This window comes from Paenibacillus lupini, assembly GCF_011761355.1.
GTDB lineage: Bacteria > Bacillota > Bacilli > Paenibacillales > Paenibacillaceae > Pristimantibacillus > Pristimantibacillus lupini.
On record NZ_JAASRW010000006.1, the window covers coordinates 1 to 115,343 of the forward strand.

Annotated in this window: 101 protein-coding genes, 1 rRNA gene and 1 riboswitch (1 of these 103 running past the window's edge); of the genes, 17 read left to right on the plus strand and 85 right to left on the minus strand. The window is 46.6% G+C overall.

Annotation, left to right across the window (positions count from 1 at the left end; all coding sequences use genetic code 11):
• Positions 1–180, minus strand: a 16S ribosomal RNA gene (locus FHS17_RS19290); the annotation flags it as partial.
• A gap of 60 nt (positions 181–240) precedes the next feature.
• Between FHS17_RS19290 and FHS17_RS19295 the strand changes: the two genes are divergently transcribed.
• A complete protein-coding gene (locus FHS17_RS19295; RefSeq protein WP_167280091.1) occupies positions 241–609 on the plus strand; it encodes a hypothetical protein in 369 nt (122 codons plus the stop codon).
• Positions 610–788: 179 nt separating this feature from the next.
• A complete protein-coding gene (locus tag FHS17_RS19300) occupies positions 789–6,509 on the plus strand; it encodes a beta strand repeat-containing protein (RefSeq protein ID WP_167280092.1) in 5,721 nt (1,906 codons plus the stop codon).
• Positions 6,510–6,788: 279 nt separating this feature from the next.
• Here FHS17_RS19300 and FHS17_RS19305 read toward each other — a convergent pair whose 3' ends face one another.
• The 6 genes from FHS17_RS19305 to FHS17_RS19330 all read right to left on the minus strand — a co-directional run bounded on the left by FHS17_RS19305 (position 6,789) and on the right by FHS17_RS19330 (position 10,734).
• Positions 6,789–7,238 (minus strand): GNAT family N-acetyltransferase, encoded by a 450-nt coding sequence (locus FHS17_RS19305; RefSeq protein ID WP_167280093.1) that lies wholly within the window; start codon positions 7,236–7,238, stop codon positions 6,789–6,791.
• Between the two features lie 257 nt (positions 7,239–7,495).
• Positions 7,496–7,993 carry a preQ(1) synthase gene (gene queF, locus FHS17_RS19310; RefSeq protein WP_167280094.1) on the minus strand — a complete coding sequence of 166 codons (498 nt, stop codon included), beginning with the start codon at positions 7,991–7,993 and terminating at the stop codon, positions 7,496–7,498.
• A gap of 21 nt (positions 7,994–8,014) precedes the next feature.
• Entirely contained in the window at positions 8,015–8,743 is a 729-nt protein-coding gene (queE, locus tag FHS17_RS19315; protein ID WP_167280095.1) for a 7-carboxy-7-deazaguanine synthase QueE, read from the minus strand.
• A complete protein-coding gene (gene queD / locus FHS17_RS19320; RefSeq protein ID WP_167280096.1) occupies positions 8,736–9,179 on the minus strand; it encodes a 6-carboxytetrahydropterin synthase QueD in 444 nt (147 codons plus the stop codon). Before queD ends, queE begins: the two co-directional genes overlap by 8 nt.
• A complete protein-coding gene (gene queC, locus FHS17_RS19325; protein WP_167280097.1) occupies positions 9,176–9,841 on the minus strand; it encodes a 7-cyano-7-deazaguanine synthase QueC in 666 nt (221 codons plus the stop codon). Before queC ends, queD begins: the two co-directional genes overlap by 4 nt.
• A 94-nt stretch (positions 9,842–9,935) precedes the next feature.
• Positions 9,936–9,979, minus strand: a riboswitch (PreQ1 riboswitch).
• A 74-nt stretch (positions 9,980–10,053) separates the two neighbouring features.
• Entirely contained in the window at positions 10,054–10,734 is a 681-nt protein-coding gene (locus tag FHS17_RS19330) for a sulfite oxidase-like oxidoreductase (protein WP_167280098.1), read from the minus strand.
• Positions 10,735–10,971: 237 nt separating this feature from the next.
• On the opposite strand from FHS17_RS19330, the gene FHS17_RS19335 reads away from it, so the two are divergent.
• Positions 10,972–12,348, plus strand: a complete 1,377-nt coding sequence (locus FHS17_RS19335) for a hypothetical protein (RefSeq protein ID WP_167280099.1) — start codon at positions 10,972–10,974, stop codon at positions 12,346–12,348.
• A 61-nt stretch (positions 12,349–12,409) separates the two neighbouring features.
• Here the strand turns inward: FHS17_RS19335 and FHS17_RS19340 are convergent, their stop codons facing one another.
• The 13 genes from FHS17_RS19340 to FHS17_RS19400 form a co-directional block, all read right to left on the minus strand.
• The gene (locus FHS17_RS19340; protein ID WP_167280100.1) at positions 12,410–12,871 is read right to left on the minus strand and encodes a MarR family winged helix-turn-helix transcriptional regulator; all 462 of its coding nucleotides are present in this window, start codon (positions 12,869–12,871) and stop codon (positions 12,410–12,412) included.
• 69 nt (positions 12,872–12,940) lie between these two features.
• Complete coding sequence (locus tag FHS17_RS19345; protein WP_243865453.1) at positions 12,941–13,792, minus strand: urease accessory protein UreD; 852 nt, start codon at positions 13,790–13,792, stop codon at positions 12,941–12,943.
• A gap of 2 nt (positions 13,793–13,794) precedes the next feature.
• Complete coding sequence (gene ureG, locus FHS17_RS19350) at positions 13,795–14,508, minus strand: urease accessory protein UreG (protein WP_167280101.1); 714 nt, start codon at positions 14,506–14,508, stop codon at positions 13,795–13,797.
• Positions 14,509–14,529: 21 nt separating this feature from the next.
• A complete protein-coding gene (locus FHS17_RS19355) occupies positions 14,530–15,222 on the minus strand; it encodes an urease accessory protein UreF (protein WP_341805868.1) in 693 nt (230 codons plus the stop codon).
• Between the two features lie 18 nt (positions 15,223–15,240).
• Positions 15,241–16,953, minus strand: a complete 1,713-nt coding sequence (gene ureC, locus FHS17_RS19360; RefSeq protein ID WP_167280102.1) for an urease subunit alpha — start codon at positions 16,951–16,953, stop codon at positions 15,241–15,243.
• Entirely contained in the window at positions 16,950–17,318 is a 369-nt protein-coding gene (locus FHS17_RS19365) for an urease subunit beta (protein WP_167280103.1), read from the minus strand. The genes ureC and FHS17_RS19365 overlap by 4 nt, the downstream gene beginning before the upstream one ends.
• 167 nt (positions 17,319–17,485) lie before the next feature.
• Positions 17,486–17,791 carry an urease subunit gamma gene (locus FHS17_RS19370; RefSeq protein ID WP_167280104.1) on the minus strand — a complete coding sequence of 102 codons (306 nt, stop codon included), beginning with the start codon at positions 17,789–17,791 and terminating at the stop codon, positions 17,486–17,488.
• Positions 17,792–18,026: 235 nt separating this feature from the next.
• Complete coding sequence (mglC, locus tag FHS17_RS19375; protein WP_167280105.1) at positions 18,027–19,043, minus strand: galactose/methyl galactoside ABC transporter permease MglC; 1,017 nt, start codon at positions 19,041–19,043, stop codon at positions 18,027–18,029.
• Between the two features lie 30 nt (positions 19,044–19,073).
• Positions 19,074–20,591: a sugar ABC transporter ATP-binding protein gene (locus tag FHS17_RS19380; protein WP_167280106.1), complete on the minus strand. Its 1,518-nt coding sequence runs from the start codon at positions 20,589–20,591 to the stop codon at positions 19,074–19,076.
• Positions 20,592–20,780: 189 nt separating this feature from the next.
• Positions 20,781–21,797, minus strand: a complete 1,017-nt coding sequence (locus FHS17_RS19385; RefSeq protein ID WP_167280107.1) for a galactose ABC transporter substrate-binding protein — start codon at positions 21,795–21,797, stop codon at positions 20,781–20,783.
• Between the two features lie 141 nt (positions 21,798–21,938).
• On the minus strand, positions 21,939–22,922 hold the full coding sequence (locus FHS17_RS19390; protein WP_167280108.1) for a substrate-binding domain-containing protein: 984 nt from the start codon (positions 22,920–22,922) through the stop codon (positions 21,939–21,941).
• Positions 22,919–24,673, minus strand: a complete 1,755-nt coding sequence (locus tag FHS17_RS19395; protein WP_167280109.1) for a cache domain-containing sensor histidine kinase — start codon at positions 24,671–24,673, stop codon at positions 22,919–22,921. Before FHS17_RS19395 ends, FHS17_RS19390 begins: the two co-directional genes overlap by 4 nt.
• Entirely contained in the window at positions 24,670–26,316 is a 1,647-nt protein-coding gene (locus FHS17_RS19400) for a response regulator (protein WP_167280110.1), read from the minus strand. The genes FHS17_RS19395 and FHS17_RS19400 overlap by 4 nt, the downstream gene beginning before the upstream one ends.
• 230 nt (positions 26,317–26,546) lie before the next feature.
• Between FHS17_RS19400 and ilvD the strand changes: the two genes are divergently transcribed.
• Complete coding sequence (gene ilvD, locus FHS17_RS19405; RefSeq protein ID WP_243865454.1) at positions 26,547–28,232, plus strand: dihydroxy-acid dehydratase; 1,686 nt, start codon at positions 26,547–26,549, stop codon at positions 28,230–28,232.
• 346 nt (positions 28,233–28,578) lie between these two features.
• On the opposite strand, the gene FHS17_RS19410 is transcribed toward ilvD, so the two are convergent.
• Positions 28,579–29,967 (minus strand): polysaccharide deacetylase family protein, encoded by a 1,389-nt coding sequence (locus FHS17_RS19410; protein ID WP_167280111.1) that lies wholly within the window; start codon positions 29,965–29,967, stop codon positions 28,579–28,581.
• Between the two features lie 145 nt (positions 29,968–30,112).
• Here FHS17_RS19410 and ytvI point away from each other — a divergent pair, with 145 nt between their 5' ends.
• A complete protein-coding gene (gene ytvI / locus FHS17_RS19415; RefSeq protein ID WP_167280112.1) occupies positions 30,113–31,258 on the plus strand; it encodes a sporulation integral membrane protein YtvI in 1,146 nt (381 codons plus the stop codon).
• Here ytvI and FHS17_RS19420 read toward each other — a convergent pair.
• The 13 genes from FHS17_RS19420 to cymR all read right to left on the minus strand — a co-directional run bounded on the left by FHS17_RS19420 (position 31,244) and on the right by cymR (position 44,960).
• Positions 31,244–33,067, minus strand: coding sequence for a peptidoglycan D,D-transpeptidase FtsI family protein (locus tag FHS17_RS19420; RefSeq protein WP_167280113.1), 1,824 nt, complete (start codon positions 33,065–33,067; stop codon positions 31,244–31,246). The two genes, ytvI and FHS17_RS19420, sit on opposite strands and share 15 nt — an antisense overlap.
• Positions 33,068–33,175: 108 nt before the next feature.
• Entirely contained in the window at positions 33,176–35,332 is a 2,157-nt protein-coding gene (locus FHS17_RS19425; protein ID WP_243865455.1) for a methyl-accepting chemotaxis protein, read from the minus strand.
• 198 nt (positions 35,333–35,530) lie between these two features.
• Positions 35,531–36,640, minus strand: a complete 1,110-nt coding sequence (gene mltG / locus FHS17_RS19430) for an endolytic transglycosylase MltG (RefSeq protein WP_167280114.1) — start codon at positions 36,638–36,640, stop codon at positions 35,531–35,533.
• 210 nt (positions 36,641–36,850) lie between these two features.
• Positions 36,851–37,162: a DUF1292 domain-containing protein gene (locus FHS17_RS19435; RefSeq protein WP_167280115.1), complete on the minus strand. Its 312-nt coding sequence runs from the start codon at positions 37,160–37,162 to the stop codon at positions 36,851–36,853.
• Positions 37,162–37,455 (minus strand): DUF1292 domain-containing protein, encoded by a 294-nt coding sequence (locus tag FHS17_RS19440; protein ID WP_167280116.1) that lies wholly within the window; start codon positions 37,453–37,455, stop codon positions 37,162–37,164. Before FHS17_RS19440 ends, FHS17_RS19435 begins: the two co-directional genes overlap by 1 nt.
• A gap of 8 nt (positions 37,456–37,463) precedes the next feature.
• A complete protein-coding gene (ruvX, locus tag FHS17_RS19445) occupies positions 37,464–37,880 on the minus strand; it encodes a Holliday junction resolvase RuvX (RefSeq protein WP_208420473.1) in 417 nt (138 codons plus the stop codon).
• A gap of 22 nt (positions 37,881–37,902) precedes the next feature.
• On the minus strand, positions 37,903–38,163 hold the full coding sequence (locus tag FHS17_RS19450) for an IreB family regulatory phosphoprotein (protein WP_167280117.1): 261 nt from the start codon (positions 38,161–38,163) through the stop codon (positions 37,903–37,905).
• 59 nt (positions 38,164–38,222) lie between these two features.
• Complete coding sequence (alaS, locus tag FHS17_RS19455; RefSeq protein WP_167280118.1) at positions 38,223–40,856, minus strand: alanine--tRNA ligase; 2,634 nt, start codon at positions 40,854–40,856, stop codon at positions 38,223–38,225.
• Between the two features lie 530 nt (positions 40,857–41,386).
• Complete coding sequence (locus FHS17_RS19460; RefSeq protein WP_167280119.1) at positions 41,387–42,454, minus strand: AI-2E family transporter; 1,068 nt, start codon at positions 42,452–42,454, stop codon at positions 41,387–41,389.
• Between the two features lie 155 nt (positions 42,455–42,609).
• Positions 42,610–42,807: a hypothetical protein gene (locus tag FHS17_RS19465; RefSeq protein ID WP_015845916.1), complete on the minus strand. Its 198-nt coding sequence runs from the start codon at positions 42,805–42,807 to the stop codon at positions 42,610–42,612.
• Between the two features lie 3 nt (positions 42,808–42,810).
• A complete protein-coding gene (locus FHS17_RS19470; protein ID WP_167280120.1) occupies positions 42,811–43,356 on the minus strand; it encodes a PRC-barrel domain-containing protein in 546 nt (181 codons plus the stop codon).
• Between the two features lie 17 nt (positions 43,357–43,373).
• Positions 43,374–44,528 (minus strand): cysteine desulfurase family protein, encoded by a 1,155-nt coding sequence (locus FHS17_RS19475; protein WP_167280121.1) that lies wholly within the window; start codon positions 44,526–44,528, stop codon positions 43,374–43,376.
• A gap of 12 nt (positions 44,529–44,540) precedes the next feature.
• Positions 44,541–44,960: a cysteine metabolism transcriptional regulator CymR gene (cymR, locus tag FHS17_RS19480; RefSeq protein ID WP_167280122.1), complete on the minus strand. Its 420-nt coding sequence runs from the start codon at positions 44,958–44,960 to the stop codon at positions 44,541–44,543.
• 240 nt (positions 44,961–45,200) lie between these two features.
• On the opposite strand from cymR, the gene mnmA reads away from it, so the two are divergent.
• A complete protein-coding gene (gene mnmA, locus FHS17_RS19485; protein ID WP_167280123.1) occupies positions 45,201–46,334 on the plus strand; it encodes a tRNA 2-thiouridine(34) synthase MnmA in 1,134 nt (377 codons plus the stop codon).
• A gap of 40 nt (positions 46,335–46,374) precedes the next feature.
• Here mnmA and FHS17_RS19490 read toward each other — a convergent pair whose 3' ends face one another.
• Entirely contained in the window at positions 46,375–47,739 is a 1,365-nt protein-coding gene (locus tag FHS17_RS19490) for a hemolysin family protein (RefSeq protein WP_167280549.1), read from the minus strand.
• 299 nt (positions 47,740–48,038) lie between these two features.
• On the opposite strand from FHS17_RS19490, the gene FHS17_RS19495 reads away from it, so the two are divergent.
• Positions 48,039–48,635 carry a copper resistance CopC family protein gene (locus FHS17_RS19495; protein WP_167280124.1) on the plus strand — a complete coding sequence of 199 codons (597 nt, stop codon included), beginning with the start codon at positions 48,039–48,041 and terminating at the stop codon, positions 48,633–48,635.
• Positions 48,632–49,720 carry a copper resistance D family protein gene (locus FHS17_RS19500; protein WP_167280125.1) on the plus strand — a complete coding sequence of 363 codons (1,089 nt, stop codon included), beginning with the start codon at positions 48,632–48,634 and terminating at the stop codon, positions 49,718–49,720. Before FHS17_RS19495 ends, FHS17_RS19500 begins: the two co-directional genes overlap by 4 nt.
• A gap of 82 nt (positions 49,721–49,802) precedes the next feature.
• Here the strand turns inward: FHS17_RS19500 and FHS17_RS19505 are convergent, their stop codons facing one another.
• The gene (locus FHS17_RS19505; RefSeq protein WP_167280126.1) at positions 49,803–50,816 is read right to left on the minus strand and encodes an ABC transporter substrate-binding protein; all 1,014 of its coding nucleotides are present in this window, start codon (positions 50,814–50,816) and stop codon (positions 49,803–49,805) included.
• Positions 50,817–51,012: 196 nt separating this feature from the next.
• Between FHS17_RS19505 and FHS17_RS19510 the strand changes: the two genes are divergently transcribed.
• The 4 genes from FHS17_RS19510 (at position 51,013) to FHS17_RS19525 (ending at position 55,458) form a co-directional block, all read left to right on the plus strand.
• Positions 51,013–51,999 (plus strand): FecCD family ABC transporter permease, encoded by a 987-nt coding sequence (locus tag FHS17_RS19510; protein ID WP_167280127.1) that lies wholly within the window; start codon positions 51,013–51,015, stop codon positions 51,997–51,999.
• Positions 51,996–53,039: a FecCD family ABC transporter permease gene (locus FHS17_RS19515; RefSeq protein ID WP_167280128.1), complete on the plus strand. Its 1,044-nt coding sequence runs from the start codon at positions 51,996–51,998 to the stop codon at positions 53,037–53,039. The genes FHS17_RS19510 and FHS17_RS19515 overlap by 4 nt, the downstream gene beginning before the upstream one ends.
• A 21-nt stretch (positions 53,040–53,060) precedes the next feature.
• The gene (locus tag FHS17_RS19520; RefSeq protein WP_167280129.1) at positions 53,061–53,852 is read left to right on the plus strand and encodes an ABC transporter ATP-binding protein; all 792 of its coding nucleotides are present in this window, start codon (positions 53,061–53,063) and stop codon (positions 53,850–53,852) included.
• Positions 53,853–54,189: 337 nt separating this feature from the next.
• The gene (locus FHS17_RS19525; RefSeq protein WP_243865456.1) at positions 54,190–55,458 is read left to right on the plus strand and encodes a GHKL domain-containing protein; all 1,269 of its coding nucleotides are present in this window, start codon (positions 54,190–54,192) and stop codon (positions 55,456–55,458) included.
• Positions 55,459–55,502: 44 nt separating this feature from the next.
• Here the strand turns inward: FHS17_RS19525 and FHS17_RS19530 are convergent, their stop codons facing one another.
• Positions 55,503–56,813, minus strand: coding sequence for a replication-associated recombination protein A (locus FHS17_RS19530; RefSeq protein WP_167280131.1), 1,311 nt, complete (start codon positions 56,811–56,813; stop codon positions 55,503–55,505).
• A 278-nt stretch (positions 56,814–57,091) separates the two neighbouring features.
• Here FHS17_RS19530 and FHS17_RS19535 point away from each other — a divergent pair, with 278 nt between their 5' ends.
• The 3 genes from FHS17_RS19535 (at position 57,092) to FHS17_RS19545 (ending at position 62,646) form a co-directional block, all read left to right on the plus strand.
• Positions 57,092–57,658 (plus strand): hypothetical protein, encoded by a 567-nt coding sequence (locus FHS17_RS19535; RefSeq protein ID WP_167280132.1) that lies wholly within the window; start codon positions 57,092–57,094, stop codon positions 57,656–57,658.
• 30 nt (positions 57,659–57,688) lie between these two features.
• A complete protein-coding gene (locus FHS17_RS19540; protein ID WP_167280133.1) occupies positions 57,689–59,182 on the plus strand; it encodes a methyl-accepting chemotaxis protein in 1,494 nt (497 codons plus the stop codon).
• A 182-nt stretch (positions 59,183–59,364) separates the two neighbouring features.
• A complete protein-coding gene (locus tag FHS17_RS19545) occupies positions 59,365–62,646 on the plus strand; it encodes an EAL domain-containing protein (RefSeq protein WP_167280134.1) in 3,282 nt (1,093 codons plus the stop codon).
• 291 nt (positions 62,647–62,937) lie between these two features.
• Here the strand turns inward: FHS17_RS19545 and FHS17_RS19550 are convergent, their stop codons facing one another.
• The 17 genes from FHS17_RS19550 to FHS17_RS19630 form a co-directional block, all read right to left on the minus strand.
• Entirely contained in the window at positions 62,938–63,693 is a 756-nt protein-coding gene (locus tag FHS17_RS19550; protein ID WP_167280135.1) for a tRNA threonylcarbamoyladenosine dehydratase, read from the minus strand.
• Between the two features lie 21 nt (positions 63,694–63,714).
• Positions 63,715–65,517: an aspartate--tRNA ligase gene (aspS, locus tag FHS17_RS19555; RefSeq protein WP_167280136.1), complete on the minus strand. Its 1,803-nt coding sequence runs from the start codon at positions 65,515–65,517 to the stop codon at positions 63,715–63,717.
• Positions 65,518–65,542: 25 nt separating this feature from the next.
• The gene (gene hisS / locus FHS17_RS19560) at positions 65,543–66,793 is read right to left on the minus strand and encodes a histidine--tRNA ligase (protein ID WP_167280137.1); all 1,251 of its coding nucleotides are present in this window, start codon (positions 66,791–66,793) and stop codon (positions 65,543–65,545) included.
• Between the two features lie 756 nt (positions 66,794–67,549).
• Positions 67,550–67,714, minus strand: a complete 165-nt coding sequence (locus FHS17_RS19565; protein WP_167280138.1) for a hypothetical protein — start codon at positions 67,712–67,714, stop codon at positions 67,550–67,552.
• A gap of 100 nt (positions 67,715–67,814) precedes the next feature.
• Entirely contained in the window at positions 67,815–68,258 is a 444-nt protein-coding gene (gene dtd / locus FHS17_RS19570) for a D-aminoacyl-tRNA deacylase (RefSeq protein ID WP_167280139.1), read from the minus strand.
• 16 nt (positions 68,259–68,274) lie between these two features.
• Positions 68,275–70,458 carry a RelA/SpoT family protein gene (locus FHS17_RS19575; protein ID WP_167280550.1) on the minus strand — a complete coding sequence of 728 codons (2,184 nt, stop codon included), beginning with the start codon at positions 70,456–70,458 and terminating at the stop codon, positions 68,275–68,277.
• Between the two features lie 119 nt (positions 70,459–70,577).
• Positions 70,578–72,344: a cache domain-containing sensor histidine kinase gene (locus tag FHS17_RS19580; protein ID WP_167280140.1), complete on the minus strand. Its 1,767-nt coding sequence runs from the start codon at positions 72,342–72,344 to the stop codon at positions 70,578–70,580.
• 2 nt (positions 72,345–72,346) lie between these two features.
• The gene (locus FHS17_RS19585; protein ID WP_167280141.1) at positions 72,347–73,147 is read right to left on the minus strand and encodes a response regulator transcription factor; all 801 of its coding nucleotides are present in this window, start codon (positions 73,145–73,147) and stop codon (positions 72,347–72,349) included.
• 129 nt (positions 73,148–73,276) lie between these two features.
• Positions 73,277–74,965, minus strand: a complete 1,689-nt coding sequence (locus FHS17_RS19590) for an extracellular solute-binding protein (protein ID WP_167280142.1) — start codon at positions 74,963–74,965, stop codon at positions 73,277–73,279.
• 94 nt (positions 74,966–75,059) lie between these two features.
• The gene (locus FHS17_RS19595) at positions 75,060–75,959 is read right to left on the minus strand and encodes a carbohydrate ABC transporter permease (protein ID WP_167280143.1); all 900 of its coding nucleotides are present in this window, start codon (positions 75,957–75,959) and stop codon (positions 75,060–75,062) included.
• Between the two features lie 34 nt (positions 75,960–75,993).
• The gene (locus tag FHS17_RS19600; protein WP_167280551.1) at positions 75,994–76,947 is read right to left on the minus strand and encodes an ABC transporter permease; all 954 of its coding nucleotides are present in this window, start codon (positions 76,945–76,947) and stop codon (positions 75,994–75,996) included.
• 299 nt (positions 76,948–77,246) lie between these two features.
• Positions 77,247–77,759, minus strand: a complete 513-nt coding sequence (locus FHS17_RS19605) for an adenine phosphoribosyltransferase (protein ID WP_167280552.1) — start codon at positions 77,757–77,759, stop codon at positions 77,247–77,249.
• A gap of 59 nt (positions 77,760–77,818) precedes the next feature.
• On the minus strand, positions 77,819–79,837 hold the full coding sequence (gene recJ / locus FHS17_RS19610) for a single-stranded-DNA-specific exonuclease RecJ (RefSeq protein WP_167280144.1): 2,019 nt from the start codon (positions 79,835–79,837) through the stop codon (positions 77,819–77,821).
• 24 nt (positions 79,838–79,861) lie between these two features.
• Positions 79,862–80,749: a cation diffusion facilitator family transporter gene (locus tag FHS17_RS19615; protein WP_167280145.1), complete on the minus strand. Its 888-nt coding sequence runs from the start codon at positions 80,747–80,749 to the stop codon at positions 79,862–79,864.
• Positions 80,750–80,848: 99 nt separating this feature from the next.
• Positions 80,849–81,769 carry a protein translocase subunit SecF gene (gene secF, locus FHS17_RS19620; RefSeq protein ID WP_167280146.1) on the minus strand — a complete coding sequence of 307 codons (921 nt, stop codon included), beginning with the start codon at positions 81,767–81,769 and terminating at the stop codon, positions 80,849–80,851.
• Positions 81,759–82,991 (minus strand): protein translocase subunit SecD, encoded by a 1,233-nt coding sequence (gene secD, locus FHS17_RS19625; protein WP_167280147.1) that lies wholly within the window; start codon positions 82,989–82,991, stop codon positions 81,759–81,761. The genes secF and secD overlap by 11 nt, the downstream gene beginning before the upstream one ends.
• Before the next feature lie 95 nt (positions 82,992–83,086).
• Positions 83,087–83,326: a post-transcriptional regulator gene (locus tag FHS17_RS19630; protein WP_167280148.1), complete on the minus strand. Its 240-nt coding sequence runs from the start codon at positions 83,324–83,326 to the stop codon at positions 83,087–83,089.
• 192 nt (positions 83,327–83,518) lie between these two features.
• Here FHS17_RS19630 and spoVB point away from each other — a divergent pair, with 192 nt between their 5' ends.
• The gene (gene spoVB / locus FHS17_RS19635; protein ID WP_167280149.1) at positions 83,519–85,102 is read left to right on the plus strand and encodes a stage V sporulation protein B; all 1,584 of its coding nucleotides are present in this window, start codon (positions 83,519–83,521) and stop codon (positions 85,100–85,102) included.
• 77 nt (positions 85,103–85,179) lie between these two features.
• Here the strand turns inward: spoVB and FHS17_RS19640 are convergent, their stop codons facing one another.
• Positions 85,180–85,935: a YetF domain-containing protein gene (locus FHS17_RS19640; RefSeq protein WP_167280150.1), complete on the minus strand. Its 756-nt coding sequence runs from the start codon at positions 85,933–85,935 to the stop codon at positions 85,180–85,182.
• A gap of 123 nt (positions 85,936–86,058) precedes the next feature.
• Positions 86,059–87,378 carry an ArsB/NhaD family transporter gene (locus tag FHS17_RS19645; protein WP_208420476.1) on the minus strand — a complete coding sequence of 440 codons (1,320 nt, stop codon included), beginning with the start codon at positions 87,376–87,378 and terminating at the stop codon, positions 86,059–86,061.
• A 75-nt stretch (positions 87,379–87,453) separates the two neighbouring features.
• Between FHS17_RS19645 and FHS17_RS19650 the strand changes: the two genes are divergently transcribed.
• On the plus strand, positions 87,454–87,846 hold the full coding sequence (locus FHS17_RS19650) for a TIGR04086 family membrane protein (protein ID WP_167280151.1): 393 nt from the start codon (positions 87,454–87,456) through the stop codon (positions 87,844–87,846).
• An 80-nt stretch (positions 87,847–87,926) separates the two neighbouring features.
• On the opposite strand, the gene yajC is transcribed toward FHS17_RS19650, so the two are convergent.
• The 29 genes from yajC to radC form a co-directional block, all read right to left on the minus strand.
• Positions 87,927–88,241 carry a preprotein translocase subunit YajC gene (gene yajC, locus FHS17_RS19655; RefSeq protein WP_167280152.1) on the minus strand — a complete coding sequence of 105 codons (315 nt, stop codon included), beginning with the start codon at positions 88,239–88,241 and terminating at the stop codon, positions 87,927–87,929.
• A gap of 31 nt (positions 88,242–88,272) precedes the next feature.
• Positions 88,273–89,409, minus strand: coding sequence for a tRNA guanosine(34) transglycosylase Tgt (gene tgt / locus FHS17_RS19660; protein WP_167280153.1), 1,137 nt, complete (start codon positions 89,407–89,409; stop codon positions 88,273–88,275).
• Between the two features lie 49 nt (positions 89,410–89,458).
• A complete protein-coding gene (queA, locus tag FHS17_RS19665; RefSeq protein ID WP_167280154.1) occupies positions 89,459–90,505 on the minus strand; it encodes a tRNA preQ1(34) S-adenosylmethionine ribosyltransferase-isomerase QueA in 1,047 nt (348 codons plus the stop codon).
• 8 nt (positions 90,506–90,513) lie between these two features.
• Positions 90,514–92,613, minus strand: a complete 2,100-nt coding sequence (locus FHS17_RS19670; RefSeq protein ID WP_167280155.1) for a SpoIID/LytB domain-containing protein — start codon at positions 92,611–92,613, stop codon at positions 90,514–90,516.
• Complete coding sequence (locus FHS17_RS19675; protein WP_167280156.1) at positions 92,610–93,053, minus strand: thiol-disulfide oxidoreductase DCC family protein; 444 nt, start codon at positions 93,051–93,053, stop codon at positions 92,610–92,612. The genes FHS17_RS19670 and FHS17_RS19675 overlap by 4 nt, the downstream gene beginning before the upstream one ends.
• Before the next feature lie 5 nt (positions 93,054–93,058).
• Positions 93,059–94,060 carry a Holliday junction branch migration DNA helicase RuvB gene (gene ruvB, locus FHS17_RS19680; protein WP_167280157.1) on the minus strand — a complete coding sequence of 334 codons (1,002 nt, stop codon included), beginning with the start codon at positions 94,058–94,060 and terminating at the stop codon, positions 93,059–93,061.
• A gap of 20 nt (positions 94,061–94,080) precedes the next feature.
• Positions 94,081–94,719: a Holliday junction branch migration protein RuvA gene (ruvA, locus tag FHS17_RS19685; protein ID WP_167280158.1), complete on the minus strand. Its 639-nt coding sequence runs from the start codon at positions 94,717–94,719 to the stop codon at positions 94,081–94,083.
• Positions 94,716–95,216 carry a crossover junction endodeoxyribonuclease RuvC gene (gene ruvC, locus FHS17_RS19690; protein ID WP_167280159.1) on the minus strand — a complete coding sequence of 167 codons (501 nt, stop codon included), beginning with the start codon at positions 95,214–95,216 and terminating at the stop codon, positions 94,716–94,718. Before ruvC ends, ruvA begins: the two co-directional genes overlap by 4 nt.
• 159 nt (positions 95,217–95,375) lie before the next feature.
• Positions 95,376–95,969 carry a BofC C-terminal domain-containing protein gene (locus tag FHS17_RS19695; RefSeq protein ID WP_167280160.1) on the minus strand — a complete coding sequence of 198 codons (594 nt, stop codon included), beginning with the start codon at positions 95,967–95,969 and terminating at the stop codon, positions 95,376–95,378.
• 198 nt (positions 95,970–96,167) lie between these two features.
• A complete protein-coding gene (locus tag FHS17_RS19700; RefSeq protein ID WP_167280161.1) occupies positions 96,168–98,567 on the minus strand; it encodes a LysM peptidoglycan-binding domain-containing protein in 2,400 nt (799 codons plus the stop codon).
• Positions 98,568–98,731: 164 nt separating this feature from the next.
• Positions 98,732–99,604, minus strand: coding sequence for a prephenate dehydratase (pheA, locus tag FHS17_RS19705; RefSeq protein WP_167280162.1), 873 nt, complete (start codon positions 99,602–99,604; stop codon positions 98,732–98,734).
• The gene (gene thrB, locus FHS17_RS19710; RefSeq protein ID WP_167280163.1) at positions 99,601–100,575 is read right to left on the minus strand and encodes a homoserine kinase; all 975 of its coding nucleotides are present in this window, start codon (positions 100,573–100,575) and stop codon (positions 99,601–99,603) included. The genes pheA and thrB overlap by 4 nt, the downstream gene beginning before the upstream one ends.
• A gap of 52 nt (positions 100,576–100,627) precedes the next feature.
• Positions 100,628–101,914, minus strand: a complete 1,287-nt coding sequence (locus tag FHS17_RS19715) for a homoserine dehydrogenase (protein WP_167280164.1) — start codon at positions 101,912–101,914, stop codon at positions 100,628–100,630.
• An 18-nt stretch (positions 101,915–101,932) separates the two neighbouring features.
• Entirely contained in the window at positions 101,933–102,370 is a 438-nt protein-coding gene (locus FHS17_RS19720; RefSeq protein WP_167280165.1) for an ACT domain-containing protein, read from the minus strand.
• A gap of 144 nt (positions 102,371–102,514) precedes the next feature.
• A complete protein-coding gene (gene obgE / locus FHS17_RS19725; RefSeq protein ID WP_167280166.1) occupies positions 102,515–103,837 on the minus strand; it encodes a GTPase ObgE in 1,323 nt (440 codons plus the stop codon).
• Between the two features lie 13 nt (positions 103,838–103,850).
• Complete coding sequence (locus tag FHS17_RS19730) at positions 103,851–104,588, minus strand: Spo0B domain-containing protein (protein WP_167280167.1); 738 nt, start codon at positions 104,586–104,588, stop codon at positions 103,851–103,853.
• A gap of 125 nt (positions 104,589–104,713) precedes the next feature.
• A complete protein-coding gene (gene rpmA / locus FHS17_RS19735) occupies positions 104,714–105,025 on the minus strand; it encodes a 50S ribosomal protein L27 (RefSeq protein ID WP_167280168.1) in 312 nt (103 codons plus the stop codon).
• A 17-nt stretch (positions 105,026–105,042) separates the two neighbouring features.
• Complete coding sequence (locus FHS17_RS19740) at positions 105,043–105,378, minus strand: ribosomal-processing cysteine protease Prp (RefSeq protein ID WP_167280169.1); 336 nt, start codon at positions 105,376–105,378, stop codon at positions 105,043–105,045.
• 12 nt (positions 105,379–105,390) lie between these two features.
• Complete coding sequence (rplU, locus tag FHS17_RS19745) at positions 105,391–105,702, minus strand: 50S ribosomal protein L21 (RefSeq protein ID WP_167280170.1); 312 nt, start codon at positions 105,700–105,702, stop codon at positions 105,391–105,393.
• Positions 105,703–105,868: 166 nt separating this feature from the next.
• Positions 105,869–107,119, minus strand: coding sequence for an Rne/Rng family ribonuclease (locus tag FHS17_RS19750; RefSeq protein WP_243865457.1), 1,251 nt, complete (start codon positions 107,117–107,119; stop codon positions 105,869–105,871).
• 92 nt (positions 107,120–107,211) lie between these two features.
• A complete protein-coding gene (locus FHS17_RS19755; RefSeq protein ID WP_167280171.1) occupies positions 107,212–108,093 on the minus strand; it encodes a M50 family metallopeptidase in 882 nt (293 codons plus the stop codon).
• Entirely contained in the window at positions 108,086–109,042 is a 957-nt protein-coding gene (locus tag FHS17_RS19760) for a M23 family metallopeptidase (protein ID WP_167280172.1), read from the minus strand. The genes FHS17_RS19755 and FHS17_RS19760 overlap by 8 nt, the downstream gene beginning before the upstream one ends.
• Positions 109,043–109,621: 579 nt before the next feature.
• The gene (locus FHS17_RS19765; protein ID WP_167280173.1) at positions 109,622–110,770 is read right to left on the minus strand and encodes an FtsW/RodA/SpoVE family cell cycle protein; all 1,149 of its coding nucleotides are present in this window, start codon (positions 110,768–110,770) and stop codon (positions 109,622–109,624) included.
• A gap of 7 nt (positions 110,771–110,777) precedes the next feature.
• Positions 110,778–111,569, minus strand: a complete 792-nt coding sequence (gene minD, locus FHS17_RS19770; protein ID WP_167280174.1) for a septum site-determining protein MinD — start codon at positions 111,567–111,569, stop codon at positions 110,778–110,780.
• A 13-nt stretch (positions 111,570–111,582) separates the two neighbouring features.
• Positions 111,583–112,239, minus strand: a complete 657-nt coding sequence (locus FHS17_RS19775; protein WP_341805870.1) for a septum site-determining protein MinC — start codon at positions 112,237–112,239, stop codon at positions 111,583–111,585.
• A 66-nt stretch (positions 112,240–112,305) separates the two neighbouring features.
• Positions 112,306–112,839: a rod shape-determining protein MreD gene (mreD, locus tag FHS17_RS19780; protein WP_167280175.1), complete on the minus strand. Its 534-nt coding sequence runs from the start codon at positions 112,837–112,839 to the stop codon at positions 112,306–112,308.
• Between the two features lie 2 nt (positions 112,840–112,841).
• Positions 112,842–113,678 carry a rod shape-determining protein MreC gene (gene mreC, locus FHS17_RS19785; RefSeq protein WP_167280176.1) on the minus strand — a complete coding sequence of 279 codons (837 nt, stop codon included), beginning with the start codon at positions 113,676–113,678 and terminating at the stop codon, positions 112,842–112,844.
• An 83-nt stretch (positions 113,679–113,761) separates the two neighbouring features.
• Complete coding sequence (locus tag FHS17_RS19790; protein ID WP_167280177.1) at positions 113,762–114,790, minus strand: rod shape-determining protein; 1,029 nt, start codon at positions 114,788–114,790, stop codon at positions 113,762–113,764.
• 41 nt (positions 114,791–114,831) lie between these two features.
• Positions 114,832–115,343, minus strand: the 3' portion of a protein-coding gene (radC, locus tag FHS17_RS19795) for a RadC family protein (protein WP_167280178.1). 175 nt of this gene lie beyond the right edge of the window; the window shows 512 of its 687 coding nt (coding positions 176–687); its start codon lies off the right edge, out of view — the gene reads right to left on this strand; the stop codon is at positions 114,832–114,834.

A 115,343-nucleotide genomic window follows, 5' to 3' on the forward strand; every position in this document is an offset into this window, starting at 1 on the left:
TTCGCGTATCCGGTATTAGCATTCGTTTCCGAATGTTATCCCAGTCTTATGGGCAGGTTACCCACGTGTTACTCACCCGTCCGCCGCTAATCTTTCCCCGAAGGAAAAGATCCGCTCGACTTGCATGTATTAGGCACGCCGCCAGCGTTCGTCCTGAGCCAGGATCAAACTCTCCATTAAAGTGTTTGACTTGCTCAATCTTTTAAAATCGCTTTTTCCGTTATTTCTAACGGGGCAGTTTTGCTCGTTGTTCAGTTTTCAAAGAACAATTTTTTTCAACAACGCGGTGTATCTTATCACGTTATCAAATTCAGTGTCAAGCTTTATTTTCATCAATTTCGATTTCTATCAATCAATGATCTTCAGCTTTTCGCTCCAACCGCTTGTCTCTCTCGGCCAGAAATAGAATATACCATAGAGATTAATATGATTGCAAGCTTTTTCTTAAATGCTTTTTTAAAAAAACTACAAATAGTACAAAATAACGCAGTCGACCACTTAAAACATGAAGGAGGTGATAACATGGCTAAGCAACAAGGACATGCCCGTAAAAACACAACATCGAAAACCTCTGATAAAAAAGGCAACTCCTCCGGCAACAACCACTAATGTAAGAAGCGACTGAAAAACGACGGTCTTCTCGCGAAGACCGTCGTTTTATTTTTACATATTACCTTACTGCATTACACGTACATGCTTCAAAACATACCAGATTTCATATACATGGAAATAGTATCGGCCATTACTCAGCGTTAGTGATGCTATATAACGGGAGGCTCAAGCCAAGAATGCCATTTCCAAGCAATTCGCAATTCGTCCCTTTGCAACAAAATAATAGTAATGTCGTAGATCCCGTTCGTGACGTCAACCCCGATGAGGTTGATATTGTCGGCAATGCACAGTTTCCCGCAGCTTATTATGCTTACGATGGAACAAACGTTTATTTTCGTATGCGCCTCAACACAGATCCAAGATTTAAAAATAATTTCCGCAACTTCGCCTGGGGCGTATTGTTCGATACCGATAACAACCCCTCTACTTATGAATGGGAACTAGTCGTCAATGGCCTTGATAACGAAGTTCAGTTGATTGCCAACACGGTCAAGCTGCCGAATATCGTGACTGATCAAGCTGAAGGAACGGATGGCAAAGGAAACCCGAATTTTAATGTTACCATCTGTAACTTCGATATCGCCAGGGCCCAGCCAACAGATGACGACTCTCAGCTTGGCAGCACGACCAATTATTTTATCGATTTCTTTGTTCCTGCGGAAACCTTGTTTTCCCTACTCGGAATTACCGATCAGTCTTCCCTGCGCTTTTTATTCTTCACGGCAACCAACAATAACAACTTTAATAAGGATTTTATTGGTACGGGACAAACGTTAAGTACGTTGTTTTGTGATCCGGTCACGATTGCCGGCGGTGATGTTCGAGCCAAGCTGTCTGTTACGCAGACTGTAGCTTCCTCTACCTCTCCAGTCATAGCGGGCCAGTCATCTACTTTTACAGGTACAATTACAGTTACAAATACCGGACGCAGTCAAGCCTCAACACTTTTCCTCCAAGCCCCATTTGTATTTGATAAAACGATATCCTTCACCGTTACCCAAAAAACGCAAGGCACAACGGCTTTTAATAGTACAACGAACAACTTAACATGGAACGTTGGCAACCTGGCCGTTGGTGCTTCGGCCACATTATCATATCAGGCTTTTGCTCAATTCAATACAGCGGGCACAAGGACTGTCGATACCAAAACGGTAACTGGCGTTGACAGTTTTACGGGAGGAATGATCAGTGCTCCTGCATCCTTATCTACTGTTTCCGTTATTGCCCTTAGCGGTGTAACGGGAACAATCATCGACAAAGCTACAGGTCTCCCGCTTTCGGGAGTAACCGTACAGGCAACCGCTTTACCAGGCAACACCAATGCTGGGCAAACCACCTCGAATGGGGGCGGTGTGTACGGATTCCCACAGCTACCAGTTGGAAGCTATACTCTTACTTTTAGTCTGACCAACTATCAATCGACGTCCGCAGCCGTAACGGTCGTGGCTGGAGTGGTCAAAACGGTTAATGTCACCCTTACCCCGATACCAGCTATTGTTCAAGGTACAATTACTGCATCAGTCAACGGAAGTCCAATTGCCGGCGCAGTTGTACATGTTACAGACTCTATTGGTGTATTGGTTGCGCAAGCAGTAACAAATGCAGCTGGTGCGTATGTTGTGAATGGACTAAGTCCTGGTTACTACCGAGTGAGTTTCTCAGCTGACCAATTTCAGGCTCGTGATTTCCCCGTTACCTTGACCATTGCAGAGACACGTACACTTAATGCAGCACTATCGCCAAATCCAGGTACGGTAACTGGTACTATTACAAATGCTCAAACAGGTGCACCATTAGCCAATGTATTTGTAGAGGTGCTGGATAACCGAAATAGCGTTCTCGCTTCTACCACAACTAATGCGGCAGGAAATTACACCATCGCTTCGCTTTCTCCTGCAACCAATGACAGGCTTCGTTTATCTGCAGATACCTTTGTCGCGCAAGTCATTGGCTTCTCCATTGCCGCAGGACAAACAAAAGTAGTTAATGCTGCTTTATCGCCTGTTGCTGGAATGCTGAGCGGTATTATATCAGACGCATTAACCGGATTACCTCTTGTTGGGGCCAGCATACGAGTATTTACTGCCGAAGGTATCACCCTGCAAACCACTTCAACAGCAATTGACGGAAGCTATACCATTCCCTCTCTTGCGCCAGGTTCCTATTCTATTGTTATTGCAGAAGAAGGATATGCTGGGCAAACCATTGGAGCTATGATTAATGCAGCCTCCACAACAACATTAAATGCAGCCTTACAACAGCTTGCTGGAGCCGTAACCGGTCTTGTAACGGACAACACAGGTGTGCCTGTTCATGATGCCATCATTCGGATATTCCTGAACAACATTATAGTAGTGAGGGTTGCGACGCTTGAGGACGGGACTTACAATATTGGTAATCTTGCTCCTGGGAACTATTTTGTAACCATACGAGCAGATGGTTATGGCGGGCAATCCTTTAGCGTCACGATAAATCCCGGTCAAACCACAACGGAAAACTTTATCCTGTTCCCGAATGTAGGATCATTAACGGGAGTGATTACTGACACAAGCGGTAATCCGATTGTAGGTACTATCATCTCGTTGAATGTAAACGTTGCAGGAGGCGGGTTGCTGCTTACCCGATTCGTGACACAAACAGATGGCAGCTACCTTATCGAAAATCTTTTACCCTTACAATACTTAGTAACAGCTTCCGCTAATCCCTACCAAAGCACCTTCCAAAGCGTTGCCGTCCTTCCTGACACACGCTCTGTTCTTAACTTCGTACTGAGTCCAAATCCAGGAACTATTAGTGGAACTATTGTTGATACGAATGGAGTACCTGTAGCAGGTGCTGGTGTCGTCATCAAAATGCAGTCAGCGAACGGGGTATCCATCGCAACTATTTTCTCTGATACAAATGGTCAATTCCAGGTTAGCAGCCTTGCACCTAGCAGCTATACCGTATTGGCCTCGGCGACCAATTTCCAGATCGCATCCGCTACCATTAACATCGCATCGGATGTAACAACACCAATCACCCTTGTCCTTCTCCCGGATCCCGGCAGCATTACTGGACAAATCGTGGATGTGAATACGGGAGCCGTTATTTTAGGTGTTGCCGTAACGGTTACAGACAGCAATAACTTTTTAATAGCGTCCTTAATTGCCGATACCAAGAGTGGTTTCCAATTCGACGGCCTGTCACCAGGCAGCTATACAGTAGCTGTGCATGCCTTAAATTATAAAGGTGAAGTATTGGGAGCTATCGTTCAATCCAATTCCATTACCCCCGTTAATTTCACCTTGGAGCCAAATCCCGGTACATTGGTCGGTGAAGTCTCACCTCCCGTTGGAGGAGCACTTATTCAATTATTCAACAATAACAATATTCTCATTTCATCTGTTTTCACCAGACCTGACGGAACCTTCACTTTCATTGGGGAAAAGATTGGCTCTTATTATGTCACAGCCATTGCGATGGGTTTCTCATCTCAAGTAGCAGGAGCAACGATCCTCGCCGGACAAACGACAAATGTGACAATAAGTCTTTCACCTAATCCCGGCCAAATATCCGGTTCCGTCGTAGATACTGCCGGTAATCCGATAACGACAGCTGTCGTGAAGGTATTAAACAGTAATGAATCCATTCGCGGCATCGGACCTACGCAAGGTGACGGCACTTATGTCATAGATGCTATTCCTGTTGGGCCAAAAACTGTCATCGCGTCAGCCCCTAACTTTAGCAATCAGGTTAAAGGTACTTTTGTTGATCCGGGAGAAACCGTTACGGGCGTAAATTTCGTACTTACTCCAGACCCTGGCACGATTAGTGGTCAAATTACGGATCAATCAACAGGTCTTGTCATCCCAGGCGCTAGCGTAGAAATTCGTCTTAATGAAGCAACTGGCTTATCTATTGCTTCTGCAACAACTACACCTTTCGGCAACTACCAGATTAGCGGATTACTGCCCGGAACTTATACAATTATTGCAAAAGCGAACAATTACGCAACAGGTACAATCGGGACATCTGTTGAAAGTAACGGCTTCTCCATCGCCAACCTTGCACTGAATCCATTGTTTGGTGCAATCAGCGGTACCGTAACGGATACCAATGGTAATCCGATTGGAGCAAACGACACCAAAATCAAGCTGTATACGAAGGATGGCACCTTGCTCGAGACCGTATTTGTTGAAATGGATGGTACTTTCCACATTACCGGCGTTCCTACTGGCGAATATGTGAACTCCGTTTCCGCTCCGTTCTTTGAAACGGAGACCGTTGGCATTACAATCCGGGCAGGCAGCACAACAAATGTAACCCTGCAATTATCACCACAAACGGCTACCATTCTTGGCACGGTAAAAAACAGCATAACATCAGCACCTATCAGCGGAGGATTAATTATCATCACGGATGTTGATGGTCTGCCTCTCGACACGGTCTATACGGATGATACCGGCAGCTTTGTGATTACGGGTATACCAGCAGGTAACTTCGCAATTTCCGCAATAGCATCCCGCTTTGGAACCGGGGTTGCCGCTGTTGTTACCCGAAGTGGTCAGACTTCCGTGACAGAATTGTTCCTCACTCCTCTGCCTGGTCTTGTAGAAGGATTCGTCAGCGATATTACAAACGGAGCAAATATTGCGGGAGCAGAAATCCGAATAATTGATGCTTCATCAGGAGTTACAATCGGCACGGTACTCAGCAACAATGGCGGTCAATATTCCTTCCCATCATTAGCACCAGGCAGCTATAATGCCGTCGTGACTTCATCTGGTTATGCTGCGGAATTTGGCGGATTTAAAATTGTCGCAGGAGAAACAACCCGCTTCAGCTTCGCTCTGCAGCCATTGCCTGGACGGTTGATCGGCAGTGTAACTAATAAAGTAACCGGAGCATCATTATCTGGTGCCACCATTCAATTGCTGCAATATAATAATTTCGGCCCGGCGCTCTCCACTTTATTAACAGATAACAACGGGCAATTTGACCTTGGTGAAGTAGCTGCAACCAACTATGCTCTAACCGCATCACTGGCAGGTTTTATTACGCAACAATCTTCAACACTCGTTAATCGTGGAGAAACAACCATCGTTACCTTTACACTTACTCAAATCAAAACATCGGTAGGCGGAGTCGTTACTACAAGTCCTGGAAAGCAGCCACTGCCTAATACTTCCGTTACTATTATTGATTCCAACGGCGTCATCGGTGGAAACGGTATAACTGATGGTAATGGCGAATATATCGTCCCGAGTATTCCGGCAGGTGAACAAACTATCGTTGTAAGCAAATCTTCAACAGGCACCTCTACAACCTTTATACCTGAACAGATTGGCCAGACTCAAACGGCAAATGTAACGATAACAACCGCGCAATCCTTCCCAATCATCGGTAACGTAATCAGCAGTGTTGATGCAGCACCAATCCCAGGTTCCGTTGTTCATGTTCTGGACTCGACAACAAAAGTGTCACTACTAACCGCCATCACGGATCTTAATGGTGCATTTACTACAGACCCAGTTTCTCCAGGACTGTATACCGTAACAGGTTCAGCTCCTTCCTATGGTTCAGCAGCCCGTTCATTAACTACAAGCACGACTGCTGCCTCGCGTGCTGATCTTACGCTAAGTGCACAATATGGTACGCTCCGTGGAACCATTCGTGACTCTTCGGGTAATCCGCTGGATATGGCTCTTGCTGAGATCGTAACGACTGATCGTAATCTTATCCGTCAGATCATTAGCAATATGAATGGTCAATATGCTTTTACAAACATTGCGGCAGGTATCCCGACAGCGGAATTCTCCTTCCCTGGCAAACAAACCGCCATTAGTATGCCAACGATTTTCGACGGCCAAACCACGATCCTAGATATCGTTCTCCTCGACGACGACGAAGAGTAAGGGAAACAAATAAACCATTATGACATCGCATTTGAATGAAGGAAGTTAACCAATTATGACATCGCATTTGAATGTTCTTCCGATCGCTGTTGCCCCCGAATTTCTTCATTACAATCCGCTTTAGCGGATGAAATTCGGGGGCAAAGGCGAGCGCTTAAAGCTTTCTGAAAGAAAGCTACTTCGTAAGCATAATCTGCTTCTCCAGAATCATTCAAAATGCTCCGTCACTCGGTTAATTGAGAGGGGCAGAAAAGAAAAGAATGACCACGTTTTTTGTGGTCATTCTTTGTTTTTAAGGATGGAGTACATGTGTGTGTCGTGTGCTTTGCCACTTTGATACATATAATCTCTGAGAATGCCTTCTCGTTGGAAGCCCAACTTCGTTAGCAAATGATTAGAGGCTTCATTTTCTATAAATACAACTGCACCGATACGAGTTAAGCCTAGTTCATCAAATCCGTATTCAATAACCCTCGTTACATTAAAGCCAATCGTTCCAATTAATCCTGGTGCTCCTTTTCGTTCCATCCCCCACCGAATACCTCTTCTTTCTATGTAACTCTTTGCAAAAAAATCAACGATCGCTTTCGCTTGATCTATATGCTCCAAAGTCTCTTGTCCGTAAAAACGAGTAACATCCTCATTTGAAAAACAAGCAAAAATGTCCTGTACATCATCACTTGTAATTTCTCTCAGTATTAATCTTTCTGTTTCTAACCCAGGAAACATGCCAATCCCTCCTCTATAAAAAAAGAAGGACCAAATCAAATGGTCCTTCTACAGCTGCTCACCCCCATAATCGAGAGAGGGGTGTATCTAATGAGGGGATAGTATCGATAGAGGTGATGTATCTCCTGGAGGAGCGAAGCGTACGCCTTTGCCAGTAATTTATAACCATTAAAACTTGTTCAAATAAATTACTGGCAACAGCGGCCGGAAGGAGATACATCCCTCATGAGATACCTCTTCCCCTCAAAAAAACCTGCCTATCGATTATCTACTTTTTCAGGGTACATATCATGATTAAACAACCGTTGCTCGGCCATCTGCTCGAATTTGGTACCTGGCTTGCCGTAGTTGCAATACGGATCGATGGAGATCCCGCCGCGTGGCGTGAATTTGCCCCATACTTCGATATAACGGGGCTGCATCAACTCGATTAAGTCATTCATAATAATGTTCATGCAGTCCTCATGGAAGTCACCATGGTTACGGAAGCTGAACAGATACAGCTTGAGCGACTTGCTCTCGACCATTTTAATATCCGGAATGTACGAAATATAGATCGTTGCAAAATCCGGCTGGCCCGTCATTGGGCACAAGCTTGTGAACTCCGGGCAGTTAAACTTAACGAAATAATCCCGGTAAGGATGTTTATTATCAAAAGCCTCCAGAACAGCAGGATAATATTCCATTGGGTAACGTGTACCTTGATTGCCAAGCAAGCTAATTCCTTGCAATTCTTCATCTTTTCTTCCAGACATAGATGAAACTCTCCCTTCCTTTTACACGCCTCGCTTATTACCCCACACAAGCGCATGGAGCTGCGGCAGCACTCTAACATTCGTCATATCTTCGCGGCCCATCACTTGATCAATCAGCCATTCATACTTCTCAATAAGCTTTGCTGCCATCTTACCGTTATCAACCTCAAGCAAATCATCATTACCTGCCTGAATGAAAAAGGGAACATTGGAATAACGAGCATGCACCTGCGCCGCATAAGCGAGATCCTGCTCATCAAAAACAACAACTTTCAAACTAAACGGATTATTGCCGCTTGTCAGCTTCATTACAATCTCATCCAGTACAGCCCAGTTGGTGTTCATGCCTGAGCTTGGTGGCTTTGGCGACAAGGTCAGCTCATCAATAGCAAGAAGCCAATCCTGCCATCGGCTGCCTTGCGTTTCTACCGCAACACGCATACCTTCACGATGGAGTGTATCAACAAGCTCATCTGCATTTTTCAGCAAAGCCGGATTACCACCGGATAACGTTACATGTGAGAAGGTATTCCCCCCTAATGCTCGCAGCTCAGCCATAATCTCTTCAGCCGTCAGCATCCGGGTATCTTCTTTCCCGGTACCGTCCCAAGTGAAAGCAGAATCGCACCACGAACAGGAATAGTCACAACCAGCTGTGCGGACAAACATCGTTTTTTGTCCAATGACCATCCCTTCGCCCTGTACCGTTGGTCCAAATACTTCCATGACCGGAATTCGTTTCTCAGCCATGATTCAGAACCTTCTTTGGTCTATAAATACAGTAGCTGGTTGGCGTCTCACGCAAAAACACTTGTACACAAGTTGCCTTATTAGGTGTCTCGTCGAGAAAGGCTTGCACAATTTCGTAAATCGTACGGGCGACAACCTCTGTCGTTGGAAAACGATTCGGGTCATTGTTATCAAACACATCATGATGATCATTCAAATACGTATGATCGAAGCGATTATGAACAAGCTTCTTAATCGCTGCAAAATTCACTAGAAATCCTGAAGAATCCAGCTCATCGCCGGCAATCGTCACATTAGCAAAGTACGTATGCCCATGCACACGTGCGCAATGTCCCGCTTCCTCGGAAGGAATGGAATGCGCTGCCGCAAACTGCATATCTTTATTTAATTCATATTGGAAGGCATGCTGGACGCTTGGATAAATTTGCTGAATCATTCCGCTTTGCCCTCCTCCTTGGAAGCCAAATAACGGTTCAGCCCCTGGCTCCGCAGCTTGCAGGCCGGACATTCTCCGCAGCCATCCGCAATTACGCCGTTATAACAAGTTAAGGTTTTGGTCCGCACATACTCGAAGGCTCCAAGCTGATCTGCCAGCTCCCATGTCTCGGCTTTGTCCAGCCACATAAGAGGTGTCTCGATAACAAATGGGTAATCCATCGATAGATTAAGCGTCACGTTAAGCGATTTGATAAAAATATCCCGGCAATCCGGATAACCGCTGAAATCCGTCTCGCATACGCCGGTTACAATTGCTCTAGCTCCAATCTGCTTCGCAAGTACTCCTGCAAAGGACAGGAACAATAAGTTACGGCCGTCTACAAAAGTAGAAGGTAATCCGCCCTCCTGCTGCTCGATCGCAATATCCGATCTGGTCAGAGCATTTGGTGCCAATTGATTTAGCAGCGACATATCAAGCACATGATGCCTTACTCCAAGCTCGGTGGCAATCTGTGCGGCACATTCCAGCTCCAGCGAATGACGCTGCCCATAATTGAAGGTGACCGCTTCCACCTCTTCGTACCGTTCAAGCGCCCAGAATAGACATGTCGTACTGTCTTGCCCGCCGCTGAACACAACAACTGCTTTACCTTTTTTCATGTTTCTTTCTCCTCCCTTAGATGAGGGAGAGACCCTTCGAACAACACCCTGTACATCTGTCTCAAAACGAAAAAAATGGAATCAGAATAGATTCCAGTTCTTAGTTTTTTATAGAGGGAGTTCGCGAACCTCTCCTGAAGCATTTGCTTCAGCATTTATTCGAATGTACCTACGTACTATACCATATCTCTAGTTATCCGGCTATATACCAATTAATCGAAATCCTTGTGATACCATTCATCTTCCGGCAGTCCTAAATCCTCACCAGAGAAGCGTTGTTCACGGAATGGATCGGCATAGTTATGGAAGCCATTTCTTTCCCAAAAGCCCGGACGATCTTCCTTCATAAATTCAATGCCCCGAATCCACTTCGCACTCTTCCAGAAATAAAGATGCGGGACAAGCAGACGAAGCGGCCAGCCATGCTTGGCTGTCAAAGGCTCTCCATCAAAGCTATGAGCAAGAAGAATATTCTCATGCATCAGATCCTCAAGCGGCAGATTCGTCTCGTAATCCTGATCGGCATGGATCATGACATATTTTGCATCAGCTTTCACACCAATCAACGACAGCAAATCAGTAAACCGTACACCTTCCCACTCCGTATCCAGCTTCGACCAACGGGTCACGCAGTGAATATCATTTCTCTGCTTAATCTGCGGGAGTGCCATTATCTGCTCGTATGTAAAAGTCTTTTCCTCTTCTACCTCGCCAAATACGCGCAATGTCCATTGTGACATATCGTACTCTGGAACATCTCCTTCATGCAGAATCGGAAAACGGTCTGTCGTGGTTTGACCAGGTGGTACCCGGTGTGCCAGCTCAGGAGCGACATTCGCCTTGAGCGCCGGAGCTTTCTTCAAACGTTCTGCTTTCTTACTTGTATTATTCATGTTGTTCCTGACCTCCTGAAAAGAATGATCACACAAACAGCTAAGATTAGACGGTTCGTGATGATTCTTACTTCGTAAGCATAAGCTAATGTTCTTCTATTCTACTATAGGTTATAAGATAAGACTTGCGGCGTTAAGCTATTGACACCATTTTGTAACAATGATAATATTTCCATACAATTCCGACAGGATTAATAGTATTAAACATCTACATAACACTATTGGAGGTTTTGAATCATGAAATTACGTAACAAATGGCTCCTCTCAGGCTCACTGGCATTATCCCTTATTTTCTCTTCTGCTCTACCCCTGTCAACGGCAAACGCTGCTGCGGTAAAATCGACGGCCGTTCAGCAATCCTCCCAATCATCCTCAGCAGAATATGAGCTGTTCCTGAAAGAAAAGTTCGGCATCACCTTCCAAGCTGGATCGACTATTACTAAAGGACAATTCATTCAGCAAATCGCCGATATTCTAGGCCTTGAAGCAAGTGAGGCAAAACCAGCATTCACCGACCTCAGCACTTCCAGTCCTTATTATTCATCCGCTGCAGCATTATATGAGCAAGGAATAATTACTTCATTAAAGGTTGAACCTGATCAGCCGCTCCAAGCAACAAGTGCCATCTATATTGCCGTGAAGGCTGCCGGACTTCTAGAGCTTGCCCATTCTTACCCACAAAATAAAACAACCGATGCTCTGAAACAAATTGGCTATTCGCCAGCTGGACTTAGTCTGTCAGCTTCACAAGAGCTTGCAGCTGCTGTACATAGTGGTTTATTGCCTACCTCCCTTTACAAAGAAGTAAAAGGAAAAGCAGCTTCTCCTGAACTAGCAGAAACGCTGCTCGTTCAAATTCTTTCTATTAAAGGAGACTATAAGCATTATATCGGTTATACAACCGATGCCGATATTTACGGGAAGCTTGCCGATGCTTATGATACTTCTGACCTCATCCAATCGCCTGAGCTGCAAACAGTCGTGGACACCGCACTGAAACAAAATCTCGTTACCGGCTACAACCTGAAGGATGAACGGTATGATGCCAACTTTGTTGAATCTTTATCCCTTACCTACGGACACGATAATCTGAAGCACGCCGTTCAATTAATCGGACTGCTTCGGAGCGAAGGGATTAGTGCCAAAGTACAGTTGGAGCCTAAAACTTCCGCGTTCATCTATTTGAAAGAATGGGGCGAGCCCGTGCAATCGGACAATTATAAGGTCGTACAAATTGAGAATGGCAATTATATCGCCTATGCGAAGGAATATGATCTGAAATTCGAATTCAACAACACAGCCGACAAAGCCCGCTTCCAGCCGATTATTTTGCAATATGCGAAAAAGAACAGTGAAGATCAAACCGGACTCATCGCCAGCTCCTGGTGGCAGCCTCTTTATTATTCCTTAACCAACTTGGATGGTTATGTACAAATTACGAATAACAAAATTACTGGCCAAGGCCACTATTATGCGCAATCCTTCTCGTTAAACGAGCAGTCCGCCGCAATTGTAGAAGGCTTCAAAAAACTTGGTAATGATTTAACGATACAATCCTATACGTTCTGGGTCGACAAGCCATTCTTCAACTACTTAAATGGTGAATCTTTATAAAAAAAATCCGAACTAATAAAGTGGCCATGCAGTTTTGAACCTGCACGGCCGCTTTTCTGTTCTATTCTTGTGTTACATCACTCTTCGGATCTAAATTATTCGACATCCGGACGAAAATATCGATAGCTTTCTCCATATCATTAAACTCAAAGCCGTCAAATAACTTAAACATAATGCGCTCACGCATTTCCATCACCTGATTTTCCAGCTTGCGGCCTTCATCCGTAACACTCAGCATAACAATACGGCGATCGAACTCACTCCGAGAACGTTCCACATATCCGAGCTCAATAAGCCGATCGGATATTCCTGTAACCGCACCACTTGTAATCCGCAGCCATTCCGCCATCGCTGAAGCTTTCTGAGGACCATGCTGGGCTAGAATAATAACCATCTTGCCCTCTGTCATCCCTAGGCCGTGAACGTTAAAGCGGTTATATTCCGCATTAATCAGTCTACGCAGCTTACGGAATACATCATCCATCTCTCTTAGTTTCTCGAGTTTCACCTGATCCTGGTCCATCCATCCACCCTCGCTAATACGTTCATATCTATAAATATACCGTTTTTTAAACGTATAGCCAAGTACAGCCTATGAATAAAGCAGCATCACGGGCTCTTTATGAAGTAAAATGCTTCTTGCGCCATTCCAAATGAATCGCATTACTTCCTGAAGCGGCCACGCAGCAGTCGATGCGGCGGCTGCAACAAGACCGTAACGCTGTGTCTCTGACACACCTATGACAACTTGATGTGCTCCATATATCGATGGCAGTTCCTCCACAAGCTGCTTCATAGACTGAATATGCGATGGTGTTAGTCGATCGGTAAATAAACAAAACGTTGCGATATGGGTCATCTCATCCCAGCTGCCAGGTGAGGCAAGCTTCTGGCTTTCTGGCACAATCCGTTGACGCTGTGCATAAATCAGTTCATGGCCATAATAGACGGTTAACGCATTTCGGAACTCCGTATATTGAAACATCTCCTTGCGTAAAGTACGGCCCGGGCATAATATATCTGCCTGCATCCAAACTGCACCTTGTCCAAGATAAACATTCGTATCATTATGAAACCTAGCCTCTTTATACAGCATCACAGGCTCCGGCATATGCTCTACAATAGCATGATCAGCAAGGTGGAAAGTCTGATTGATAGAGGATCCGACCGTTAGGCTAGGGTGAACCTTCATATAGGATTGAGTAGTAATGAAGCTATGTGTGGAGCTGCCTGCCTTCCACTCAAGCTCGTAACAATCCCCCTCAAGTAGTCCCGGCGAAGCATCCATGATGATCACACCAAGCTGCCCTTTAAGTGGGAAGGTCTTAGCAATTTTAATCGGCGAGGTATGGTACTTATCGGCGAGGGTAGTGACACCATCCGTATAGCGAAACGAAGCGCGCAGCACAGTTGCTGCGCGCCTTTCGTTTGATGTCTCCATCATCCTTAATGATTATGAGGCATTGCGCCAAGCTGAACGATATGCGTATGCGCTTCGCCACGTGCATGCGATATCTCATGCTCAAGCCAACCAACTATTTCAGCTACGCCATCGCCGCCAAACATATTGGAGAAAACAAACGGACGATCGCCGCGCATCCGCTTCGAATCGGTATCCATGACTTCGAGGCTTGCCCCTACATAAGGAGCCAGGTCGATCTTGTTAATAACAAGTAAGTCCGAGCGCATGATACCAGGTCCGCCTTTACGCGGAATTTTCTCACCTTGGGCCACGTCGATAATATAGATGAAAAGATCAACCAACTCCGGACTGAAAGCAGCTGCCAGATTATCGCCGCCGCTTTCAATAAAGATCAGATCCAGCTTCTCGAACCTGCGCTGCAGCTCTTCAATTGCTTCGAAGTTCATCGACGCATCCTCTCGAATCGCCGTATGCGGACAGCCGCCAGTCTCTACCCCAAGAATTCGCTCTTCCGGCAGGACACCTGTATTGACCAGGATTCGTGCATCTTCTTTTGTATAAATATCATTCGTGATAACCGCAACACTGTATTTTTCGTGAAGCTCCCGTGACAACCGCTCAACAAGCGCTGTTTTACCTGAACCAACCGGACCTCCGATTCCAATCCGAATCGGACGCGACGCGTCGATAACTGGTTTTTCCCATTCCTTATGTGTATGACCTTGACCTTGGCACATAATGATACCTCCCCTAATTGGTTAAGACATAAATAAGCGGGAATACAGCTGTTCATGCCTAATCATGGCGAGCTCGGCCATCGGCATATTCGAATAAGCCTCTTCCGGTTCTAAAGACATTGCTATTCCTGACGCTTCGTCTGTTAACAGCGACAGCTTTGCAATAAGTGATTGCCCTTCTGTCTGTCCGATGGACATCAGACGCAGGGCGCTGTTCACACAGGTTACAATACAGGTGTACAAATACCCCTGGATAGCCTGCTCCTCCTCTACTCCCAGCCGCCAGCACACAAACCCGTGAACGAGCGGATGTGTAGCCTGGCAGTCTCCACGACGCAAAGCTTCATTTAATAACGACCAGTCAAGCTGAGGATGAATGGCAGTTGCAAGCTGCAGCAGCCGGCGGCCCATCTTTTCCATACCAACCCTTGTTTCTACGGCGATTCTCTGGACATGCACAAGCCGTTCGACAGCAAACAATCTGTCCCATTCTTCGAGCGGAGAATCACGGTAAACCGCGCGAATGATCATGGCATCTGCGGTAGCCCAGCTTTGCCGCATCATAACTGCCGCATAATCATACAGCTGCCCGCTGTGGCGGATACGTTCTTCCTGCACCATTGTCTCGAGACCAAATGAATGGGAAAAACCGCCGATCGGCAGGGCAGAATCTAATAACTGCTGCATCGCGAGCCAAGCTCCATAACTCCCCACCCTAGCAACCGCTCCTTCCTAGAACAAAAAGTAGCGCTGTGCCATCGGCAGCGATTTCGCTGGTTCGCAGGTCACATGCTCCCCGTCTACCGTTACCTTGTAGGTCTCTGGATCAACTTCAATAACCGGCGTGGCATCATTATGAATCATGTCCTTCTTCGTGACCGACCGGCAGCCCCGTACGGGTTCGATCCGTTTCTGCAAACCCAGCTGTTGATCGATACCGCGGTCAAATGCAGCCTGAGAGACAAACGTGATCGCACTGTTATAGACTGCCTTACCGAAGGAGGCAAACATATGCCGCCCAAACACTGGCTGAGGAGTTGGTATGGACGCATTTGGATCACCCATTTGTGCGTAGGCGATGCTGCCGCCCTTAAGCACCATGTCCGGCTTCACTCCAAAAAACATCGGCTGCCATAATACGAGATCCGCATATTTTCCCGCTTCAATCGAGCCAACGATATGCGAAATCCCATGCGTAATGGCCGGATTAATCGTGTACTTCGCTATATAACGCTTGATGCGGAAATTATCACTCGTTGTATCAGGTGCTAATGGTCCGCGCTGCTGTTTCATTTTATCCGCCGTCTGCCAGGTTCGAATAATGACTTCACCTACCCGCCCCATTGCCTGGGAATCGGAGCTGATCATACTGAAGACACCCATATCATGCAAAATATCTTCCGCCGCAATCGTCTCAGGGCGTATACGGGAGTCCGCAAAAGCAACATCCTCAGGAATCCGGCTGTCGAGATGATGGCAGACCATCAGCATATCCAGATGCTCTTCTATTGTATTAATCGTAAAAGGACGAGTTGGATTAGTTGAAGAAGGAAGTACATTAAGCTCACCTGCCGCAACAATGATATCCGGGGCATGACCGCCGCCAGCCCCTTCGGTATGATAAGTATGTATGGTCCGCCCGCCGATGGCCCTTAGCGTATCCTCTACAAAACCCGCTTCATTAAGCGTATCCGTATGAATCGCAACCTGTACATCATATTGATCTGCAGCGGATAAGCAGGCATCAATGGCAGCGGGAGTAGTTCCCCAATCTTCATGAAGCTTCAGCCCGATGGCACCTGCTTCGATCTGCTCGATGAGTGGTGCTGTGAACGATGCATTTCCTTTGCCCGTGAAACCGAGATTCATTGGAAAATGCTCCGCCGCCTCCAGCATTCGCCGCATATGCCAAGCCCCAGGAGTTACGGTTGTAGCGTTAGTTCCTGTAGCCGGACCGGTTCCACCACCAATCATCGTGGTTACTCCGGAAGAAAGTGCCGTCTCGATCTGCTGCGGACATATAAAATGAATATGGGCATCGATGCCGCCAGCCGTAATGATCTTCCCTTCACCGGCAATGACCTCCGTACTAACCCCAGCTATCATGCCAGGGGTGACCCCGTCCATAATATCCGGGTTGCCAGCCTTGCCAATCCCAACAATGCAGCCATCCTTGATACCGATATCTGCCTTCACTATACCCCAATGATCAATAATGACTGCATTCGTGATAAGTGTATCAAGCACACCTTCATCCCGTGTTGCCCCGCTGGACTGCCCCATACCGTCGCGGATCACTTTACCTCCGCCAAATTTGCATTCATCGCCGTATACGGTATAGTCCATTTCAATCTCGGCCCAAAGCTCGGTATCTGCCAGCCTTACCGCATCTCCTGTTGTTGGTCCGAACATAGCCGCATAACGCTCTCTGTCGATGATACTCATCCGTCTTCCCCTTCCCATGAAATGAGACGTGCACGGACTTCTTCCGGCATCGCACCAGCTTCCGCCTTTCCTTGCGACAACCCGTTTAACCCGTAGGACAGCTTGGCACCTCCAAGCTCAACAAGCGTTACCGGCTTTTCTTCCCCGGGCTCGAACCTTATAGCCGTACCTGCTGGTATATGAAGTCGCATGCCAAAGGCAGCTTCGCGATCAAAGGATAATGCCCGGTTTACTTCAAAAAAATGAAAATGAGAGCCGACCTGAATCGGACGGTCACCGGTATTGACGACAATCGTTTTCGCCGTCCGGCGTCCGGCATTCAGCACAATTGAACCAGGTGTAACCCTGTATTCCCCAGGTATCATGCAAGCTTTCCCTCCTAAAAAGAATTGCGAAGCAATTCTTACTTCGAAAGCATAATCTTAAAGAATTGCGAAGCAATTCTTACTTCGAAAGCATCAAGCTTAAAGAATTGCGAAGCAATTCTTAACTTCGAAAGCATTAGGCTTAAAGAATTGCGAAGCAATCAAGCCTAGCTGGAGATCGGATGATGAATCGTAATAAGCTTCGTTCCATCCGGGAATGTCGCTTCAACTTGAACTTCGCTGATCATTTCCGGTACTCCACCCATTACATCCTCTCGCTTTAACACGGTTGTTCCAAATTGCATTAATTCCGCTACAGTCTTACCGTCACGAGCACCTTCCATGATCTCGGAGGTAATAAGCGCTACACTCTCAGGATAGTTCAGCTTTACACCACGCTTCATCCGTTTTCTTGCCAAATCTGCAGCAATCGTAATCAGGAGTTTTTCCTTCTCGCGTTCTGTTAATTGCATGCTTCCACCTCTCCCAAGTGTATTAGTTCCATTATAGACAGCTGCCAGTATGAAGTAAATGAATTTGTGTTAGGTAATATGACATATTGTTGAATGGTCACCTTGGTACATTTGACAATCTGGTGAATTCCTTACTTATATATGACATAATCATGTCGCTTTTGATAGAATTTTGTCAAAATATGAAAAAACCCGCGAGTTTGACCTCGCGGGTTTCGTTTGTATTTTTATTAGACTATTTCTTAGCTACATATTTGCGGATATCGAAGGCTACTGCAACAACGATAATTGCACCTTTGATAATCAACTGCCAGTAAGGGCTGATACCGATGAAAGTCAGACCGTAGTTGATAACGGTGAAGATCAATACACCAGCGATAACGCCTTTCACTCGGCCTACGCCGCCTGTTGTCGATACGCCGCCAACTACGCAGGCTGCGATCGCATCAAGCTCATACATGTTACCATAGTTGTTTGTCGCGCCGCCTGTACGCGCTGCTTCCAGAACACCTGCCAGACCATACAAAGCGCCAGCAATACCATAGATCCACATCAAGCATTTTGCTACATTAATACCGGATACGTGAGCAGCATGAATGTTGCCGCCAATCGCATACATGTTTTTACCAAGAGTTGTTTTATTGAAAGCAACCCATACGATGAACGCAACGAAGATTGCAATTAGTACAATGTAAGGCAAAGACCAGTCGCCATTACCGATTGCACCAGTACCTAAATCACTGAAGTCACTGCGAAGACCGCCGATAGGCTGCGATTGGTTAGGCTTCATATCGAAGTACAGCGAGTTCGCGCCGTACACGGCAACCATCGTACCAAGCGTTGCAATGAACGGAGGTACATTAAACTTCGCAACGATAACACCATTAATCAAACCAACAATCAGACCTACAACGATTGCAACCAGGATTGGAAGAAACATTGGCAGATACGGCAGATCAGGGAAAAACTTATTCGCATATTCCGGGTTTTGAAGCATCGATGCGGATACAACCGCCGTCAGACCCACAACGCGGCCGGCTGACAAGTCAGTCCCTGCAGTAATCAGGATGAACGCTGCACCAAGTGCGATAATCAATCGTGTCGACGATTGGACGAGCATATCTCTAAATACGGTAACGGACAAGAAACTCGTGTCCATAATAGTAATAACAGCGATCAAAGCGATCAGCACGATCCAAATCGCGTTTTGTGAAAACATACTTTTAGCTCTTGAACCTCTTGTTGCTTCCATGAGTGTTAGTCCTCCTTCAAATCCTCATCATTAGCCTGTCTGTGCGGCCAATCTCATAATACTTTGTTCTGTCGCATCCTTGCTGTCGAGGATACCGGTTGCACGGCCCTCGGACATAACCATAATCCGGTCCGACATACCAATGAGCTCAGGCATTTCAGACGAAATCATAATGATGCTCTTGCCTTGCTTAGCCAGATCAATAATGATCTGATAAATCTCATATTTCGCACCGATGTCGATACCACGTGTCGGCTCGTCCAACAGCAGAATGTCCGGATTCGTCAACAGCCAGCGTGCAAGAAGCACCTTCTGCTGGTTACCGCCCGACAGATTACGGATAAGCTGATTAACAGACGGCGTTTTCGTTCTGAACTTCTCAACGCCTTTCTTCGCTTCATCACGCATCTTCGCTTCATTCAAGAAGCCCATCGGTCCTTTGTAAAGGCCGAGGTTGGCAATCGCTGTATTTTCCGTAATCGACAAGACTGGGAAAATACCGGTTACACGGCGTTCTTCCGTTAGAAGGGCAATCTTATGCTTCTTAGCATCGATTGGATTCTTCACTTTAATTTCCTTGCCGTCTTTGTGAATGACACCGGATTTCACCGAACGAAGTCCAAACAGCGCTTCAATCAATTCTGTACGCTGCGCACCTACAAGACCGCCTACGCCAAGAATCTCACCTTTGCGAAGCTCGAAGGAAACGTCTTTGAACGATTTAGGATTCGTTGAAGTGAGGCCCTCTACTTTGAGCATTACTTCTCCTGGCACGTTAGTACGCTCAGGGTAACGATCGGACAAATCACGGCCAACCATACGCTGAATGATCATGTCGATCGTCAGTTCAGGAGACGGCCATGTCCCGATGTATTTACCATCACGCATGATCGTTACATCATCGGAAATACGCAAAATCTCTTCCATTTTGTGCGAAATATAAATGATGGCTACGCCGCGTGCACGCAGCTTGTTAATAATCGCAAACAAATGTTCAACCTCATTGCCTGTGAGCGATGAAGTAGGCTCATCCATGACGATTATATTCGAGTTGAACGATACAGCCTTCGCAATTTCAAGGGATTGAATTTTGGACACCGACAATTCGCCGACCAGTTGGTTCGGATCAATGTCCATGTTCAAATCTTCAAACAATGCGATGGTGTCTTTATACATCTTTTTATGGTCTATGAACCGAAACGGGGCTACGCCCATCATCGGAAATCTGCCAAGCCAAATGTTCTCCATCACGCTGCGCTGAGGCACTGGATGAAGCTCCTGATGAATCATTGATACGCCGCTGTTAAGAGCGTCTTTTGAGTTTTTTATGTCTGCCTTTTGTCCATTTAAGTAAATCTCGCCTGCATCCGGATGATAAATCCCGAACAAGCATTTCATCAGTGTTGATTTGCCGGCACCATTCTCACCCATCAAGGCGTGTACCGTACCCGGACGAACTTTAAGCGTTACATCATCAAGTGCTTTAACACCAGGGAAAGTCTTAGTAATATTGTTCATCTCAAGCAAATAAGGATGCTGCTCTGCCATTAATATAGCCTCCTTTAATCCGGCTCCCATCCAAGAAGCAAGGTACAAAAAAACAGGGGGACAACGGAAGTGCTGTCGTCGCTCCCTGTTCTTCGTTATTTTTTATTTTTAAGTTGCTTAATTAAGTTGCGCGAATTACTTCGCTTATTTTGCGCTTTAGCGACAAAATCAGTTTGTATTAAATTAAACTTATTTTGCGCTTTCTTGCGTTACCTTTTGGTATGGAATCCAAACATATTTGCCGTCTGTGATGTCATAGCCAGTGTTTTCTTTTGTAGGAGTCTCGCCAGCTGCCAGAACTTTCATCAGCATAACTGTTGCTTTACCTTGGTTGTCAGCATCGTTCAGAACAGTACCAAGCATTGTGCCGTCTTTCAGAGCTTGCATAGCAGGGTCAGTTGCATCAACGCCTACAACCGGCATTTTCTTGTCGCCTTTGAAGTAGCCTTGTGCTTTCAGAGCTTCGATAGCGCCGAGTGCCATGTCATCATTGTTTGCGAGAACGGCTTCGATTTTATCACCATGGGAACCAAGGAAGGCAGCCATTTTCTCTTGGCCTTTTACGCGATCCCACATAGCTGTATCTTCAGCCAGCTTTTGAACTTTAATGCCAGCGTCTTCGATCGCTTGAACGGAGAACTTCGTGCGAAGCTCAGCATCTTGGTGACCCGGCTCGCCTTTCAACATTACGTATTGCAGTACGCCGTCGCCGTTTTTGTCAGCTTCAGGATGAGCTTTCCAGTAGTCAGCTACGATTTCGCCTTCCATTGTGCCGGATTCTTCTGCTTTCGCACCTACGAAGAATGCTTTATCCCATTTCGCAAGGTCATCAGCCAAAGGCTCACGGTTGATGAATACAACTGGAATGTCAGCTTTTTGGGCTTTATCGATAATAACGCCTGCTGCCGTACGGTCAACCGGGTTAATCGCCATCGCTTTAACTTTTTTCGTAATAAACAAGTCAACTTTATCGTTTTGTGTCGGTTGGGAGTTTTGGCTGTCTACGATATCAACCTTAACATTGCCTTCAGCCGCTTTGCTGATGGAGTTCCGAACGCCGCTCATAAACGTATCGTCGAATTTGTAAATCGCTACGCCTGTTTTAGGAAGGCTTCCACCTGTGGAACCGCCGTTATCCGAGTTCGAGCAACCTGCTGCTGTAAGTGCTACTGCTCCCGCAACTAGAGCTACTGTCCATTTTTTCATCTCTGTATTACCCCCCGAGTGAATTAAGTAATGCGAGCTTGCCGTTTGACTTGCTTGCTGCATCCTTATTATGTCGAAATTTGAAATGGATTCGAATCTAATATTCTCATCTTTTTTATTAATATTCTCATCACTTTCATATTACTGAACGACAGGGAATAGCAGCTTCTGGTTATCCTTCCAGAACATGTTTTTCTTGTCGATCAGTTTCCGCTCAATTTCAACCCGGGAAGGGACTTTATGCCCAAGCGCTGCTTCCATTGCGTATTTGATACCTAGATAACCCATGCTGAACGGATTTTGAACAATCAGCTTTTGCAGTTGGTTGTCCTGCATCATCTCGAGCAGTTCCGGCGAGCTGTCAAAACCAATCAGCTTGATCCGTTCGCCAGCCTGTTCTTTCTTAAGCTCCATTGCCGCCCCAATCGAGGATACGATGTTAATGGCAACAATGCCGTCAAGCTTTTGCTCTTGAAGCTCCTTGCTGACTGAAGCACTGCAGCTGTCATGATCACCCGAGCACATCACCCGGTCTACGAGATGGATATCTGGATGGTTAGCCGCAGCGTCCCGGATGCCTTGTTCCCGGAGCCTGCCATTAATACCCGCAGCCGTATGTGTCACAATGGCTATATCCCCTTGCCCATCAAGCTGATTGGCCAGCTCGTCGAGTGCCTCTTTTCCCGCCGTGTAGTTATCCATTCCGATATAAGATTTTGTTTTCCCTGATGTGAGTATGCTGTCGATTGCAATAACAGGAATATGCCGATCCGCAGCTGCTTTCAAAAACGGACCAAACGACTCATCATCACTCGCCGCTAGTACAATTGCATCCGGTTTTGTCTCCAAGGACTGCATCGCAGCTTGAAGCTGACCTTCTATATCGCCCTGATCGTAAGAATTGGTTACATACATCGTAATACCAAATTCCTTCACAGCTGCTTGTGCCCCCATGGCCACGTTCTGCCAATAATCACCTTCGTTAGACCGCAAAATAACTTGAATGGTCATATCCGAAGTTCTCGATTTCCGCTCCAGAAAACCTGGATTAAAGGCGGATAGAAGCAGAACAGCTGCCGTAACAAAAATCAGGATGCTTATAATAACCCTTCGTCTCCGGTTCATTCTGCCTGATCCCTCCCTTCAGCCTGCTCCAGTTCCATAGCCGGGAATCGGATCGTTACCATTGTTCCTTCCTCAAGTTCGCTGTCGAAATGCAGGCCATACGTCTGTCCATAAAATAATCGGATCCGCTCCTGCACGTTCGTCACGCCTACTCCTGAACCTTTTGAACTAGTGACTTGGCCTGTCATTACCTGATTAAGCCGTTCCTCACTCATCCCAAGTCCGTCATCACTTACTTCAATAACAATGTCTTGACCATCAAGCTTGACCTTCACCTTAATATGGCCTTTATCAACAGAAGGCTCAATGCCATGTACAAGAGCGTTCTCAATTAAAGGCTGGATGATCAGCTTGAGGGTTGCATAATTCAAGACAGCCTCATCCGCCTCAATCGAATAATCAAATTTATTCTTGAACCTCATTTGCTGAATAACGAGGTAATTTCGTGCATGCTCAAGTTCATCAGCTATCGTAATAACACTTTTGCCTTTGCCAAGGCTGATTCTGAACAGCCTGGACAACGAAGTAATCATCGTTGTTACTTCTTCGTTCTTGTTCATCCCGACCATTCGAACGACCGAATTGAGTGTGTTGTACAGAAAATGTGGATTGATTTGGGCCTGAAGCGCTTCAAGCTCATACTTCCGTTTGCTCTCCTGCTCTGTAACGATCTGTCTCATGAGCTTCTTAATTGTGCCAATCATAATATTAAAGCGGTCAGCCAGCTGCCATACTTCTAATGGACCTTCGCCAATCGCTGTTTGTTCGAAATTGCCATGCTCCACATTTTTCATCGACAGCTCCAATTGTTTAATTGGCCTCGAAATACGCCTTGAAACTATGCTGGACAACAGCACAACGATAAGGATTAAAGCAAGAAGAAGCTGAAACATAGACCGATTCAGCTCCGAAATAGACGTCATGGCTTCATTTTTGTAAGACACCCCTACAACCTTCCAACCTACATTGCCAATCGTCTGCACACTTATGATTTTCGTATCATCCGCGGTTCGGTCGATAAAGCTGCCGTATGTATGCTTCAAGGCAAGCTCAACATTCTCATCCTTTAATCCCGCATAGATGAGCTGCAGCTGCGGGTGATAAACAATATTGCCTGCCGATTCATCCAGGATATAGACATAACCCTTTTCACCCAGGCTGACCCGATCCGATAATTCATCAATTGTGTTAAAGTTCACATCAAGAAGCAGTACCCCTTGGATGGACTTGCCATTATGATTAATGGTAATACTCTTGCTCAGTGAGACGACCCAGCGGAACTGCTCCTTATATAAATTCTGCACATGCGGCAGCGAGATCGACAGATGACCTGGGGTATCCAGCGCACTTTGGAACCAGCCTTCGGATCTTACATCCAGCGCCTGCTTCATCGCGACATTCGGTAAATCCATCACAAGCTGCCCTTTCTCATCAAATAAGGCAAGTGATACCGTATCTGCACGGGTAGACATCATCGTCTCTAATTGACGTCGTATAGTCTCCGAATCCACATCTCCACTCAGGCTGATCGTATGGTACATCATATTGAACAAATCTGCGGTTGCCTGCACATTATTTTCAAGACTATAACTAACTTGATCAACAATCTGCTGAGAGTTACGGAAGGCATTCTCCTCAGCAGTTGTTGCGAAACGGCCGTATAACACAGTACTTACAACGATAATGATGAAGACCGAGAACAAGATGATGGAAACAGACAAAATGTATTGAATACTCTTGCCGCGCATCATTTGGATGACTCCGAAAGGGCGTTACGATACTCTTTGGCAGATACACCTTCATATTTCTTGAAACAGAGGCTGAAATAATTCGGATCGGCAAAGCCAACCTTATCCGCAATCTCGAAGGTCTTCATTTCCGTTGTCCGCAAATATTCTTTCGCTGCCTCCATCCTTAGCTGCAGCAGATAAGCACCGTAGGTCAACTTCACTTCTTTCTTGAACAAACTGCTGAAGTATCCCGTGCTAATGTGCAGATGTGCGCAAACAACAGCAATCGACAGCTCCTGGTCGCCAAAATGGGTCTTCGTGTATTGAATCGCTTCTTCAACGATATGTTTGTACGAGCTTTGCCTGCGGCTTACAATCCGGCTGCGTACTTTTCCGCATAAGTCAGTAAACCATGCTTTGGTTTCATTCAGCGTATTCAACTTTTGATACTGATTGAGTATACCTGCTCCTCCTGCAAAAATAGGGTCAGTTCCGTCATCTATCATCTTGGATAACTTAATGATGGCCGTTACCATCTCCAGTAAATAATGCTGAAAGTCATGTACGGGAGCCTGCACCCGTGAGATGTTGTCAAACAGCTCATCAATAACATCCGACAGCTCTTGCTCTGTCCCAAGCTTGATGGAGCGGACCAGGTTCTGCTCCTTCCACTCATCGAAGATCAGCTTTTCCTGTACACGCTCTTCCATATCATCAATGCAAATAATTTGGTTCATGCCAAGAATACGCCGGTAATCAAGCGCTGACTCAGCCGCTTCATACGAATATTTCAAGCTGCGGATATCCTGCGTAATCGTACCAACTCCAATCATGATCGGGAGCTTTAAAAACTTTTCTATACTTTGCAAAATTTCTTTCAAAGCATTCTGAGTCGTTTCCATGACCAATTCGCCATTCGCATCAGGGCTTACGGTAAACAGGACAACTTGATCCTGATGAATAAATACTTTACCAAGCTTATCCCTCATCCATATTTCACTAGCTATATTTGTGATTGAAAACAGCTTCAGGTCTAGATCCTTTATCGAGGAAACAACATGATGCGGATCCTCCCCCTCTTCAGGCTTGTCCGAATGAATCACCGAAATAATAGATACAAGATAACCTTCGCCTTCCAGCTCCATACCGTATTTGTCCGCTTTCTCACGGATGGCTGCTATCGATTGATGGCGAGTTATTAAAGAGGACAGAAATTTCTCACGAACGATTGGCAGCGTTGTACGGTAATGCTCCTGCAAGAGCTCGATGTTATTACGCATCTTCCTCTCTTCATCCATTCTGCGTTTCACTTCCAGAACCGTCTCCGTTAATTGCTGACCCGAGAACGGCTTAAGCACATAAGCTTCTACCTGAAGATTAATGGCTTGCTTTGCATATTCAAACTCATCATGCCCCGTTAAAATAACAACTCGGGTGATTGGATACATTTTTTTCACCCAGTCCGACAGCTCGAGTCCATTCATATAGGGCATGCTAATATCGGTTATGAGCACATCGGGCTCCATTTTCTCAACTAACTCCATCGCTTCCTTGCCGTTACCGGCTGTCTTCACTTCAGAGAAGCCGCAGCTTTCCCAATCGATCTCCATCATGAGACCTTCTGTTACTTCCGGTTCATCATCGACGAGCAGCAATTTATACATGATGTGTTGATTCCTCCTTCATAAAACCGCAGTACTCATTTTGCCACAAATAGTTAGCCGATAATAAAAAAATGTCGAAAAATGTAGACAACATGGGCGTAAAGACCATAATAAGCGCAATTTACGCTGTTTTACAAGCATTTACGGCACTTCCCGCCTCCTGCTCCGGTAGCCAACGTTTGTCCGATATGTTAAACTCAAAGGTATGACATTACATGGGAGGGACTAGCATGGCGCCTAAGAAAATGAGATCTGATATGATTAAAAAAGGATTTGACCGCGCACCTCACCGCAGTCTTTTGCGGGCTGCAGGCGTAAAGGAAGAAGATTTCGGCAAACCATTCATCGCGGTTTGTAACTCTTATATTGATATTATTCCAGGTCATGTTCATCTCCAGGAATTCGGTAAGCTGGTTAAAGAAGCCATTCGTGAAGCAGGCGGCGTACCGTTTGAATTCAACACTATTGGTGTAGATGACGGTATCGCGATGGGTCACATCGGAATGCGTTACTCGCTTGCAAGCCGCGAGATCATTGCTGACTCCATAGAAACAGTAGTTAACGCACACTGGTTCGACGGCATGGTTTGTATTCCGAACTGTGACAAAATTACACCAGGTATGATGATGGGTGCCCTTCGTGTTAACATCCCAACCATGCTCGTTAGCGGCGGACCAATGAAAGCAGGCAGAACTTCCGACGGCCGTGCAATCTCCCTGACCAGCGTATTTGAAGGCGTAGGCCAATATATCGCAGGTACGATTGATGAAGTAGGTCTTACTGAATTGGAACAATTCGGTTGTCCAACTTGCGGATCTTGCTCCGGCATGTTCACTGCAAACTCGATGAACTGTCTGGCAGAAGGCCTTGGCCTTGCAATGCCAGGCAACGGTACGATTCTTGCTGTATCGCCTGAGCGTAAAGAGTTCGTTAAAGAATCGGCTCGCCAGCTGATGAAATTGATCGAACTTGGCATCAAACCACGTGATATCGTTACAAAAGAAACAATCGACAACGCATTTGCTCTTGATATGGCTTTGGGCGGTTCAACAAACACTGTTCTTCACACGCTTGCTATTGCGCATGAAGCTGGCATCGAATACCCAATCGAACGTATCAATGAAATCGCAGAACGCGTTCCGCATCTTGCGAAAATTGCTCCAGCATCTGATTACCACATCGAAGATGTTCATGTTGCAGGCGGCGTAAGTGCCGTTATTAATGAGCTGCTCAAAAAAGAAGGCGCAATGGATGGTACACGTATAACTGTTACTGGTAAAACACTTCGCGAGAATGTTGAAGGCTGTGAAATCCTAGATACAGATGTTCTCCGTACAATCGACAACCCGCATAGCGAACGCGGCGGTCTGGCTGTATTGTTCGGCAACCTGGCTCCAGGCGGCTCGATCGTTAAAGTCGGCGCTATCGACAAAGTGGTTGGCGGCTATCATAAAGGACCTGCTATTTGCTTCGATTCCCAAGATGATGCTCTTGCAGGCATCTCGAGCGGCAAAGTAAAAGAAGGCCATGTAGTTGTTATTCGCTACGAAGGACCTAAAGGCGGTCCAGGTATGCCAGAGATGCTTGCTCCAACATCGCAAATCGTTGGTATGGGACTTGGCACAAAAGTCGGCCTCATCACTGACGGACGTTTCTCGGGCGCATCCCGCGGGATCAGTATCGGTCACGTATCTCCGGAAGCGGCTGAAGGCGGCCCAATCGCCTTCGTTCAAGACGGCGACATCATTGAGCTGGATATGAACAATCGTGGAATTACGCTGATGATCAGCGACGAAGAAATGGAAAAACGCCGCGCCGCATGGCCTGGCTTCGAACCAAAAATCAAACGCGGCTACTTAGCTCGTTACTCGCACCTGGTTACAAATGCTAGTATGGGCGGCGTAATGAAAATGTAGTTTGCAGAGTGAAGCAGCTTCCTTTGGGAGCTGCTTTTTTTGTTTGGGATGGTATTGCTATTGCACCACTCCGCAGACGTCTATCTCTTCCGATCACTGTTGGTTCCAGATTCCACTGAATCAACTTGTAACAAGTTGGAATCTGGGAACCAAAGGCGAACGCTCCGCTTCTCCAGAGATAGACGTCTGCTCCGTTGGAGCACACACCAGCCAAAACAAACAACAGCTCCCCTTTCCTGCCCGCTGACTTCGTCTGCAAACAGGAAAGGGGGAAGAAGGAACAAAAAGCCGAAATAAAAAGCCGACAACTGCAATGGAATTGTCGGCTTTTTATGGACAGAACAATTTATATTACGGATGGGTTGCTTTCTAGATCAGAAGCCTCATCAATGGAAGGTGAAGACTTAGCGGCGGCGACTTCCTGATGTGGTTTGACGTCTATTGCTGCAGGAGCGTTCACGGAATACATCATCAGCCGTTCAATAGGCATAAATAGCATATGTGGGTTGATCGTATCCCTTCTTGCTTTACCTCTTGAGTTACGCTGCTTATTGGTAAGTACTCGCGTTAGAATCCGCAAGTAAATTCGTGTTGTACGAGCGAATAGACCATCTGGCATCGGCACAACTTGGAACCCTAATCGATCGGCACCACGATGGATCATCGTTACGCCATATAAGGAGCGTGCTCCTGCTGCTTCCGGATCATTCGCCAGTTCACTTGCCAGAACTGGCAGTGCCTGCTCAACTTCCCGAAGCATCCGGATTCCGGTTGCGAGAGGCGAACTGGATGTGGCTGCAATCGTCGATAACATTTTATTATCGAAATGCAGTTCAACGACTTTATCCCCTTTGTTCAAATAGCCGTCATCCGCAAGTTTAATTGGATCCCCGTTATACTTGATAATGCGGTAATGGAAACAATGGTTATCTTCCCCAACATGCTTAAGCCGGAAAACAAGATGGAACAATTGCTCATACAGGAGCCATGCTCCAACGATTGTTTTTTTCCATACAGAACGTTTGGACGTTTTCTCTGACAATTTAATCATCTCCGCTATACCAACAAACCGGTATCCTCGTTTTGTCGCTTCTTCCATGTAGGCTTCCAGTGCAATCAGCATATTCGCTGGTGCAGTCGGGTCAGCCCCTGGTGTACGTCCACAGTCATGAAGGAGCAGCACTTCTCCAGGACCAAGCTTTTTCATCATTTTCTGCTTTAGCTGTTCGGCTCCAAGCTTTACATTCCAGTCACCAAACAAAGCTGACCATAAGATGAGTTGCATCTTATTCCGATTGGTGAAATCAAAAATATTAATGATCCCCCAAGGCGGCCGATAATAAACGGAACGGATTCCGGTTGCTTCCCGTATTACGTCTGAGGTACGCGCAATCTGATTGCGCACCGTCTTAGGTCTCATAAACCAATTGGTCTTATGAACATAATTATGAATACCGATAATATGACCTTCATCATGCATTCTGCGCAGTAATTCCGGATGCTTCTCCGCATGCGAGCCAACGACAAAAAAGGTTGCCTTCGCCTTATACCGTGCAAGCAGATCAAGCAGCTGCGGCGTATATTCAGGATCCGGTCCATCATCAAAGGTGAGTGCGATTTCGCTCGCGACGCGGCCTTTCTTAAACACACGGAATCCGAAAACACGGCTGATTAGTGCAGGAATAAAGGCGTACAAGGACAAGAAGTAAAATGCCCAAAGCAGCAATTGTAACATTTTGTTTTCCCCACCGTTTATGAATGTAATAATAAACACGATACCTTTAATTGTACCATATGAGGATTAATAATAGGCATCGTTTTAGAAATTATAGTACAATCACTACAAGGATATGATTCCTTATTCGAGAGGAGATTATTGCATGCTTCCGTTTTATAAAAAATATTGGCGTACCGCATTCGACATAGCGCTTATTGCACTTACTGTATTCTTAGTGATGGCTGCTTTTAGTTATTTGTACAAAATCGCAACTCCAATCTTTTTTGCCTTTGTTATTTATTTGTTTATCGAGCCGCTGGCCAGACGCCTGAACAAAATAGGCATTAAGAAGTCTATTGCATCAGGCATATCCGTTCTTGTGTTCTCACTTATTATTTTGGGCATTTTTTCTGGACTAGCCTATGTGATTACGAGCCAAGGCACTGATTTCATCAAAGTCAAATTACCGTATTATCAGGAGCTCTTCAAGGAGCAGGTGCAGGATGATTCAAGCGTATTCCAGCAAAAGCTTCAGGCACTGCCGCCGGAATGGGTCGATAAGCTTACGGAATACATAAACGGAGCAACTGAGTATTTGCCGAAGCTCGCCAATATTATTTTTACTGGCTTGGTCGGATACATCTCATCGTTCTCCACGTTTATTTTCAATTTTGTAATCGGTATTATCTTGGCCTATTTCCTCAGCATTGAGATTAAGATGTGGAAAAAAACAGCCAATGAAAAAACGCCAAACACGTTCAAGAAGGCCTTCTTTTTCCTTCGTGAGAATGTATTTAAGGGAATTGGCACTTACGTGAAAGCTCAAGCGAAAATGATGAGTATTACATTCCTCGTTATTTTCGCAGCGCTTCTTGTTTTACAGGTAGACAATGCTTTCGCGATTTCCGTAACGGCTGGTATCTTTGACGTACTGCCGCTGCTTGGTGTAAGTACCTTGTTTATCCCATGGATCATTTATCTGTTCCTGGTTGGTCAAACTTCACTTGCCGTTTGGCTGTCTGTCTTGCTAATCGTTGTTGTTGTCACACGGCATATTGTTGAACCGAAGATTACCGGTGACTCACTTGGCGTCTCGGCGTTCACGATGCTATCCTGCATGTTTATCTCTCTTCATCTGTTTGGCGTTGCTGGTGTTATCCTGTCGCCAATCATTATTATCGTCATTAAGTCGCTGTTAGATCAAGGCTTCTTCCACCGCTGGATTCGTACTCCACAAGGGGAATATGATGAACCTGCTGCTACAGTGGAAGAAGTTACGGACGGTCAGCAGCCGTCAACGGGCGTGTAAGGCGAGAATATCCATGACACCGCGAAAAAGCTCCGTCGCCTGGTTACTGCTTCCAGGCGGACGATTCTCTGCCAGCACAGCAACCGCATAGCGCGGCTTCTCGGCCGGACCGTATCCCGTGAACCATTGGTTCACGCGAGGCGCTCCGGCCTTTGTTATTTCGGCGGTGCCGGACTTGCCGGCCACCGCCCACAGCCCTTGGCGGATCGATCGACCGGTTCCGTGGTCGACGACCGCTTCCATGCCGTGAAGCAGCTTACGCGCAGTGGCCGGACGAATCCGGCCGCTTTCCGCAGGAGCGCCCTTCGCGGGCAGCGATACCATCCGCTGGCCGTTGGCATAGCGGATCTCCTGGACGAGGCGCGGCTCCATCACGCGCCCGCTGTTCAGCAGCGTGACGACCAGATTCGCCGCCTGCAGCGGCGACATCAATACATCACGCTGCCCAATGGCGGATTGCGCCATAACGCCTCCATCCGCCTTAGCCTTTTCCGCCGCCGTGAATAACCTGCCGGCTTCTTCCTCCCCAAGCAGCCGGAGGGGCTTATAGAACGGGCCAAATGCCCGATTCGAATGCCAGCCTGCTTGCTTCCCAACACCTAATGCAGCAGCTGTTCGTTCCAGCTGCTCTGCGGTTAATCGTTCCGCAATGGTCGCAAATACGATATTACAGGATTGGGCAAGTCCCTCTCTCAGAGTTAAAGTGCCATGACCTCCCTCTTTCCAGCACGACAATCCATATTTACCGTATTCCCCATTACATGTGAATCTCTCCTTTTCGCTCGTTACTCCCGCTTCCAAAGCTGCAGCTTCGGTAACCAGTTTGAAGATGGACCCGGGAACTGCAGCTTGAATCGCATGATTGGCCCATTTCTTCTCATCACCCAGTTCAAGCGGCTTCATCTGCGGCCTGGAGATCATCGCTATTATGTCCCCATTACGGGCATCAAGAACAACTACTGCGCCTTCCTTCAGAGACTTCTCATCCACAAAAGCTTCAATCTGATTTTGCAGCTCCAAATCAAGTGTAGTCTGAACCTGCAGCGGATAATAAGGATTCCCTGGTTCCGTAATCCGGTAATCAAGCCCTAATAACGGTCGATTATTGCCATCTGTAAAATACGACACAGATGTCGCTCCTGCACCGTGGAGTAAATCATCTAACGATCTTTCTAGACCAGATCCGCCGATCTGATCATTTTTGTTCCGTTTACCTTTCTCTAACTCCTTCGAATAGACAAGCTCCAAATGCTCCGGATGTTGGCTGATATAACCAATTGCTTGCTTCGCAGCAAATGTCGTGAAATACCGATTACGATAAGGGAGTGCTCTCACTCCATTCAAATGCAGCTGCGCTAGCTCCTTAAGCTCCTGATCTGTTAATCGGTAAGGCAGCTTGTCCTTTCCTTTATGCCAGAAGGTTGGCTCACGCAGCTGCTTCCACCAGCTGACGAGTTCCTGTTCCGGTACATGGAGCATCGTTGACAGCTTCTTAACAGCCTGCTGCCACTTCTTCTCGCCAACAGCATCCCGATTCTTCATGTTCACTGGAAATAAAGCAAGCGTATAATACGTCTCCCCTGTAATCGGCTTGTTATTCCGATCTAGAAAGTCTCCTCTGCCCGTATCCAGTACGAGGTTTCGCTCACGCTGCAGCACAGACATCCGCTTCCAATTGCTGCGGCTCATTGCAGAAGTTGTGCTTTTATGCCCATAGCCCGGTGTTAGCTGCAGCCAGGCAAGTCTGGCAATATATCCTGAGAATAATAATAGAAATAATAAACCGATAGCAGCTGCCCGTCTCTTCATGCAAAATCCTCCAGTAATGGTCCGATAGCTACATTATCGCCTTAGGAGAGCACAAAAAAACCGTCCAAATGGATCTTCATCCATTCGAACGGCTTTGCGTTTATTCCATTAATCAATTTTGAAACGGGACAATGATTCCTTAAGTCCTCGGGATACGGCATCCAGCTTGTCGGACAAGTTAACAAGGCCGTTGCTGATACTGAGCTGCTCTGAGCTAAGCGATGCAACTTCCTCGGACGTTGCCGAAGATTGCTGTGCTACTGCACTTACATTCCCCATCGCTTCTGTTAATACAACTTGAGATTGATCAAGCATATTGATGGAATTCGTAACCGAATCCAGCTTCTCCACGAATTGTCCCATTTGGTTTTGAACCGTCAGGAAGATTTGATTCGCTTCTTTAACGGATCCAATCTGCTCTTGGAATAATGGATAAGCATCAGATAATACAGTTACTGTCTCATCGATCTGTGTCATGATCGTTCCGGTAATTTGACCTACTACATCAATCGATTGACGGGACTGGTCAGCAAGCTTGCGGATCTCATCGGCAACAACCATAAAGCCTTTGCCCGCTGCTCCAGCACGAGCTGCTTCAATCGTTGCATTAAGTGATAAAATGTTGGTTTGCTTCGTCAAATTGTTCAGTACGTCCAAGATTTTCACAATGGAGCCTGTGCTCATCTTCAAGCTGTCCACTTTCTCTACCATGGAGCGAGTCATCTCTTCGGTCATGCCGGTTTTCTGAATAAGAAGCCCCATGTATGCTGTACCCTGCTGGCTCGCCTTCTCCACTTCACCCGCGGATTCAACCATATGACCGGTCGCTTCCATAACGGATTTCATCTGTTCATTAATGTTGCTCGTCAGATCACTGCCTCTTTCCGCCTCAACTGCAAGGCTTGAAGCACCACTTGCGATCTCTTCTGTAGCTACAGAAATCTCTCTTGCGGAGATCGCTGTTTTCTTCGATACATCTGTCAGTTCACCAGCAGTAGAAAGAACATCATCTGCCGACTTCGTCGTTTGCTGTGCAAGTGCTGTAATTTGAATCATCATTTTATTAAAGCTGTCGCCAAGCTGACCAATCTCATCTTGACGCTTCTTCATATTCGAACGAACTGTTAAGTTGCCGCGTTCGCCCTCATTCATCAGGTTACGCATCGCCATAAGCGGCATCGCAATTGTCCGGATGACTAATATACCAATGGCAATTGCAATAAACATCGCTACAAGTGCGATAATCCATGTCATCTTATTAATAATAGCTGCGTCCTTAACAAGCTCATCAACCGGGATTGTACCTACCAGCTTCCAATCTACCGTATCCAGTGTCTTAAACACGGAGAGTACTTCTTCACCGTCAGTCGCTTTCTCTTTGAGCGAGCCTTCCGGATCAATATTCAGCTTCACGATATTGCCTTTGCCAATCAAGCTGTCATCCTGGGCTGCAACATACTTATTGTCTCTGTCCACAAGAGAGATCTTGCTGCCATCACCAAGGGAAACATCCTCGTATTGCTCACGGATATCCGACAAGCTGAGCTCGAGCAGCAGCATATAAGAAGCGGCATTCGTTGTTGTATTATTCATCTGTCTGCTAAGTCCAATAGACGGAAGCTTGTCTGTAGTACCAAAACCTGTAGGCTGCGTCTCAATCCAGTTTACGCCGCCTTTTGACGTCTTGGTCTTCTCGAACCAATCCGATTTCATCAGATCAGGTGCTACTGCAACAGAAGCCGTTCCGTAGGTAATAATCGGAAGCTTATCATTCAGTGGAAGCAAGTAAGCACCGATGATTGTCTTATTGGCCATTACTGCATTTTGCAAGCGGTCACCTAAATTCTTCTCCGCCTCAAATAAATCAAAAGCTTCTGTGCTGTCTTCTAGCTTAGACACAAGCGTATGGAATTCCTTATCAATCATCATCTGCATCGACAGGTCTTCGTATGTTTTGAGGACAATATCAAGGTTAGCGGAGGCCTGAACAATCGTTTGGAAGCTGGCGCTTGATACCTTGTCTTCCACTATCGATTTCGTCTTCGAATAAGCCATTTGACCTACAACAAGTACACATGCAATGATGCTGATAAAAATAATTAAGAACAGTTTTGTACCTACTGATTTGAATGGATTCGAAAAGATTGAAGTGAACGTTTGTGTCACTTGTTTCGTTGTCTGTGCTGCTACCGCCTGCGCTTTTGGTTGCGCTTTCATTTTCTGCGGTTTATCTTTTGCTTTTTTAGGTTTGTCCGTTTTCGTCATACAAGACACCCGCCTCTTTATCATTATGTGGTTTGTAATCATGATGGTCTAATTACCCAGAACTAGTGCTATTACCCTATTACGTATGTACAGTCCTATTATTTTATATCGGCATTAAAATGTCAATTGATTAGTAGATTTGTCTAAATTTTTTTCCAAAAAACAACAAGGGAGGACATATGTCCTCCCTTGTTACCATTATTCGCCTTGTTTTGCAGCAGTTTGATTGCTTTTCTCAATATTATTCAGATGTTCTTTGTAGGTTTTTGCAAATAAATGCGTCTGGGTGCCATCTTTTTTTGTGACGTAATAGAAGAATTCATTTTTCTCCGGATATAACGCCGCTTTAATCGATGCGATACTTGGACTTGCAATTGGCCCCGGCGGCAGTCCGTTAATTTTGTACGTGTTGTACGGACTATCGATCTGCAGATCCTTCTCCATTAAGCGTTCCTTTGGCTTGTCCAGCAAATATTGTACGGTTGCGTCGATCTGGAGCGGCATCCCATCAGCTAGACGATTGTAGATGACACCTGCTACAACTGGTCTCTCTTCGTCTACAACAACTTCCCGCTCCACAAGTGAAGCAATAGTGAGCAGCTGATGAAGGTTCAGCTTCCGCTCAGCGAGAACTTCCTGCCAATTCTCAGGCAAAGAATCCAGCTTCGTATCCAGCTCTGCCATCATTCGCTTCAGGATATCTTCCTCCGTGCTTCCCTTCGTCAGCTCATAGGTTTCAGGGAATAGATAACCTTCCAGCCGGTGATGAAGCTTATCATCTGTCGGTATGGATTTGACAGCTGCCGCATCGCCCCAATTTGTTGTCGAATCCGCTAGAGTCAGGAATTTAGTCCGGTCAATCAGCTTCTCTTCGGCCAGCTTATCCGCAATTTGCAGCAAGGTATAGCCTTCCGGAATGGTAAACCGGATCATTTCCTCCGCTACCGTATCGCCACTGTTCAGCTTAGCGATGATTTCATCGTTCTTCATGCCTGGTGCTAGGTCATAGATACCTGCCTGGAAATGTGAGCCTTCTTTTTTGGCTTTCAAATAATATTTAAACAAAAAGGAATTCTTAATTATGCCTTGCTCTTCCAAAGTATCTGAAACCTCAAAGGCAGATGCGCCTTTTGCGATTTCGACCCTTTTGATTTCGCCTGAAGCCGTCGGCTTTAACCCGTTCCATACATACAAAAAAACACTGCCTGCCCCAATAATAAGGAGCGCTAGAAGTGATAGAACAACCCACAATGCAATGCGGCCTGCTCGGGGTCCAGATTTTGAATGCTGCTGTCTAGATTGCGCCAACCTATGTTCCTCCTCAAAAGAATTGCAAAGCAATTCTTACTTCGTAAGCGTAGACCTAAAGAATTGCTTTGCAATTCTTACTTCGTAAGCATAAACCTAAAGAATTGCAAAGCAATAAATCATCATAATCATCCATTTTTCGCCAATAATTTCCTTTGAACACCGAGAAAAAGAGCGGTGTGAGCCGCTCTTTTCTTATTGCTTATGCAATTAAGGCATTTCGTCGTTTGCAAACAGAAGATCATCATAAGCTTCTGAAGCAAGCTCCCACTCATCGTCGTCCTCAATCGTTTCAAGCTGAGGCTCGCCGTTATCCGTCAAGATAACACGGAACAGCTCGACCTCCTGCTCTTTTTTCATGGTTGACGACTGCAAAGCGGCATAGACGTATGGACCGAGCTGGAACTCTGCCTTGATCTCGAACTTGTCGAGACTTCCATGTTCAGAGACCAGCTCGATCACATCGCCGAACACTTCCCGTAGCCGCTCTTGCGGCACAGGAACGATGCGCTCATCCGACATTAATTATCCTCCATCTCACCCAGAAGCGTGTTGAAGGTTTCTTCAACCATGTTCCACTCTTCTTCGTCTTCAATCGTGTACAATTTTAGGTCGTCGCCTTCTTCTTCATAACGGAAAGCGTATACTTCATCTTCCTCGTCATTTTCGCTTGCAAGAGGAACAACCATCATATATTTCGAATCAGAGCCATCCACTTCAAACTTCATGATGACTTCGAATTCTTCTTCGTTGCCGTCTTCATCCGGAATATAAATAATTTCCGGTTCTTCGAACTGCAGGTCATCCTTTGTCATCGTAACCCTCACCTTTTCGTTTTAGAATCGAGATAATTTTGCAAAATGAGCGTTGCCGCCATTTTGTCGATTACTAGCTTTCGCTTCTTCCGGCTAACATCTGCCTCAAGTAACGTTCGTTCGGCAGATACCGTTGTCAGCCGTTCATCCCAAAGGTGAACAGGCAAGTTTAGTGTTTGCTGAAGCTGCTCTGCGAATGCCATACTAATCTCGCCGCGGGGGCCAATCGTATTATTCATATTCTTCGGCAGTCCCACAACGATTTCGGTTACTTCATGTTCTTTCACGATCTCGGCGATGCGAGTTAATTCGCCACCATCCCGACGCTTCTGGACAGTCTCTAGCCCCTGCGCAGTCCAGCCGAACGCGTCGCTGACCGCAACGCCGATGTTGCGGTCACCGTAATCCAAACCCATTGTCCTCATGATCTGTCCGGCTCCCAATATATTATTTCTTGTTGTTCAGATAAAACCGGACAAGCTCTTCAATGAGTTCATCACGTTCTTTCTTGCGAATCAAACTTCTTGCGTTGTTATGCCGCGGAATGTAGGCGGGATCTCCGGACAGCAAGTACCCAACAATCTGATTGATCGGATTATACTCTTTCTCCAGAAGCGCCTCATGCACCGTAAGCAAAATGTCTTGTGAGGAAGATTCCAACCCTTCCGCTTTCACATCAAACTTCATCGTGTTGTCCATGGAATTCATCGCCAGCACCTCGCTTTCCAACCGCATTTATTATCTAGTTTATTACATTTACACTGATATCATATCACATTTGATTGGTTAAGAACCAGTTCTTCAGCAAGTTTCAAAGCTTCCTCAAGCTTCGAAGCGTCTTTACCGCCAGCTTGGGCCATATCAGGACGTCCGCCGCCGCTGCCGCCGCAATGTGCCGCTGCTTCTTTGACGATTTTTCCTGCATGGAAGCCTTTCTTCACCAGATCTGCGGATACAGCAGCAACAAGGTTTACTTTGTCCTCCTGTACAGCGCCAAGAATGATAACAGCCGAAGGCAGCTTCAGCTTAAGTTCGTCTGCAATACCCCGAAGCGCGTCCATCGTAGGTGCATTTACTTTTGCACTTAATACCGTTACGTCGCCAACTGTCTTCGCGTTTTGCTCGAGCGAACCTGCTTCAATGCGGCTCAGCTTCGCCTGCAGCGATTCATTCTCACGACCCTGCTCTTTCACTTGTGCGAACAGAGCTTCGATACGTTTAGGCACGTCATTGTTATTCGATTTGAGAAGCACAGAAGCTTGCTTCAAGAGATCCAGTTGACCTTCCATAAAGCTGTATGCATGGCGGCCAGTTACCGCTTCAATCCGGCGTACACCAGAACCGATACCGCTCTCGCTAATCAGTTTGAACAAGCCAATCTGGGAAGTGTTCGCTACATGGCAGCCACCACAAAGCTCAATGCTGTAGGATCCTACTTGAACGACACGTACAATGTCGCCGTATTTTTCGCCGAACAGTGCCATAGCACCCATTGCTTTTGCATCAGCGATTGCTTTGCTTTCAATAACAACTGGTGTTGCAAGCCAGATTTGCTCATTTACCTTACGCTCGATTTCCGTTAATTCTTCCGGAGTAATGCTGCCGAAATGCGAGAAGTCGAAACGGAGACGGTCAGCCTGTACAAGTGAGCCTGCTTGGTTAACATGGTCGCCAAGCACTTCCTTCAATGCTTTATGAAGCAAATGAGTTGCCGTATGGTTCTTGATTACATCCTCACGAACAGAGCGAGTAACAACAGCTTCTACTTTCTCACCAGAGCGAACCGTGCCGGATGAAACAACCGCGTGATGAACGCTTTGGCCATGCGGCGCTTTCGTTACATCTTCAACCTGCAGCGTAAATCCATTGCCGATGATTGTTCCTTTGTCACCAATCTGGCCGCCGCTCTCTGCATAGAATGGCGTACGATCAAGCAATACGAGTACACGGCTGCCTTCACCTATGAGGTCAACTAACGAATCTTCATGGACAATAGCTGTGATTTGGGCTTCTGTTACCAGTTCATTATAGCCAACAAATTCACTTTTAACCGTAAAGTCAGCAAGCGGTCCTCCTTGTACATTCATACCGCCAGTTTCTTGACGTGCAGCACGTGCGCGTTCACGCTGTGCTTCCATCGCTGCATCAAAGCCTGCACGGTCAACAGTCATTCCATTCTCGGAAGCGAAGTCTTCTGTTAAGTCAAACGGGAAGCCAAACGTGTCATAGAGTCGGAATGCATCTTCGCCGCCGATTTCGGTTGTACCTGTTTTACGTGCAGCAGCAACCAGATCAGACAACATTACCAGGCCATCAGACAATGTTTCGTGGAAACGCTCTTCTTCTGTACGGATAACACGTTCGATGAATTCGCGCTTATCGACAACCTCTGGATAGTACACGCCCATTACTTCTCCAACAACGGAAGTGAGCTCGAACAGGAATGGACGATCGATTCCGATTGTTTTCCCGTAACGTACAGCACGGCGAAGCAAACGGCGGATAATATAGCCGCGGCCTTCATTCGAAGGCATAACGCCGTCACCTACTGCGAAAGCAACAGTACGGATATGGTCAGCAATAACTTTCAATGCAACGTCATGCTCTTCGTTCACATGATATTTAACGCCTGCAATCCCGCAAGTACGTTCAATGATTGGCATGAACAGGTCCGTATCGAAGTTCGAATCTACATCTTGCAGAATCGAAGCGAAACGTTCGAGACCAGCGCCTGTATCAATATTTTTGTTAGGAAGTGGTGTGTAGCTGCCGTCCTTGTTATGGTTGAACTGCGAGAATACAAGGTTCCATACTTCTAGGAAACGTTCGTTCTCGCCGCCTGGCCAGCATTCTGGATCACTAAGGTCACCGTATTTGTCGCCGCGGTCATAGAAGATCTCTGTACAAGGTCCGCAAGGGCCTTCGCCGATATCCCAGAAGTTTTCCTCCAGCTTGTAGATCCGCTCAGCAGGAAGGCCGATTTTCTCATTCCAGAATTGGAATGCCTCTTCATCCTCCGGAAATACCGTTACGGACAAGCGATCAGGATCGAAGCCAATCCACTCTTTACTCGTCAGGAACTCCCATGCCCATGTAATAACTTCTTCTTTGAAGTAGTCACCAATGGAGAAGTTGCCAAGCATCTCGAAGAATGTATGGTGACGGCGAGTCTTTCCGACATTCTCGATATCATTTGTACGAATACATTTCTGCGAGTTCGTAATACGTGGATTGTCAGGAATGACACGTCCGTCAAAATAAGGCTTAAGCGGAGCCATGCCTGCATTGATCCAGAGCAGAGACGGATCGTTATGCGGTACGAGCGATGCGCTTGGTTCGATGTGGTGTCCTTTGCTTTCGAAGAAGGAAAGCCATTTGGACCGAATTTCACTTGCTTTCATTTTAAAACCTCCAATTGAATTTGAAATAAGATCAGCGTGATGGGCACTGCGAAAAAGGTTGAGCTTTCGGCCACTGTTGTTTTTGAATTTCTTCATTTGAATTAATTCAGTGGGTGAAATTCAAAAACAAAGGCGGGCGCTGTCGCTCCAAAAGCTTCAACCTTTTTCTCCGTGCTTTCCACTCTGAGGTCTGTTTTAGAACATAAAAAAGTCCCTGTCATTAGACAGGGACGAATTCATAATCGCGGTACCACCCTGGTTATTGCCCGGCGTCAACAACGAGTAATCCTCGGCTGCGCTTAAAGCAATCTCCTCAATAGACGATAACGGGTCTTCCCGGTGAAGTTCATTCACACTCCGAAAGTAGCATTCGGCCATTCTTCGTCCTAAGAGCCTTTACACCCAACGCCTGCTTAAGGCGAAGAAGCTCTCTCTCTGATTGACGGGCTATGGCTTACTTCCTTCCATCAACGCTTTACATGTAATAGTTGCTGCAACTGTCTAAAGTATATCGGTCAAAGGGTTGTCTGTCAAATGGTCTTTCGCCTGACGTAATAAGCAAAAATATGCTGAACGATGACTTTTAGTGCAGCGAAGATCGGAACCGCCAGAATCATACCTACAATACCAGCTACTTCTCCGCCTACGAGCAGAGCAAATATTATGGCCAGAGGATGAATATGTAGCGTTCGGCCAACAACCTGCGGAGAGACGACATTGCCTTCAAGGACTTGGCACGACATATTGACGATCGCCACAAGCAGCACCATTTTCAGCGAAATGGTTGAGGCTACTAGCAGAGCCGGTGCAGCGCCAAAGAAAGGACCAAGATACGGGATGATGTTGGTAATGGCAACTACACTGGCAAGCAGCAATGGATACGGAACACCAATGATAATGTAGCCGATATAAGCGAGAATACCAACAATAATACAGACGATAAATTGTCCTCGAATGTAACTTCCCAGTGCTGAGTCAATATCCTTGAGAAGCCTAACCGTATGCTTCCTGTGAGACTTTGGCACATAGGTAATGACCGTCCGTTCGAACAGATCAAAGTCCTTCAAGATATAGAATGCAAGGAATGGAATGATAAAGGCAATAAACACCGCATTCACAACAGATCCAATATTGTTAATGAAATGGGTTACGGTCTCCGAGAGCTTCTTCTCCATTTGGAAGATAGACTTATTTAATCCTTCCCGGATACTGTCCGGCAGAAAAGAATTATTCAAATCGGTAACAAGACTCTCTGCTCGAATGGTCAGGTCAGGAACATGACGGTTCAACTGATCCATCTGTTCTTTGAACATCGGAATCAGATTGACCAGGATAACGGCAAGCGCCGCACAAAATACCGCATAGATAAGCAGCACCGCAGCCGTTCGCGGCACTTTGCGCTCATGTAATAAAGTAACGATCGGATTGAGGACATAAGAAACAATCATAGCAATAATGAATGGTGCAAGTATCGCCTTAAGAAACGCATACAAATGCATGAAAATCGGCTTCACAAGCAGCAGTAAGTACAAAGCTAAGAGCCCCATAATGATATATACCAGCCATACAAACAGACGGCTCTTCATTAACCGTTCCACCGTCTTCACCCCCGCTTGTTTCATTACCATAAGCCATTGTTAACCAGAACAATCTGCTTAAGTATATGTACAAGCGGTCCATTTCATCCATAGATGAGAAAACACGGCAAAAAGGACGGCATACGCCGTCCTGAAGTAATAACATTATGAAGCCGCTAATTAATTTGAATTTGCGGCATTTCCTCTTCGAAGAATAAATCGTCGAGCGAACTAAGTGTTCCGTCCTCTTCTACTTGATAGACCGACATCTTCTCACCGTTCACTGTCAGCTCTATAAAGCAGCCCCAGCAGTAAAACTGATGGGAACCGATCTTACCAATATCCTTCGAATTGCAATTGGGACATCTCATCATCTTTCATTTCTCCCTATATGTCGAATTGGAAGCTGCGACAGGCTCCAATTCCGCTTCACTGACAGCAGGAACGATAATCGCGTCTTCCCCGAGCAGCACGGCATCCGGATCCTCCGGGGCTTTGAGCCATTTGCGCCCTTCCATCAGATCCGATATAAAACCATCCGTAAGCTCATAGCCTACTATTTGTGTACCCTGAAATGGGTAAAAATAAACATCCGATACTCGACCAAGCTGTATTCCTTGCACAGTAACAACCGGCAATTCCTTCAGTTTGACCACACCGGTGTCAAAAGATCTCCCAATCTGCACGGGTTTAACCGATTGAATAGCAGATTCTCTGGAGATAAATACGGCATCCTCGCCGCAGGTTAATACTTCTGCCCACTCCACGATTTTCACAGATGACGAAAACCATTTTGCGCTCTCTACGATTAGACCAATCAATCGCCAATGTTCATCGAACCAAGCGTCTTTTACGTTGCCGACATGTTTGCCGGAATGAATAACAAGCACTGGCAGTCCGATTAATTGCTGGAGTTTGATCATGGCGCTTCAAGGGCCCCCTATTGGTTGGTACGGATACGCTCCACGATTGTCGCGATTTTACGTGCAGCGTCTTCCAGTTCCTCCACAGTATTCCCCAAACCGAAGCTGAATCGTACAGCAGAATTCAAACGTTCCTCCGAGAGAGCCATTGCCTTCAGTACATGCGATCGTTCCAATGAACCCGACGTACAAGCAGAACCGCTGGATGAAGCAATCCCTTCCATGTCGAGGTTCATCAGCATCGTTTCGGTATCGATCCCCATAAAACTGATATTCACAATTTGCGGCAAATGATGCTCGGCATTCCCGTTCACAACGATTTCTGTTCCTTTAAGCCTGCTCTTAAGCTGTTCTACCCATTCTGTACGCAGCTTGTCCAACAAAAGTTGCTTGTTTTCACGATTGTTCACACAAATTTCAACAGCTTTAGCGAAACCGATGATGCCAGCGACGTTCTCCGTCCCTGCTCTCCGCTTTCGCTCCTGTGATCCTCCGTGTGCAATTGGCTCAAATGGCGTTCCATTAGCGATATATAAAGCCCCTACGCCTTGAGGACCGTTAATCTTATGTGCGGAAAAGCTCATCAAATCAACTGGCATCTCAGATAACCGGTATTGAGCCGTACCAAAAGCCTGCACGGCATCTACATGAAACAACACGCCATGGTCATGAGCAATTGTACCAATCTCTTCGATTGGCTGCAGTGTACCTACTTCATTGTTGCCATGCATGATGCTGATTAGTGCCGTATGTGGTCTAATAGCGGCAGCCACTTCTTCAACAGAGACACGACCGGTGTGGTCTACTGGAAGATATGTAACTTCATATCCCGCTTCGGCTAACGCTTCACAAGTATGAAGCACCGCATGATGCTCGGCTTTAGATGTAATGATATGGTTTTTACCCTTTTTCTTCATCGCCGCTGCTACACCGATAATAGCTGCGTTATCACTTTCCGTACCGCCGGAGGTGAATACGATCTCAGAGGGCTTGCAGCCAAGTGCAGCAGCAATCCCATCTCGAGCCCGATTCACCTTATGCTTAGCCTCACGCCCGAAGGCATGCATACTGGACGGGTTGCCGCCGGCACCCGTCATCACCTCTATCATGGCCGCCGCCACATCTGGATGCATCGGCGTTGTAGCTGCATGGTCAAAATAATATTTTTGCATACGAATCCCTCATTAAATATAGAACATATAACTGTCGTCAACACTTGCAGCCTGATAAGTCACCAGATCAGCGAGTGTTGTTGAATCAAGCACACTTGCGATACTGTCACGAATCCGGAGCCACAAATCACGTTTAGCCGGATCATCCTCTTCCGTGAAATCAACCGGAGAGATTGGACCCTCCAATATACGAATCACGTCGCCGGCAGTAATGGTTTCCGGCTCTTTGGATAAAATATAGCCGCCATAAGCGCCGCGAATACTTTTAACAAGTCCAGCATTACGAAGTGGTGCAACCAATTGCTCCAAGTAGTGCTCGGACAGTTGATTGCGTTCGGCAATACTCTTGAGTGAAATCGGGCCTTCGCCAAATTTCCCCGCAAGCTCCATCATAATGGTTAGGCCATAACGGCCTTTCGTCGATATTTTCATATTCGGGCACCTCTCTATTGTTAGTTGTTCCATTCGATTGTACGTATGTGTAGTATATCTTTTGTTTAATTACGGGTATTCCCATATTATATCTATGTTAACACATCATATTGCGACTTGCGAGAAAAGGATTGACTTCTCATGAAAAAGTTTTATGTCTATGTTACAATAGTACGAAGTATTTACAAGGGCAATTGCCCTTTCATTTTAGAAGCGTGAAGAACAAGGCGGTGCATGCAAATGGTCAAATCTATTCAAGAAACTCGTGTTGTAGTCGGAATGTCCGGCGGAGTTGATTCCTCCGTTACGGCTCTGCTGCTAAAGCAGCAAGGCTATGATGTGGTTGGCATATTTATGAAAAACTGGGATGATACCGATGAATTCGGGCATTGTACAGCGGAAGAGGACGCTGAGGATGTACGCCGGGTTTGTGATCAGATTGGCATCCCTTATTATACGGTAAACTTCGAAAAACAATATTTCGATAAAGTGTTTACTTATTTCCTCGACGAATACAAACGCGGCCGGACACCTAATCCGGATGTCATGTGCAACCGGGAGATTAAATTCGGCGATTTCCTCAAGAAAGCAAATGAGCTTGGCGCGGATTACCTCGCAACCGGCCATTATGCCCGTGTTGAACGTACACCAGACGGCGAGACTAAACTTCTGCGCGGTGTAGACAGCAACAAAGACCAAACCTATTTCTTAAGTGCGTTGAATCAAAAGCAGCTTGAGAAAGCAATGTTCCCGATCGGGCATCTTCCGAAGCCGGAGGTTCGCCGTATCGCCGAGGAAGCTGGTCTTTATACCGCCAAGAAGAAAGACAGTACTGGTGTCTGCTTTATCGGTGAGCGTAATTTCAAGGAATTCCTCAGCAACTATTTGCCTGCTCGTCCAGGTGATATGGTCGACATCCGGAGCGGTGAAGTGAAGGGCCGCCATGACGGCTTAATGTATTACACACTCGGCCAGCGTCAAGGACTTGGCATTGGCGGCTCCGGCAATGGCGAACCATGGTTCGTAACAGACAAGGATCTAGAGCGTAATATTTTGTATGTTGTGCAAGGCGAGTCGCATCCAAGCATGTACTCGACTGGTCTTACAGCAAGCGGAATCAACTGGATTGCTCCTGGCAAGCCGGATGTAACCTTCCGCTGCACAGCGAAATTCCGTTACCGTCAACCGGATCAGGGCGTAAGTGTTACCCTTCATGCTGATGGTACAGCTGATATCATCTTCGACAAACCGCAAAAGGCGATTACGCCTGGTCAAGCCGTTGTTTTATATGACGGAGAGCTTTGTCTCGGCGGAGGTACAATTGATATCGTACACAAGATTGATGAAGCAGCCTTTGAAGCTTTAGCGAAATAAGAATAATAAATCCCCTTGCGCCAAACGCAAGGGGATTTATTTATGTTTTATGCTGCCGACCAGCAGACATCGAGCCAGTACCTGCTGTCCCAGATTCTTTTCCCTGTCCCGGGTGTACTTGCAAATTTATCTTTTGTACGATAACACGGGAAATTCGCAGATGATCCGTCTCCTCAATAATGAAGACGTACCCTTCCCCATACTCAATCCGCTGCTGATTCTTTGGAGGAATCTCAATCTGTGAATAGATCCATCCGCCTATCGTATCATAATTATCGCTTTCAATATCAAGCCCGAAGTAGCTGTTCACTTCCTCAATCAGCACCATGCCACTTATCGAATAAGTTGTCTCATCCCGCTTCTCGATCTCTGCACGTTCTTCATCAAACTCATCCTGGATCTCGCCTACAATCTCCTCCATAATATCCTCGAGTGTCACAAGACCGGATGTTCCTCCGTATTCGTCGATAAGGATAGCAATTTGTGCTTTTTTCTTCTGCATAAGAATAAGCAGATTACTGATCTGCATGGAATCCGGTACCGTTGTGATTGGACGCATAATTTGCCGGATATCCGTAAGGCTATGCATCGTATCCTTAAGTAAATCTTTTATATGAACGAAACCGATAATATTATCCTTATCATTATCACAAACTGGATATCTCGTATGCATTTCATTAAGCGCAATATCTTTGTTCTCATCCAAGGTCAAATTCACATATAAACAGACCATCTCTGTACGAGGAATCATGATTTCACGGGCATTGGTCTCGGCAAATTCGAAAATATTATCAACCAACGTCAGCTCTGTATTATTGATCAGTCCATTCTTGTGGCTCTCTTTCATCAAAATACGGATCTCCTGTTCCGTATGAGCCAAATGCTGCTCGGATGCCGGTTCAATGCCGAAGCGCTTCAACAGCTGATTGGCAAGACCGTTTAATACCCAAATGAAGGGATACATGAGTTTGCGGAACATAACGAGAGGCGCCGCTGTCAGCAAGGTAACCGCCTCCGCTTTACGGATGGCGATTGTTTTAGGGGCGAGTTCACCGAGGACGATATGGAGAATCGTGATAAAAACGAAGGCAATAACGAAGGAAATAGAATGGATCCATACCGGGCTGCCCCAACCAAGCGCAACAAACCAAGGTTCAATTAACCTTTTGACCGCAGGCTCACCAATCCAGCCCAAACCAAGCGAGGCCAGAGTAATTCCCAGCTGGCATGCCGATAAATAAGCATCGAGATTACCCGTCAGATGTGAAGCAAGCTTCGCCCGCAGGTGGCCTTCTGCAGCCAACGTTTCGATTCGAGTTCCTCGAACCTTCACCATGGCGAATTCCGCCGCAACAAACAGACCATTCATGAGCACCAAAAACAAAATAAGCGTCAGTTGCAGCATTAACGGAAGCGGATCACTCAATAATGTCCCCTGCCAGCCGTGCGTTCTTGCCTTGCACAACGACAGGCGCACCTCCTTCGAAAAGGAAATTAACTTCTACTACAGGTTAATCCAAGCCGCTGCTTTAAATATTGTAATCTTTAGGCTGCGGTAATTCAGTCTATTCGGATTGAATGTCTCATTATGCAGAATTAATCAGATTAGAGCTTCTCATATTGTTCAAAAAGGCAAAGCCTCAAGCTGCAGACGATCTGTTATAATGACATCAATTAATCCAATAAATGAGGGTGATCTACATAATGAAACGAATTTTACTAATCTGTTTAGCTGCCCTATTCCTTCTGCCAAGCGTCGCTATGGCTCACTCGAGAATCAGTGAATCAATGCCTGCAAAGGATGCGACCGTTACAGCTTCTCCAACTGAAATTTCCATGACGTTTAACACGAATATTGAAAATTTGAGTAAATTCAAACTCATCAATGAGACTGGCGAGCAAGTGCCGACAGGGGATATTACAGTCAACGAAGCAACAATGAGCAGCAGCGTTGCCGAACCGTTAAAGAATGGCGCTTACACGGTTAAATGGACCATTATCGGCGCTGACGGCCATGCGGTTGACGGTGAATATGCTTTTACTGTTAATGCGCCTGAAGCTACTACACCAGAAGCGACACCGGCGGTGACAGAATCGCCATCACCTGCCGCCGATGAGACTACAGCACCTGACGAGAATGCATCAGCATCACCAACTGTATCGGAAGACCCCCCTCCTTCTGCAGCGGCGGAAGATGATACAGCCAGCAAGAACAGCGATTCAAATCCTGCTATTTGGATTATTGCTGGAGTCGTTGTTGTTGCAGCCGTATTCTTCATGATCCGGAGGCGCCGCAAATGAGTTATGTTAGCGAGGCTCTTCTGTACGTCTGCTTCGCCATTCTGACTGGAACGTTTATTTTACGAGTTATTCCTGAGCATAGACGTCCGCTTATTCAAGTTCCGTCCGGATTGCTGCTTGCTTGTATAATTGCCATTCCGATTCTGGAATTCGTTCCGATCCATCAATCTGCCGTATTGTTTGCCAAAGATGTGGAGATCCCTTATGGAGAAATGGTAAAAAACATCCTGCTAGAGCTGAACAATGGCAAAGCGTGGATCTGGTCGACAGTCGCATCGATTGGCTTAGCCTTCCTGCTTGGCCTTCGTTCCTTCCGTGACGATAAACATATGCCGAAGGTCGGCTTGTTCATTATGTTCCTCCTCATCTTATGGCTTGGCTATGCCAGCCACGCTACATCGCTTTATGGCACAAAGGGCTGGCTAGTACACTCTGCCCATTTCCTTGCTGTTACAGCGTGGATTGGCGTATTATTGGCCGTAAGCTGGTTCTCGAAGGACAGCCGCAATTGGGATGCTTTCCTAGGCTGGTTCTCTCCGCTCGCAATTGGCTGCATGCTTATTACGTTTATCGCAGGCATCACGTTGATGACTTTTACAACACCGCAGTATGTCAACTCTTGGATGCTGCCATACGGACAGATGCTGCTGCTTAAACATTTGCTAATCGCACCACTATTGTTATTTGCTTATACAAACGGCTTTGGTTACCGGAAAAAGCTTAATGAGGATAGCAGCTTTAATCCAAAGCCTTGGCTGAAAGCTGAAAGCATCATCGCCATGCTGCTGTTTATCGTTACGGGTGCATTAGGTCAGCAGACTCCTCCGCATAATGTGAAAGAAACGCTGCAATCGGTCTCTCCATCAAAGCTGTTTACGACCATCTACAATGGACATTTCAGCCCTGATTTGACGTTAAAGCTTTCGATCGGTCTCGATAGTATTCTTATGCTCGCCGCCGCTATCATCATGATGGTGGGCCTCATTCGGATGTACAGGGATAACAAAGTGTATCCCGCATTCGCAATGGGACTGCTAACTTCGATATTTGGCTACTTTGCTCTTATGTTCAGTATTCAAGGATGAGATTGAAGTGAAGTCATAAAAAAGAAGCTCCTGTTCCACTATATTGGTGGTTTAGGAGCTTCTTTTTCACTATAGGAACTTATTACTTCGTAAGCTTGATTCCGTAGATTTCAGCAAGCTGATCAAGCATCAGGTTAGCTGCTTTAATACCGCCGGCTGTATTCCAGATCGCATCGTCCACACGGTAGATATGGCCTTCTTTTACCGCGCTTAGACCTTTCCAGATCGGATCATTTGTCCACTCTTGCTCTTGTGCTGTGCCTTTGCCGTCACCAGTATCATAAGTGAAGTAGAAGATACGGTCTGCATCAGCTTCTGGCAGGCGTTCCTTCGTAATTTCATCAGCAAATTGTTCTTTCGTATTTAGTGTCATCTCGTTCCGAGTAAGTCCGATTTGGCCTGCGATAACACCCGAGAATGTATCCGTGTGATAAACCCGTGTTTTTCCGCCCATAAAGCGAACGAAGGATACCGTTTCCTTCAATTTATCTCCAGCTTGCGCTTTAAAATCTTCAATACGTGCATCAAAATCAGCGATTAACTTGTTGCCTTCTTCTGTTTTACCAAGTGCTTCGGCATAAAGCTTAAAATTATCCTTCCATGCCCCGCGTAGTGTTTCCGCTTCGACCGTTGGTGCAATAGCTTTCAGCTGCTCATAAATTTCTTCATGTCTCATTTTATTTGCGATAATAAGATCCGGCTGGAGGCCCGCGATCAGCTCCAGGTTTGGCTGTCCTTCTTCGCCAACAATCTCAACACCCTCCATATCCGCTGCGATATGGTCATACCATGGATTACCTGTAAAGGATTTAACTGCGCCAACTGGCTTCACGCCAAGGGCTAGTACCGCTTCAGTGCCTTCGTTTGTAAGTACAACTACACGCTGAGGTGTACCTTTAATTTCGGTCTCGCCCATTGCATGCTTAACAACACGAGTTTCATTCGAAGCTGGTTGTTCTGCATTTGCACCAGACTTATTATTTGAAGCTTCTGAACCGGCATTATTATTAGAATTAGAGCCACAGCCTGCCGCCAATACTGCAATAATAATCGTGCAGAGCGCCAGCCAGATTGTTTTCTTTCTAGTCTTAAACATAAGTGTAGTGCCTCCCGTTGATAATATTTCTCACTTACTCACTTGCAACACTATAAAAGAAAATGATGTCAGAGTCAATAAAAATTTTGAGAACGATTCTCATATTCATTGACATGACCTGACCACTCTATTAAACTTCATTAGGTACATATTATTAGTTAGCCGTCATCCGTGAAAAAGGAGTTTGCATACAGCTATGAGACTAACAGGTTTATTCCTATCCTTTCTGCTGCTTGGTGCAGCCATTATTTGCAGTATCGCATTCGGCGTCACTGATATTCCGATTGCAACTGTATTCGACTCCATCCTCCATTATCAATCTTCTATACAAGAACAATTGATCATTCATACGGCAAGAGTTCCACGCGCCCTTATTGCAGCGGCAGCTGGGGCTAGTCTCGCCGTTGCTGGTGCTCTCATGCAGGTTGTTACCCGCAATCCGATCGCTTCTCCAAGTGTATTTGGCGTCAACTCAGGAGCATCGTTTATGGTTGTTGTTGCTTCCGGCTGGCTGGGGATAAACGCTATGCAGCCACTCACCCTTATGGCCTTGCTTGGCGCAGCCATCAGCGGAGCGATCGTATTTGTACTTGGCAGTATGGGACGGGACGGCATGACACCTATCAAAATTACACTAGCCGGTGCTTCCATTGCTGCTTTTTTTGCTTCTTTAACGCAAGGCTTTATGCTCTCCAGCGGCAAAATGTTCGACCAGGTGCTTGTCTGGCTCGTTGGCTCTGTCGCAGGACGTGACATGCATATGCTTGTTAGTGTATTGCCATACATGGCAGTAGGACTTGTCATCGCGCTGGCGCTCTCCCGCCATCTGAATGTCCTTGGAATGGGAGATGATATCGCCCAAACATTAGGTCAACGTACGGCTTATGTCAAATGGATGGCTTCTATTGCCGTTATTCTGCTTGCAGGAGCTTCGGTTGCCGTTGCTGGTCCAATTGCTTTCGTGGGTATCATTATTCCTCATATCGTCCGTTATTTCGTTGGTGCGGATTATCGTTGGGTTATTCCATATAGCGCGGTGCTTGGAGGCGTATTGCTTGTAACGGCAGATATCGGTTCCCGTTACATCGCCATGCCTAGAGAGGTTCCGGTCGGGGTTATGACAGCCGTCATCGGAGTACCTTTCTTCGTCTATATCGCGCGGAAAGGACGACAGACAACATGAGCAAATATAAAACTTTCCGATGGGACAAGCCTAAGCTATCCTATCTTCTGGAACATAAAACCTTGTGGACTGCTCTTATTTTGCTCTTGCTTTGTATAGCAGGCGCTATTCTCAGCACGGGGGTCGGCAGCCAGTTCATCGCTCCATTAGATGTTATTAAATCAATCATTGGCAAAGGCAGTGCTATGCACGATGTCATCGTGTTAAAACTGCGTCTTCCGCGTATTGTCATTGCTTTGCTTGTAGGTGCTGCCTTAGCTTCTGCAGGTGCTGTCCTTCAAGGACTGATCCGTAATCCCCTGGCCTCGCCGGACGTAACGGGAATTACGGAAGGTGCTTCTCTTGGCACCGTGCTGTTTCTCTTTTTCCTAGGCGGTCAAGTCTCCGTCCATTGGATGCCTGTCGCTGCCATTCTTGGCGCATATGCCGTTACGGCTATTCTTTATTTGTTATCTTGGAAGAACGGCGCATCGCCGCTCAGGATGGTGCTCATCGGTACCGGATTATCCGCTGCCTTTAAATCCATCTCTTATATGTTTATTATCGCAAGCCCTTATTTTCTGGCGAACCGGGCGATGACCTTTATGACGGGAAGCATCTACGGCTCCTCTTGGGAAAAGGATGTATACACCTTACTCCCTTGGCTGATCGTATTACTCCCTGCAACCTGGCTGATGGCCCGGCATGTTAATGTGCAAGCGCTTGGGGACGATGTCGCTGGAAGCGCTGGGGCGAATGTTCAGAAGCACCGGCTTATTTTACTCCTCCTAAGCGTATCTCTTGCAGGAGCAGCTATCGCTATTGGCGGTGCAATTGCTTTCATAGGGCTTATGGCTCCGCATATGGCACGGAAGCTTGTTGGCTCTTCCTTTGGCGGTTTACTACCGGTTAGTGCTTTAATTGGCGCCGTTATCTTGCTCGTATCCGATTTGGTGGCGCGGACCGTATTTGCTCCACTCGATATTCCGGCTGGTGTATTCACTGCAGCCATCGGAGCACCATTCTTTCTATACATGTTATACCGCCATCGCAACCAATAAATAAGCTGGAGGAAGACAACCATGAGCATGCTTGAAGCGAAAGGCATCGCCCTTTCTTATGGTGGAGCACACATCTTTGAACATTTAAATATAGCGATTCCCGATGGAAAAATTACCGTTCTGATCGGAAGTAATGGCTGCGGCAAATCGACACTGCTTCGTGCTTTATCCAAATTACTCAAACCAACCAATGGCGAAGTGACCTTAAACGGTAAAGACTTATCAACGATTCCAGCCAAAACGGCTGCTAAGCAGTTATCCCTGCTGCCGCAAGGTCCTATCGCACCGGAAGGCTTAACCGTACTCCAGCTCGTCAAGCAGGGACGTTATCCTTATCAAAGCTGGCTGCAGCAATGGTCGAAGGAGGATGAAGAAGCCGTGCAATCCGCCTTGCGTGCAACAGGGATTGAAGAGCTTGCAGAACGCTCTGTCTCCTCCCTGTCAGGCGGCCAGCGCCAGCGGGCGTGGATCGCGATGACACTCGCGCAGCAGACGGACATTATTTTACTCGATGAGCCAACGACTTACTTGGATCTTACGCATCAGATCGAGGTTCTGGACCTCCTGCAGGAGATGAATGAGCAGGATGGGCGGACGATCGTTATGGTACTGCATGATATCAACCTAGCCTGCCGTTATGCCGATCATATTGCAGCCGTAAAAAATGGTGTTATCTACGCGCAAGGAGCGCCTTCGGATATTGTAGATGCTTCGATGATTGAAGAGGTGTTCCATTTGAAATGTGATGTGATACAGGATCCTTTGTATGGGACACCTATGATTGTGCCCCATGGGCGGAAGAAAGCGAAGTAGCGACGGGGAGGAAGTGAATTGATACGCCATGGACAGGTATATCTCCTTACATCTGGGCGCTTTGCTCTTTCAGGAGATATACCTTTACCCTGCCGTTATTCACTTTTGAAAAAAGAAAAGAAAGAAAAAAAATAAGACAACACAAGAAAAAGGACTTCTATTACGGAGTCCTTTTTCTCGTTCCATATTTTTTCTAGAAATTAAGGGTTGATGTGCATGTTGTTTTCATGAATAATGAAGATTGGACTATTTTGAAGATGCAAAATATGTAAATCATAATAGCAATCTATCTCTGAAAAGGACTGTCGAAATGAATTCTCGAAGGCAAATTATATTTTTGACTACTTCATTTATTATAATAGCCATATTAACAGGCGCGAAGCTCGCTTTGTCTTATTATTCAACGGAAAAGGCAACTCAGACTACATTAGCTAAACAATATATCGCGATTGCTAATACGATTGCCAAGGGATTGGATACGGATACTTATGAGAAGTTTCTAGAGACGAAACAAGAAGACTCAAATTTTGAAAATATAAATAAGTATCTTGAAAGAAACCGCAAACGGATCAACGCTTTATATGTCTATACGTTGTTATTAGATAACAGTGATGTGGCCAAAGTAATGGCGGCAGCAACTCCCGAGGATACAGGTTCGTTCACTATTGGATTACCTTGTACTGTCCCTCCCAAACAAGTACAGCAGGCCAAAGAAGGACGTGTCTATTATACAGACATCATAAAAGACGCGTCTCATGGGGTATATCTATCGGTTGGTGTTCCGCTCTACAATGACTCAGGCAAACAGCTTGGAGTTCTGGCCATTGATATTGATGCCAGCAAGTTGGAATCCATCAGTGAAGAGGTCATAAACAGCAACAAGGTTATATTCACAATAGATATCTTATTTGCTATCATACTGCTGCTCGTCTTTTTCACTTTAAGAAAATGGCATAAAAACAGCGTGAAACAGGAACTACATGAATCAGAATTCGTGTATATGTCAGAGATGAGCAAGGTAATGAGCTCCATCAAGTCGAGTAGACATGATCTGATGAATCATTTCCAAGTGCTTCACGGCTTATTAACACTGAAGAAATACGACAGGGCAGCAGACTATCTCAAGGAATTGGCAGCAGAATCTAGAGCCCTGGAGTTATCCCTCAGGATTAATAATCCGGTAGTCCTGATTCTGTTCCAGAGTAAGTGGGAGCTGGCGCAATCCAAAAATATCGAACTTCATTTCGATACTGAACCCGAAGAGTACAGCCGAATCGAGTCGATGGATCTGGTGAAAATTTTGTCCAACCTGTTGGATAACGCGATAGAAGCAACTGAAGCCTATTCAGGAGAACGGGCTAGGAAGATCCTTGTTACGGCCAAGACGGAAGGCTCGCAATATGTTTTTACCGTGTACAATCCCGCTGTGCTGACGTCGAAGCAGCAAAAATGTCTGTTCCACAAGGACGGATATACGTCCAAAGAAAATCCGGATGCACTCCGCGGACATGGCCTTATGATTATTAGAAGAACGGTAAATAAGTATCACGGGGAAATTCAGTTTAAATATGAGAATGAAGTAGTAAGCATTCAAATTACGCTCTAAGTCAACAAAGAGGACCTCCCAATAAGCGGAGGTCCTCTTTGTTATTATTTCTGGCGCTTCCGAAGCTCCTGATTCTGGCGGATCTTGCCCTCCATCCCCTGCTCGGTCGCTTTGTAAATGGTTATGCCCTCTACGGTGTCCGGCAAATACTGCTGCTTCACGTAATGGCCCGGGTAATCATGCGGGTATTTGTACCCTTCATGACCAAGCTGCTGAGCGCCTTTGTAATGCGTGTCACGCAGATGCAGCGGTACCTCTGCATTGCCTGCTCCTTCTATGGCCGCCATTGCTTTGCCGATTGCTATTGCTGCCGCATTAGACTTCGGACTTTCGATAGCAAACAAGATGGCCTGCGAGATATTATATTTAGCCTCTGGCCAGCCAATCTTATGATAAGCATCCATCGCCGTAACCGCCTGCACCATTGCCTGCGGATTAGCAAGGCCGATATCTTCGCTGCAAGCCACAATAAGCCTGCGCAAGAAGGTCATCGGATCCATCCCCAGCTTCTCTACCGCATACAAGAACCAAAACAAAGCAGCGTCGCTTGAGCCACGAATGCTCTTATGGAAAGCGGACAGAACATCATATTGCGTAGACATGTCCGCACGGACGGTTGGTTTCCTGATCGATTCCTGTGCAACCTCCATCGTTATCCGGACTGAACCATCCGGCTCAGAAGGTGTCGTGACTGCTGCAAGCTCAAGCGCATTTAGCGCACGACGAATGTCGCCGCCTGCCATAGAAGCGATATGTTCAAGCGCCTCTTCCTCCGCATGCAGCGTCATAAAGCCTAGACCGCGGCTTTTGTCTGTAAGTGCCCGCTTCATGGCCTCTAAAGCATGCTTTTCGTTCAGAGGTTCCAATTGGAACAAGGTAGAACGAGACAGGAGTGCTCCATTCACATGATGGAACGGATTTTCCGTTGTTGCTCCGATAAAAATAATAATGCCCTGCTCTACCGCTGGCAGAAGCGCATCTTGCCTTGAAGTATTAAATCGATGAACCTCATCGAGAAATAGAATCGTTTTTTTCCCATACATCAACTTATTCGTCTTGGCTGACTCAATAACTTCACGCACATCTTTTACCGAGGCATCTACCGCGTTTAGCTTGACGAACTCACCTGCCGTACGCTTCGAGATAATATTCGCAAGCGTCGTCTTCCCGCAGCCTGGAGGGCCGTAGAGCAAGATCGACGATACTTGATCTCCCTCAATCGCTCTTCGCAGCAGCTTACCTGCTCCTACAATATGTTCTTGCCCAATATAATCATCCAGCGTCTCCGGCCGCATCCGGTCGGCAAGCAATCTTGCCCGCGGCGTCTCCGCTTCTTGATAAGAAAATAAGTCCATTCGTCGTCACAACCTTTTTAACTACATTACTACGATGATAGCATACTCGCACATACGTTCGCCACCATACGCAAATGGGACTGTTGCCATATTAACATATAAAAAATATAGTTATTTCGTACGTATTACTATAATAATTTACCAATAAACTGCCGATATAAAGTGCTAGGAATATTTTTCCTTTGTAATACCGTATATAACGAATTACAAGCATGGAGAGGGAACTTATAAATATATAAAAAACATTAGACAGAGAAAGGGATAAGGAGAGTTGTATTTTGTTCAAATCTGTGAAGAGCGAGTGGGAATTAGCGATGTTCAACAGCATTTGGGTATCTGTATGGGAAGAGAAAGGCTATGAACTCGAGTATACCAATCAGGTAGTCGAAAGGTTTCTTGCTGTGTCCGATGATGGAGAATATGTCGGAACTTCGGAGATCAAGCCATACCTGCTTGGACATAACGAGATCGAATCGGTCGCTCCTTTCCGCCATCATCCTAAAATTATCGACGATCCTGCCCGTGTAGCGGAAATCGATAAAATCGCTATTTTACAACATTTTCGGGGACAACAGCCAATCTCGGATTTATTATCATCAGCCGTTTATTGTGCCGAGAAGTATAATTTCCGTTATTTCATCTCACTCTTGGAGCCTGTCTTTTACCGTGCCCTTCGTATTACGTTCCATATACCAATGGAGAAGGTAGGCGGCAAGCAATTTTACAAAGGGGATGATGTTATTCCTGTCCTATTCGATATGGAGCACATCTACCGAAATAAAAAGCAATACGATTGGCTGACCTATCAGAACAGCTCTGATAACAGAGCCATGCCTGCATTATAAAACCAATAAGTAAAGGTAGAGATCAAGCATATGACCAGAGATCAGATCGTGCTCGACAAAAGGAATCGATTATTTGTAAAAATTTTATGGGGACTGCTTGCGCTTGGTCTACTCGCCGATCTAGGAGCAGGACTTGGGATAGACATGATATTGCTCCTTGCTATCGTAGGATTAATCAGCTGCGGCCTCGCTACCTTCATGACCTACAAAAAGATTTTGGTTGAATACATTATGTATGTCGTACCTATCATTCTAACCGTATTAACCGTGCTGCTGATTGTATCTGATCCGCATCCGATTATAAGCACCTATTTTCTTGTCTACGTCAATATTGCCGTAATGACCTTATACGCCGACTATAAGCCAATCATATTTACCGGTGTTCTAAGTATGGGTGTCAGCACTTATATTTTCCTGGACCCTGAGCTCCAGAAGCAGCTTTTCCCGAATGATTCCTTGTTGTACTTGTTCTTATATCTGATTTTTGCTACTGTCGCTCTCTCTTTCTCCGCCAAATTCAGCCAAAGCCTGCAGGCAGATGTTACGGCCGAACGACGTGATGCTCTTGAATCTAAGGAGCTAACAGATAAGGTTGTTGAGAAGCTGAAGTCGATGATTCTTATTCTTGGTGAATTCAGCAGCGAGCAAAAAGGTACCGTTGAATCCACCGGCCAGATCTCGCGTGAAGTCACAACTACCTTTGCTGAAATGTCAGCTTCCATAGAGAAACAAACCAGTATGGTTCTAAACGTGAGCGACTCCGCTCATACGATTGAAACAGCCGTTTCCCAGCTTCGTGAAGGTTCCGCACAATTACAGCAATACTCTGCTGATACGGCTGTGCTGACCGTAGAAGGCAATGATTTGATCCAAACCTTAACGACAGATGTACATAGTGTTCAAGCGATTATTTCGCAAACCGTAGCTTTAATGGAGCAATTAATCGACCAGAATGAGAAAGTAAGCTCGATTGTTGGCTCGATTCGGGAAATATCCGAGCAGACAAATCTCCTGTCCCTCAATGCAGCGATTGAAGCAGCTAGAGCCGGCGAGCATGGCCGCGGCTTCGCGGTTGTAGCCGGCGAAGTCCGTAAGCTCGCGGATAACGCAAGCCTTGCAGCAGGCGAGATTACAAGCATCCTTGGTACCATCCATACTTCTATCTCAGCTGTAAGCGAGCAGGTCCATCTAGGCCAGCAAGCCGTAGATACAAGCTATCAGGCATCACAGAAGGTTGAAAGTATCATTAAACGAATTAACGGCAATACCGAGCAAGTGAAGCAGCAATCCGATACGGTCGGCGACTCTTCCAAGCAGCTGTATGAGCAATACTCTTCTATCTCGGATGAGATGACTGGAATGGCTGCTATTACCGAGCAGAACATGGCCTCCGTCGAAGAGGTATGTGCCAGCATGGAAAATCAGGACGTCAAGATCAGCCATCTCGTCGAAGGTTACGCCCAGCTCGATGTACTCATCTCTGAGCTCAAAGATCTCGTCGAGCCTAAACAGACAGCCAAATAGTCATATAATTTCATTTAAAAACCCGCAAGTGACCTCTTATGTCCGCTTGCGGGTTTTTCCATTTAACAGGGCCATTATAGAAGTCCCCTCCATTAATGACTTCACATAGCAATCTAACAAAAAAATGCAAAATTTTGATATAATGATTCAACATCATAGTTGTGGGTAAGCGAGGTATTCACATGAGTTTATTTAAGTTGGATTTCTTGAAGAAAAATAAAAATCAAGCACCGGTCATTTCGGATCTGTTTAATACATCCTTATTTGATCATCAATCAGACATTTTCCTATTGTTCGATCGTAATGGACGACTGATTGAGGCTAATCAGGCATTCACGAATACATTAGGTTACTCCCTTGATGAGTTTAAGCTATTAACCTATGCTTCCCTTTTACCTGACAACCAAAGGCAAAGAGCTAGAGAACATTTTTATAAATTATTAAATGGCGAAATTCAAATCTTCGAAATCTGTGTTCTTCACAGATCAGGCCATTTCATTGAATTAACCGTGACCGCTTTCCCAAGAAGGAATTTCGATACAAATGATGGTTTCTATGCCATTGCTAAGGACCTCTCGGACATCAAATTAATCGAGCAGCGTTATATATCGTTGTTAAAAAATATGTTCAGTGCAGCATTTATTATTGATCTGCAGGGTAACATCCTCGATGTGAATGAAGCGGCTGTCACATTGACTGGCTATGAGAAGCATGAACATATCCACTTTAGTCAATTTATTAAGCCCGAAGAGCTCGATCAAGCTGCTGCCTATAATCAAAGAGTCCTTGCTGGAGAAACTCTCTCTTTTCCAATCACTATTATACATAAAAACGGTCAAAGCATTGATGTGATCACTACCCTATTCCCCATCTTCATGCATGAGAAAATTACAGGCATCATTGGAATAAGCCATGACATAACGGACGAGACAAGAAACAGGCGGTTACTTCATATTAACCAACAAAGATATAAATCACTTTTTGAACAAAACCCTGATGTGATCTCCTACTTTGATTTGCATGGCAATTTTATCGATTGCAATTCGGCACTGGAGAGAATATTAGGTTATACCCGGGATGAATTAGTGGAATCGCATTATGAGCAGCTCATTTCCAAACAGGATTTGGATAAAGCCCATTATCATTTCAATCAAACCATACTAGGTGAAGTTCAAAACTATGAACTCATTTGTCAGCATAAGCTTGGCCATTTCGTCTATTTGAGTATCACACAGCTCCCTATTATGATTGATAATTTTACGGTCGGTGTCTATTCCATTGCAAAAGATATAACTACAAAAAAACAGGCTGAGCATGCCTTGGTTGAAGCAGAATCAAAATACCGCAGTCTGGTGGAGAAATCAATTGTTGGCGTATACATCGTTCAGAATCACCTCATCGCCTATGCTAATCCTCATCTTATTGACTTGCTCGAGTACAAAGAGGCTATTATCGGAATGGATGTTCTGAGTGTCATTCATCCTGACGACAAAGAAATTGTTGAACAAAATATTCAAAAAATCATAAATGAAAATGAATCCATTCATCATTTTATGCGAATAGTGAAGATGGATGGAGAAGTTATCGACGTTGAGCTGTACTCCAGTCCTATTATCTATCAAGGCACGTCTGCCATTATAGGTACATTGCTTGATGTAACCGAGAGAAAAAAAGCGGAAGAAATGAATGCTTTTCTAGCCTATCACGATGCATTAACCCGGCTCCCTAATCGAAGAAAATTTGAAGAGATGCTTAAAGAAACGCTGCAAACAGCCAAGTCCGCACATACAAAATTTGCTGTCATGTATCTGGATATGGACCGATTTAAATACATAAATGATTCATTAGGTCATGTTGTCGGAGATCAGCTGTTAGTCGCTATCTCTCATCGTTTACAGCAGCATGTCAGAGACAACGATATCGTCGCCAGAATGGGCGGTGACGAGTTCACCATCATCCTCCCTCATATTGAGGATAACAACAGTGCAATAGACGTTGCCAAACGGATTATTGAAGCCATGAAGGAACCACTCAAGATCGATGAGTATGAGCTCTACATTACAACTAGTATCGGGATCGGTGTATACCCTAACGATGGGGATGATAGCCTGACCCTGATGAAAAATGCGGATTCAGCGCTTTATCGTGCTAAAGATCTGGGCAAAAATAATGTTCAAATCTTTACGTCATCGATGAATATACAGACATACAAAATATTCACCTTAGAGAGGGATCTCCGTAAGGCGATTCAGCGTAATGAACTAGAGCTCTACTATCAGCCCAAGGTAAATGTGTATTCTGGGGAGATTGTTGGTGCTGAGGCCTTGGTTAGGTGGAATCATCCCGAATGGGGGCTCGTCTCTCCTAATGAATTTATTCCTTTATCAGAGGAAACAGGATTAAGTGCAGCACTTAGCAGCTGGGTGAAGCTGACGGCATGTCAGCAAAATAAAGAGTGGCAGCAAGCCGGACTACCGGCTATTCCGATCTCGATTAATGTAACAGCCAAACGCTTTTTATTTAAGGATATGGTCGATTCCATTCAACTTGTACTTCGTGAAACTGGCCTGGATCCTCAATATTTAGAAGTAGAAATAACGGAAAGCTCCCTATTGGAGAACGAAGATGCGGTTATGACAACACTTGATGCTCTTAATAAACTTGGTGTTAAAATCTCTCTTGATGATTTTGGCACAGGTTATTCTTCCCTCTCTTATTTGAAAAGGTTTAGACAAAAAATTAACACACTGAAAATCGATAAGTCCTTCATTCACGACATGCATCCAGGCAATGATGACAACGCGATTATCCATATGATCATTCAGTTAGCCCAGCATATGAATATGTCGGTTATTGCGGAAGGCGTTGAAACAGAGGAACAGCTATATCTTCTTAAACAATTACAATGTGATGTTGTACAAGGTTACTTATTCAGTAAGCCTGTCCAGGCGGCAGAGTTTGCTGAAATTTTAAAGCAAGGTCATATACCTATCGTAAATAGCGATGTTGCTGCAGATTTTGAAAATAAACGACAATATTATAGAGTGAATTTTCATTACCCTCTAAGCGCATTAATGACCGTAATCGAGATAAACGGAAAACGTATTGAGCTTGGAAAAACGGAAATCGTCATTGATAATATAGGCGCTGGAGGATTAAGATTCTTATCTTCCATCCAGCTTGCCGTCCACCCTGGCATACTCCTGGAATTAGAGACACAGATCATGTATCGAACCATTCGATTGTACGGTAAAGTCGTTTGGTTTAAAGAATTAGAGTCCGGTATTTTTCAGTACGGCGTAGAGTTCCAAATCAACGAGCAAGAAAGATCATCCTTAACTCGGACCCTTCACGAATTATCCACCCGACTAAAAAAAGTACATCTTGTCCCCGGCTGCAACTTCATAAAAGAAGACAGCATACATTATTTAAAAACTTTTTCCGCCCACCGCCATTCTCTATAAACAGCAAAACCGCAAGCGCCATAACCGCTTGCGGTTTTTTCTGTCCCCCCACGAAGGATCTTGGAGAAGGAGGGGCCAGGCTTTGGGTTTAGGCTTGTTTGTTTTGTAATCGATAGGATCTAAGAGAAAGTATCTCCTGGAGGAGCGGAGCGTTTGCCTTTGGAATCGTGAATTCACAATAGTGGATGATTCAAAATGTCACGATTCCAACAGCAGCCGGAAGGAGATACTTCTCTACGATCCATCATCGATAATCCAAAATAAAAAGGCCGCCCCAAGGACGGCCCTCTCCTATACTACAATATCATGCGACGCCAAAAGATCCTTCACCACAACGCTCACCATAATCAGTCCCGCCACAGGCGGAACAAATGCATTACTCGCTGGCGGTTGCTGCGCTTTACGGATCTCCGGTGCGTTCTCCGGTACGATGCGCTGTGTAACGTCCTCACGTGGCTTGTTAGGCAGTTCGGATGAGAAGACAACCTTCACACCCTTCTTGATGCCTTCCTTGCGCAGCTTCGTGCGTACGACGCGTGCAATCGGGTCCGTATGCGTCTTCGAGATGTCCACAACAGCGAACTTCGTTGGATCCATCTTATTCGCTGCACCCATGCTGGAGATAATCGGAATCTTCCGCTCCAGGCATTGCTTGATCAGATGGATTTTGTACGAAATCGTATCTGATGCATCCACAACATAATCAAGCGGATAAGCAAACAGCTGCTCATACGTCTCTTCTGTATAAAACATCCGCAGCGAGATGACATCGCAATCCGGATTAATCAGTTTAATCCGGTCTCGCATCAGATCTGCTTTAGGCTCGCCAACAGTAGTGATGAGCGCATGAATCTGGCGGTTCACATTCGTAATATCTACAACATCCTTATCAATGAGGATGATGCGTCCTACGCCGGTCCGGGCAAGCGCCTCAGCAGCGATGGAGCCTACGCCGCCAATGCCAAGCACGGCGACGGTACTCCCTTTCATCGCTTCGAGCCCTTCCGGGCCGATCGCAAGCTCTGTACGAGAAAATTGATGCAGCATCGTTTATTGCCGCCTCCCTAATTAAGCTTGCTTGTTACCAGCAGCAGCTGCTTCTGGTTTCGGCTTCAGCACAGTACGGATATGAAGCTGCTCAAGCTGCGACAGCTCGACTGTGGATGGTGCATCGCACAGCAGGTCGGTTGCACTTGCTGTTTTCGGGAATGCAATCGTTTCACGCAGGTTCGTACGGCCAGTCAGCAGCATTACGAGACGGTCAAAGCCAAATGCTACACCGCCATGTGGAGGCGTACCATAGTCAAATGCATCCAGCAGGAAGCCAAACTTCTCATGTGCTTCTTCCATCGAGAAGCCAAGAGCTTTGAACATTTTCTCTTGTACATCACGTTTGTAGATACGCATCGAACCGCCGCCTACTTCGTAGCCGTTCAGAACGATATCATATGCTTGTGCACGGATTTGGCCTGGATCTGTATCGAACAGGTGCAGGTCTTCGTCTTTCGGACGTGTGAACGGATGATGCACCGCTACATAACGCTTCGCTTCTTCGTCCCACTCCAGCATAGGGAAGTCAACTACCCATACGAATTTGAACTTGGAATCATCAATCAGACCAAGCTCACGGCCAACCTTCAGACGAAGGTTGCCAAGTACGTCTGCAACCACTTTGCTCTTATCAGCGGAGAATGTAAGCAAGTCGCCTTCTTCAACGTTCAAACGCTCAGTCAAAGCTGCAATTTCTTCAGGCTTCAAGAATTTAACGATTGGACCTTTCCACTCGCCTTCTTTAACCGTGATCCAAGCCAGACCTTTACCGCCATAACGAGCAGCAAACGGCTGCAGATCGTCAAGCTCTTTACGGCTCCAATGGCCGCAGCCTTTTGCGTTGAACGCCTTCACGACGCCGCCGGCAGCTGCAACACTTGCGAATACTTTAACATCGCTCGATGCAACGATATCCGTAATATCTTCAATTTCCATACCGAAACGAAGATCTGGTTTGTCAGAGCCGTATTTGTTCATTGCGTCAGCATAGGTGATACGTTGGATTGGAAGCTCGATTTCTACGTTGATCGTTTCACGGAACAAGCGAACAATAAGCTGCTCCAGCATGGCAAGCAGTTGATCCTGAGTCAAGAACGAAGTCTCGATGTCGACTTGCGTGAATTCCGGTTGACGGTCAGCACGAAGGTCTTCGTCACGGAAGCAGCGTGCAATTTGGTAGTAACGTTCGATCCCGCCGACCATCAGCAATTGCTTGAAGATTTGCGGCGATTGCGGCAATGCGAAGAACTCACCTTCGTGTACGCGGCTTGGTACCAGGTAATCACGAGCGCCTTCTGGTGTGCTTTTCGTCAAGATTGGTGTTTCTACATCGATGAAGCCTTCACCATCAAGGAAGTCACGGAATATTTTTGCTGCTTTCGAACGAAGCAAGAGCGTTTTTTGCATTTCTGGACGACGCAGGTCAAGGTAACGATATTTCAGACGAAGCGATTCGTCTACTTCAACGCCGTCTTCGATTGGGAATGGAGGCGTCTTCGCTGCGTTCATGACTTCGATTTCCGTCACACGGATTTCGATCTCGCCTGTTGCCAGGTTTTTGTTAACTGTTTCAGCATCACGCTCTACAACTGTACCTTTAACAGCAAGAACGTACTCGTTACGAGCGCGGTCAGCGATCGCAAGTGCTTCGCCGGAGAAATCAGGGTTAAATACGGTTTGAACAATACCTGTACGGTCGCGAAGGTCGATGAACAATACACCGCCAAGGTCACGACGACGTTGTACCCAGCCGTTCAGTGTTACTTCTTCGCCAATGTTGGCTTTTGTTAATGTACCGCATTGATGTGTTTTCAGCATCATAATGGATGTAACTCCCCTTTTATAATTAGATAGATTTCAATTCGGAGGCCAGGCTTGCAAGTGATACAAAGCGCTGCTTCCCAGTTGCCATTTCTTTCAGCGCGATTTCACCGCGAGACAGCTCATCATCACCAAGAATAGCCGTGAAGCGTGCTTGCAAACGGTCAGCCGATTTCATCTGAGCTTTCATCTTACGGCCCAAATAATCACGTTCCGCACGAATACCGGATGTACGAAGCTCGTAGACGAGTCTTGTCACTTCCCGCTCAGCGGCTTCACCCAAAGCCACCACATACACATCAACCTGATGTGCGTTAGCAAGCTCTGTTTGTTGATGTTCGAGCAGCATAATCGTCCGCTCCAGACCAAGACCTAGGCCAACGCCAGGCTGATCCGGTCCGCCGATTTCGGATACAAGGCCGTTATAGCGGCCGCCGCCACCGATTGTATCGATCGCGCCGATCCCTTCCGCTTTGTATTCGAAAGCGGTATGGGTGTAGTAATCCAGGCCACGAACAAGTCTTGGATTGATGGTGAATGGAATGCCCATATCAGACAAATACGTTTTTACTTTGTCAAAGTGGGTATTACATTCCTCATCCAGGCTGTCCAGAATCGAAGGCGCGCCTTCGAAGTGTGCTTGGTCTACCTTGCAATCGAGCACTCGAAGTGGATTACGTTCCATACGGGACTGACAGTCCTTACAGAGCAGCTCACGCTTAGGCATAAGGAAAGCAAGCAGCTTCTCACGGAAGGCTGCACGCACTTCCGGCGTACCCACCGAGTTAATGTCGACGCGCACATCCTTCAGCCCAACCTCTGTGTAGAAGGTGTAACCGAGTGCAATCACTTCAGCATCGATAGCGGGATCGACAGAACCAAGCGCTTCAATCCCGAATTGATGGAACTGACGATAACGGCCGGCTTGCTGGCGCTCATAGCGGAACATAGGTCCGATATAATAAAGCTTAGATACGTCCGGCTCACCGTACAACTTGTTCTCTACATAGGAGCGGACAACACCAGCTGTACCTTCAGGACGCAGTGTAATACTGCGATTACCGCGGTCTGTGAAGGTGTACATTTCTTTCTCTACGATATCCGTTGTCTCGCCAACGCCACGTTGAAACAGCTCTGTTGATTCAAAGATCGGCGTTCTAATTTCACGGAAATTAAATCGTCGGCAAATATCACGTGCTTTCTGCTCCGCATACTGCCAACGTTCGACTGCTCCAGGCAATATATCTTGTGTGCCCGGTGGTTTCTGAAAAGCCATTTTAACCCCTCCTCAAAAGAATTATCGCGGTTTTTGCGTTAATTCTTACTTCGTAAGCATAATGAATTAACGCGTTCTTGGCGTTAATTCTTACTTCGTAAGCTCCAAAGAATTATCGCGTCTTTTGGCGATAATCCTTACTTCGTAAGCATAAAGCTTAACCGCACTAACCAACCTAGATAAAACAAAAAAACTCCCGCCCCTAACGACATGCCGCTAAAGGCTAATCGTTAGGGACGAGAGTTGTTGATCTCCCGTGGTGCCACCCATATTCCGGACATATTGTCCGCTCATTAACGGTTAACGCCCGTCACACGCAAGTCGGCTAGTGCGATGATTAATCATCCATTCACCGTCTGTTCTCCGGAAGGTCTGTTCATCCTGTCACCATAAAGACGCTTGCAGCCTTGGCGTCTCTCTCTGGGTACGTGCACGGGATTACTGTGTTCCATCAACGAATCAAATTTTGTATACTGAATTTTAATTTTATATGTGACGACAAGGAAAGTCAATAGTCGATCTCATTTCTTTAGTATAGCTCTGTTTGGACAAAAAAAAACCTGCAGCCATCGTTGCAGGTCCATAAATTATATTTTTAAAAAGGGGGTCGAGATTTATTATAGGATAGCGATGTTAAAAAACCGTTATAATCTGATTACAGTAATATTACAAAATAGAAAGCGGTTCATTTACGAACATTCGTCTTTGCATACAAGAAGCTGTTCCAAATGGAACAGCTTCTGCATAACCGCTTTCCTAACGTCCGCCAGGCTCACGCCGGTTCGAAGGGAAAGCGAGGAATTCCTCTGCCGTTTCCACCTGCTCTTCTAGTCTGGACATCAGGAGCGCTTCACGGCGGTCCGAATGGAGGAGCCTTCTTGAGGATCGCTCCATACCTTGTTCTTTGCGGGATTGATGCATGACTTAGGCTCCTTCTACCAACAGATATTCGAGATCGCTCTTAAGCCAAGCGACCTGCTTATATCTATTGTTGCCAGCCATCACCAATAAAACACACCGTTTATTGTTTACTGTCGAGAATAAGTGTTACAGGACCTGAGTTCACAAGAGCCACATCCATCATAGCTCCGAAGCGGCCAGTCTCAACAACAAGGCCTGCGTTGCGAAGTAGTTCGTTAAACCGGTCATACAACGGCTCCGCATGCTCAGGACGTGCAGCTGCCATAAAGTTCGGACGTCTGCCCTTCCGGCTGTCACCATATAAAGTAAACTGCGAAATGGATAGAATCTGACCGCCTACATCAACAACGGAGAAATTCATTTTCTCATTATCATCTTCGAAGATGCGGAGACCCGCTACCTTATCCGCCATCCAGCGGATGTCTTCTTCTGTATCTTCATGCGTAATGCCGACGAGAAGCACCAGGCCATGATCAATCGTACCAGCCACTTCTCCGTCAATCGTTACGCTTGCCTGCTTGCTTCGCTGTACAACAACCTTCACTGCTTGTAAACCTCCGCTAGCTATTCATAATACGCTGTACCGAATAAACATCCTGTACGCGCTTGATTCTCTCCACAACGGAAGATAAATGATCAATATTACGGATCAATACCGTCATGTGAATCATCGCCATTTTATTTTTCACCGAACGTCCGGTTACAGCCGAAATATTCGTCTTGCTCTCTGACACTGCCTGCAAAACTTCATTCAACAGACCTGTACGGTCATGGCCGGTAATTTCAATATCCACGCTGTAATTCGATTCGATCGAATCTTCCCACTCCACTTCAATAACGCGGTCTGCCTCTTCACCTTCCGCATTAAACGGTATGTTCTGGCAGTCCATTCGATGGACGGATACACCTCTGCCGCGTGTAATATAGCCGATAATGGTATCGCCTGGCACCGGATTACAACATCTTGCAAACCGGACTAGCAAATTATCAATCCCTTTCACGGTAACCCCGTGAGTTGGACGATTCTTGCGATGGCCTGGCGACTTCATCTCCTTCGGCTCACTAGTCAACTCGATGAGATTTGATTTCTCTGCTTCTCTGCGCAGCTTCTCGGTCAGGCGCGTACAAATCTGTGCCGCCGTAATACCGCCGAAGCCAATAGCAGACATCATATCTTCGATATCGTTGAAGTTGAATTTACTTGCTACTTCCTGCAGCTTATCATCGCTCATCCAGACGGATGGTTCTACTCCTAATCGCTTCAGCTCGCGTTCCAGCAGATCACGGCCTTTGGCTACATTCTCTTCCCGCTTCTCGCGCTTGAACCATTGACGGATCTTGGTGCGGGCATGGGAGGATTGTGCGATCTTCACCCAATCCTGGCTTGGGCCATAAGAATGCTTTGAGGTTAGAATTTCAATAATATCGCCTGTCTTGAGCTTATGATCAAGTGGAACAATTCGTCCATTCACCTTCGCGCCAATTGTCCGGTTGCCGACTTCCGTATGAATCCGGTATGCGAAATCGAGTGGTACAGAGCCGGCTGGCAGCTCAATAACTTCCCCGCTTGGTGTAAACACAAAGACCAGGTCAGAGAAGAAGTCCATCTTGAGCGTTTCCATAAATTCCGAGGCGTCACGCGCTTCGTTCTGAAGCTCCATAATTTCACGAAGCCAGGACATTTTGTCCTCGAAATTCGTATTTGGCACAACGGTGCCTTCCTTATAGGCCCAGTGAGCTGCGATACCGTACTCGGAGGTGCGGTGCATATCCCACGTACGGATTTGCACTTCTGTTGGTTCGCCGTTTGGACCAATAACTGTCGTATGCAAAGACTGGTACATGTTCGCCTTCGGCATTGCGATATAGTCCTTGAACCGTCCAGGCATAGGCTTCCAGAGCGTATGAATAATACCAAGCGTAGCATAACAATCTTTAATATTCTCTACGATGATCCGAATCGCCATCAAATCATAGATTTCATTAAATTGCTTGTTCTTGAACGTCATTTTCTTATAAATGCTGTATATATGTTTCGGACGACCCGAAATGTCGCCGTCAATTCCCATTTCCTCAAGCTTCTCTTTAATCCGGCCAATAACGTCAGAGATAAACATCTCACGCTCCGCCCGCTTCTTCTTCATCAGATTAGCGATGCGATAGTATTGCTGTGGATTCAAATACCGCAGAGCGATATCTTCCATCTCCCACTTGATGGCGGAAATACCAAGCCGATGCGCAATCGGACAAAAGATTTCAAGCGTTTCGTACGCAATACGACGCTGGGCTTCTTCCGATTGGAACTTCAGCGTACGCATATTATGAAGGCGATCCGCCAGCTTAATCAGAATGACACGGATATCCTGCGCCATGGCAAGGAACATTTTCCGATAGTTCTCATTCTGCTGCTCTTCCTTCGAGCGGAAACGGATCTTCTCCAGCTTCGTCAGCCCGTCGACAAGCATCGCACAGGTTTCGCCAAATTTCGCGCGAACGAGCTCGAGATCCACTGTCGTATCTTCAACGACATCATGAAGCAGCGCCGCAATAATCGACAGCACGTCCATCTGCATATCCACGATAATTTCCGCAACGGCAACAGGATGAAGAATATACGGTTCTCCTGACTTGCGCACTTGTCCGTGGTGGGCTTGGTCCGCAAACTCATAGGCTTCCCTGATGCGCACTAAATCCTGTTCTTTTATATAGGCCGACGCCTTTTCGATCAACTGCTCTATGCCCATGAATTGTCCTTTCCGAACGCTTGACTCCGATTCGCGCATTTTCCGAGTTTTCTTAATATTATGCTGGAAGTAGGCATCCGCGTCAACCTGCAGGCTTCACCAAATTCCGCATTTGGATACTAAATCGACTCAGCTGGAATGCGAATATGAACGCGCGTCCCTTCTCCTGGCTCACTCTCAATGTCAACGCCAAAATCTTTACCGTAATAAAGCTTAATGCGTTCATGAACATTACGTATGCCATAACCAACACGTTGCAAGCCTTCGCCATTAAATAGATTGTGAAGCGTCTCTTGAGACATCCCGTTGCCATCATCCTCCACAATCAGATGAACAACATCGTCTTCCCGATACCCAATGATTTGAATAGCAATCTGGTCACCACGCCATGCATGCTCCAATACATTTTCAACAAATGGCTGTACAATAAGCTTAACCGTTGTTAACTCGACAATTTCCGAGGAAATATTATAATCGATCCGGACCCGGTCGCCGTATTTGATTTGCTGAATGTCCATGTAAGCCTTAACCTGCTCGATCTCCTTGCCAATCGGGATAATCGTCTGTCCTTCATTCAGTGATAAGCGGTAGAACTTCGCCAGATTCATCACCATTTGATGCTGCTTCTCGACTTGTCCGAATTTAGCCAGTCTGCTTATAGAGGATAACGTATTATATAAAAAGTGCGGATTAATTTGGGCTTGCAGCGTTTCAAGCTCCGCTTCTTTCTTTTTCAGATTAGTGGTGTAGACTTCTTCAATCAAATTTTGTGTCTTCTGGCCGAGCTCATTAAGCGATGAAGCGATTGTCGTAAACTCATCGTTACCGCTGTAATGGATTCTGCGCTGGAAGTCTCCTTGCCCAAAGGATTGCAGAACGGACATGACCTTTAGAACACGGCGAGAAAAGGTTCTCGAGACGAAATAAGCGACCAGCATGATCAGCACACAGCTGACACTGCAAATGACAAGGGAGAGCATCTTGACCTTTTTCGTATCCTTCTCCAGAACCGATGAAGGCACCATAGCCATCAAGCTCCAGTTCAAACCCGGCAGCGGCTGCCGAATGACAAGATAACTTTCACCATTCGCGCTGTCCCATAACTGTTCATTCGTTTGTTCCGTTGCCCCAGAGGCGTACAAAACATTACGGTTCCCATCGGTTATAAACAGCGTACTGCCTGCACCAATTTTGCGATGATCAACACTTTGGAACAAATCAGACAAATAGACGCTAATTCGCATAAAGCCAATTTCATGCAAGTTTGCCGGATCGTTCAGATCCACAAGCCGGCGAAGAAGAGATATCCGGTCATATTGGCTGTCATCCTCCACCTGCTCCCATTGCTCGGTCTCTCCATACTTTTCAACTGGAAAGGATTTGTACCATGGTTTATCAGTAATACGGTTCAAATGAAGCAAATCAAAAAATTTTCCCTTTACCACTAGCGGGTCTATGTTCTTGCTATCGTAATAAACCTCTGGCAAAGTCTCGTTACGCAAATAAACCGAAAGCCAAAGGCTCCGGTTCGTCGATTCTATCGTCTGACGAAACTTCGGAAGCAGCAGCTTCGTAGTCGCTTCATAGCTGACCCAGCCTTCCTCGTAATGAAGCAGCTGCTTCGACAAGGTTGTATCGTAATAAAGCAGGTCGGATAGTCGAATCGTATCTTCTAATTTATAGGCAACGTTATCTTCAATTTGTCTTAGCGTACCTTTTATCGTATTTGTCGTATTCGAGCGAATTGACTCTGTCATAATAGCGCTGGCGAAATAGCCCAGGATAAAGATCGGTATAATGATAAGGAGCATATAAGAAATAAGCAGCTTGATCCCAAAAGGAATAAACTTACGTTGAGCTTTCGCACTGGTGAATGGCGTGTGCATATTTAGTGATGTCTCCTGAACTCGATTGGTGTCATTCCGAAGGTCTCTTTGAACTGACGACTAAAATAAGGCATATACCGATAACCAACCTGGTCAGCTACCTCATAAATTTTCACCTTAGGATCTTTCAGCAACTCTCCCGCCTTCTCCATTCGCATCGCTATGACAAACTCACTAAAGCCTGAGCCCATCTCCTCTTTAAACATGGAGCCCAAATAATTCGGAGAAAAGGCGAAGCGATCAGCCACTTCCTTAAGCGTCAATGAACAACCCAAATGTTCCTTCATATAAACAATCATCTCTTGAATAAGCTTGGTATGCTTCTTGGTCTCAGATGGGACTGCTGTTTGAATTAATCGATGAGGTGTACGTTTTGCAGCTTCTTCCCGCCACTTTCTCTCTTCCTCCAGCTTTCGGCTCTCCGCATCCAATTCCTTCGTTACTTTCACTAGTGCTTCTACAAGTTCAGAATCATCCATTGGCTTAAGTACGTAGCTGTAAGCCCGAAGGGATAAGGCCTGCTTGACGTAATGGAAATCCTGATAGCCGCTCACGAAAATAACCCGAAGATCGCCGCAGCCTTCCGTTTCCTGCACTTTACGTGCAAGCTCAAGTCCTGACATGCTTGGCATATGTACATCCGTCACCAGTATATCTACTGTCCCATCCTTAAGTACCTCATAAGCATCAAACCCATTGTTTACAGCAGCTACAACTTCTAGACCTAGCTCCGTCCAAGGAATAAACATTCGCATGCCTTCCAGATCAAGTACCTCATCATCTGCAATTAACACCTTATACATGATGGCATCTTCTCCCGTTCAGCAGATTGGATAAGCCGGCTCCTCTTCCTTCATAGAAACGGCAGAGCCGCCCCTATAGAAGGGACGGCGACCGCTTGACCAAATTATACTCCAGAATTAGCCTGGTTGTTAATTGCCCTTCATGCTTTTTACATTTTCCTGCCATTTGGTTGTCTTGAATGCAAGAAGTTTATCATACCCGATCGCTTCCGCATCCTTTTGCGCTTTATCGAGGATAGAGAGAACTTCCTCATCGCTTTTCGCATACAAAGCTTTTGCTCTTGCTTCTTTGTAAAGCTCTTCGAAGCTTTGCGCTATAATTCCTTCTTCAGAATCTGGAGCTGGTGCAAGGTTAATATACTCGGTCGCGTTCTTTTGCGTTTTCCATGTAATGGAGTTTTGCCAGCGCGCTTCCCAAGATTGCTGCTCCTCAGGCAAGGTGAGCTCGAATTTCATTTTGGATGTATCAATAAAGACGGTATTGCCGTTCCATTGGAAGTTAACGGTTGCATCCATCATTTTCGTACGGCCTTCAACATCAGATGTGTATGCATCCGTGAAGATTGGCGATCCATCAGCGTCGGTACCTTTCCAGTAAATACCTTCAGGTCCCCAGAACAACGTGCGTGTACCTTCAGGTCCTGTCAAATAATCGAGGAATGCGAAAATTTTCTCTGGATCTTTCGCCGATTTCGTAATAACGCTGACGTTCCAGCCCAGCTGCGTATACGTTCCTGCCCAAATTTTGTTTTTATCCAGACCCGCCTTATGAACAGGCCAGATCATCATATAGCCAGAATCCGGATCCTTCTTCTTCAGCTCAGCATCGCCTACCGCACCGTATTCTGTTGGGCTTGCGCCTGCAAATACAGCAGTTGTACCGTTATAGGCCTGCTCTTTCACTTGATCCTTCGTTTGTGTGAGTGCATCAGGTGTCATCAGCTTCTCACGGAACAGCTTGCTCTCAAACTGCATCGACTCACGGAAAACAGGATCAAGGAAGATTGAAGTCAGCTTATCACCGCTAGGAACAGCACGGTTGCCTACATAAGCTGGCGAGTAATCTTCTCCGAAGGCACCATAGAGTACGTCAAGACCTTGCCCATCAATCGCCAGATCCGGGTTAAATGGCGTTACATTCGGATACTTCTCTTTAACCATCTTTAAGTAATTATAGAAATCATCGGTCGTTTCGATTGCAGGGGATCCAAGCTCTTTATAAATCTTTTTGTTGACGAGATAACCACCATTGCCGTTTGGCTGGGACGTATACCAGTTCGGGAACTGATAGATTTTGCCGTCCTTTGAACGAAGCATGTTGATGGCCTCTTCGCCTACCCACTTTTTGAAGTTCGGGTATTTATCGAGGTAATCGTCGAAAGGTACAAGCATACCCGCTTCACGCAGCTTCTCTACGTCTGCACCACGGTCCATCCAGATCACATCCGGAAGTTTGCCTGAAGCAATCATCGTGTTCAGCTTCTGAGCAGCATTGCCGCCAGATTGAACAGGAGTAATATCAACTTTCATATTATCCTTAATCCATTTGGTTGCTTCATCCCCGCCCCAAGCAGGCATCGAATACCAATCATAATGTCCATAGAAAGAGAAGTTAAGAGGCTCACTGCCTAGCTTAAAAACAGATGGTTCACTGCTTGCTGGCGCTTCGCTTGCCGCAGTTGTCTCGCTGTTTGTTGCAGCTGGTTCATTGGTTGCCTTATTCCCATTGCCCCCATTGTTCGAGCACCCTGTCAGAGCCATAACGCTGACCAACATAATTGCAAGTCCTGAATAAGCTGATTTTCTCCATCTACTCATCCTTCGTAAACCCCTCTCTCCCATAGCTTTAATTATGTTCAGCGGAAGCGAATTTGTCGACTAGCCTCTTCGCTTCGCGTTGAATACGGTTTGACTACTCCTTCAAAGAGCCCACCAAAACACCTTTTACAAAATACTTCTGCACAAACGGGTAGACGAGAATAATGGGTATCGTTGCGACCATCATTGTTGCCATCGAGAGAGATTTGCTCGTGATACTCTTCATCGAAGACAGCCGGCTTTGAGAAGCGGAATCCAGCTGCGAGAACTGTTCGGACATGATGTTGGAATTCAATATTTGCTGAAGCATCGTCTGAATCGGAATGAGCTTTTCTTTTGTAATATAAAGACTTGGGAAGAACCAGTCATTCCAATGCCCTACAGCCGTAAAGAGTGCAAGTGTAGCTATGACTGGTCCAGACAGCGGCAGAACAATTCGAAAGAAGGTCGTCCAATAACCGCAGCCGTCTATCTGTGCCGACTCTTCAAGCCCTTGGGGCAGCCCCATAAAGAATGTGCGGAAGATGATCATATTCCACACGCTGATTAACCCAGGAATAATAAAGACTAGGAAATTATCCATTAAGCCCAGCCCGCGGATAACGAGGAAGGTCGGAATAATGCCGCCGCTGAAGTAGAGCGTAATGATACAAGCGATCATATAAAACTTCCGGCCCATCAGCTCCTTCTTCGTCATGCCGTAAGCAAATATCGCTGTAAGCAGGATGGAAGCCACTGTGCCAACTACCGTCCGCATGACCGAGATATAGAAGCCATTTATGATGCGCTTGTCTTGGAATACGATTTCATAATTATCGAGGGTAAAAGCTCTTGGCCAGAAGGTCACACCGCCAAGCGCTGTATCCATTCCTTTGTTAAACGAGATAACGGCGGCATTCCAGAACGGGTAAAAGGAAAAAAATGCGATGAGCATAAGGCAGATATACACGGCTACTGATAGACTTTTATCGCTTATGCTGGTCTTAATCCTCATCGTTTAACGGCCTCCTTCCTGCATGATGTCCAAACTACCATAAGCTGTTCCCTGTTCTTCGTGCCAGCAGGTTCGCAAATGTAAGCAGACCTACACTTATAATTGCTTTAAACAGTCCGACCGCTGTCGCATAAGAGAAACGCTGCCCCGTTATACCCGTTCGGTATACGTAGGTATCAAGCACATCTGATACATCCCTAAGAACAGGATTCACACCTAATAAGAGCAGATCTTCGAAGCCTGCGCTAAGCAGGTTTCCGATAGCAAGGATCATAAAAATAATGACGACCGGCATGATGCTCGGAATCGTAATGACAAAGATTTGCTTGAACCGGCTTGCCCCGTCAATGGATGCGGCTTCGTACATACTTGGATCAATTCCGGCAATAGCGGCTAGATAAACGATGGAACTGAATCCAATCTCCTTCCACACGCCGGTTGTTACGATAATTGTCCAGAAATAATGAGGAATGGAAAGAAAGCTGATTGGTTCTTTGATAAGGTGAAGCGATTGCAGAAGCATATTCAGACTGCCGTTCTCCACCGCGAGGATCGACATCGCAAAGCCCGACACGATAACCCAGGACAAGAAATGCGGCAAATAACTAACGGTTTGTACAATCCGCTTAAAATACATATTTTTCACTTCATTCAGCATGAGTGCCAATACGACTGGTGCAGGAAAGCCAATAACAAGCTTCAGCACACTGATAATGATCGTATTGCGCATGACACGCTCAAACTCCGGTGCATGAAAGAACATTTCGAAATGCTTCCATCCGACCCAAGGGCTGTCCAGAAACCCCTTAAAGATGTTGTAATCTTGAAAAGCAGTAAGGACACCGTACATCGGTACGTAGCTGAATACAAAAATGAGCAGCAGTGCCGGAATGACCATAAGCTGCAAATCCCACTGCTTCAGGAACCGGCGAAGCTTGGATTTGGGCTTAATCACTTGCTGTTGTGGTTCGACTGCGGTTACGATCATCTCTGCCATTGGTGTTCCTTCCTTCCTAAAAGAATGGCTATTCACTTTCCAGCTTCTTGTCTTTATTGTAGAAGCTTGCCGAGTGCGATACTATTTGCCAGACCAACGAAAAATGATACATTTCAATTGAATGATGTTATTATTCATAACACCTTATTCCGATGTATACGGTTCCATTTTGGACATAAAAAAATGTATGCGATTCCAACTAACACGGCATGAAAGCTGTATGAAAACAAAAAAGGCCTTCCCTGATGGCAGAACCACCTGGGAAAGCCTTTCGAAATATCGATAAAAGGTTAGTACGTAACGAGTGAGAAGACCTCTACGCCTTCCAGCTTCTCACGGCCAGTAAGGTAGGACAGCTCAATCAGGAACGCTGCGCCAACGACTTCGCCGCCAAGCTGGCGAACAAGGTTCATCGAAGTAGCGATCGTTCCGCCTGTTGCAAGCAGGTCATCTGCAATGAGTACACGTTGACCTGGTGAGATCGCATCTTTATGCATAGCCAGACTGTCATTGCCATATTCCAGGTCATAGCTTGCCTGAATCGTCTCACCAGGCAGCTTGCCGCTTTTACGAATTGGTGCAAAACCTACGCCAAGTGCTGTAGCCAGTGGAGCGCCAATAACAAAGCCACGTGCTTCAGGACCTGCAATAATGTCGATTTGCAGATGCTCAATCGCTTTACGCATATCTTCGATTGCTGCGCGGTATACCGCACCGTCCTTCAGAAGTGTCGTAATATCCTTGAAACGGATGCCAGGCTGCGGGAAGTCTGGAATCACCCGGATGTAATCTTTAAAGTTAATGTCGCTCATTATTAATTCAATCCTTTCTCTACTTACCATATCAATTATGCCAATTCTTCTTATCCAACATACGGCATGCGCAGCCGTTCAGCTTCAAGCTTTGCTGCCTGGTATTTCTCCGATGTAGCGAGATCACGCTTCTCAGGCGTCTCGACCACAACAAGATGGGTTCCATCAATCTCGATAAACCCAAGCTCACGGAAAACTTCAATCATTACTTTAACGGTTTGTTCGTGCCATCCGCTTTGCTGCGATAATTGGGACTCAAGACCATTCATCGGCATGCGTCGCATCCGACGGAGCATTTGGTATACCTGTCCAAAATGCTCACGCTCAGGGAACCTCATCAATTCCCCGCCAAAATGTATATCATGAATTTGCAGCTGTGCTTTACGCTGGCCGTTCCACTCATTAATAGATAACTCACCGACCAGATTAACTGGAAGACCACTTCGCAGCTGCTCCGACAGCTCACCCATACCGAAACCAACGGCATCCAGCGCAGCCCGGCCCTTACGAAGTGACAGCTTCAGATGTCTGGATTCCTTGCCCATGGTCCTGTAATCCGCCAGTTCAGCAGATTGAAGCAGAAGCCTTGGTGAAGGGTTCCCAGCACCAAATGGCTCAAGCTGGGCAAGCTGGCTGATCGTATGAACGCTGGCATCCTCTACCGAGCAAATAAGATCAATCGCGGTTTTAGGAATCCAGTCCTGCTCTGTCAGCCATTCCATTGCAAGCTCTCCAAGCTTCTGCTCGAAAGCAGGCAGCTGATCCCGATGCAGACTCATGCCGGCAGCCGCTTGATGGCCGCCATAATGATCCAGCAACGAATCGCATTCGGTCAAGGCCGCATGAAGATCATAACCTTCAATTGACCTTGCTGAACCTTTGCACATTCCGCTCTCTGCATCAATCCCAAGAACAATAACCGGCTTATAATACCGTTCTAACATTTTTGAAGCAACGATCCCGATAACACCAACATTCCAGCCTTCTCCTGCCAACACAATAACGGCGGGCTCCGGCACTGACGATGCTTGTGCTGCTTCTCGTTTTCCCTGCCACTGCTGCTCCGCTTCCTTCACGATGCCTTCCACAATCCGCTGCCGTTCCTTGTTCAATACATCAAGGGAAGACGCCGAACGAATCGCTTCATCATAATCACCGGTCGTAAGCAGCTCTACAGCACGTTTCGCATGATCTAGACGGCCCGCCGCATTAATACGTGGTGCCATACCAAATGCAACCGTAGTGGACGTGACTTGATCAAGCTCGATCCCACAAGCTTCGGACAACGCCCGAAACCCTGTATTACTCGTATCCTGCAATTGCTGCAGACCTGCCCGGACAAGCACTCGATTCTCATCTGTAAGCGGCATGATGTCCGCAATGGTACCTAGACAGACAATATCCGTCCATTCCATTGGCGGACGCTCCATAAGCGCATGCGCCAATTTGAAAGCCACTCCTACACCTGCGAGTCCTTTGAAGGGATACGGACAATCCTCTTGCTTCGGATTCACTACCGCGACAGCATCCGGAAGCTGTTCTGGAGGTTCATGATGGTCAGTTACAACTACATCAATCCCAAGCTCCTTCGCATACTCGATCTGTTCATAAGCACTAATACCCGTATCCACCGTCACAATAAGACGGACACCGGCTGCTGCAGCCAAATCTATTGCACCACGGTTCATACCGTAGCCCTCTAAAGCACGATGCGGAATATAATAATCGAAATGATAGCCTAGCTCTCGAAAAACGTGAATCAGTAACGAAGTGCTGGACACCCCGTCGGCATCATAGTCGCCGTAGATTCGAATGAATTCCTTATTGTCCGAAGCTTGTTTAATGCGGGCAACAGCTTCCTTCATTCCTTTCAACAAATACGGATCATAGAGCTGATCGGCTCCTCCCCGCAGAAACGTCTCTGCCGCTTCCTTCTCTTTGTAGCCTCTCTGAACGAGCAGCTTGGCTACAAGAGGAGGAATATCCAGTTGATCCGACAGCAGCTTCGCCTGTTGATCATCATCTTTCCCCCAAGGCGCCAAATTCCAGCGTGTTTTTGCTTGTATCACGCCGAGCTCAACCCCTTTCCCATTCTATTGCAGAAGCGTTGGCATATGCTCCTGATTCGGGTCATGATTCGACTTATATGGATAACCAGGATCATAAGGCTCTACATGAATCGTGACATCTGTTACATGGCCGAATCGAGTTAGCAGCAGCTGCTTTACCCGCTTTGCAATGTCGTGGCCTTCCAAAACGGTGATTCTTGGATTTACGCTTATAACGATGTCTGCTACGACATAATGTCCTTGTTCCTTCGCCTGCAGCGACTCGACGGTAACTACACCTTCTACTCGCTGAACAAGCTGCATCAGCACTTCAGCATCTTCGCTTCGTGCATCTTCACTAGTATCTCTGCGCATAAAGCCTGTAATCGTCCGGTACCCATTAAGCATAACAATAACGGCTATGACAATAGCAGCGGCAGGATCCAAGTAATAAAGTGCTGGAAGAGAAGCTGCTTTACCAAGTAATGCTCCGCCTGAGCCAACAAGTGCAGCCAGCGAACAGTATAAGCTGGCCCCTCTCTCCTTGTTGGAGAAGAATAGCTCCCTCACAATTAAACAGCCCAGAACCGCGACAAGTGCACTCCAATGAGGCGGCTGATCTACACCTAACGAAATCGAACGAATTGCCGATATTCCGATTTCTAGACTTGTGATAAGAAAAAATACAGCTAGAAAAACATTTGTTAGTGCTTCCGTCCGAATTGTATTTGTCTTCTTGTGCCCGCTGTGCTTAGTGGATGACAAAGCAAAAGCGGCGGCACATTCTGCCGCCGTACGGAAGGCATCAGCGAGCAGCGACTTGCTGCCCGCTAATCCGCCTACTATGCCTTTAAACAACGCCAGCGCCGCAGTTCCCCATAAGCCCGCCTTGTCGGCCGGCTTTGCCTCCGCAAATCGTTGTTCAGTTGACATTTATGCCTCCAGCGTGGAATGGCCGCTGGCAATGGAATAAGCTGCAACGTCCATTCCACTTTCATTAATAATGGTTATCTCTTTTCAAATCTACTTGTCTTAGACTGCTTTTTTTGCTGCTTGCTTAGTAGATGGCTTCTGCTTGCTCTTCATAACCATCCACAGCGGGCTCGCAATACAGATCGACGAGTAAGCACCACTTGCCAGTCCGATCATTTTCGCGAGTGCGAACAGCTTGATCGACTCACTGCCGAAGATGAACAGACATACTGCGATAAGAAGTACAGCGAGTACCGTATAAACGTTACGCGCCATCGTCTGCCACAAGCTTTGGTTAACAAGATCGCCAATTTGATCTGGGCTCTTCGTTTTTGCGAAACGAAGATTTTCACGGATCCGGTCGAAGATAACGATCTTATCGTTAATCGAGTAACCAATCGTCGTCAGAACGGCCGCGATAAACGGCAGATCGACCTGCAGACGGAAGATCGAGAAGATGGTTACAACGACAAAAGCGTCATACAAGATCGCAATGTTAGCAGCTACTGCCATCCGCCATTCGAAGCGGATCATCACATACAGCATAATCGCCACACTCGCGATAATAACCGCATAGATTGCTTTAACACCAAGCTCCTGCGCCATATCCGGGGATACAACGTTTACTTCTGAAGATACTTTATCGCCATATTTCGCTTTAAATGCGTCTTCAACGGCTTGTACCTTTGTCTGATCGAGAACTTCATCGAACCGAGCAGACACGCGGTCGCCATTAGAGCCGCCAACAGTTGTTTTAATATCAGTATAGCCTTGTCCTGCAAGAATCTCCTTCGCTTCCACTTGGGTAATCTTCTTGCCTACAAGAATATCCATATTCGTGCCAGCTTTAAAGTCTACCCCAAAGTTCATATGGAAGATGCTCACCGACAGAATCCCGATCAACGTCAGGATCATAGAGAACGTGAAAAACTTCTTGCGGTGTTTAATGAAATCAAAACGAACCTTCGTATTATAGAGCACGAATTTCTGCCTCCTTCACGCCGTAGTAGCCAGGTTTAGTAAAGAGGTTACTGCGGATCAGCAAATGAATCAGCAGACGTGCCAAGAAGATGTTGGTCACGATACTTACGAGAATACTGAAGATCATCGTCAAGGCGAAGCCTCGAATTGCGCCATTACCGATATAATAAAGCACGGCACATGAGATGATATTCGTTACGTTCGCATCCATAATAGTACGGAACGAGTTTTTCGAGCCGGCTTTAAGGGAAGACAGCAGACTCTTGCCGCTTCGAATCTCTTCTTTGATCCGCTCGTACATAATGATATTGGCGTCAACCGCCATACCTATCCCCAGTACAAACGCTGCGATACCCGGCAGAGTAAGTGTTGCGTCCATCAGCTCAAATACGAGTACGAGCAGCCACGTGTAAGAAATAACTGTAATACCTGCTACTACACCTGGAATTCTGAACAGGATAATCAGGAACAGCAGTACAATAACAGTACCAATAATACCTGCGCCTACTGTATCTTCAAGCGATTTCTGGCCAAGCGTTGCACCAACACTTTGCGTATAGATCTCAGTGAGCTTCAAAGGAAGTGCACCAAGGTTAATGGTATCACGCAGGTTGTTCGCTTCATCAAGCGTATAATCGCCTGAGATTTGCGCTGAACCGCCGGTAATTGGATAGTTTACAGAAGGAGCAGACAGCAATTCGTCATCCAAATAAATAGATAAGGTTTTGCCAGTCAACTTCGTAGTTACATCTTCGAACTTTTTAGCATCTTTCAATTTGATGGTGATCATTGGTTTGCCCAGTTGGTCAAATTCCACTTTCGCGCCGTTTTGCACGAAATCATCACCTTGCAGCTCGATTGTGCCATCTGGTCCACGGAAGGTCAGATTGACCGGCTTCGAGAGCATCTCCCGAACCTCTTTGCTATCCGTTACTCCCGGAAGCTTTACGCGGATTCGGTTGCTGCCTTCACGAGTAATCTCAGGCTCGGTTGTACCTGTGGAGTCAATCCGCTGCTCCAAGCTATGCGCTGTTTCCTTGAGTGACTCTGGTGTTACCTGTTCGCCGCCTTCAAGCGGTGAAGCTTCGTATAATACCTCGAACCCACCTTTTAAGTCAAGACCGAGCCGGATGCCTTTGACCAGGTCCGGGCTCGTCCAAGCGATTGCGCCAAACATAATGACAACGACCGCAAGGAAGGCGGTTAATCTCTTCCAGTTCATACGTACATAGTCCCCCTTATGATCTCAATATTCCTATTATACTTAGGTTGTAGTTGCGTGTAAAACTTAAGCGCAAAAAAAAGAAACCCCTTCCATTAGAAATGGTTTCCCCGAAAAGCGCTAAGCGTCATAAAATTCATAAATTTTGTCACTTTTAATGACAAAATATCGTTTACGATTTGATGAAGCTCCGGCTGACCGGTCTTATTATATTTCTCGCTTACGCACTGCCAAACTTCATTTGCTGTTACATGTTCATATCCGATGAGATGAAATTCTTCCGCTTTGCTGTTGCATAGCTGCTCGATCACGTCGTTCAGATCCTCATCTCTCACGGCTGTCTCCTCCTTTTGGCACAACAAATCCTGCTCCTAGTTGACTATCCTCTAACCCTATTCGATATGTCCTTTCACTTTTCCTGCTGAATCTTTAGAATTGATAAATTTGGATGAGTCATATTGACTCATTATTCGGACATGCCGCGCATAAAGATGTACGGAAAGCAGTTGAAGAGATGAGGGCGACTAATGACGAAGCAAACTTTTATAAAAGGTGCGATGATCCTGCTGGCCGCCGGCATTATCAACCGGCTGCTCGGCTTTGTTCCGCGTATTGCGCTTCCGAGAATTATAGGCGCAGAAGGCGTCGGGTTATATCAGCTGAGCTATCCATTCCTGACAGTCATGCTGACGATTATTACAGGCGGTATACCGCTTGCGGTAGCCAAATGGACGGCCGAAGCGGAATCACGCGGGGACTCTGCGCGGGTCAAACAAATTTTCCGTACAGCTATGGGCTTAACAGTTGTACTAGCTGTCGTTATGACCGTTGCCCTCCTCGTATTCGCACCATGGATTACTTCTCATCTGCTGACCGATGCCAGGGTCTATCAAACATTTCTCATGATGACTCCGCTGCTGCTTATCATAAGCATCTCATCGGTATATCGGGGATATTTCCAAGGTAAGCAAAATATGATTCCATCGGCTACATCGCAAACGATCGAAACCATCATCCGGATCATTGGCTCGCTTGCCTTCGCCTCCATGCTCCTGCCGAAAGGACTAGCATGGGCTGCAGCCGGCGCTATGCTTGGTGTCGTTGTGGGGGAGGTTGGCGCTCTTATTGTCCTGCAATGGACTTATTCACGGGAACGCAAAAGAGAAAGACAATCCGAAGTAAACGCACCTGTTCATAATGAGAATAGTACGGCTCAAAAGGCCAAAGAAAAGAATCCGCCTGTCTTGCGACGCCTTCTTGACTTATCCATCCCGGTCACAGCCAGCCGAATGGTTGGTTCCTTATCTTATTTACTTGAATCGATATTAACAGCCCGGAGTCTTGCCTTTGCTGGCATTGCAACAGGAGTAGCTACAGCCCAATATGGCGCACTTCAAGGGATGATTATCCCCCTCTTGCTCCTGCCAACCGCATTAACTTATTCCTTAGCTTCTTCTCTTATCCCATCATTATCCGAGGCAGCGGCGAAAGGGGATAAAGCGGCGATTCACAAAAGAATGCATCAATCAATGCGAATGGCACTCGTTGCTGGTGCTCCATTTGTGGTTGTGATGTCGCTGTTCGCTGAACCAATCTGCCGTCTGCTCTATAACGATGCAGATATCGCTCCAATGCTGCAGCTAATGGCACCTGTTGGTTTATTCATCTATTTGCAAGCCCCGCTTCAAGCGGCTCTTCAAGCATTAAACAAGCCTGGAACAGCATTGATGAACACTTTTATCGGAGCTGTCTTCAAGCTGGTACTCATTATTATGCTCGCAACAAAGCCTGAGCTTGGTATATATGGTGCGCTCATTGCGATTAATGTGAATATTGTGCTCGTAACCGTCCTTCATGGTTTCAGCGTACTGCGCTTTATCGGCTTCCATATGCAATTCATGGATTTTGTCAAAGTGGGGGCGGCCATGGTCATCATGGGGGCAGTCGCCCGCTGGATGATGAACAGTCAGCCGTTAACGCTTGAATGGATTAACCTTATACTGGCGTGCATGATAAGCGTTGTCATCTATCTGCTTCTTATGATTTGGATGAAAATTATCGACCGTTACGACATTGCCCGTATTCCGCTCTTTGGTCAATGGTTCAAGTAATATAAAGTTTAAGTAAAAAAGCCGTGCTTCTGTTGCCGGAGCTAACCCCTGTTTTGGAGACAGGGGTTAGTGTCCAGTTAGTAGCGCGGCTTTTTGTCGGAATCAACAAACAACTTACCTTTATGGTCAATGGTGCAAAGGAACACCTCTTTGAAATCATGTACGCCTTGCTCCTGCAATACATTTTTCAGCCAGAATCTTGTTTTATCAAGCTTCGTCAGGTTCTCATCTTGTACTTTGCCATCCATAATAAGTGGAATTGGAAGCATCTCAAACCGGAAGCGTGCCGGCGGTGATTGTTCGGGAGGTTTCACCTTCTCATCGTTAGACCCATTAGTGAAGCCAGTCTGCCTCACATCCCCATCCTCCCCGCGCTCTCCCATTCCTTCTTTTGGTACAACAGATAATTTCCCTGTAGTCTCCAAAATCGCGAATTCTACATCAGCTACCGTTTGGACTTTGTTCTCCCTCAGCTGCAGAAGCAGGTCATCCAGGTTATAGCGCTGCTTGCGCATTACATCACGGTTAAGCTTGCCTTTCGCAATAATAACACTTGGTTTGCCGTCGAACAGTAATCGCAGTTTGCGATTCTTTAATGCAATAAACGCGATTCCAACCTGGATTAGCAATAGCACAATCATCGGCAGCACGCCTTCCCACATCGATCGATCAACATCTTCAATGACAATTACCGCAATCTCTGCAATCATAACCGAGATAACAAGATCAAAGACAGATAACTTGCCAATTTCCCTTTTCCCCATAAAACGCATGATCAGAAACACGACGAAGTAAATTAATACGGTTCGGAGCAGCATGCTCCCGTATTCCATCCTAACCGCCTCCTCGCTGTTGTGATGATTGGTCATGCCTGCCTGAACAGCCCGTACAGCTATTCTGACCGTTGACCTGACACATCATGCGATGGGAGAAGTAACGAATTATGGGTTAGGAGCCTATGGTAACACAATAAAATAAATGTATATCGTTGAAATGACCAATGCGATTAACGTTAATGGCGCTCCAACCTTCAGATATTCCATATAGCTGAACCCTTTGCCTTCACGCATGGCAAGTCCAGCTACCACGACATTCGCAGAAGCTCCAATAAGTGTGCCGTTACCACCAAGGCAAGCACCAAGTGAAAGTGACCACCATAACGGATTAAGGTCATCTGGATTTGTTATATTCATCTGAACACCAACGTCTTGAATTAGCGGAATCATCGTAGCTACAAACGGAATATTATCAATGGTTGCTGATGCAATGCCGGATACCCACAAAATAAGCATTGAAGTCTTGGTCATATCACCGGATGTCAGCTGCAGCGTTACGTTCGCAAGGTCTGAAATAATATTAGTCTCAATCAGTCCACCAACAAGCATAAATAACCCAATGAAGAAGAAGATGGTTTCCCACTCCACCAAATCAAATACTGCCTCTGCATCCTCCCGTTTCACTCCAATCAGCATAAGGAGTGTAGCCCCGCCTAGTGCAATTGCTGCTGCTTCTACATCGATAACAGAGTGCAGAATAAAGCCAAGTATCGTTAAGAGCAGAACCGATAATGATTTGATCATCAGCTTCTTATCTTTAATGTTATCTTCTGCCTTCAGCTCCATCAGTTCCCGCTTAGATTCCTCAGTAACAATCAGCTTCTTGCGGTAAAACCAGACAAGCAGCGCAATCGTAACAATAAGAATAACGATGATAACCGGAGCGAGATTTAGGAGAAAATCATTAAACGTCAAATTCTCGTTAGCCGAGCCGATCATGATATTAGGCGGATCACCAATTAATGTCGCTGTCCCCCCGATATTACAAGCCAAAATCTCAGCAAAGAGGAAAGGAATTGGCGTTATCTTCAAAATTCGAGTGATCGAAAATGTAATCGGAACAATTAGAAGTACAGTGGTAACATTATCAAGGAAAGCCGATCCAACACCCGTAAGTACGGATAAAATAATAAAAATTCGGATCGGATCGCCTTTAGCCAATTGAGCAGCTTTAATTGCTGCATATTGAAATACTCCGGTTTTATTCGTAATACCAACCAGAATCATCATTCCAATTAATAAGAAAATGGTTTCCCATTCAATATGCTCTGCAAAAGCAAGCTTCATATCCAGTACACCGAGTATAATCATCACGACAGCACCAAATAAAGCAATTACCGTGCGATTAATCTTTTCCGTGATAATAATGGCATATGTGATTAAAAAAATAACTACCGCTGCAACCACTTGCCAGGATGCAGGATGATAGATGTGATCCAAATGAACAACTCCTTGGTCTATTCCGCCCTGCTTGACCATAAGGTGTACTAATAGTCTTGTACAAGGGGGGATAAGATGAATTCGGTTAAACAAATCGTAAGGCCGCCTCGTATCGCTTCTCCGCTAATAGCAGGTGTTATATATTCGATCATTTGGCTGGCCTTAGGCGCGCTCCTCCTCTCATTACTACTGTATTTCAGTGGAATGAAGGAAAATAACCTGCCTCAATCTGCACTTGCCATACATGGCTTCTCCGCACTTGCAGGAGGATTTGTATCCGGCAAACGCTCCGGGATGAAAGGCTGGTATTATGGCGCTATGCTTGGTTTAATTTATGGGATTACGGTGCTGACCATCGGCTTTCTTGCCGCAAACAGCGGGCTTTCGCTCAGCAGTGCTCTCATGCTGCTTGCCGCCATGCTAGCTGGTGCTTTTGGCGGTATGGTAGGCGTCAACCTGAAGAAATAAACTTCTATGTAACTGCACATACTACATACAAGAAAAAAGAAGCTGACCTTAAAGAAGTCAGCTTCTTTCTATTTTTGCCATTATTCCGTAGGTGCAGGTGCGCTGTTCAGTACAGAACTGATTGCGCTGCGATCGAATGTCATCTTCGTCGTATCGTTTACACGAAGGACTACTGTGTCATCCGACAATTCAACGATTGTGCCTTGAAGACCGCCAATCGTTTGAATTTTATCGCCCTTCTTCAGTTGGCTAAGGAGCGAGTTGCGCTGCTTCGATTTCTTTTGTTGCGGACGAATAAGCAAGAAATAAAAGACCGCAAACATCAAAATGAAAGGCCAGATCATTTGAAAAATATTCGTGCTGCCTGCTTCACCAGCTGCTAATAATGTCGACATGGAAATTCCCCCCTTTCCCTAAAATCTAATCTTAAAAGCCCTTGTCATTATCAAACAGTCCATACTTGGTGAAAAAGTCGTCGCGGAAATCAAGAAGCCGGTCTTCCATAATTGCCTGACGTACATCACGCATGAGCTGTAATAGGAAATGTAGGTTGTGATAAGTCGTCAATCGGATGCCAAACGTTTCATCTGCTTTGAGCAAATGACGGATATAGGCACGCGAGTAGTTCTGGCAGGTATAGCAGGAGCATTCCGGATCAAGCGGACCAAAGTCTTCAGCGTACTTTGCATTACGCACGACAAGACGGCCTTGGCTTGTCATGGTTGTCCCGTTACGCGCGATACGAGTAGGCAATACGCAGTCGAACATATCCACTCCGCGAATAGACCCCTCAATCAGTGCGTCAGGGGAGCCTACGCCCATCAAATATCTAGGCTTGCCTGCCGGCAGTTCAGGAACCGTATAATCGAGCACATCATACATCAGATGCTTAGGCTCGCCTACACTTAATCCACCAATAGCATACCCCGGGAAATCCATGGAAGTCAAATCCTTCGCACTTTGAATACGTAGGTCTTTATGCATGCCGCCTTGAACAATGGCAAACAATCCTTGATCATGCGGACGGGCATGTGAATTCAGGCAACGCTCGGCCCAACGTGTTGTACGCTCAAGTGATTTTTTCACATAATCATACTCTGCCGGGTATGGCGGACATTCGTCAAATGCCATCATAATATCAGAACCAAGAGCATTCTGAATTTCCATCGCTTTCTCTGGTGAGAGGAACAGCTTGTCCCCATTGAGATGTGAACGGAATTGTACGCCTTCTTCGGTAATCTTCCGCATGTCGCTTAAGCTGAATACCTGGAAGCCGCCGCTGTCGGTCAGAATCGGGCGATCCCAGTTCATGAACTTATGAAGTCCTCCTGCGCGGCCAATAATATCATGACCTGGACGAAGGAACAAATGGTACGTGTTACTCAAAATAATATGAGCATCCATCGTCTTTAACTCTTCTGGGCTCATCGTCTTAACGGTAGCTTGTGTACCTACTGGCATAAACGCAGGCGTCTCGATAACACCATGCGGGGTGTGAACGCGTCCAAGACGTGCGCCAGACTGTTTGCACACCTTAATTAATTCATATTTTACTGCTGTCACTAGTCATTCTTCCTGTCTACATAGAATTATTGTACTTCTATTCTTGATGTTAATAGATAAACATAGCATCGCCAAAGCTAAAGAATCGGTATTCCTCACGGACGGCTTCAGCATAGGCTTTCATAATCGCATCCCGACCAGCCAACGCACTTACGAGCATAACAAGCGTCGACTTCGGCAAATGGAAGTTCGTCAGCAGCGCATCGACCAGCTTAAAGGTATAACCCGGGAAGATAAAAATATCCGTCCAGCCGCTGCACGCCTCAATAGGTCCGCCTTCGAATCTCCCTGCAACTGTCTCAAGTGTTCTCGAGGAGGTTGTCCCTACTGCTACTATACGTGCTCCAGACGATTTGGCTTCATTAATTATTTCGGCATTTTGTTCATCCAGCTCGTAATATTCTGAATGCATTTCATGCTCTTCTACTTTATCGACGGACATCGGCCGGAATGTACCTAGTCCAACGTGCAGCGTCACATAAGCGAGCTTAACGCCTTTGTCTACCAGCTGCTGCAGAAACTCCTTCGTAAAATGCAGCCCTGCTGTAGGTGCTGCAGCCGACCCTTCATGCTTCGCATAGACGGTCTGGTAACGTTCCCGCTCCTCCAGCCTCTCCTTAATATACGGAGGCAGGGGCATTTCACCCAAGCGATCCAAGAGCTCCTGGAAAATCCCCTCATACTGAAAACGGATCGTCCGTGAACCCATTTCGCCTTCATCCTCAACAACTGCCCGAAGCAGCGGTTCACCGCTGCCATTATCGCCAAACCACAGCTCAGCGCCAACCTTCATACGCTTGGCCGGTTTAGCAAGTGCTTCCCAGCGATCCCCTTCCAGCTGCTTGAGGAGCAGCAGCTCGATCTTGGCACCGGTATCCCGTTTCATACCTGTCAAACGCGCCGGAATGACACGAGTATTATTAAGGACAAGCACATCTCCTGCTTTCAAATATTCAGCAAGGTCGGTAAAAGAACGATGAGCAATCTCACCAGTTTGCTTATTCAGCGCGAGCAGCCTGGAAGCCGTACGTTCCGCAAGTGGTGTCTGAGCGATCAGATGCTCTGGCAATTCGAAATCAAACAATTCTACATTCATTGAATCAATCATTCCTTAGCGATGGTTACATCTTTATAGTAGTATTGCAAGATATAAGAGTAGTCATACCCTTGCTGAGCAAGGCTAAGCGCTCCATATTGCGATAATCCAATTCCGTGGCCATTCCCCGATCCTACAAAACGATAAGAAGGATCTTTGGTCGTCGCCCGAATTTGGCTGTCGCCATTCATTACGATGAGGTTTCCATCAGCCTGCGAGACTTTGCCGCCTGCCTGGATCATATAGACCGGCTGTGAAGCAGTTGTCTTCGTTCGTGTGGAACCACCTGCACCAAGCATCGTTACCTTAGCCGTTTCGTCCACCTTAAACAACGTACTTGGCAGACCTCCAAGCGCAGAACGAAGCACATCTGGATATTTTACATTGTAAGGCTGTCCATTGACAAGCAATTGTGTAACACGACCGGATGGTCCTGTTGTACCAACCTGCAAGGATGTAATCGGACCTGTAACACTCGCCTGCTTGGTCATCGTAGCAAGGAGCTCCGAGGACGTAAACGGTCCCTTGACCCAAGACATGGCATTATTCTCGATTGCCTTGTCCAGCACAGCTACCACTGTTCCTTTATTTACTTGTCCGATCAGCGGGATGGTATCCTGTACGACCGGATTTTTCCTGACCTTCGAACCATCCGTGTTTACCGTCATCAGCTTCACACCTGCAGCATTGGTCTCACCAGAATCCGTTAGCAGGTCCTCGCGGATATATCCTGTCAGATTGTTAGGAAGAACAACGCGGTACCACGTGTAAAGCCCCTTTTCTGAAGATGTATCCGGGCTGGATACACTCTTCAGGTAAGCAACAGAATTGCCCCAAATTTCTGCAGCATCAGCAGATTTTCCGCCCGCATTCGATGAGAACAGTGCTTCAATTAATTTACCGTTATAAAGCACCACTTCACCCGCTGTCTCATCAACAGCTTGGATAGTGGAAGGCTTCTCTCTTACCGTTCCTTCATATTCCTGACTATACACACTATCTACAACATTAGCGATTTGGAAGCCAGCTCCTTGATAGAGCGCATATGTACGTGCGGCTACTGCCTGCGCCTTCAGTGCTTCAAGCGGCCAAGAAGCTACCATTTCCCCGCCAACAACCGAATACAAATATTGTTCAAACGGAAGCTCATTAATGACAGCCAGCTTGCCGTTGAATTCACTTACTTCAAATTGTCCGCGGTATGTACGATTAGAACGCTCTGTCAGCTTGATCGAGCTGTCTCCTGCAGGCATAATTCGAACTTTTGCATTATTGATTGGAAAAGCATACAGCTTCACCGGACTAGCGGCTTTGGCTGTTAAGGTATGGTCATTACGTTCGAGCAAATAAGCCGCATCATCCGCAGTCTTCAGACCGCTGCCTGCAGCGCCTGCTGCTGTTTTCACAACACTCAGCTCCGCTGAACTTGCCGCCGCACCTACGAATACGGAATAACGGGCATTGCTGCTAGCAGCCTTACGAACGGCCACATAAGTATCCACTCCTGCTGCGCTGAATGCTTCGGATGCCTGAACGGCTTCCGCCTCCGACGCGTAAGAAGTTGCACTTTCCAAGTGGAAAGGACCTTGAATAACTCCCTTTGCACTGCCTGTCAGGGTATTTAATGTGCTATCCGCATTCCATTTGGTCAAAGCAGCCGAAGCTTCTGATGCATTGCCATACGTTCCTTCAGCGACTTGATAGACCGTCTTGCCTTTCTTCTGCAGAGAAGTAATAAAGCCGCTGCCCGATGCTGCTTGGAGTCGTTTGTAGACCGCCAAAGCTGTATCGAAGCTTGCTGTCTCAATAACCCGGACCTTATAATCATCCTTCGCAACACGAGACTGTTCATTGGCCCCTGCTTTAATCCAAGGAACGATTCCCGTCGGGTCGCTCATTCCTATCGTTAATCCGTCAGCAGATGCAAAAGTAGCTGCTGGTGTATTTACTGTATATTTCCCCGGTAATTGCAGAAAGATGGCGACTCGTATCGAATCGAGCTGTGGAACTGCGCCAAGCGAAGGCTTGGCCCACCAAGTCGAAACAAATAACAAACCGGCGATCGTCAGAAGCGATAAGCGCTTGAACGACCATCGTTGAAACCTCATGAATGATTCCCCTTTCCCCTCTCATCTTGCGGCAGCTTGCAGCCATTAACAGAACAGCTTTGTTCCGTTTGTCCGAACCAGTCATATCTGCGTTTCGCAATATAGCGATAAAGAAAATCACCCAGCTTGCTCATGCCAGGCAGCCGATAAAGCGCTGCAAGCAGGCGAAAGCCGGCTATCGTACGCAGGATTCGGACTACACCATCCGCTCCGGCGTATAACCGGCCTTTTTCATCCGTAACATGCATCTTCTCATATAATTCTGTTTCCGCAGCCTGCTCGATCCCAGGAACAGCATTGCCAGCATTCCGGAGCGATTGAATCGGTACAAAGATCAATTCTGCATTCGAGCTAAGCTCCTTCAGCTTGGTAACTGTTCCAATACATAGATTGCAGGTTCCGTCATATACAACATACAGCTTCTCCCGCTCGCTCTTCATGCTTCTCACCTCTCTGGCACAGGCATTCCTAAATGCCGATAGGCCTGATCCGTTGCGATCCGGCCACGTGGTGTCCGCTGCAGGAAACCGATCTGCATCAAATATGGCTCATACACATCTTCAATGGTTTGGCTTTCTTCCCCTATAGAAGCTGCGATCGTATCAAGGCCAACAGGCCTTCCGGCAAATGTCGTCATCATCGTGAGCAGCATCTTATGGTCAATATTATCGAGTCCCATCGGATCGACCTGCTGCAACTCAAGTGCCTGCTGCGCAATCTCATACGTAATAATCCCGTCACCGCGCACCTGCGCATAATCACGCACCCGCTTCAGGAGGCGATTCGCAATACGAGGAGTCCCTCTTGAGCGCATCGCAATCTCCTGTGAAGCTTCTCCGATAATCGCAATATCGAAGATTTCTGCAGAACGGGAGACAATATAAGCAAGCTCATCAACTGTATAAAATTCCAAGCGGCTGATAACGCCAAACCGGTCACGCAAAGGCGCAGACAATAGACCGGCCCTCGTTGTAGCCCCAATAAGTGTAAATGGAGGCAGATCAAGACGCACGGAACGGGCACTTGGCCCTTTGCCGATCATAATATCAAGTGCGAAGTCTTCCATCGCAGGATACAGAACTTCCTCAACGGTTCGATGCAGGCGGTGGATCTCATCGATGAATAATACATCGCCTTCCTGCAGATTCGTAAGTAAAGCCGCCAAATCACCAGGACGCTCGATAGCAGGACCGGAAGTTGTACGCAGATTAACGCCAAGCTCGTTGGCGATAATGTTCGACAGTGTTGTTTTGCCAAGGCCAGGAGGCCCGTACAGCAGCACATGGTCAAGTGCTTCCTTCCGCATCTTGGCTGCATCAATATATATTTTTAAATTTTCCTTCGCTTTGGACTGCCCGATATATTCAGCCAAATAACGCGGGCGCAGGCTTAACTCTAAAGCCTGCTCATCCATCATCAGGTTAGCGGATATAATCCGATCTTCCACCCTTGCTCAGCTCCTTTATGTTAGCCTTTAAACAGCTGCTGCAAGGCACGTTTCATTAAGGAATCTACTGTTTCCTCAGCCGTTACCGAAGGTGCCAGCTCGCTCCATGCTTTATCCAGCTCGGCAGCGGTATAACCAAGTCCAGCAAGTGCCTCGCGAGCTTCTTCCCATGCTGTTCCGACACCTTGCTGTGCACTATTGGTTGATACAGGCTGATGAGGCGCCAGCCCAGCCGCAGCCAACAAGCCAGCATCCGTTGCAAAGCCTGCCAGCTTATCCTTCAGATCAAGAATCATACGTTGAGCTGTCTTCTTGCCAATGCCGGGAAGTCTCGTCAGAAAGGCGATATTCTCCTGCTGAATGGCACCAATCACTGCATCCGGGCGCCCTCCTGCCAAGATGCCAAGTGCCACTCTTGGACCAATGCCCGATACTTCAAGAAGCTTGCGGAACAAGGTCTGTTCCTCCCGTGATTCAAATCCATACAGTAAGATCGCATCTTCACGTACATGATGGTGAATATAAATGGTCACGGTATCCTCTTTACCCGCAAATGAATAAGGATTAGGAGTAAACACACGATAGCCGATATCTCTAACATCTAATACGACATATTCCGATTCCACATGAGCAATAAGTCCGCGTAAAAAATCAATCATCGAAGCACCTCGTTAATTTTTTGCGACAAGCCCGAAGAATGGGCATGACAGATCGCTACAGCAAGCGCATCGGCCACGTCATCCGGCTTCGGAATAGCCGATAATTTCAGAAACATCTTGACCATTTCCTGCACTTGGCGCTTCTCTGCTTTGCCGTAGCCAACAACAGCCTGCTTCACCTGCAGCGGAGTGTACTCTGCCACTGGCAGCCCACGCTGGGCCGCTGCCAAGATAATAACTCCTCTTGCCTGCCCTACGGCAAATGCCGTTGTCACGTTGCGATTGAAGAACAGCTTCTCTACCGCAACCGTATCCGGTTTATACTTATCAATCAGCGCTACAGCCGAATCATAAATTTGCACAAGCCGCTCTTCCGCAGGGGTATGTGCAGCTGTCTGAATACAGCCATATTGAACCGGCTTCAGCTTATGTCCATCTTTGTCAATGAATCCAAAACCCGCGATCGCAATGCCGGGGTCTATACCAAGAACGCGCAATCCGCCAACTCCTTTGCGGCAGTCTTTACCGCTTCTTATCCGTCCATTATAGCAAAAGTTGGTCCGAATGAGAACACGCGTTTGAGATTGCCGCGCCGACAAAACTTCCCCAGTCTATAAAAAAGCCTTCCGCGGTAAAGGCGGAAGGCTGGCATCGCATCAATAAGTCGGCTTCATCACTTTTTGGTTAGCTGGCATAGCGAAATCACTGTAAGTCGACAGAACACTATTGTATTCATCCATATCTGAGATTTTGATTCCTCTCGTCAAGCTATCAACCTTGTCCTGTGGAAGGCTGCTCTCCATATATCTGACATCAAGCTGGAAGAAAGTTTTGACGACCTTCTCCTTCTTAGGCGCACCTTCAAAAAGGGACAAATAGCCAAGCTTGTCTAATCCGATATACACATTGCCTCTGCAGGATTGAGAGAAATCTTCAATCGACTGCTCCAGCACCACTGTTTGACCATCCTGTGACAGCATCGCTGTCCATTCCGGATGGGACATTAGAATCCGAATAACTTCAGCTGACGTCATTTGACCAAAAGGCTGCGTTTCTTCCCCGCAAATGTATTGACGGTGCAGCCTAACTGCAAGCGGCTCTTCATGCTCCTGCAAAATCCGGATCAAACCAGGGTTCCCTTCACCTGGCTCTATCTTACCTGCAGCATTCGCCGCTGCTGTCCCTGGCAGACCATATACAGCTTGAATTGCCGCCGCCATTCCGAGTAAGAACGAACCTAGCGTCCACATTGGACGCCGACTCCTTCGCAGCCGTTTTTTTATTTGCTTCCATAAACTGAACTTCATCATAATAAAGGCCCCTTGTATTCATGTTTGACCTAGTTTAACTCTAAACTTCCATTAATATGTATGGATAGGAAAAATGAAACAGCAAAACGCCTCCTGCCTTTGGGGGAAGGCAAGAGGCATTAGCATGAAGAACTCTAATTAACGGTTAATCCAAGGTTTGCTGTTTCGTTTTGTTTTGGTCGTTTTTGCAGGGACACTACGAATTTTGGCCGTTTTGCGCTGTTTTGTTTTTTTGCTTACAATCGCAGCAGCCTCAGGCTCTTCCTCTACGCGCTTGCCATTACAGCCGCAAGGATCATCCTGTGCACCAGCTGTTTGACCTGGCCAGTAAGAATAAGGAGAGAAGCCTTGTGCACCAGCTACCGGATGTCCATAGCCGTAGCCATAACCTCCAGGAGCAAAGCTTGCCGGGGAGACGTTCGGGCCAAGAGCCATCGGTGATACGTTGGAACCAAGCGCTGTTGGCGCCATGTTCGAGCCAAGTGCCATTGGAGATACATTAGAGCCAAGTTCTGTTGGCGCCATGTTCGAGCCAAGGGCCATCGGTGATACATTTGAGCCAAGTGCTGTTGGCGACATGTTGGAACCAAGCGCCATCGGTGATACGTTTGAACCAAGAGCGGTTGGTGCTGTGTTAGAACCAAGTGCCATCGGTGATACGTTCGAACCTAAGGCTGCAGGGGATACGTTTGGCCCCATCATCTCTGGAGATACCATTCCCGGATGACCATAGCCATATCCATACTCTGGGCCTACATTTGCTGGCGATACGTGTCCGCCATATCCATAGCCATATCCAAAGTCAGGACCTGCTTCTGCCGGAGATGCCCAGCCTGGGCTATAACCATAACCTCCGCCAGGACCCATCATCTCTGGACTAACATTTGTTGGAGCGGAATTTTCCCCTAGTGCAGCTGGAGAAACATTGTCTGGGCCAAAGCTCGCAGGGGATACAGCTCCTGGACCCCATCCATAACCAGGACCCATTTCAGCAGGAGATACGGCAGATGGACCATAGCCGTAACCAGGACCCATTTCAGCAGGGGATACGGCTCCTGGACCCCATCCATAGCCATGGCCCATTTCAGCAGGGGATACGGCAGATGGACCATAGCCGTAACCATAGTCTGGACCTACATTAGCTGGCGATACGGCAGATGGACCATAGCCATAACCATAGTCTGGACCCACGTTAGCTGGCGATACAGCTGATGGGCCATATCCATAGCCGTAGTCTGGGCCAACGTTAGCTGGCGATACAGCTGATGGGCCATAGCCATAACCATAGTCTGGGCCAACGTTAGCTGGCGATACAGCTGATGGGCCATATCCATAGCCGTAGTCTGGGCCTACATTAGCCGGAGATACAGCAGACGGACCGTAACCATAACCATGCTCTGGACCAACATTAGCTGGCGATACAAAGCCATAGCCGCCACCTGGGCCTACTGCAGCCGGACTTACATTAGTTGGTGCTGCATTCTCGCCACCTAATGCGGTTGGGCCAACATTTTCAGCTCCAAGTACTGGTGATGCATTTTCCGAACCAAATACGGCTGGAGAGACTGCGCCATAGCCGTAACCTGGTCCCTCCGCGATTGGCATTGTACCAGGCGGGCACCAAGGACCTTCGTTTGCCGGGCTTACATTTGAGCCAGGCCAGCCGCCATAACCATAACCTGGGCCGACTTGCATCGGAGATACCATTGGCTGATTATTGCCATATCCGCCATGATGATGCTGGGAAGCTGCTTCAACCGCAGGTACGCCAAATTGCTTGAATAAATCAACACTAGGCTGCAGGTTTGGCTGTGCATTCGATTGTGTAATTGGTGCTACGTTTGGTTTCATTTTTGGTGCTACATTTGCTTCCATTGCAGGCTTCATATTTGGCTTCACATTCGCATCTTCTGCCTTCGCTTTTTTGTCCGGCGATTTTTGAATCGGCAAAGCTTTCTTCGCAGGTTCTTTCTCAGCAGGAGCAACCGGTGTTACGATTGGTGCTGTAGGTGTTTTCCCTGCTGGAGCCACCGGTGCGATAGGAGCTGTAGGTGTTTTACCTGCTGGTGCTTGCGCAGCTGGCATTTGGCCAGTTGGCTTTTTGCCTACCCAGTTTTGTACACCGTGCATAAGCGACATCGGATGAAGAGGATGAGCACTGCCAGTTCCTTGTGCTGCTGGACCCTCGGATGTAGGTGTCGCTGTTTTAGGAATGTTGACAATTTCGCCGGTCAAAAGCACATTCGGATTTTTAAGCTGCGGATTCGCTTTAATCATGTCCGCGAGCGGTACGCCCCAAGCCTTCGACAGCTTCCAAAGCGTATCCCCTTGTTTTACCACATGCTGATGCATAATCTCCATCCCTCCTGTCCCGCCGCCAACCTCATTAGCCGATGGGACCTTCAGCTTCATTCCGACATCCAACAGATCCGGGTTCGTAATGGAAGGGTTCAGCTTTAAGATGTCTTCGATCGACACATTATGTTTCTGTGCAATGAAATACAATGTATCGCCTTTCTTTACAACATGAATTTTCACTAGCAAAAAACCTCCTGTCACGGACTTTGTATAACGGCACGGCGAATGCCTGCTATCAATCATTACATCCTATGCAGAACGTAGGCAGGTGTCTCCATTTTCAAGCAAAAAAAATAGCAGCACCCGTTATGGGCACCGCTAATCTCATTTATTCCTATATTTTCTTACAGTAGCTGTTCATAAGTAAAGCTTGGATAACTCCCCAGGATACGAACCTGGCAGCCAAGCGCCTCAATCTCTTCAAGCGCCGAAGGCAGGAGTACTGTGTCCAGCGCCATTTCGATATCGATATAAAAATAATAATTGCCCAGCTTTTTCTTCGTCGGGCGTGATTCAATCTTCGACAAGTTAATCTTCCGCCATGCGAAAGCGGCGAGTACTTGATGAAGAGCACCAGGATAATCTTCAGGCAGCGTAATCAAAATACTTGTTTTCTGCTTGTCCGATTTGCGCACCGTGAATGGCTCGCTGCCTACCAGCAGAAACCGGGTGTAATTGTTATCGTGGTCTGTAATACCCTGACTCAATACATCCAAGCCGTTATTGCTCGCAGCTGTCATCGTACCGATAGCCGCCCAGCCTGCATCCGGATTGTCCTTGACGATCTTGACACCCTCAGAGGTGCTTCCTACAGTTTCAATCTCTGCATGCGGCAGCCTACTACGAAGGAATTGCAAGCATTGTGCGATAGCTACGGGATGACTCATCACTTTCTTGATCTTGCTGAAATCAATTCCGCCCTCTTCACTAGCTGCTTCCGAACGGCGACCGATCAAATTTTGAATCGAAGGATAGACCCATTCCGCCTGAATTGGCAGATCTACTTCATGAACCAGCCAATCCACATGCAGATTGACGGAGCCTTCAATTGTATTCTCAATAGGTACAACGCTATAATCGCTGACACTGTTTACCGTCGACATAAATACATCGGCGATTAAGCGGTGGTGTTCCCACTTCATTTCTTCTCCGGCAAACAGCCGCTTGACTGCTTCATCCGACACGGATCCGGCAGGCAGTACTGCAATTGTCTTCATCGTACAACTTCTCCTTTTATCCGCTCCATGAGATCAGGAGCAGAGCTTGCCGAGTCTTCCACAATGATGACCGGACCCTCCGAGCTTGGCTTCAGCCACATTGTATCTGCTACGATGCCTTCCTGCTTCAATGTTCCAAGCAGGAATTGCTCCAGCTCCGATTTGCTCTTGCTGGTCTCATCTACGAATGCGATCAGCGTAGGACCCGCTCCACTGAGAGCCGCCCCAAGCGCACCATAATCTGCCGCGCTCTCCAATATAGCTGTCATACCCGGAATCAGTGCTGCCCGGTAAGGCTGGTGCAGCCGGTCACGCATCGCATGACGGATAAGACCCAGCTCGCCGCTAGCTAATGCCGCTACGAGCAGTGAACTCCGGCCCACATTAAAGACCGCGTCGGCCATACTGATCTGCGTTGGCAAACAATGGCGCGCCTTTTCTGTCGACAGCTGGAAAGCTGGTATCGCGACCAAAGTCTCGAGCTTCACATGTGGTTCAAGTCTAACATAATCAGCACGTTCGCCGTCCCATGCCGAGACGACAATTCCGCCGAATAAGGAAGCACCAACATTGTCAGGATGCCCTTCTAATTTGGTAGCGAGCTGGAACAGCTTATCATCCGTAAGCGGATTGCCAATCAGTGCATTCGCTGCTACTAGAGCACCAATAATGGCAGATGCGCTGCTGCCCAAGCCTCTTGTTAATGGAATATCACTGTACATAGCAACATCCAGCTCTGGAACAACAACTCCCGCTTCTTCGAAGACGAGTTGAGCTACTTTATAGATCAAATTCGATTTATCTGTTGGAATGCCTTGCATCTGGTCGCCGTACAGACGAAATGTTGTTTTCTCTGCGGCAGACATTTCAATCCAGGAATACAACGAAAGCGCCATGCCCAGCGTATCAAAGCCAGGTCCTAAGTTAGCCGTGCTGGCCGGCACTTTCACAATTACTCGACGATTATTCATGACGGATAAAGCTCCTTTATTCGCTTTTGCAATCAATCAAATTGAAGTAGGATTAGCCTTCTACGCGATAAACACTCTTCACCTTGCGAATAACGTCCAGCGACTCAAATTTCTGCAGCACTTTATTGATTGCAGCTTTATTCGCATCATGTGTAATCACGATAATTTCTGCTTCTGGGTTGGAGGCGTTAGGCTGCTGCAGCACTGACTCCAGGCTTACTTCAAACTCCGCGAATACTTGCGTAATTTGAGCCAGTACGCCTGCACGGTCATCTACATGAAGCAGCAGGAAATATTTCGAAGAAATCTGCTCATCGGTTTTGAGCTTTTTCTCTTTGTATGTCAGTAATCCTTGCTTGCCGTTTACACCCAGCTTCAGGTTCTTCACGACAGCTACAAGGTCAGATACGATCGACGTAGCCGTTGGCAGTTCTCCTGCGCCCGGACCGTAGAACATTGTCTCACCAACAGCTTCGCCATATACATAAACTGCATTGTAAACACCATTCACGGACGCAATTGGATGTGAGTTTTTCACCATTGTTGGTTGAACACTGATGCTGAATTGATCATCTTGACGTTCTGCGATGCCAAGCAGTTTCACTGTGTAGCCGAGACGCTTCGCGTAAAGGATATCTTCGCGTGTAACATTGGACATCCCTTGAACGGAGACATCTTCAAGAGCTACTTTCGCACGGAAACCAAGCGTTGATAGAATAGTCATTTTGCGTGCAGCATCAAGACCCTCTACGTCAGAAGTTGGATCTGCTTCTGCATATCCAAGATCCTGTGCTTCCTTCAGCACATCGCCATAAGACGCGCCTTCCATACTCATCTTGGACAAGATGTAATTTGTCGTACCATTCACGATACCCATGATCTTCGTAATTCGGTCGGAAGAGAAGCCCTCCACCAGTGTACGGATAATAGGGATGCCGCCTGCAACGCTTGCTTCATAATACACATCACAGCCATGCTCCTGCGCTTTAGCCAGAATCTCCGGGCCATGCAGAGCCATCAAATCCTTATTCGCTGTAACGACATGCTTGCCACGGGAGAGTGCTTCCATAATATATTCCTTCGTCGATCCGATTCCGCCCATTACCTCAACGATCACATCGATGTCAGGATTGCTGATGATTTCCCATGGATCTTCCGTCAGCTTGGACGAGTCGATCGAAATACTGCGGGATTTCGCTTTGTTTTGAACAAGAATTTTCTCAATAACAATCGGAGAGCCCACCTGGCTTTGCAAATCTTCCTGATGACCTTCTACGATGCGCACTACACCAGTCCCGACAGTACCGAGACCAAGCAAACCTACCTTCACTGGCTTCATACAATTCCCTCCATCTAATCAACCTTGTCCGATAACGGCAGCTTTACGCACGCCTTCCTGGCTGCGTATCACTTCAATAAGTGTTGTAAGTTCTTCATTAAGCTTTGAAATATCAACGGATATAACCACATTAGCGAAGCCTTGCAGCGGAATACTCTGATTCATCGTCAGGACATTCCCTTCCAGACCAGCCACGAGGCTCAATACCTTCGATAATACACCGGATCGATGCTCCAAATCCATCGAGATGGTCACAATCCGTTCGCGTTCCAGTTCATGCAGCCCGTAAACGCCATCTTTATACTTATAAAAAGCGCTGCGACTAAGCCCAACCTTCTCAACCGCTTCGTGCACCGTGGACGCTTCGCCTCGACCAAGCATTTCTTTCACTTGAATCGTCTTCAAGATCGCCTCAGGGAGCATATCCTCACGAACGACATAATAACGTTGCGTCACTATTTCGTCCTCCCTACAAAGACAATTGTTCTTCTATAATGGACATTATAGCGGAATATGGCGAAAGCGGCAATAGGTAAGTGCGATGCTTTCTATGAAAAAAGACGACCAGCGGCCGTCTTTTGTGTTTCATTTGATATTGTTCTATTTTCCGGTATAATCGGTGCCTTCGAAGAACTCGAATGTAAAGTCGGCGATTTGAACTGTATCTCCATCTCTTGCGCCTTCACGACGAAGAGCGGCATCAACGCCCCACTTCCGCATGAGTTGTGCGAACCGCATAATCGCGTCATACGAGTTCATATTCATACGCTTCAAGTAGTTCTCAATGCTTGCGCCTTGCACGACAAAGATCTCATCTTCCTTATGAATCGTGAAGTTGTTATCTTCGCGTTTCTCGAACGTAAATACTTTACGCTCCGCAACATCCTTCACTTCTTCAATCGTCAGCTCATCAGGAACAGCGTCAAGTGTATCAGCTGCTTTGTACAGCAGCTCTTGAATTCCCTGCTTAGTCAGCGACGAGATCGGAAGGATCAGATATTCACGATCACCGCGAACCGCATCAAGCTGCTCTTTGAACAGCTCCAAGTTATCATCAGCACCAGGCATATCCATTTTGTTCGCCGCAATAATTTGCGGACGATCAGCAAGCTTCTCGTTATATTTCACTAGTTCATCATTAATCTTGACCCAATCCTCGAAAGGATCGCGCTCTTCCGTACCCGCCATATCAATGACATGTACGATAACTCTTGTCCGCTCGACATGACGAAGGAATTCATGGCCAAGACCAACGCCTTCATGAGCTCCTTCGATCAATCCCGGAAGATCGGCCATCACGAAGCTGCGGCCGTCACCTACATCAACAACACCAAGGTTTGGTGTAATCGTTGTAAAGTGGTATGCACCAATCTTCGGCTTCGCGCCGGATACAACCGACAGAAGTGTGGACTTGCCTACGCTTGGGAATCCAACGAGGCCAACGTCAGCCATAACCTTGAGCTCAAGTGTTACCCAGCGCTCTTGGCCTTCTTCCCCATTCTCACAAATGTCAGGAGCTGGATTATTAATTGTTGCAAATCGAGTGTTACCACGTCCACCGCGTCCGCCGCGTGCAACAACAACTTCCTGTCCATGACGAGTCATATCGGCAATGATCTGTTCCGTATCATCATCCACAATAACTGTACCTGGCGGAATACGGACAATCATATCGTCTGCACTTGCACCATGCATGGATTTGACTTTGCCGCGTTCGCCGGCTGGACCTTTAAAGTGCTTCTGATAACGGAAATCCATCAGTGTACGCAAACCTTCGTCTACACGGAAAATGACGTCGCCGCCATTACCACCGTCTCCGCCTGCTGGTCCGCCTTCCGGCACGTATTTCTCACGACGGTAGGAAACGATACCGTTACCTCCATTACCGCCTTTTACAAATATCTTCGCTTTATCGACAAACATGTTTTGCCTCCGTTTAAGCGCGCCGCTCCGCTTTTAAAACCATATTCCTTTGCGGGTTATCAAACTTGACCGCATGCAGAGACGCGCCTTCCAACTGCTGTTTTATTTTATCCGTGAGCTGTTGCTCACTGGTTAATTCGCCCTCATACTGAAAAGTTACCACCAGCGTCCCCTCTTCTTTGGAGAGCTTTAGGGTAAGTGTTGCAGGATCACCATATCCTGTCTTCACCTGGAATCGATAAGCATTGATTAAACTAATCAGTGTCTCAGCGAAGTCCCGGCCTTCGTTTGGCAGTTCATTCAGATGAATATCCTCATCCATCTTCACCTGAAGCTGCATGGCATTCGTAAGTGTACGGAAAGATTGTATATAGCTGATCAGCGAAGGAACACCCAGCTTTGCAATCTGGCTCTCCTCCGTCATTCTAACCCTTATTTTCTCCACGTATTCCACGGTTTTATCCAGCTTATTCATTCGTATGTAACCGAACAAAACCTGGAGATCGTTCATCCAATCATGCCGATGATGATTCAGCGTCTTAATACTTGCCGTTTGCAGCATATGCACAGTACGTGCCAACCGCTTTTCCTGCTCATTGCGCTCTGTCTTAATCCAGAACCCAGCAGCTGCTATTGTCCATAAAAGAAAAAGTACAACCAGCCATACCGAAGAAGGCCAAATGAGCACAGCCGCACAAGGCAGCACAACGGAAGCCGCTGCCGACTGTCTCGCCATTCTAATGCGATCCATCGTAATCGATCCCACTTTCTGCTTGTTTGCTAGCTAAATCAGTATAGCATGCGAATGAAGCGCCCGAAAGGTCTAAAACAAACAAAAACCCCGGCCTGTTCATGAGGCCGGGGCACTTGTTGCTATTAAGCTTCTACTGCTGCAGCTACCGGAGCCAGATCAACTGGGTATACGCTAACTTTCTTACGATCGCGTCCCCAACGTTCAAACTTAACGACGCCTTCTACCAAAGCGAAGAGCGTGTCGTCTTTACCGATGCCCACGTTATTACCTGGGTGAATCTTAGTGCCGCGTTGGCGGAACAAGATGCTACCAGCGGATACGACTTGACCGTCAGCGCGTTTAGCGCCAAGACGTTTCGAATGACTGTCGCGACCGTTCTTTGTAGAACCTACGCCTTTTTTCGATGCGAAAAGCTGAAGATCTAATTTCAACATGGTGATTTCCTCCTTCTCTAAAGAAGTTGTTCGTGCATTATGACATATTTGTCGTATGATTGTGCGATATTGCCGAGCATAACGACCATCGATTCGAGCAACAGCTGTACTTTGTCGTCTGTTTCCTTATCCGACTGCTCCGGAACGTCTGACGATAGCCAGCCATTCTTCATCGAAGCCGGAAGCTCCACTTTCGCCAAAGCCTCGATAGCATTGACAGTACCGACCGATACGGCCGACACTCCGGCGCAGATAATATCCTTGCCGCGGTTTGCATATTTAGCGTGTCCTGAGATCGCAAATGATACAATCCGTCTGTCAGCGGCTCTCCGTACGAATGTAACAGATATCATAAGAAAGTCCTCTTACGCTTGGATTTTCTCGATTGTTACTTTCGTGAACGGTTGACGATGACCTTGCTTGCGGCGGTAGTTCTTTTTGGCTTTGTATTTGTAAACGATGATCTTTTGGCCTTTACCTTGTTTCTCGATTTTGCCAGAAACAGTAGCACCGGAAAGAACTGGAGTACCAGTTACCAGACCTTCGCTGTTAGATACTGCCAAGACACGATCAAACGTTACGCTTTCGCCTTCGTTTGCGTTCAGTTTTTCGATGTAGATTACATCGCCCTCTTGAACTTTGTATTGCTTGCCGCCAGTTTCGATAATTGCGAACATGTGTTGCACCTCCTTATTGTCGAAGACTCGCCTAATCCAGGTGGCAAGAGCAAAATGCATCCCACGCTTAAACCCAATTGGAGCGGTATCTGCATGTCCAAATATGAATATAAATGAGACATACCAGAACATTCTATCACAGATTACTTAATCGATCAACTATTGCCTATGAATTAACAGTAGTCTTTTTGCCGGTGCCGCCGCATGCCGGGCAGCGCTCGTTTAGCTGCCTTGCAGCATTGTCCCGCGCCTTCCGTCTGGTCAGTTCCAGCAGACCAAGCCTTGTCCAGCCAAACACGGTGCATTTGGTCCGGTCCCTCTTCGCCCAATCCGACAGTCTTGCCATGACTTTCTCCCGATTGGATTCATTCTCCATATCAATAAAATCAATAACAATAATACCGCCAACATCACGTATTCGAAGCAGTCTGGCAATCTCGTCAGCCGCTTCCATGTTCGTCTTGAACACAGTGTCTTCCAGATCAGTTGCACCTGTATACTTAGCTGTATTGACATCAATAACCGTCAGTGCTTCCGTCTCATCCCATACGAGAGAGCCGCCGCACTCCAATCGAATTCGGTTTTGGAAGGCTGCCTCAAGCTGCTCTGTCACTCTAAACCGATCAAATAACGAAGACTTTTCTTTTCGTGCATCAAATACCTTTAACCGGTCTGAAAGATGCGGTGTCATTTCCTGAATCAACGCTGCTGCCTCACTGTAACGGGAAGCATCATCAAGCCATACCTCGTCCATATCATCAGTTAGTGTATCTCTCACCGCACGCCTAAGCAGACCCGCTTCACGATGCAGTTCGGCCGGAGCTTTCGCAGCTGCCGCTCGCTGCTCTACGCTTTTCCATAACTGTCGAAGCTGCTCCACATCAGCACCCAGCGATTCTTCACATTCGCCTTCGGCTGCTGTACGCATGATGATGCCTTCTTCTTCCAGTCGAAGCCGTTCGCCAATCATCCGGATTCGCGAGCGTTCGCTTTCCGTCAGTATTTTTTTCGAAACACCGACATAACCGGCTATCGGCATATAGACCAGCCAACGGCCCGGCAAAGTAAAGTGCGTCGTCACACGCGCTCCCTTACTCCCCATCGGTTCTTTCATTACTTGTACAACTAGCTCTTGCCCCGATTTGACAAGCTCCGTAATGGAAGGCTTTTGCTCCGGTTGTTTCTCCAAATGGGGATGCAGCAGATCATCTATGTATAGAAATGCATTTTTCCCAAGACCAATATCAACAAAAGCGGCCTGCATGCCTGGCAGCACATTGACTACTCGTCCCTTATATACATTGCCGACCAATCCGCTGCTCTCCGACTGTTCCATATAAAAATCAATAAGCCGCCCGTTCAACAGCACGGCAGTCTGCAGCAGTTCTCTGTGTCCGTGCATCAACATCCGCTTCATTCCCGAACATCAACCGCCTTACGTTTTGTTTCTCGTCATCTACTCTATTCTACCACCAAGTTACCTTAACGAAAAAGTGGTCTATTTTACCTCTATCGAAAAAGTTCGATAACAGCACGATTGGGATCGCGTTCAATCAAGAAACGGTCCACTACCTCTTTCTCAGGAACAACCTTGACGATACGGCCTTCCAGCTCCATCAAATAAATAAGATGGTACTGTTCACGCCATAATAGACGCACGACACCAATAATTGGTTGCTTAATATTTACAATTATTGGTCGAGCCAAAGAGCCGCGGGCGATCGTCCTGACGGCAACTCGGTCGCGATGCATAAGAAATCGAACGAAGAGGTAAGGAATATTGCGGTAATAGGTCCAATTCGTCAGCCATAAGAACAAACCTACAACAAGCAGATTAAGTTGGATCCCGTTACTCGGCCAAAAAGCGGTTGAGATTGCAAATCCAATCATCAGCGTGCTAAGGACAATACTGATGCGGGAAGTCCATTTCATCATGGAATAATAATTAAAACCATAGCTGAAAGCAGCCTGCAGCAGCTTGCCGCCGTCAAGCGGATAGATGGGGAGAAGGTTAAATAAGCCGATCATTAGATTAGCCTTCCATACATATGCCGCCCATTCCGGGTCCCACCAGCCAAGCTGGCCGCATCCCCATGCAGCTAGTCCCATCCAGACGTTCTGAAGGGGTCCAGCTATGGCGATCAGGGCATCCTGCTTAGCGGGAATACTACCGGCATCCTCGATTTCCGCAACCCCGCCAAAGGGCAGGAGCTTCACTTCCCTGACACGGATGTCGAAGCTCCTTGCCACAACAACATGTCCAATCTCATGCACAAGAACGATTAGAAATAACGTGAAGAGCTCGGCGAAATAGCCCGTCATAACAGATCCAATCATGACGAGTACGAACAACGGATGAACGGACCAGCGAATGCCCTTCCATTTAATCAATCGGAATCACGCCCACGGGATCGACGTATTGGTCATTTTGCCTCACTGCAAAATAAAGCATGCTCGGCTCCTCGAGTGCAGACTCATGAAGGGTGCCTATTGTATCACCTGCCTCTACCCAGTCATTTGGCTTAACCGTGGCAGCGCCAAGTTTGCCATAGACCGAGGAGCGGTCATTAGCATGTTCAATGAGAACGGTAAAACCTGTTCCATTCTCTGCTTCCGATACAACCAATACCCTTCCCGTTTCGATCGCGGATACTTCTTCTTTCGAGTTACCCGCAAGCTCGATCCCGTTAAGCATCTCCGCAAAAGTACGTACGATCGCGCCATCTGGCAGTGGAGAGACAATAGGCAGTTCAACCGCACCATTCGCCGATTCTGCCTCCTTCTGCTTCTGGTTAAAAATCGGTATAAAAGATGGAGCACCAGCGAACGTTTCCTTGTACCAGGTTGCGACTGCAGTAAAATCCATCTCATCCGTCAACGCATTTTTTACAATGGTTTGTCCCTTCTGTGCGTACGGTGAGTCATTATGAAATACACCCCATATTGCCGCGAAAAGAACAACAGCAATAATGGCTTTCCATTTCAGTTCATTACGCAAAATTGGCCTGCGGTCATTGCCGTCATCATCCGAATCGTATGCTGGATATTCTGGTACAAAACGTCCGTTCTTGCCATCGCCAGACTCCCAGCCAAGCCAAGGATTCGGATTGGTCTTCCACAGCTTCTCCGGATCCAGCTCATCTCCGCCTGCTTCCATATGGTAAGGTGCAGGAAAGAGCTCCTCCTCATACCGGCGGTTTGGTTTGTCCTTTATAGGGCGGGCTTTCCCCTGAAGCTTATTCTCCTGCTGCTGCCATATCTTAGCCTGTTTCTCCTGCAACTCCAGCAGCTGTTTAATTTTCTCCTGCCGCCGCTCTCGAACACTATCTTTTTTACTCATCGATTAGCCTCCTCTCACGCAAGGCAAGCCGGACGCCCTAACGCTGACCAAGCTCCTTTCTACATAAGTATGTGTACAGGCTGACAAGTATGCGGGGGACGGCATAATACAAACTGTCACAAGCTATGTCATTCCACATTCGAATGTTCTTCCGATCGCTGTTGTCCTCGAATTTCTTCATTCCAATCCGCTTTAGCGGATGAAATTCGGAGGACAAATGCGAACGTAAGCTTATGCTTTCGAAGTAGCTTTCTTTCAGAAAGCTTTAGCTTCTCCAGAACTATTCGAGCTGCTCCATTTCGGCTTAGCCTAAAGGGGAAGAAAAAAAGACCGAGCAGGTTTATATCTGCTCGGACATTGTGGTTTCCTTACGAGCTGGGCGAATAGCTTCAGCTCTTTTTGAGGTGCAGGTTTAGGGCATGCGGAGCATTCAAATGATTCTGGAGAAACGTAGTGGTCGCTTTTGCTCGGGGATTCCAATCCTATTGGAGTTGTTCAAGAATCCCCGAGCAATGGCGATCGGAAGAACATTTGTATGCGCAGCATGCATCTAACAACCTGAAAATCAAAAAAGCTGGCCTATTCGGCCAGCTCGTATTTCTCTTGGTGGGCATTGATACTAAACAAAATACCAATACACAGCATGTTCAGCATGAGGGATGTACCGCCGTAGCTGATGAATGGAAGCGTAATACCGGTGATTGGCATAAGGCCGATCATCATCCCGATATTTTGGAAGATCTGAAACACATACATGGATGCTATACCGATGACAATAAACGAGGCTCGATTATCGTAACATCGGAAGGCGATTAAAATCATCCTGTATATTAAGAGGAAATATAAGAGCAACAGGACCGCTGAGCCCTGGAAGCCAAATTCCTCCCCGATAACAACAAAGATCGAATCGGAATAAGGATACGGGATAAACTTCCCGTTAATCATATCGCCCTTCAAGTACCCGTCGCCGCTTAGTCCGCCGGAACCAATCGCAATCTTCGCATTTTCCGATTGATGCTTATCATCACTTGATGCCTGACTTGGATCAAGGAATGTATTAATCCGCTTGTACCAGTGCTCTTTGTTATGATCCTTTAAATAATTCTCGATATCGGAATTGAACATCGTGAACAAGGATACAAACAAGACCACAGCTGCAATAACGGTTGTTAATCCAACAAGCACATGCACATACTTGACGTTGCCGATCCACAGCATTCCAAGCACGATTACCAAATAAATAATCGCGTTGCCAAGGTCAGGCTGAATCATTACGAGCAGGAACGGCAAAAAGGCAAAAGCCGCAATCGGAAGCAAATCCTCCGTAAAGGTTAAGCGATCACCTTGACGCCTGCCCATAATATAAGCAATACCAATAATGATAATAATCTTCATAATCTCAGCAGGCTGAAATAAGAAGCCGCCCGGCAGCTTGAACCAACCGGACGCACCATTAATGTTAGCTCCAAAGAAAAAGACCGCTATAAGCAGCGCTATACCAATGCCGTATAATATATACCAGCTTTTAAGCAAAATGCGATAATCGAATACCGTTGCCATTATAGCTATAATAAAACCAATTATATAATAGACGACTGTCTTCAGATCATAGTTGTGATAAATCGGGTTATTATGAGTAGCGCTTCTGATCAGAACGGTACTAATGCCCATTAAGCAAAGCAGAATCGCTATAATTCCCCAGTCTATTTTTTTTAGTTTGTTAAGCACAAGGCAATCATCCTATTCCAAGAAACTTGCGGAAGCGTTTGAAGGCCCCAGCCTTCTCATCAAGCAGCATAAGAGGAACCATATCACCAAGGATACGGCGAGCGATGTTTCGATAAGCAATCGCAGCACGCGAAGAAGGATCCATAACGGTTGGTTCGCCGGAGTTTGCTGCTTTGATGACCTTCTCGTCATCCGGTACGATTCCAAGCAAGTCGACAGCAAGCACCTGACAAATCTCATCAATATCCAGCATTTCGCCGTTTTTCACCATATTTTGACGAATACGGTTAATAATAATTTTGGATGGAATCTGGTCTTTCTCGAGTAGTCCAATAACGCGGTCAGCATCGCGCACCGCTGCATTTTCCGGTGTCGTAACAACAATCGCCCGATCTGCGCCTGCAATTGCATTACGGAAACCATGTTCAATACCTGCTGGACAATCAATAATGACGTAATCGAAATCTTTCTTGAGTTCGAGCACCATATCCTTGACTTGCTCCGGTGACACATCCTGCTTATCCTTCGTTTGCGCAGCAGGAAGCATGTACAATTCTTCAAAACGCTTGTCTTTAATCAGAGCCTGATTAAGACGACAACGTCCTTCCGCTACATCAATCAAGTCATAAATGATTCGATTCTCAAGTCCCATTACAACATCCAAATTACGCAATCCGATGTCGGTATCAACCATACAAACCTTTTTACCAAGCAAAGCAAGTGCTGTACCTAAATTAGCTGAGGTCGTCGTCTTGCCGACTCCGCCTTTGCCTGATGTAACAACAATCGCCTCTCCCATTCATGAACACCCCTTATACCTTAATCGGATTATTACGTAAACGGAATAATTGCGTTATCTTGTCAATCTGCATGCTTCCCTCATACAAATAAGCGAATTCCATGGCTGCGTCTCCGGACATCCATTCCTCCGGCGGGCGACTGATGACATCGGCAATTCGAAGCTGGGTTGGACGCATTAGCGAGGCGGCAATAATAACGTCCGTTCGGCCGTTTACGCCCGCATGGGCGACACCTCTCAGTGCGCCCATCACGTAAATATCACCGCTGCATAAAATTGTGCCGCCTGGATTCAAATCGCCTGCAAGCAGCAAATCACCATCATGCTCTATCGTTTGACCGGATCGAACAATACCGGTAATAACATATGGGCCTGTCGGAATTTGATTTGCCATGTCCTGCGCATCAAGCGCTGACTCAATCGACTGCACCATCAAATTCCCCTGCGAGCGGATAACCGATTTGATCCGTTCTTTATCATCTTCACCGAGCTGCCTTTCCCCAAGCTTCACATGTACGTGAACTAACGGGCCGGTAAGCAGCTGCTGATGCGTTTTCTCCAACTTATACTGCAGCTCGTCGAGCAAAACTGCGAATTCGCACTTATCGTCGAGAAGGAACACGAGACCTTCCTTGACACCTTTAATCATGATATGCTGCTTCTCGGTCACGTCTGCCCCTCCCCAACGTAATCCATTCTTTTCGCGATGTGCATATTCCTGCTTTCTGCCAAGAAATTATTCTTCTTCTGTCTCCGGATTGAGCTTTGAGTGACTCTCATAGAGACGCCTTGCCGGAACATAAACCGCCAGCGCAAATACTAGCTGAAGGAATAAACTCGGTAGAATATGATCCATCAGTGCAAACGCATAGGACTCGTTCGTAATTCGGAACACCATGTTCACGAAGTATACGATTGTATCATACAGAATACTGCCTAGCCCTATGATCGATAAAGCCGTCAATAGCGTACTGCGACGCCGCTCCAGCAATACCCCCGTATAATATCCAATAAGTCCCATGGCAAAAGCATTAACGCCCATCAAATGTCCGAAGTACACGACATCCTGTAGAAATCCAAATCCAATTCCAAAGAGCAAAGCCCGGTGCCGACCGCTGTATAAAGCAGCAAACATCACAAACACGAATAAGAAATGAGGTACAATTCTTCCGGTCAGCTCAGTTGGAATAAGCCACGGCATAATAGTGCCTTCGACGATAAACAGCAGCAGCATGACAAGGATGAGACGGTTAATGCCTCTGTCACCCATTGTTATTCATCTCCCGAATTCGCAGGTTGGACGACGAATACTTCTGTCAAATGATCGAATTTGGCTGCCATTTTAATCGTAGCAGTATGTGTTAAACCAAAATCGCCGACCTGTCTTGTTTCTACCGTACCAATAACGAGTCCACGCGGATAGACATTCCCTAAACCAGATGTAATAACAACATCATCTACGATCATTTTGTCATTTTCTGCAATCTTTGTCATTACCAGGCGGTCTGTTTCTTGGTCATAGCTGCTCACAATACCAAAGGATTCATTCTCTCTGCCGAGAATGGTTGCTGCAATGGAATTCGATGTCGGTGAAGTTTCATCGAGCTCTGTAATTGGCGTTACCGTTGACGTATAAGGACGTACATTACTTACAAGACCTACCAGCCCGTCAATCGTTGTAACCGCCATATTAGGTTTAATGCCGTTCTTCGAGCCTAAGTTAATGACCATCGTATGATTGTAAGGATCATTATCGATTGCTGTGACTTGCGCTATTAAGTATTTATAATCATACATCGTTTTCTGTTGTTCCGTGAAATGAAGATCTTTTTGCAGCCGCTCATTCTCTTTCTTAACAAAATTATAATTAATTTTGTCCCGTGCATAAGCAGCAGCTGTCAGACGGAGCTGTTCATTCTCTTCATGCAGCGTTTTGAGTTCACGAATGTCCTCAAAGAAGCCCGCTACTAATCCAGCGGGCTTGTAGAACCATTGCTGCGCGAATCCAACAGAATCACCGAGAAACTTCTCGGGGTAGGTTAGCTCCTTGCGGTCACTTAGTGAGAAACCAATAACCGCAATGAACAGGATTAATCCGATCATAAGCATAAATAACCGCTTATTTCTTAGCAGCTTAAACAGTTCAATTCACCTGCCCGTTCCATATCCAATTCCGTACCGCTCAGGCTCTATTAACGTTTCGAGCGGGAAGATCCGCCTTTTTTGAACAAATGAATGTGGTCAAGCGAGCGACCAGTACCAATTGCTACACAATCAAGCGGGTTGTCAGCCACAATAACCGGCATGCCAGTCTCACGAGCCAGCAGCTTGTCCAGGTTGCGAAGCAATGCGCCGCCGCCAGTCAATACAATACCACGGTCCATAATGTCTGCAGACAATTCCGGTGGACATTTCTCAAGCGTAATTTTCACCGCGTCAACGATTGAGTTCACTGTATCCATCAGCGCTTCAGTAACTTCTTCCGATGTAATAGGCAACGTCTTCGGCAGACCTGTTACGAGGTCACGACCACGAATTTCCATCGATTCCATAGGTTCCAATGGAAGTGCTGTACCAATCTCCATCTTAAGCTGTTCGGATGTTCTTTCACCAATCATCAGATTATAGAAACGCTTGATATATTGGATAATCGCTTCATCCATTTCATCGCCCGCAACACGGATCGAACGGCTCGTTACGATACCACCTAGCGAGATGACAGCTACCTCTGTTGTACCGCCGCCAATATCAACAACCATGCTGCCTGTTGGCTCCCATACTGGCAGATCAGCACCAATTGCTGCTGCAAACGGTTCTTCAATCGTATAAGCCTCACGAGCGCCTGCTTGTTTAGCAGCGTCTTCAACCGCACGTTTTTCTACCGCTGTAATACCAGACGGCACACAAATCATCACATTCGGATGCTTTGGAAACAGCGATTTTTGTTTTTGTGCAGAACGAATAAAATATTTTATCATTGTTGCGGTTGTTTCGAAGTCAGCGATAACGCCGTCTTTCATCGGACGAACTGCACGGATGTTACCAGGCGTTCTGCCGATCATTTTCTTCGCTTGCTCGCCAACCGCTTCAATTGTTTTAGTGTCAGTCCGCAGAGCCACAACAGACGGCTCTCTTACTACAATCCCTTTACCTTTTACAAATACAAGCGTGTTTGCAGTACCCAAATCAATCCCCAAATCTTTCGAAAAACCACCAAACATGTTAATGCTCCCTTCTAATTGCGACAATCCTACTTATTATATTACATGTAACCATGTTCCTTCAAACTGATAAACCTTCCATCCCCGATGACAAGATGATCCAGCACTTCAATACCCATGAGTTCGCCTGCCTCGACCAATCGCTTCGTAAGAGCAATGTCCTCCGGACTTGGCATTGGGTCTCCGCTCGGATGATTATGTACACATATAATCGACGCGCTGCCAGCTTTCACAGCCGCACGAAAAACTTCTCTTGGATGAACAAGTGAAGCATTCAGTGTACCAATCGATAATGTTTCCCGGGCAATAATATGGTTCTTCGTATTCAGAAACAAACAGATGAAGTGCTCCTTTTTCAGATACCGAAGCTCTTCCATCACATAGTTCGCAGCATCCTGCGGTTTACGTACCGTCACTACCTCGCCATTCCCGCTCCGGACAATGCGACGGCCTAGTTCTATTCCAGCACGCAACTGGACTGCTTTCGCAGGTCCAATGCCTTTTATCGCAGTCAACTCACTCATGCTCATATCGAGCAAATTTCGCAAGTTTC

Bases quoted from the DNA above. Each gene is read 5' to 3' on its own strand.
- FHS17_RS19300 (WP_167280092.1), top strand. From the start codon at position 789: ATGCCATTTCCAAGCAATTCGCAATTCGTCCCTTTGCAACAAAATAAT.
- FHS17_RS19305 (WP_167280093.1), bottom strand. From the start codon at position 7,238: ATGTTTCCTGGGTTAGAAACAGAAAGATTAATACTGAGAGAAATTACA.
- queF (WP_167280094.1), bottom strand. From the start codon at position 7,993: ATGTCTGGAAGAAAAGATGAAGAATTGCAAGGAATTAGCTTGCTTGGC.
- queE (WP_167280095.1), bottom strand. From the start codon at position 8,743: ATGGCTGAGAAACGAATTCCGGTCATGGAAGTATTTGGACCAACGGTA.
- queD (WP_167280096.1), bottom strand. From the start codon at position 9,179: ATGATTCAGCAAATTTATCCAAGCGTCCAGCATGCCTTCCAATATGAA.
- queC (WP_167280097.1), bottom strand. From the start codon at position 9,841: ATGAAAAAAGGTAAAGCAGTTGTTGTGTTCAGCGGCGGGCAAGACAGT.
- FHS17_RS19330 (WP_167280098.1), bottom strand. From the start codon at position 10,734: ATGAATAATACAAGTAAGAAAGCAGAACGTTTGAAGAAAGCTCCGGCG.
- FHS17_RS19335 (WP_167280099.1), top strand. From the start codon at position 10,972: ATGAAATTACGTAACAAATGGCTCCTCTCAGGCTCACTGGCATTATCC.
- FHS17_RS19340 (WP_167280100.1), bottom strand. From the start codon at position 12,871: ATGGACCAGGATCAGGTGAAACTCGAGAAACTAAGAGAGATGGATGAT.
- FHS17_RS19345 (WP_243865453.1), bottom strand. From the start codon at position 13,792: ATGATGGAGACATCAAACGAAAGGCGCGCAGCAACTGTGCTGCGCGCT.
- ureG (WP_167280101.1), bottom strand. From the start codon at position 14,508: ATGTGCCAAGGTCAAGGTCATACACATAAGGAATGGGAAAAACCAGTT.
- ureC (WP_167280102.1), bottom strand. From the start codon at position 16,953: ATGAGTATCATCGACAGAGAGCGTTATGCGGCTATGTTCGGACCAACA.
- FHS17_RS19365 (WP_167280103.1), bottom strand. From the start codon at position 17,318: ATGATACCTGGGGAATACAGGGTTACACCTGGTTCAATTGTGCTGAAT.
- FHS17_RS19370 (WP_167280104.1), bottom strand. From the start codon at position 17,791: ATGCAATTAACAGAACGCGAGAAGGAAAAACTCCTGATTACGATTGCT.
- mglC (WP_167280105.1), bottom strand. From the start codon at position 19,043: ATGGAAGCAACAAGAGGTTCAAGAGCTAAAAGTATGTTTTCACAAAAC.
- FHS17_RS19380 (WP_167280106.1), bottom strand. From the start codon at position 20,591: ATGGCAGAGCAGCATCCTTATTTGCTTGAGATGAACAATATTACTAAG.
- FHS17_RS19385 (WP_167280107.1), bottom strand. From the start codon at position 21,797: ATGAAAAAATGGACAGTAGCTCTAGTTGCGGGAGCAGTAGCACTTACA.
- FHS17_RS19390 (WP_167280108.1), bottom strand. From the start codon at position 22,922: ATGAACCGGAGACGAAGGGTTATTATAAGCATCCTGATTTTTGTTACG.
- FHS17_RS19395 (WP_167280109.1), bottom strand. From the start codon at position 24,673: ATGATGCGCGGCAAGAGTATTCAATACATTTTGTCTGTTTCCATCATC.
- FHS17_RS19400 (WP_167280110.1), bottom strand. From the start codon at position 26,316: ATGTATAAATTGCTGCTCGTCGATGATGAACCGGAAGTAACAGAAGGT.
- ilvD (WP_243865454.1), top strand. From the start codon at position 26,547: ATGGCGCCTAAGAAAATGAGATCTGATATGATTAAAAAAGGATTTGAC.
- FHS17_RS19410 (WP_167280111.1), bottom strand. From the start codon at position 29,967: ATGTTACAATTGCTGCTTTGGGCATTTTACTTCTTGTCCTTGTACGCC.
- ytvI (WP_167280112.1), top strand. From the start codon at position 30,113: ATGCTTCCGTTTTATAAAAAATATTGGCGTACCGCATTCGACATAGCG.
- FHS17_RS19420 (WP_167280113.1), bottom strand. From the start codon at position 33,067: ATGAAGAGACGGGCAGCTGCTATCGGTTTATTATTTCTATTATTATTC.
- FHS17_RS19425 (WP_243865455.1), bottom strand. From the start codon at position 35,332: ATGACGAAAACGGACAAACCTAAAAAAGCAAAAGATAAACCGCAGAAA.
- FHS17_RS19435 (WP_167280115.1), bottom strand. From the start codon at position 37,162: ATGTCGGATGAGCGCATCGTTCCTGTGCCGCAAGAGCGGCTACGGGAA.
- FHS17_RS19440 (WP_167280116.1), bottom strand. From the start codon at position 37,455: ATGACAAAGGATGACCTGCAGTTCGAAGAACCGGAAATTATTTATATT.
- ruvX (WP_208420473.1), bottom strand. From the start codon at position 37,880: ATGAGGACAATGGGTTTGGATTACGGTGACCGCAACATCGGCGTTGCG.
- FHS17_RS19450 (WP_167280117.1), bottom strand. From the start codon at position 38,163: ATGAATTCCATGGACAACACGATGAAGTTTGATGTGAAAGCGGAAGGG.
- alaS (WP_167280118.1), bottom strand. From the start codon at position 40,856: ATGAAAGCAAGTGAAATTCGGTCCAAATGGCTTTCCTTCTTCGAAAGC.
- FHS17_RS19465 (WP_015845916.1), bottom strand. From the start codon at position 42,807: ATGATGAGATGTCCCAATTGCAATTCGAAGGATATTGGTAAGATCGGT.
- FHS17_RS19470 (WP_167280120.1), bottom strand. From the start codon at position 43,356: ATGATCAAACTCCAGCAATTAATCGGACTGCCAGTGCTTGTTATTCAT.
- FHS17_RS19475 (WP_167280121.1), bottom strand. From the start codon at position 44,528: ATGCAAAAATATTATTTTGACCATGCAGCTACAACGCCGATGCATCCA.
- cymR (WP_167280122.1), bottom strand. From the start codon at position 44,960: ATGAAAATATCGACGAAAGGCCGTTATGGCCTAACCATTATGATGGAG.
- mnmA (WP_167280123.1), top strand. From the start codon at position 45,201: ATGGTCAAATCTATTCAAGAAACTCGTGTTGTAGTCGGAATGTCCGGC.
- FHS17_RS19490 (WP_167280549.1), bottom strand. From the start codon at position 47,739: ATGCTGCAACTGACGCTTATTTTGTTTTTGGTGCTCATGAATGGTCTG.
- FHS17_RS19495 (WP_167280124.1), top strand. From the start codon at position 48,039: ATGAAACGAATTTTACTAATCTGTTTAGCTGCCCTATTCCTTCTGCCA.
- FHS17_RS19500 (WP_167280125.1), top strand. From the start codon at position 48,632: ATGAGTTATGTTAGCGAGGCTCTTCTGTACGTCTGCTTCGCCATTCTG.
- FHS17_RS19505 (WP_167280126.1), bottom strand. From the start codon at position 50,816: ATGTTTAAGACTAGAAAGAAAACAATCTGGCTGGCGCTCTGCACGATT.
- FHS17_RS19510 (WP_167280127.1), top strand. From the start codon at position 51,013: ATGAGACTAACAGGTTTATTCCTATCCTTTCTGCTGCTTGGTGCAGCC.
- FHS17_RS19515 (WP_167280128.1), top strand. From the start codon at position 51,996: ATGAGCAAATATAAAACTTTCCGATGGGACAAGCCTAAGCTATCCTAT.
- FHS17_RS19520 (WP_167280129.1), top strand. From the start codon at position 53,061: ATGAGCATGCTTGAAGCGAAAGGCATCGCCCTTTCTTATGGTGGAGCA.
- FHS17_RS19530 (WP_167280131.1), bottom strand. From the start codon at position 56,813: ATGGACTTATTTTCTTATCAAGAAGCGGAGACGCCGCGGGCAAGATTG.
- FHS17_RS19540 (WP_167280133.1), top strand. From the start codon at position 57,689: ATGACCAGAGATCAGATCGTGCTCGACAAAAGGAATCGATTATTTGTA.
- FHS17_RS19545 (WP_167280134.1), top strand. From the start codon at position 59,365: ATGAGTTTATTTAAGTTGGATTTCTTGAAGAAAAATAAAAATCAAGCA.
- FHS17_RS19550 (WP_167280135.1), bottom strand. From the start codon at position 63,693: ATGCTGCATCAATTTTCTCGTACAGAGCTTGCGATCGGCCCGGAAGGG.
- aspS (WP_167280136.1), bottom strand. From the start codon at position 65,517: ATGATGCTGAAAACACATCAATGCGGTACATTAACAAAAGCCAACATT.
- hisS (WP_167280137.1), bottom strand. From the start codon at position 66,793: ATGGCTTTTCAGAAACCACCGGGCACACAAGATATATTGCCTGGAGCA.
- FHS17_RS19565 (WP_167280138.1), bottom strand. From the start codon at position 67,714: ATGCATCAATCCCGCAAAGAACAAGGTATGGAGCGATCCTCAAGAAGG.
- FHS17_RS19575 (WP_167280550.1), bottom strand. From the start codon at position 70,458: ATGGGCATAGAGCAGTTGATCGAAAAGGCGTCGGCCTATATAAAAGAA.
- FHS17_RS19580 (WP_167280140.1), bottom strand. From the start codon at position 72,344: ATGCACACGCCATTCACCAGTGCGAAAGCTCAACGTAAGTTTATTCCT.
- FHS17_RS19585 (WP_167280141.1), bottom strand. From the start codon at position 73,147: ATGTATAAGGTGTTAATTGCAGATGATGAGGTACTTGATCTGGAAGGC.
- FHS17_RS19590 (WP_167280142.1), bottom strand. From the start codon at position 74,965: ATGAGTAGATGGAGAAAATCAGCTTATTCAGGACTTGCAATTATGTTG.
- FHS17_RS19595 (WP_167280143.1), bottom strand. From the start codon at position 75,959: ATGAGGATTAAGACCAGCATAAGCGATAAAAGTCTATCAGTAGCCGTG.
- FHS17_RS19600 (WP_167280551.1), bottom strand. From the start codon at position 76,947: ATGATCGTAACCGCAGTCGAACCACAACAGCAAGTGATTAAGCCCAAA.
- FHS17_RS19615 (WP_167280145.1), bottom strand. From the start codon at position 80,749: ATGTCAACTGAACAACGATTTGCGGAGGCAAAGCCGGCCGACAAGGCG.
- secD (WP_167280147.1), bottom strand. From the start codon at position 82,991: ATGAACTGGAAGAGATTAACCGCCTTCCTTGCGGTCGTTGTCATTATG.
- spoVB (WP_167280149.1), top strand. From the start codon at position 83,519: ATGACGAAGCAAACTTTTATAAAAGGTGCGATGATCCTGCTGGCCGCC.
- FHS17_RS19640 (WP_167280150.1), bottom strand. From the start codon at position 85,935: ATGGAATACGGGAGCATGCTGCTCCGAACCGTATTAATTTACTTCGTC.
- FHS17_RS19650 (WP_167280151.1), top strand. From the start codon at position 87,454: ATGAATTCGGTTAAACAAATCGTAAGGCCGCCTCGTATCGCTTCTCCG.
- yajC (WP_167280152.1), bottom strand. From the start codon at position 88,241: ATGTCGACATTATTAGCAGCTGGTGAAGCAGGCAGCACGAATATTTTT.
- queA (WP_167280154.1), bottom strand. From the start codon at position 90,505: ATGAATGTAGAATTGTTTGATTTCGAATTGCCAGAGCATCTGATCGCT.
- FHS17_RS19670 (WP_167280155.1), bottom strand. From the start codon at position 92,613: ATGAGGTTTCAACGATGGTCGTTCAAGCGCTTATCGCTTCTGACGATC.
- FHS17_RS19675 (WP_167280156.1), bottom strand. From the start codon at position 93,053: ATGAAGAGCGAGCGGGAGAAGCTGTATGTTGTATATGACGGAACCTGC.
- ruvA (WP_167280158.1), bottom strand. From the start codon at position 94,719: ATGATTGATTTTTTACGCGGACTTATTGCTCATGTGGAATCGGAATAT.
- FHS17_RS19695 (WP_167280160.1), bottom strand. From the start codon at position 95,969: ATGTGGACGCTAGGTTCGTTCTTACTCGGAATGGCGGCGGCAATTCAA.
- pheA (WP_167280162.1), bottom strand. From the start codon at position 99,604: ATGAAGACAATTGCAGTACTGCCTGCCGGATCCGTGTCGGATGAAGCA.
- thrB (WP_167280163.1), bottom strand. From the start codon at position 100,575: ATGAATAATCGTCGAGTAATTGTGAAAGTGCCGGCCAGCACGGCTAAC.
- FHS17_RS19715 (WP_167280164.1), bottom strand. From the start codon at position 101,914: ATGAAGCCAGTGAAGGTAGGTTTGCTTGGTCTCGGTACTGTCGGGACT.
- obgE (WP_167280166.1), bottom strand. From the start codon at position 103,837: ATGTTTGTCGATAAAGCGAAGATATTTGTAAAAGGCGGTAATGGAGGT.
- FHS17_RS19730 (WP_167280167.1), bottom strand. From the start codon at position 104,588: ATGGATCGCATTAGAATGGCGAGACAGTCGGCAGCGGCTTCCGTTGTG.
- rpmA (WP_167280168.1), bottom strand. From the start codon at position 105,025: ATGTTGAAATTAGATCTTCAGCTTTTCGCATCGAAAAAAGGCGTAGGT.
- FHS17_RS19740 (WP_167280169.1), bottom strand. From the start codon at position 105,378: ATGATATCTGTTACATTCGTACGGAGAGCCGCTGACAGACGGATTGTA.
- rplU (WP_167280170.1), bottom strand. From the start codon at position 105,702: ATGTTCGCAATTATCGAAACTGGCGGCAAGCAATACAAAGTTCAAGAG.
- FHS17_RS19750 (WP_243865457.1), bottom strand. From the start codon at position 107,119: ATGAAGCGGATGTTGATGCACGGACACAGAGAACTGCTGCAGACTGCC.
- FHS17_RS19760 (WP_167280172.1), bottom strand. From the start codon at position 109,042: ATGAGTAAAAAAGATAGTGTTCGAGAGCGGCGGCAGGAGAAAATTAAA.
- minD (WP_167280174.1), bottom strand. From the start codon at position 111,569: ATGGGAGAGGCGATTGTTGTTACATCAGGCAAAGGCGGAGTCGGCAAG.
- mreD (WP_167280175.1), bottom strand. From the start codon at position 112,839: ATGGGTGACAGAGGCATTAACCGTCTCATCCTTGTCATGCTGCTGCTG.
- mreC (WP_167280176.1), bottom strand. From the start codon at position 113,678: ATGCTTATGATCGGATTAATCCTGTTCATTGCGGTTATTGGTTTCTCA.
- FHS17_RS19790 (WP_167280177.1), bottom strand. From the start codon at position 114,790: ATGTTTGGTGGTTTTTCGAAAGATTTGGGGATTGATTTGGGTACTGCA.